This is a genomic window from Chitinophaga silvatica (assembly GCF_003419895.1).
In the GTDB taxonomy this organism is placed as follows: Bacteria; Bacteroidota; Bacteroidia; order Chitinophagales; family Chitinophagaceae; genus Chitinophaga; species Chitinophaga silvatica.
In genome coordinates this window covers 57,672-173,014 of record NZ_QPMM01000014.1, presented here as the reverse complement: position 1 = coordinate 173,014, position 115,343 = coordinate 57,672, and the positions used below count along the sequence as shown (strand labels likewise).

Here is a 115,343-nt window from a genome sequence, read left to right as displayed (position 1 = left end):
ACGTTTACACTCTTGAATTCATCCATGGCATCATTCATCCTACTCTTTCTTTCAATCAAGAAGGCAAGGCCGCAAGACATATTCACTTTATCCTCCAGCAGTTCGTAGTTTGAATCATCATCAGCCCCTCCCAGTTGCTTTTCAACGATATGGTCTACCTGAAATACCTTCCTCTTACCTTCTTCAGTCCAGAAAGGGATATACATTTGCGCTTTTAATTCATCAGCCGTACCAATCATGTCATAGGTATTATCACCTTTCAGCGTCAGATAATAGACACCATTATTAGCGGTAAAATTTTTTATTTTGGTATCAACTAAACCATCAACTGCATCTTTAACTTTAGTCTTCCAATTAGGGATTTGTTTTGATTTTTCCTTTTTATCGCCAGCAGCGCCATCTGTTCCGGGAGCAGCACTACTATCCTCTTTCTTTTCTTTAACTTTAAACTGAAGATTTGCATTCTTATATCTGGATATATGTTGCAGTTTTCCTTCAGGTATAGAAATCATTAGCCCCGTTAACTTGTCTTTTGTTAACATAATAGAATAATCCGGGTACTTGATTCTTTTTGCGCCTTCGACATTTACTGCCTGGCCACCTTTAGCGCTGGTTGCAGTACCTGAAGGGCCTGGAGCCGGAGCCGGGGCAGGAGCAGGAGCAGGAGCCTGAACTGCAGAAGGTACATTAGCTCTCTGAATCGCTTTCTTTTGAGCTGCACCATCATTCTGCTGAATTGTATGCGTTAATTCATGCGCCAGCAAATGATCTCCATTAGTAGTAGCTGGCTGGTATTCGCCTTCATTAAAGTAAATGTCATTACCATGAGTAAACGCACGGGCATCGATCGCATTATTCATTGCAGTAGCATCCGGGCCGGTGTGAATACGTACCCCACTAAAATCGTGTCCCATAGCAGTTTCCATCTTATCGCGGGTAGATTCCGCCATAGGGCTTCCACTTCCATGTGACGCGGCCAGTTGTGATTCCATATTCGGAGGAGCTTCCGACGTTTCACCGGTGGCACTACGTTGCAGGTTAGCATCCGCAGATGATGCATGGTTTTGCTCCAAAGTAGTTGGACTTTCAAAAGCACGCCGACGTTGGATTTTCCTGGATGTTTGCAATCCATTACTCTCCTCACCTGTTGCTGCTTCCATTTGTTCGCCCTGCACAACTTTATCAGCCATTGCATCGGCTTCGCGTTCGTAAACATCATCGGCCGGATGAACTTTTAATTTTGCCTGTACGGGAGCTGTATTATTAAAGAATGGGGCGGCAGTAGATGTGGGGTGTTCAAAACCTCCTTTCCCGGCATTCGAAAAGAATGGCTGCTGGTCCTTGCTTTTTTGCTGAACCCGCGTTTGAAAAGGAGATTTTGAATCCACAGATTTCATATACTATTTTTTCTTCTTAAAGATCAACCATAATAAAATCAGCAATACCAGTAACACTACCCAGATAGCCCATGCAGGTAAGCCTAAAGACATTAACCAACATTTTATCTTAGCCCAGAAGCTCACATTATTGGTATAACAATCTAATTTAGCAGCGTCGCCTTTAATCGCATTAATACCATTTATGGTGATAGTGCCACTACCTGATAGTTTGCCATTTATATAAGCTACATAAGTACCATCTCCCTTATCAATAATGCTGTCGACTTTGGCTCCAGGGTAATCAATCACTATACTACCAGCATATCCGGGCCCCCAGAAATATCCATCATTGGATATAGGACGGAAAGTAAGGACAGTTTGACCACTATTATTTGGAACGATGGAGACAGCGGAATTCGACATATCAATATCACCATGTGACACAATAATACTTGCCTGCTCAAATCTGCGGATACTGCCCAGTGTAGAATCCTCTGCTTCAATGCTATACAATACCTGGTAAACACCTGAAACCTTCAACTGGTTAAAATCACCTGAATATCTTCCAGTAGCGGGGTCGAACGTCAGGTTTATTTCATTTTCTACTGACTTCAATTTTGCAGCAATAGCTGTATCTTTCAAGAGCTCTTCCAGTTTGTTTAATCCTGGTGATCCCGGATCACCAGTTGGAGGGGCAGTGTAAGCACCTCCTGCTCTGGCAATAAAATCTCCGATATCTACACCTGGCGCAAAGATGCCAGCCTTTACAGTAGCATTGGTTATAACCGTACCATTCTTGGAAATCTTGACTGACGGACGAACAGTCTGACCAACGAGGAAGGATTTACCTCCCAGAGAGTAATCCATATGCACTGTATGATCATCAACTGTAAACGAAATATAGTAACGAGGTTTAACATTCTGGCCATCATTACCACGTACACCAATAACAGGAGGTACAAAAATACCACCTGCAATCACCCAGGTACCCTGAGGTTGCAGTGAATCCTGGCCGGGTATCGGAAAGTCAATAGTGAAAGTCCGATAGCCATTTCCATAAGTTTTTTTAGCATATGGTAAAATGTTCTTTCCATTAGCAGTAAGTACCAACACGGAATCACCATTGGCAGGTTGAGATACCATCGAGATAAATACTTTCCTTACTTTTTTATTTACAACAAACTCCTCTTTAAATGTATAATTACTTCCACTGATAGCATAATCACTATTTCTGATTCCTACGAACTGTGGACTAGATGTAGCCAATATTTTATTCACCATGGCATCCAGACTATTCGCAATTCCACCTGAAACATCCTGGGTATTGTTGTCAACTATCAGGAAACGATTGGGATCATTATCTCCAATAGCTGCCATCAGGTCTTTATAGCTACCTACAGAACCATAGCCTATTGCATAAGTGTATATCGAATCTGTTGTAGGATAGTTTCCTCTCAATTTTACGTTACTTGGAATTAAGAATCTACCGGTTGGATCAACATACTGACCTGAGTTTTGTTCCCCATCAGAAAATACAAACATAACTTTCGTATGACCTTTCACAGCAGGTGGATTTAACAATAAATCGCTACCTGCTTTCATTCCTTCTCCCAAAGCCGTATTACCTCCAGGCCCGGATGCATTTACAACGCTGGTAATTTTAGAAACATTGAGATCATTAAGCGGTATAAGCCCGCTTGGATCTGCAGGTGTAGAACTATGAGTATCAAAAAAACGTAGTCCGGCGTTATCTACATTTGATCCAAAATAATTTAGTTTAGAGGTCATTAGACCAACTCCAATTGTTAGTGCTGCCCATCGAGACATATTGGCTTTTGTAAGCATAGTTCCCATACTCCCCGACTTGTCCAGCACAAAAGCATAATCTATAACATTGTTTACAATTAGTTGTAAAGTAGCATCTCCTTCCTTAAAACCTGCATCCTGAGGGTTACCTACCGCTACATGCACATTATATTCAGCGATATAAGACTTATTTGTGGTTACGGTAAATTGATTAGGAGATCCCGGTACAGGAGTGATATCCGGACAAGGAGCATTATTACAACCATTTGGTGTTAATGTCCATTCTTCTACCGCCCCGGCAGTACCACCTGTTTGGCTAAATACTAAGGGGGTTGAAGTTCCTTTTACCACTCTAAGTATAAATTCACCTGGAGATGGCTGCTGAGCACCTGCCAGGCTGATTGTTACCTGAGCTTTGGCGGAAAATAGTCCAGTCAGCAGCAATAATAACAGTAGACTGTTTTTAATCATGATATATTGTTTTGAGGTTTGCTGATTTAAATAACTCCCTGCCATTCTGTAATAAGCAGTTGCTTCATCCATGAGTGTTTAATCATACTGAAACTCCAGGGCAACCGGTCGAGCAACAAATCAATGGCGGTACCCTGAACTAGCAAATGCCATTCATTATTTTCATCCGTAAGTTTACCGTCTCTTTTTAGAAAAGCCTCTCTAAGCGCTTCAATACTGGAATCGCCCAAGGCCTCCCAGTACTTAATAACTGCCCATAACATCTCCTCACCTTCCTTCATTGCTTCTTCTGTTAAAAAAATATCTGCTGAGATAATATCTTCAAGTGCCAATCCAGCTAATATTTTCGGCAAAATCATTTGCCAGTCAGCATTCTCAGCGTCTCCATTTGCCAGATAAGCGATTAGCTTTGCAGCAGTTTGCTGTGCAACAGACGACACAAATTCTCCATCTATTACAAGCTCCAATTTTTCAAACAGCATAGGTAAGAAAGCTGCAACTACTACCAATCCTGCATCGCCGATGAATATACCAGTAGGTCCATCTTTCTGAACCTGATTATTCTCTGAGATTATTTCCTGTAGTTGTTGCAGTGGGAACAACTCTACATTCTTAACATTTTCTTTCTTAAAAATTTCAGCAACAACAAATGGTAAATCCATTGGCTGAGGTAGGATATCCTGATTTAGTTCCTTAGTACTTAATTGATAAAATGTATTTGTTTGGCTGGAGTTTGCAATCAGATTTTTTATGGAAAACCATTGTACAATCCAGGGCGGAAAGTGAGTCTCAATCTTTTTACCATCAAAATTCCTGACCAATTGATAAATATTCGTTGTCCATTCACTTTCTGGAAAATGTAAATAGTATACCCTCAACATTTCATAAAATCGATAATTATATGAATTCCTGGCCGCTTTTGTATACAATAAGAATTTATATAATTGAGGTAGTAAAGTAGACTGCTCGTTTATCTGTATTGCCAACACAACGAAAACATCTAACAATCTTTTATCATCAATTGTCAGAATTTCATTTAATTCGAGTAACCAGTATATAAATTTTTCTGAAAAAACATTGACTAACCTGTAAACTGCTACCTGATGGTTCAATACATCTGTTACAATTTTTGAGATTTCATTTTGGGAACTTCCATTTATATAGATGTCGATCAATTTCTGTTCCCATTGTTCTCTGTTTAATGTTGTATATTTTGCATTCCAAACAGATCTTCCATTCTTTAAATAGTGACTCCAATGTTGCCACAATACTATATCCTGAGGTAGTTCTATTAAATCCGTGAATGAAGTTTCTTTTGAATATTGCTTGAAAGCTGACAATCGTTCTTTTAGTTCATGAAGAAGTTTATCAGCTAACATAGAAGAAAGGTCTTCAAATTTAATAACTCCTAAATCAATTTCCAGTTTGTCGATTATCAGATGTTGACCCATTAAAGTAATATCATCAAAAATATCAGACAGGGCAGGAACAACTTTTTGTTGCATAGTTTCCCCTACTGTATTAGCAACAGTATGAAACGCTGCATCATCACTAAGTGATAGTTCGAATGTCTGTCTATTGATCTGATGATTTGCCATATTTAATATTCACCTCTGTTCTTTAACCAATTAAATATATTATTAACTGAATCTATCATATCGCTTTTTGCCAGTTTAAAATTAGCTTCCGAAATTGCCGGGTTACTGATAGCATTTGTCCATGCCTCGAAAGCATTTTCAAATTCATACATCAAAACAATATTTAACCATACCACTCGAATTTGTAACCATGCAGGCAATTCTTTTTTGATAACAGCAGTTGCTACTTCCTGATAAGCGTCATCACCAAACCTGGGGCCTGCCCCCGGAAGTACTACCAATAATTGCGATGAATACATATCTGTACCAAACCCTTCTGCAATGGTTAAATCAGGCATTAATGGAATACTAAGAAACTTGTCCTGCAACATCGGTGTAGCATACGTTTGTGGGCGGAGTAAAATCAGTTCGAGTAAGTGTAATCCTTCAGTAGGTAGCCAATTGGCCTTTAAATATGCAGCAAAAGATGTTGCAGCATTTGTTGCGGCCGCCGGAGTAGGGTAAGTATTAACGGAGGTTGCAAGAATATGAGACTTATCATCCATCAATACAAAAGAATAAACACCGGCACTGGTAGTGATCTGATAATTATCTTTATTAATTCCCCAAATCAAAAAATCGGAAGTTCCATCCTGTGCTTCATAATCAAAAGCATAGTCAATACTTTTCATCATGGGATTAACACCCTGGCTGGCGGTAAAGTGGATTTTAGGATATACTCCTGAAAAAGCAAATAATGGATTCCAATTTTTCCACCGACGCTTTACTAACTTATCGGGTAATTGAAAAAGATGCACCAGCTTTTGTAAGATGGTAGCAGTATTAGTAGTATTCCATGATGGCTGCGTGTAATTAAAAGCCTGAAACCTCTTGTAGGAAAGACCAGGAGCTGCATGCAAAAAATTATACTTTGCAGTATTTGCTGCTATAGGTGTCAGATTATCCCAGATTGAGTAATATCTGAAATCCTCTCCTATCCTAGCTAATAAATGGTCAAGCAATTCTCCTCTTCTTGCATAGTTATCGTCCTTATCTGTTTTCAAGGCATTTTCATAGAGTGGGCTCAGATAACTATCATAAAACGGTAATAGTTTTCGTAAGTTAGCAGGATTACGTGTTTCAGTATCAGCATTATTGATTGACAACAGCTGCATACCGCTTTGCCATTGTGTTTGAAAATTGGCCAATAATTGCTCAAAGAAAAAGAAATATCCTCTTGCCTGTGCATTCGTTGAAGTAAGTTCCTTTAGTCTTAATTCATAGCATGCAGGCATTTCATATTGAATGGGATAATAGGAATTATTATATGTCAGTTCATCTGTTGGTACAAGTACTGGTAATACTGACACCGGAGTAGTTGTTACCACAGTATTCTTCAACGTCTGGTATGCATTATAAACAGCACCAGGATCATACGACTTGATAACACCCCGTTGGCGTATCACTATATTTGATTTGAAAATATTCAACCTGGGTCGCCACGTAAAATCATCGGGTAGGCGTAAACAGTTTTCCTCACTTTCACCGGCCAGTTTATTATTAATAAAGCTTTGAATGCTTAAGTTAAATAATGCTATAATATTTGTATTTCGCTGATGTTGGATGCCTTCCAGCATTACATGCAATACATCCGACAAAAAGATGCTCCTGCCCGGAGGGAGTTGTAGTTTATAATCTGATAGATAGCCATTCTTTAAAATTGGCCCCTCGAAGGCTTTCCATTGCTCATTATCCGGCAGTTCATCCTGCAAAATAACCGGGCTAATAAACAGATCCAGTACAAAAAATATTTCGGCCAACAATGGAACTACATCAATACCAGGAGTAATTTCAAGATCACATTGTACTCCTATTTCCACAATATTTACAGCATTCAAGGCAGCAAAATCCTCTGCCAGATTGCGTTGCTTCATTAATGCCTGCATTGTCTGAGAGGCAAGCAAATTGCATTGTTTAATAATTTTATTGTATTGGAATACCGGCCCATTTAAGGAAGTGAGATAACTTTTATACGCAAGTACAACAGCATCCTGTTCCTCAGTTGTGAGCATAGGTGTATTTACCCTAAGTATTATACTTACAATAATGTCGCGGGTCATTAAGGTAACAGGGTCTGTATAGTTAATCTTCAGATCTGCGAAATAAACACCCTGACTGGTAGGATCAGGCTCCAATCCACTGCTGACAATTGTGATTGTATTAAGGGTCATGTTCCCTTTAAAGCCAATAAAGTCGGGATCTGTAGTATCCCATGTAAATGGGAAAATAATATCGGCCCAATAAGTTGCTGTAGCTCCGATGAGTAGATTAACGGTTTGATTGACGGATAAAATATTACCATTCAGTTCTCCCAGCAACTTATCCGGGGCCCATTGAATCAGTACTTCATAGATACCTTTCAGGACAAGCTGGATACCGCTTGTGAAGTTGTAACTGTTATTTTGAAGGAAGATCGAAGGAGTTGATTCTTTCTGTGTAGTAATCCATGCATTTAAGATAGTATCCTGGTCTATTAACCATTTTCTCCAATCCAGTAACGTGACAGGTGTATTAAATAGTACATCTTTAGGATCAAAGAAATCATTTTGTGCCTTAGTTCCACGTAACAATTGTAATTGATCTGCAATTGGTAATCCTGTAAGGTGAAGTTGTTCGGTAAGGGAATAACAAAGAGCCTCCAGAATTGTAATTCCAGGATCATGTTCATTATGATCTGTCCAAAGACCGGAAGATATATCAATAATATTTTTCATTGCCTCTTTAAGCAACGAATCATACTGACTATTACTCTTATCAGCAGCTAATAACTGAACAAAAGGAGAAACCGGTTGAGTCATGATACCATAGATTTGGTATGATTACCATTTTGCTGCATTTCAGGTTTAACAGTTTGGGAAGCCAATTGAGGTCCTAATTGAGCCTGAATATTATGAATCAGCTGATGTACCTGGATGTAAGGCAAATTGCTTAATGCATTAAGGATTAAAGAAGCCTCATCATGGTTGATTTTCAGATGCAGATGTTCAGACATTGTTATATTGATTTTAGTTGTGTTAATGTTTCAATTTTCCTATCTAATTCCTGAATCGCATTTACCATAACAAACAGCAGGGGACTTGTATCCATTACGATCATATCCTGCGGATAAATCTCATTTTCTTCATTACCCAGTCTTTTGATCATATAAGGCATTATTTTTTCAACTTCCTGTCCGATTACTCCAATCTGCTCTTCTCCATCTCTTGTTCCCCCTTTTCCGTTATAAGTGTAATTAACCGTTTTCAATGCCTTTATTTTTTCAAGACCATCAATAAAGTCTGATATATCTCTTTTAGCACGGGCGTCTGAAGTAAATAACCAGGACCCGCCACCAGAGGATTTTATTCCATGCCCAACAACGTGTAGTGTAATCGTTTCTCCCGCGCCAATAGGGCTAGACGGTACTAATTCTGAAGTTGTTCCCAGCAACATCTTACCGTTTTTCATTTGTCCGAATGGACTTCCGTCTATACAAAAGTTGATTGGTTGCCCGGTTATTGAATTAATTGAAACGGTGCCATTGCTATCCTGTGCAATTGCAAAGTTTTTATCTACAATTCCGGTGTTAGGACCAGCAGGGTTTCTGACTGAGTTATGAAAGAAGAATGCTCTGGTACTGGTACCATTTGCATTATTTCCTATAACAGCAGTGGCTACACGTAACTTGCTTGTGGCACCAAGTAAGCCAACTTCCAAATCATCTGTCAGGGCAGCAGGTGTTGCGCCTATGTTTACTCCTACTTTCCCTCTGTAGGCTACATCGGGTTGAATTGCGGCAGGTTGGGCCGCTAATCCGGTAAATACCTGACTATCTGCACCGATAGATTTCCAGGTACCTCCCAGGTAATATTGCACAGCAGTACCATTAAAACGCATAGATCCATCCTGAGGCGCGCCAGCAAAGCCTCCCAGCGTTAAATTATTTATAGTAGTTTGCCCACCAGTAAAGGAAAATCCATCTTCTGAGCGATGTATAAATGAATCTATAAAATCCGAGAAATCATTTCCGTTAGGCCTGGCGCCATCGCGAAACAAAACTTTTAATACTGACCGATTTTTTTCCATGATAATTTGTATTTAGAAGTTGCCTCAACTTTTTGTTATGATAAAGTCCAGATTGATGGTCATAGCCCCAATTCCAAGCAAAGGAACACTGTTGCAGGAACGGGAAGTATCAACCACCGTTATAGCATGTCGGGGTACCGACACTAAAATCGCTGTTGGTTGTGAAGGCACTACCACTTCCCAATCGGTACCCACAATAAACGTATCACCAATTGTCATGATTCCCACATTGGGCATTGGTTTTCGGCTAACGCTGAAATCCTTCCCTACTTTCATTTTCCCGATAGAACTTTTGCCATTATCTATCGCGTTTAAGTGAAAGAGTTTAAAGTCAGTGACAAAATCGATATATGGCAGATTCTCTATGAAATAAATTATTTCTGACCTGTATATTGCGGCGTCAAAATGCAGACGTGAAGATTCATCGAAAGCCCAGGGCGATAAATACCTGATCAGATCTGTATTCAACTGGTCGAGGAAGTATGCAGGGTCATATCCCGATATGAACTTCACTTTGAAATCTGCAAGTAATTCTTCATATACCGGATTATAGACTTCAATATTGGCAAATGCTGGCAGGTAACTACTTAATGTATTGGCGATATTATCCAAAACATAGCCATTAGCTTTAGGTTGTAAACGCTTCGCTAAAGTTTGATGAATATTGACTCTGGGAATAATTATCGCTGTTGTGGTACCCGGATTAAGTGTATCACTTGCACCAAGGCATTTTATTTTAACAATATCAGGGAAAGCAGCGAGTATTAGTCGTTCTATATCCCAGCCCTGTACTGCACGGTTTCGATGCCGAAGGCGTTCAGCCATCCGTGTTATAAAACTATCTGTAGATTCGGCTGCCCGGCCCCCATATGATACATAAGGTTGAAACACTTTCTTAACTGCACTGTTGCCGGTAGGCATTTGATGAATACTATCAGGAGGCAGTCCTGCAGCCAGATGATTAGCAAACGCATCAGGAAATTGATCAATCATTGAAGTATCCAGTTCAGCTTCTACAGCCTGGGCATAAATACCATCTATCGGTGGTATACGATACAAGCCTTCCTGTAACTCTGCTCTTAACCATAGTAAATCCTGTGGCATAGCCGGATCTGTCAGTGAAGCATCAGCACCTGTTTGCAAGGCAATTATTCCGGTTTGCCTGAAAGCCTGGGTTGTATCCAAAACCAGCTGATCACTACGCAGCCGCTGCCAGATACCATCGGCCAGGTAACTCCAGTTAACCACCGGATCTGAATATCCTAACGGATCATCGCCAGTTGGAGGTACTTCATTATCGGCAGCATGAAACAAGACACTAACTTGTTGTTGTGGCAATAATTTATTTAAACCGATATATAAATACCCGTTAGCAGAAAGGTCGGGTAACAATAAAGTACTGGTATCGTTTATTTCTTCAATTCCAAATGGACTAATATGATACAAAACTGCATCATTTCCTGGGAAAATAGTACCTGAAGCTGTATAATCTACGGCTACTTCTTTCAATACAGGAGTATAAGGAACCTGCGGCATTGTGTAATTTCCAGCAGGATTATGAATCATTGCCTGGGTAACTGCAGAAATAGCCTTTGTATAGTTGCTATGACCAAAAGCACTGAAATCGGCATACTCCGGTGTAGCAAGGGTAAGCCTTATAAAACCTTTTGGAATGCCCGAAACATAACCCGATGATAAATCAGCAACTTCAACATCATCTATAGTAGGTACGGTAGCAAATATTTTTTGTAATTGAGCTGGTAATAATTCAACTTTAGCTTCACTATCCTTCCCTACTCCACCAAACATCAATGCACCCTGCTGTAGCGTATGATTGTCGAAAGTGCCGTTCAACAGCATGTCTACATCCCATCTGTATTCCGCAAATGAGTACCAGTTAACGACTGAATATCCTGCATAATATTGTTTAAAATCAGCTGGTGGGTTCAGCCATTTAAAATGCAGGGTAGCCTGACTAATATTTTTCCCGAAACATTCTTTACTACCAATAAAAAACCTGGAGCCAATCACCGGCCAGGAACCAAATACCTGGAATGGGGAATTTACACTTTGCAGTCCTTCATCATTTTGTACAACCAGTTGTTTTAAGCCAGTGACTACCGTTTGTATATCTACCTGGGCTATACGAAAATTTAGTAATAAATCAGGTGTTACAGTATTTTCATTACAGATAATCCTAAGTACCGGCACCCCATCAGGAAAAGAAGTTTTATGTATAGCTTGTTGATGTCCTATTATCGGAGGTATTGCTTCAGAAAGCGACAAGACTAATTTTAACAATGCTCTGTTGCCAGATGCTGTATCAATTGTTGCTTGTATTATATGCAGATTTACCCATCCTTTTTCACCAGTCAGTGTAATTGCTAAATTTGTTAATTCTGTCAGGCTCGGAGCGGTACCAGAATAGGGAGAAGATAAAATACTCAATGTAATAGTCCTTTGCCCCCCACCCAATTCCAATAATGATGAAGTAACAGCTAATCCTGCGGTGGCAGGTTGCATTACACGGTCTGTTACTGCCAGCGGAGTTTGTGGCCCCCCAAATGGAAGAAAGCTGTTCGTAATAGCAGTTGGATCATATGCTGCTTTCCAGAATCTATTACCACCTAAAACCCTTTCAACAAACAGCACATAGGCAGAAGTGACCTGCCCCTGATTTACAATCAGGTCACTTGTCGTATTATAAATTAATGCCAACCCATCTTCCGTCTTCCCGGCATCAAGGGGTGTATTTGCAGTAATTAATTGCGGAGATAAATTCTTGTTCAGCTCAAACACCACCTGCACTTTATCTGGAACCAGTGCTTTAGATGGAAATTTCAGACGTTCGTTATAATACCAGGCAGCATGAGCTCTGGGAACTCCGTTGAGGTTACTTTTGAGTTTATTGAGTAAAGATAAATATACCAGTAGCAATCCCAAATGAGCAGGAACATCTTTGCTTTCAGCCCTGGCATTTAATAAGGTTTCATAAGGTAATAATGAAGGACTGGAGATACCCGACAGGAGACTTTTAAACATCCCGGACCATTCACCTGTCTTAAATCCCTGGCTGTTATAAAAGGCTACCTCTTTGGATAAAGCATACAGGAAGCCAAGCAATTGGTCTGGATCTCTGTCTTCCAATTGTACATATGTTTCCTCAAGCGCTGGTAATAATCTATCCCATTGCCCGATTCCATCGGAGTATAATAATGCCTGATATATTGATTTAAGATCTTCCATTATTTACATTTCCTTCATTTAGATAAAAAGGATAAACGAGGTTATATCGAGAATTGGTAATTAATACCGTATAATCCAGTGAGATCAGTATTAATCCATTTAGGTAGTCGGCAGTCGATATATCTATATTATTCAGTTCTATTCGTGGTTCATAATACAGGATAGCGGTTTGAATCATATCCTTGATATAAGCCAGCAAACTGGTGGTAATCGGTTCGAACAACAAAACATCGAGGTTACAGCCATAATTTGGTTGCATAACTCTTTCTCCCTGCCTGGTACTTAGCAGGATTTGAATACTTTGTTGAATATCGACTTCTTCACTTGCCATTTGCAGCTCTGAAGAAGTATTGAATGAAAGGGGAAACCCCCATCCCTTACCAAGAAAAGACTGATCTGTGTTCATTTCATTTAAGTTTTTAACCAATCAGCACTGTAAATTCTCCTGCTACAATTTGCCCACCATGTGCGGTAGCATCTCCCATCCTTGCTGCTGGTTTTCCATTAATCAGTACAGTTGCTGAACCTTGAAGAATTGTATCCGGTGGGCCAACACAAACCGCGATATCTCCCATAACAGCTGCAGGCATTCCACCTATCAGCACATTGGCGGCTCCTGGTCCGCTACAAGGTCCTCCAACGTGTGGAATGGATGGAGTACCTGGTGTAACCATTGGGCAAACATGCATATCACTGATTCTAGCTGCTGGTAATCCCATTTTGTAAGATTTAATTTATCTGAACAATAGAGCCTTTCAACTTTGCAATAGCACTGCTACTTAATTCCATCCCCGCAGTTCCTTCTGCCTTGAATTGTACTTTGGCCGCATGCTTAATATTCAAACCGGCTGTTTCCACGTCACCGCCAGAAGAACTCAGAGTAATTTTCTTGGCAGTTTGAATTGAAATTCCATCCTGGTTCATCACCAGTTTGTTTCCATTCTGATCCTGCAATGTAATGCCCTTATCCTTTTCAGACAGTAAAACGCTGTTACCTGCAGGAGTTTCCATCAGGATACTTTTATCTCCTTCCTGAAAGACAACTTTCATTTTACTGTCACTGTAATAACCTTTCTCTTTATTTTCATCTTTGGCGGTAACTGGAGCAGGTTTCTTGCTACTATTCAGCATGCCCAGAATTACAGCCTGTCGGGGATCATTGGCAATAAACCCTACGATTACTTCATCGTCTATATCCGGTCTGAAAAAAGTACCACTATCCTTGCCGGCATCCAAAGTGGCGATACGAGCCCAAACACCTTCAGCCACTGCATCTACCATTGGAATTTTCACGAGTACCCGGTCTTCATTCAAAGGATCTTTTTGCAATTGTGCTACAATACCGGTTTGTAATCCATGCACCAGTGGAAGTAATGAAGTTGGGGTTGAATTATTATGTGCAATTTGTTGAGCATACCAGGCTTTATCCATTCCCAATTGTGCGGTGGTAGTCCAGCCTCCGTTACTGATATCATGTCTGATTCCGGAAACGAAGTGTTTACCATTGAACCGATCGCCAACTCCCTGAATTTGTAATAAATCTCCTGGTTTAATGCCAGCAAAACCATCGAATGTTACATTACCGGTAATCTTTGCCAGCATGGCTTTTTGCCAGGCGGCATTGGCCCATGACTGCAATTCTTCCCTTGGCAGATTACCACCATGTCTGAGCGTCAATGCATTTTTGGTAACATTAGCCAATTGGGAAGCGGTAAAATTTCCAGGCTCCTTAATACTGGCCGGAGTTTGTGCCTGCACTTCCAGTAAAGCCTGATCGGCAGGACTCCAGGTAGTAGCAGTTACACCGGTGAGCTGGGTTCTTGCATCCATTTCAGCATTGAGAGATAAAATGGTAGCTCCATATTGTAAAGTCAGAATAGGATCATCTGAAAATGATGGAACTCCAATAACAGCTTTTCCGTCATTTACAAAAACGAGGCGTCCATTAACATCCATACGTTCCAGCAAAAAATCCCAATCTGTGCTGTCGTATTGGATTAGCTCCGGATGCTTATACGTTGTTTCTTTACTGACATTAAGTGACAATTGATATTTATTAAAAATCTTACTGGCGATATCTGTATCTTTCATATCAGAGTAGACAGCAGCATTTTTAGTCAGCGTCATTAATACCGCTGAATCTCTGCAATCCAGCTGTAATTGGGATGATCCATTCTTTCTGATGGAAATTCCGTGTTTTATTACAATACCTTTATAGATACAATCTTCCTGTGACTGATGGCCCGCAAAAATTTCTATAGCAGCTCCGGGAACAAATAAGGTATCGTTACTGGCAGCAAAAGATTCTTTGGCTGGGGTTCCGTCAATCAATGTCACTTTCGCCTGAGGAATACGATTAGCCTCTTTGATAACGGTAACTGCATAGACCTCGTAAGAGCGAGGTATTTCTTTACCATTGATTCTGATACTAAAAGTAACTGCAGCACCGGCAACTCTGTTTGGTATTGTACGGGTATTGGACATACTATGTTTTTTGAACCGGAGGAAAGATCAACTCCATTCCAGGAGTCAGGTTTCTAAAATCAGCCAATTTGTTAGCCTGGGCTACCTGAAGATAATACGCAGGATCATCGTATACTTTGTAACAAAGCATAGGCAATGTATCTCCTGCCTGAACTATTCTTTTGTGAGTAATATCCGGAGATTGATCGCCTTGTTGCCTAACCCTTAATTCATTTTCTACAGTACTGGTGAATTTACACTTTACAATAGCCCGGAGAGGTATACCATCGGGTTTAAACAATTTGAAGTTAATTGTCATTTCTTTCAGCACACACTTGAAGATCAGTTCACCCCATTGAATGATCAGGTAAGGTGGTTGATGTATTACCCCTTTATAGTCGTACACTACTTTCTTAAACTGAATAATATCCGGCCAGATTCCGTCTTTGCTTTCTTCACTGATTCCCGCCTGGTTTTTTGATTTAAAAGTACCAGGAAGCGCTCCTGTTTTATCAAATACAAATTCCATATCTATATCTTCCGGTTCAACTTTATCAAAGTTCATCTGCTGAGATTTAGTTCCGGAAGCCTGTTGCTCTTTGTATTTAATCTTATAGGAGCGTGTATATCCTTCAGGGTTCAGTAATACAGTAAAATCACCTGAAGAAATTTTCTGGTCTTTTTTAAAAGTAGATGACTTGTAAGAAGTTATTTTTACTTTATCAAGTTCGTTAGACATGCGATTATCTTTCTTGTCTGTTTTTTAAAACTTCCAGCACTTTTTCAACACATACAGCGATCAGATCATCCTGTTGCTGGTTTGGATCGGTTGTCGCGGGCGCTGGAGATGTTTCTCCCGGAAGTTGGGCAGGGGCCGATGCCTTACCGGTATCAATTACTGCTTTGATATACAATTCTCTTATTTCTACGGGCATAGCAAGTGGTTAAAGGATCGTGAAGAATTGATAACGAAGTTCCAGTGTTTCAATTAGCACTTTGCTCTCCATTGAAGTAAGATCTTCTATCGACCATTTTTTAGGCCAGGCTTGTTTTACGGCCCAGGTTAGCAATGGCTGATGTTTCTCATTCAGTAGTTTAATTTCCAGGTCTACCGGCCTGATTTCGAGGTGTTCGAAAGTATTGAGGCACCAGGTTATCAGGCCAGAATCTTTTATTAGTCCACGTTTCAATACCAGGTTAGGATATTTTGTCCGAACCGGCACTTCATGTTCGAACCTATTTTCGCCACCTTCTTTTAAAGTCTCTGTTTGGATCTCTGTAGATAATCCGCCTACCGACTGAAACATAATATCATTCTTACCAGCGGTTACACCATGTAACTCTTCTGTAAATCGGAATTCTACTTTGAAATGAAATGAAACCGGTGGATAATAGGTATCAGCCATACTTGGGAATATTAGTATTATGGTTTTGAAACTTCAATGCCTTCATGAGCTATTTCCATAGTTTCAATAGCCACTTCATTGCCATCAGATTTCAGGTCGCTGGATTGTACTTTAATAGCCCAGGCATTTAATACTTTCCAGGTCATTACCGATTGGTGCTTTTCATTCAGTAAGTGAATGGTAACATTCCGTCTTTCCACAGTATTCATGGAGATAGTTTTAATCCACTCATGAAATTCCAAATGCCCCTGAAATGTTCCTCTTTTAAGCGTTATGTTGCTCAGTTTCTGTAAGCCTGGCATTTTGATCTTATGGAACTCCGGGCTACTACCATCGCGATATTCAATAACGTCTGACTCAATTGTCAACCCGGTAACCTCTGTAAATCCTATTTGGGCATCTGCCCCCCATTCCACTCTAAAATGGAATTTCGGCATTGGATAATTTGCCATATAATATTGTTAGTTTAGCTGTGAACAATTAGTGATCAGGATTCTTGCATTTTGTGAGCGAATCGGAGGATGATAAATTCTGCTGGTCTTACTACTGCCATTCCTATTTCAACGATCATAGTACCATCTAAAATATCATTAGGTGTCATTGTTTCGCCCAATCCTATTTTCACATAGAAAGCATCGCCAGGTTTAGCACCGGCTAATGCGCCTCTTCTCCATTCCAGTGTCAGGAAGTTTTCTATCATTGCTTTCACTCTAACCCATGTATTGATATCATTAGGTTCGAACACGAAAACATTTGTAGCTTTTTTGATTGATTCTTCCGCATAGTTAAAGAAACGGCGAACAGGTATAAACTTCCATTCGTTATCATTTCCTGCCAGCGTGCGAGTACCCCATACAATAGTACCCTGACCGGTAAATGCACGAATTACATTAATAGATTTACCAGCATTCGGATCAATATTCAATGATTCCTGGTCTTTGTTGTTGAGGATCAGATAAGGCCCTAATACGGAGGCAAGGCTTACATTTGCAGGAGCTTTCCATACCCCTCTGTTATCATCTACACTGGTGTATACTCCGGCAATTGCGGCAGCAGGGGGCAATACCATCAAAGATTGACCTGCTTTTGCCACAAAAGTTTTGTAGGTGCCAAATGATTGAAGGAGGCTTTGATCAAATACATCTTCGTAGGCAGCTGCCGTAGTTACCAAACTTTTATAGTAGCCAGCAATAGATACGCCGGTACCTGTAATAACTCCGCTGGCAATCATCGGATATTCCTTTGCTTCAACCGGAGTATAAGTCAGAGCAGCTACAACATCTGCTTTTAAAGTTCCGCTGATAGCAGCAGCAGTGACCTTTTGCTGAGCATCAGTAAGCATTGGAATAACCGCGGCCACTATGGCTTCCGGTATTCCAGGAGGAACAGGTACCAGTACAGCCGGAGTTTTCACTTTGTTTTCTTCGTCAGCAAATGTTTTGGCTATAATTAATATTACTCTGTCTTTATCGGTTGCTGCAGCAGCTAAATTCGTTGTCAGATTAGTAACAACCTTTGCGGGAGTTGGATCAGCAGCGATTGTAAACTGTGCATCTATTGAAGCTTTAAGTGTAGCAAAATCAGGGATTGCAGCCAGAACAGCATCCCTTGCATCTGTAGCAGCCGGGCCCACACTTGCAGCATTGGCAATCTTAGACAATTGATCCATCAAAGCAATTTTAATGGCCAGGCTACGATACAATAGCTCAACGGCAGCATCACGAGTTGCATTAGCTAATGAATTAATGCCAGTTAGTTGAAGTGCATTTTTTACATTTGGATTATTACCATCAAGAATCTTAGTGCCAGCACTTTTCTGAGCTATTTCAAAATGATGTGTAATTAAAGATGCGAGTAATGATTTTAACTGTGTAGTTACAGTAGCAATATCATTCCGCATTTTAAACTCAACGGTTTGTGTTGGGAGAGCGTTTGAAATTGTAGGACCAACTATCGTTGGCAATGAATCATAGATCACCTTTACAGATGCGATAATATCTATCAATTTCTGATAAATAGCTGCAACAGCCGGCAACATTAAAGCATAAGTATTTTTTGTTGGATCATTATACAGCTTCATAAAATCCTGCTGTAGCTTTCTAAGCTGCCCATCCACATCTGCAACACCGGCATCTACAAATCCTCCTCCCCCGGGTTTGAGATTTTGTTGGAGTGCATCCACTGTTTTAATAGCATTGCTCAGATCATACAACAGCTGAGTAAGCGGTACCGAGGTCGATGTAGTCATCGACGTTAGTAAAGCCAATGAAGAAGCAGCGGTTGGCGCAGGGTCTGAATCCAGTGCAAAAGTGATATCTCTGAAAGTAAGTCCGGCATCCAGAGATGTCTGCAACCAAGGAGTATAAGCAGCACTGTATTTAAGGTAGTTGATCCCAATATTATTTCTAAACTCAGCTACTAAATCATCATGTGTAGATCCGGCTTTGTTTTCATCATTTTTTCTAAGATCGCAAATAAGAAAGCGGTCTTGCAGGTCGTTGCACTGATTGATTGCTTTTACCTGGAAGGTATATAAATCACCATTCAGTGTAGTAGCATCTGGGCTAGCTATCAATGTTGGCTCATCGTATTTTTCCAGGGCTTTTAAACCTCCAAGAATACCAGTAGTATCGCTACCAATGGAAGCTGCAGAATCGTAACCACCAACAGCAACTACATAACAGATACCGCCCCCATTATCATAAAAAAGGCGCATCGAGTCGTATAATAAAAAGGAGTTGCCTTTTTGTTGAGTATACAGGTATTGATTTGCAGCATTGAGGCGTACAATCACATCTCTGGATGGAGGTCCGCCAAAGTACTGTTCAAATTCCAGGAAGGAAGTGATCCGGGTAGGTACATTTATTAAAGAAACGCCGTTTTTTACGGCGATTTCGGTGTACCCGATAAATGCGGGGATAGCTGTATCAACTGAAGCTATTGAAGGAGGAAACTTGCTTATTTCCTCAACATACACACCCGGTGTTTTATAAGTACTTGGCATAAAAAGCGATTTATTTAGCTAGATATATTTTTGAATAGATGTTTTTTACTAATTGAGAGACCGGATCTATTTCCGTAATAATCCTGTCTGGCGTTGGATCAGGCATTGGAATGGTAGTTCCCATCGGGCCTGCAACTGTATACCGGGAATAGAACCAGGTGAGAGGTCGGGGGTCCGGAGGTTGATCAAAAATTGTCTGATCCTGACGTAAATATTGCCAGTGAGTGAGTCGGTTTCTGAAACGAATCATGAATGTTTTATTGGGGTTATCTAAAATCCATCTCTTTGTTACCAGATCTTTCGTGCAAAAAGTTAATGCAGGTGGAGCTCCCGTAGTGAAAAAGTCGAATGCTCCGGCAAGAAAGGGCGACAGCATCGGATTAGCATAATAAAAAGGATGCTGAGTTGCAGCTGGTAATTCCTGAACAATTAGTTTGTAGGGGCCCTGTTCTAATTGTTCCAGGTTCAATACTATATTTACAGGTTCTGACGCGTTCAGGCTACTGCGATAGGTAAGCTGATCGCCGAGCTGTATGGCATTGCCGTTTGTATCCAGCAATTGCATTGTAATCACTTCTCCAGGCTTTGTATTGGGTCTGTTGTATACGAAACGTGTACCTTTTCTGATCATTCTGTCGGCCGGGTTCACGTAATTAATAACTGTAGAACCTACTTCCTGCCATTTGGCCGCATTAGCGGCAAAATTAATTAAGGGTACTGTTTGTTCAATCGCTTCATAGACCTTACCTCCCAAAACCATCATATCTCCCAACCAATAGGCAGGTTGATTATTATAGGGGGTACCAAAAGGAACAAGAGATTTGTTTAGATAAACATCGGTACCAATAGCAGTTCCAGTTCTGTTACTGAAATAATAGATGGCATCTTCAGATTCGTTTACCCTGCAATTAGTGTAATTCACAAACGTCCGATCTTCCAGCGACCAGCAGAAAGTAAATTTTGAATCCGGGTCTAAATCTACCTTGGTGGCGAATTTCCCGGCTCCTAAATCCTGAGCTTCTATTAATACTACAAATCCCATGGGAGTATCTTTAAATAACATCCTATGCTGATTCAGTAACCGGACAGTCTGATTATCCGGAAAAACCTTCACCATTCTTTGAATATTGTAAAAGTCAGGATACCTAACTACAACTCCGGGAATCAGGAAGTAATCGTGGTGCCATTGCACCTCAAATAATTTCCGATATAGCGTTTGCATATCCTTATTAATTGATCATTATTTCAGAAATAGGCTGCCCTGTTGCGGTCATTCTTGCAGCATCAATTTCAATTTGCCGCGCTTTAAATAGTAGGAACGGTTGTTGTTTTCCGCCCAGTGATCCCCAGAGGTAGTTGACTTGTTCGAAAGTAAGGCTCATGAGGTCTAAAGTTATTTTGATATCATTTTCAGCAGCACCGGGGTTGGTGAATACACCAGTTGCAGCAACCGGTGTTTGAGAGATAGAAAAGGTTCTATTTCCCTGCAGAAATTGCAGAATCAATCCCAGTACTTTAAGTGCCGTGCTATAGTCTTTATGATTAGCAGAAAACAGAATAAAAATATTCAGATAAATTGGGGGATTAACATAGGCCATTGGTCGAATTTCACTTTGTCTGACAGCTGCCAGATTTCTATAGGTGGCTTCTTCCTCCACATTAACCATGGTCATATATACCTGTGCTGATTCATCTACCAACACAGTTGCAGGATTATCAGGCGTAGCAAAGGCGATATTACCCAGAACTACTGGTTCAGGATTATTTAGCGGAATAGCAGATGCAACAAATGCATTTACATTCTGCCTGATTAGTTCCATTGCCTGGAAAATCATAACAAAAGAAAATTAAAGGGGTTGTCTTTACACGATACTAATCTACACTGAAAATTTACTTATCATACTGGAAATAAAGGGTAAATTAACTGACAAACAGCACTCCATTATTACCTTGGGGAACTACTAAATACGGCTATTCTATATGGTTTTTCGTTTATTAAGGAGTTAATCTATGATCCTATTTAATTTGTCTCATCAAACAGTCGATAAGTTGAAATAAAAGTAGAAAATAATTTTGAAATAGCAACATACACAAAAAGAATTTTTTCAAATTACGTATTTGTACGTTTGATCTAAAGTATTTCTACATAATCATATTGTATTTCACAAAAATACAGATCAACGAAATGTATAGGAGTAGTTATACTCCTATACGTAATTTCGTAAAATTGATTTCGGTACGATGTCTGAATCCCATATGTTCATATAGTTTAATCGCACCAGTATTAGCGGTAGCAACATGAAGGAAAGAAGTGCTACCAGACTGCCTGTGTTCCTCACATAAGGCAACTATCAGTTGTTGTGCTAATCCCCTCCCTCTATAATCCGGATGCGTACAGATAGCACTGAGCTCTGTAAAACCAGCAAGCTTCATTCTTTCACCTGCCATCGCCACTAATTTTCCATCCAGGTGGATACCAAAATATGAACCTAGCTTATGAGTGTTTTTGAAATAATATCCGGGTTGAATGCTGTTAATCAACTCAAACATTTCAGTGCTGTCTTTCTCTCCTAACCTTCTAATCGGGAGATCGGAAAATTTTAGATCTGTGTTCAATTCTGTTAACACCATTTGCGCGCAAGGCAGTGTATTAATAATATGCCATTTTGAAGGGATTTCGGGTAATTTACCTACCAGATAAAATGTTTCATTTTCTTCTAACCAAGGTTCTAAAGTAGCTGGATTATCGGTTTCCGGATGTTGGCAAGCCGCAAAAGACAGTACTCCAGGCTGAAATCTTTTAAATATTTCCCCTCCTCTGGCAAAAGATGCCTGTTCGGTGGTTAGGGCTGACCAGACAGGATTATTCAGTAAAGCATCATTCATTCGCTAAATATAGTAAACATTCCTGTCTGCTACTTGTTAAAAAGGCGTACGACATTCATATAATCAACAAAAAAAATCTATATGAAAAGATTGGAGAACAAAGTTGCCCTCATTACCGGAGGAGCTGGCAGCATCGGAAAAACCACTGCCAAACTATTTATAGACGAAGGAGCAAAAGTTGTGTTGGTAGATCTAAATGAAGAATCGTTGAAACAGGCTGTAAGTGAGTTGGGAAGCAATGCTGCCTATGTTGCAGCAGATGTGACCCAGGGGAAGGAAGTAGAGAGATATGCGAAGGAAGCAGCCAAGAAATTTGGCAAAATAGATATCTTCTTCAATAACGCAGGTATAGAAGGTATTGTAAAGCCCATTGTTGATTTTCCTGAAGATGTTTTTGATAAAGTAATGGCTGTGAATGTAAAAGGGGTATTTCTGGGTTGCAAATATGTTTTACCACTGATGAATGACGGAGGAAGTATGATTATCACATCCTCCGTAGCAGGTTTGGGAGGTTCTCCAAATTTCATTGCTTATGTAACCAGCAAACATGCCACCATAGGTATTATGAGAACAGCTGCTCTAGAAGCTGCAGCACGTAAAATTCGTGTAAATTCTATTCACCCTTCACCGGTCGATAATCGTATGATGCGCTCTATTGAAGCCGGTTATGAACCAGGAAGACCTGAGGAAATGCAAAAATCCTTTGCCGCAGGAATTCCACTGGGCAGGTATGCCAAACCAATTGAAATCGCCAAACTCGTGCTATTCCTCGGCTCCGACGACAGTCAGTTTATTACGGGAGCACAATATGTTATTGATGGCGGTCAGACAGCGAAGTAATTAAACTATTACAAAAAAGCACTGGGCTATAAAACCCAGTGCTTTTTTATGGTTAATTTCAAATATTATTATCTTTCTCTATAAGATACACTAACTATTTTTCCGAATCCTTTATACTCATCCTTTTTCACAAAGGAAGATTGAGCTGTCAGATAATCCTTCGCATAGTAAAATGTAATATTACCGGTTCCGTATTCCAGGTTGCCCGGATCATAAGTGGCTACTCCAATCCAGTTGGCAATGAAAGGTTCACGATTCGTTGTATTTCTTACATAATTAATATCCCCATTATAGGAATAATAACCTTTGGAGAACTGATGTTCATCCATCCAGGAAATTTTTCTGTTACCTACATCCAAAACTTGATAATAAGTGTTGGGAAAATCCTTGTTGATGGCATATACCTTACTATCGGTAGCATAGTAAAATACACCAGTGGTTTTATCAATAGTAAAGAACTTTGCCTTATCAATTTCCGGACTTGTTACTTTAATTTTCACATTCTGGGTGACTTCATTTCTTGCATCAAAAGTAAGCAACCAATATGTATTTGAGGCATCCTTCATCAATGCATAGGTTAGATTAATCTCATCCATACTTCTCATGAATACCATATCCATTCCTACCTGATTAAAATCGAACAACTGAATTCCCTGTGTAGTAGGAATCTGTGTGCAGTATCCGCTTTCGGGATACGAGCGCAGGAAGCGTTTACGATCAATATCATAAAATACTGTATTATGTTGCCATGAATAAGTATATGCTCTTCCAATAAATGGTGCGGCTCTGAAAGCTCCTTCACTCAACACCCTGTTTATTGGTAATACATAATATCGGAATGGGTTGCGTTCATAAATATCATTGTTTTCATCAACCATGTAAACATCCTGAATACTGTTATTTGACTCACCATTTCCGTGATAAAGGGGTTTAAAACCGGCGCTGTCACGAACTGATGATACCAATTCCTTCACATTGTTCCAGGCCCCCTGGGTAAAGAAATAATCGTTGCGCAACTTCCATCCACCCTGATCTGTAGTGATATAAATCCACTCTTTATCTATATTACCATAAGACTTCGCATGGTAAGGAGGTGGAATTGCATTTAGTGTACCACTATTAATGTATGCTACTTTTCTTGGTCCTTTTAATGGCTTGGGAATTTCAGGAGATTGGGAGAGTATATCTCTGGTAATCATTGTTTCTCCATTAATATAATTGATCATATCCAGCTGCGCATTTCCTTTAACATCGCTGAATAAAATCCAACCTTCATAGGTAGAAGAACCAATAGTAAGATTTGTATTTCGTTGCATAAAAATCTGACCAGTTTTTTTGTCGGTCATTTCAAAATACAATCCATATGGGCCCGGGCTTGGTGTGATTCTCGCATTAAGCACCCGACTGGTACCAATGATGGTACCAGGGTAGCTCGTACTTGTATTAGCAGTACCTAAAACCCAACGATATTTAAATCTTGCTGTATCGTCATAATTTGCCTGCTCAAGTGTACCGGCAATCTTAGGGTTTATTTTGAGGGTATCGAATTGGTAAACAAACAATGAAGGAGGAAAGCTATCTATAATAAAGTTATTGACCTCTTTATAATTATAATTACCTAAATCTTTATAGCATCCACTACTGAGTAAACCAGTGAAGCAAAGACCAGCATACAATATTTTGTTGATTGATTTCATGATACAAGTTTTGCAATTGAATAAATGATACTAGTCGCAAAGCGAACCTCCGCTGCTGCTTGATTTCATCTCAAACTCCTTACCTGTTTCATCATCTATATCCATTACAGGATGCCCTGCTTTCCGGCGTTCTGCCAGAAAACAATTGTACTTCTGCGCCAATCCGAGTATGAGGCTTACATCCGGAGAATTCGATAGAAACATGGTAAAAGGTATTTGTAATTCACGCATTAGAAACTGAACTTTTGCAATAGAAAAAGCAGCAAAACAGGAAGTTCCAATAGAAGTTGGAGAAACTCCCCACCAAGTAGGTCTTGGAATCTTGTCTGCTATTGCGTAGGTACGGCTCAGGACTGACTTGTATTTAGTTTTATAATTTGTTGAAAACTCTCCTTTATAATTGATAAAGAAATTTTCATTTGCCTTCAAATTAAAAGTCAGAAATTTATATTCTTTAACCAGGCTTGCATTTCGTTTAAAGTACAATGGCACTGATACAGATAATCTACCATGAGGAATTTTACAGGTTGCCGGATCTATATAAAAGAGATCTGAAGATAAGGTACTTGAAGGATCTACTTCAATTGCAAATGTTCTGTCCTGGCTACTTGTATCCCCCATAGCATTTACTTCAAGATTCATACGAATAACACTGGAAGTATCATTATAATATTTGAAGTTGGCATACATTGTATCCATTGGCAGGGTATCAATTGCAGAATAGTTATAGGTATCCATTATGTATATACCCTTTTCATTTCTCACTCCAATGTAGATGTATTCTGTATTACTTTTAAAATAAACACTATTCTCGGCTCTAAAAGTCATTAATGGTTCTTTCTTACAACTATGAAAGCTCATAGACCCCAAAACTGCCATCAACGTTAGTATATAAAACTTTTTCATTTCTTTACGTAGTTAGGTGAATAAATTAATGAGCTAGTTGTTCATCATCCGGAATTGGCACTATGTATTTAGTACTATTCATAGAAATAGTTGCCGTTGTGCTAGTACTGGAACTATTAGGCATAGTAGCAGAGTTAATTCTCTTATAGTAAAAGAACATTTGTCCTTCTCCAAAAAATTCTCTTCTATACTCTTTAGTCAGTTCAGTTCTTAAAGTAGCATTTGCCAATGTTGGCAGTATATTCCTTGCTACTCTTACCACATCCAGGTATTTTACTGCATCTAAAGGATCAGGATCAGCCTCCGCAGCAATTAGGTAACACTCAGATGCCCTTATTAGAGGCACACCAATATTCACCTGATATTTAACAGACCCACTTTGTCTGTATATCGGTGCATATTTATAAAAACAAACACTCTTTGAACCATCTGAAGCCGGTCGCCACACTGCAGTTTGCATCCTTGCATCACCTGTTTCCGGATAAATTACCGCCAGAACTTCCTGACGTGGTGCCAGTAAAGCTGAAGCGTCCAGTGTATATACAAATAGGTTATCGTATGATACAGGTAATTTAGTATTTTCCAGATATGTAAGGCAGTCACCCAATAGCGACGGATCATTTTGAACATCCGCTGCATTTTTCCCTGAGAATGGGAAAAGCGTTGGCTGTATATTTATGACTTCTTTGGCTGCTTCAAAAGCGCCAGCCTTATCATTCCGGTAAAGCAACATTCTTGCCTGTAAAGCTTTCGCTGCATAATAATTGAACCTTGTCTTACGTAAAGGAAATCCCAAATCGGTAGGGCTGGCAGCTCCTTTAATAATATTATCAGATTTAAGATATTTTAACGCAGCAGTAATATCACCTTGTAAGCTATCAGTAATCTGATTAGCCGGCAGATAAGGCCGTGCTTCTGCAGAACGCCAACTGTAATAAGGGATATATGATTTAACAGAGTCACTGGTATTAAATACAGGCCCAAAGACTCTCAGCAGATCAAAATGCAGGAAAGTTCTCAATGCCAGGACTTCTCCGAATATTGTATTATAATCATTTTCAGCAAACAAATTTTTACGCCCAGGTAAATGATCCAGGATGTTATTAAGATTTGCAATCAACTTATAATTATTATTCCAATAGTCAGCCGCCATATCCTTCGTTTTCTTTTCAGCATAATTTAAGCTGGCAATTGAATAGTAGGAACTAGAACTAGTCTGATAATATCTTTGCCCTAATAATTCAGGGAAAGCCATATGCATTTTACCTCCATACATATCATATGAACTCAACTGAAGATAAACGCCATTTAAAGCCGTCTGAAACCCGGCGGCTGACTTAAACGCTTCTTCTTCCAATACACTTGTTTCTGGCTTAACATCCAGGTATTTACCACAGGAGCTTACAGTAGTGATTAAACCTACGGCCAAGCATATATTTTTAAATACTTTGTTCATAACTTTCATTTAACAGTATAACTTTAGAAAGTAGCATTTACCTTAAAAGAAAAAGATCTGGCATAAGGATAATCTATACCTCTTTCGCGTTTAATATTTGAAATGCGGAAAATATCGTTCATGTATGCAGTCAGGTTTAATCCTTGCAGACTCAATTTCTTCAGAAATGCAGACTGATAAAAATTATAACCTGCAGAGAAAGTTTCACCACTTAATGTATTTTCTTCCTGAATAAAGCGAGAAGACATTCTCACTGCATCCCAGTTGGCACCTGATCCAGAGGCATATGTCAGATCCGGAATTTTGGAGAATTGCGCAACACCTCCTACCCTTTTCCATTTTTCATACAATGCACGTTTGTCGAGGTTTTGATTATACACCTGATCTCTTGTCAGGTTTTCTACTTTGGAAAATGCACCGTTATTAAACTGCTGGGATTGTAACATATATCTTAATCCCATATTCATATTAAATCCCTTGTACTGCACACTGATACCACCAACGCCCTGCATGAGCGGCATCGAATTTCCTACTTTTACAATATTCGCAACATCATAATTGTAGGTCAGTTGTCCATCTTTCGAAAGAAAAAGTTCTCTACCAGTTCCGGGGTCTATTCCCATAGATTGAACAGCCCACAGGTCATCGGGATGTCCTCCATCCAGGTAGCGTTGCAGGTTAAGGCTAATCTGAGAGTAATCGTGATTCGCACCTTTGGTATCAAATACATTCTGATTTTTTCTATTCAGTGCATCCAATGCATTACCAAGCCCTCCATATACAGTACTTTCACGTTTACCCATCAGGTTTAGCCTGACATAAAAGCGATCCCGTTCATTTTGCACTACAACTCCTGAAATTGTAAAATCAAATCCTTTGGTGGTAGAATTTCCGATATTGAACATACGTTGAGTACTTCCTGTGGAGGGAGCAGCACCTATATCCACAATCAGCGGATCAGTAACGTTGTCGTAAACATTCACCACTAATGAAATTCTTTCGTGCAGTAACCTGGTATCAAGACCTATGGTTTTCTTTAAGGTTTTTTGCCAATCAAGATCCGGATTTCCCCAGGCTAATGCCAACATTCCCATTCCATAAGAGTTTAAGGCACCTTTATTATAGCCATAGGTAGTGAAGGAGTTATAGGAACCAAAACTTTGATTACCCGGATTACCAATACTTGCCCTTAATTTCAAGAAACTAATCCAACTCTGTGATTTTATGAAATTCTCATTATGTAGGTTCCAGGCCGCGCCGAAAGTCCAGGTATCCGTAAACCTTCTGTTGGAGCCAAAAATGGAAGATCCATCTCTGCGATAATCAAAATCAACCATGTACTTTCTCTTGTACCCATAGTAAGCATTTAAAAATCCACTAACCGAACGTTTCTGAACAGAGCTATATTCCGGAGTTCCGCCAATTGGATAACCATTTGCAAAGGAGGGAGAGATTTGATCTACTTCCGGGAAACCAACAGCACTATATACGTTTCCTATGATTTTACTTCCATCGAAGTTAAAACCCGGAACAAAATTCATTTCATGTCCACTTTCCCAGGTCTTACCATAACTCGCTTGTAAGTATCCTTCATAATTAAAGTTCCTGGAATGATCGTTTGAATACAATCCTTTTGCTGTAAATTCCTTTTGAGCAAATTCTTTCATCCTTGGGGATTTATAGATTTCATGCTCACTGGTAGAATATCCGAGATTTAATTTTGCTTCCACCTTAAACTGATCGGTGATCATGTAATAAGATTGGATCTGGTTGGTGATATTGAAGTTTCTTGTTTCGTCTTTCTTCGGCAGCTTTGCCTGAAATAAAGGATTCCATACAAGAACATCCTGGCCGCTATACAAATCAGATTTTACCTCCAGGAATTCATCGTTTGTTGGTTTATAATATGGGATAGTATTTACAAAGTCTTTGAATGAACCATAAGGCGATTCTTTTGCCTTATAGGTATCCATATAAATACGATTGGAGAAATTGAATTTTGAAGTTCTGTAAGTCAGGTCCACATTCGCACCAATTGACTTTCTTTCTGAACCAATCATTACTCCTGGCTCATCTCTGTATTTTCCTCCCAAACCGTATCTGAAGCGGGTATCACCACCACTGGCCTGAACACTGTATGAGTTGGCCAGCACAGATTTATGAATAGGATAACCCATCCAATAGGTATCTACACCCCCCAACACATCATTTAAATGTTTTGTATATCTTTCATTTAGCTGGTAATATGTTGGTGCATTATCCAGGGATTTCGTGAATGCATTTGCAAGTCTTTCAAACTCCAGTTTCTCTGCTGCATTCATCATATTATAATCACGGAGGTCGGCAAACGAAGTAGTGTTATCAAAAGTAGCAGAAACGTTCATTCTTCCGGCTACCGGTTGTTTGGTTTCAATAACGATAACTCCGTTAGCAGCTCTTGAGCCGTATATTGCTGTAGATGCTGCATCTTTCAACACAGTAACAGAAGCTACACGGTTCATATCCAATCCGATTATTCTGTCTACTGTAGTGGCAAAACCATCAAGTATAAATAAAGGTTGATTGGGATCTGTAGAATATTTATCTGTAGTTCCGATAATGCTTGATTTCCCCTGCAACATCATATTGGGCATAACATTGGGGTTGGAACCAGCGATGTTATTATCTATAACAATAAAGGCGGGGTCGAGAGATTTCAGGCTTTGCAATACGTTCTGATTACCAACTCTGTTTAGTTGTTCACCCGTATAGGTTGCTGCATCACCAGTAAAACTTTCTTTACGGCGGGTGAAGATACCGGTAGTTACAAGTACTTCATTCACCTGTTGTGTTTTTACCTTCATAAAAACTCGCAGGGAGGTTTTACCCTGTACCGATACTTCCTGTTCCTGGAAACCAATCATGCTGAATACAAGTACAGCGCGAGGGTCTACATCTCTTAAGATAAATTCACCACGATCATCCGAACTGGTACCTTTTCGGGTTCCCTTAACAATGATACTCACACCATTAAGAGGACCGGATTCGCCGCCAACATGCCCTGAAACGGTTATTAATTGCTGTATCGGAGCTTCAGGTGCAGACTCAACACTACGTCGGCGAATAAAAACTGTTTTTCCAGCTTCTATTAATTCATAGGTTAGAGGAACACCCGACAAGCAGGTGTTCAATGCAACCTTCAAAGATACATTGTGCAAATTCACGCTAACAGGTTGAATAGCATTGATCTGTTGCTGGTCCCAAAAAAAGGCGTAACCAGTTTGCTTTCCCAGGGCAGTAAATACTTTTTCCAGCGGCATCTTTCGCACACTCAGATTTACCTCCTGAGCCGAGGTGCTAGCACTTACCTGCAATGCAGTGGCTAGCAACAAGATGGCAGTCATTCTCATAACCGACAATGGTTTGGTTGACAGAAAATTCATGCGGTTGGTTTTTGATTTTTACGATTGTATAGGCATAGGGATAGCAGTCAGGTAATTACTGCATGCAAATACCTATTTTAATTGGTTGGTTGATTTATGCTTAATTCTAATTAAATATGCTGGTTGTTATGGCATTATGATTATTGTACGGCCCTCCTGTCGGATGTTAATTCCGTTCTTTTTTATAAATTGTATTAAGGTTGATAACTGTACATTTCTTCCCATGAACCCTCCAAATTGCCTGTCCGGCACTATTCCTTCATATTTCACTTCTACATCATACCATCTTTCTACCTGTCTCATTAAGGCTTTAAAACTACTGTTGTTCAACGACAGGTATCCATTTTTCCATGCTGTTACCTTTTCAATATCAGCTAATAATACATCGATGTTACCATTTTCCCGTACTTCTGCCATTGAACCGGGTGTGAGGCTAACAGCCGAATTATCTGCTACGTGTACTTGTACCTTACCAGTAACCAGAGTTGCCTGGTAACCAGGTTCCTCAGGATAGGCCATCACATTAAACTCTGTACCTAAAACTTCTACAACCTTATTTCCTGATACTACTTTAAACGGATGTTTTTCATCTTCAGCCACTTCAAAATATGCCTCCCCGATAAGTGTCACCTTTCTTTCAGTACCTGTAAATTCGGTCGGGTAACGCAAGTATGAAGCAGCGTTTAAAGTAACCCTCGTTCCATCAGATAAGACTACACTGAATTGCCCACCTCTGGGTGTTGTTAAAACATTATAGGTAGTTGCACTTTTGTTGGTTGTTATATATTGAAGCTGACCATTATTTTGTTTAACAGTTCGATCATCAACATTTATTACTTTATTACTACTATCCAATTGGAGTTTACTTCCATCAGCCAACTGTAATACAGCCTTATTACCACCAGGCTTTATTTCGATATTTTTTGCCAATTTGCTGGCAGAAGGCTGATAATACAACTTCAGTCCGGCAACCACCATTCCTATTAGTAATACTGCTGCGGCAGCATATTTCCACCATCGAATACCCGGGCGAACAATGGTATCTTCATCCATTGCTTTAATCTGTTGCTGTATCCTGTCGAACAATTTCTGATCTGGCTCCCCTGTAGGTTCAAAAGCAGATAACTGTTGTTCATAGTAAGCCAGCAACCACTCATAGTCTGTGGCTGTAGCGTCTTTAATAGTCTCCTTCAGTTGCAGTGTTTCTTCTTCAGAATGCGTTCCTGCTACAAATTTGCCTATCAGTACTGAAACAATATCTTTTTGCATGGGTGTCATCTTATATAAGACGTACGATAAAATGAAAAGAACACCTCAATTTGAAAAAATTTTTTAGCGGAAGTAAAAAAGCAGGAGTATAAGAAGAGGCATATCTATATCTGCATTGGTTTTAAGGTATTTTTTCACAAACTTCACGGCATCGTATAATTGTTTTTTCACACCAAACTTGGTAATATTTAATTGTAAGGCGATTTCATCCAGCGACAATCCCTCCTCATGTCTCATGGCAAATATCCTTTTTTTCTGATCCGGTAACATTTCAATGGCTTTACGTGCAATTACAGAGTACTCCTGAAAATATGTATTATGTTCTACTTCTTCATGTTGCTGGGGATGATGATATTGTAAAGTGGCGGTTAATTGATTTTTCGCCTGTTGTTGACGATGCCAGTCGCGCAGGCGATTTTTAGCCATCATAAACAGATAGGCCTGTAAGTTATTCACGGTTAACATTGTATCCCGGCGCATCCAGATTTTGAAAAAAATATCCTGTATCACTTCATCTGCATCCTGCTGGGAACAAGCTGTCAAGGGGAAAATAAATAGATAGAGTTTCGGTTGATACTGTTTATATATCGCTGCGAAAGCATTTTCATCTCCTTCCGCCAGGCGTTGTAGCAATTCCTTCTCCGATAACGGATTTAACATCTTGGTACAGCTATTTATGGCACAGTAGCCGATTTTTCGGCTTATATCATTATTAATCTGCCTAAAACTATAAAAAATAACTGATTTGTTTGAATTACTATAAAAAAGAAAGTGGTTAGATAAAAGATAAATATCTTTCATCTAACCACAATGACTATCTGAAAATCAATGTCTTATTTTTTCTGATCCCACCATACTTTTGAAAGGTAGGTATCTTTATTCGCCATCCTGGAAACAGCTTCATTATAATTCTCTGTATTCAGCAAGGCCTCCTGGTTGGAGTAAGCAGCCCGGCGAGGAATAGCTCCATTGGTAGAACCTTTATTGTCGCCAGGTACTAACTTCGGATAACCCGTACGGCGCCATTCTGCAAAAGCTTCGTAATCACGACCAAATAACATAATCCATTTCTGAGTATGAATTTTTTCGAGTTGCTGTTCCTCTGTGAGACCGGCCAATGAAAATTCGGCATCAATATAAGTCTGTGGAATGGCCGTAATATTATAAGGTTGTTGTGCCATAGCCGCGCGAATACCATCCTGGTAAAATTTTTCAGCATCAGCGGGAACAGCCCCCCAACCTTTCAGTGCAGCTTCAGCTTTAAAGAAGCATACTTCTGCATAGGTAAATACATATGCCGGGATTGGAGACGCCAGGCTCTGATTAAACCAGGTAGTCATTGAAGCGGTGGAGAAATTATCTTTAATCATGCCACTTAACTGCTCATCAGTTAACGCTACTCCAATTCCTTTATACTCCAAAGGACCACTCTTCTGTGAATTAACAGTAGGCGCTGCAATCATTGTAAGCCTTGGATCTTTCTTAGTAGTTAATGTCGACACCAAACCAGATGCAAGATATCTCAGATCAGAGCTCCCTGTCATCATCTGCTGCAATACCGGATTGGCATTGGTAGTTTGCGCATTATTAAATGTAGGAACAGCTGCATTATCTTTATTATCTGATAATAAAGATTGAGCCATTGCTTCCTTCACTACCTTCTCAGCCAATTGTGGATCTGCATATTTAATGCGCATACCTAAACGAAGTTTCAGTGAGTTACCGAACTTCTTCCAGCTATCTACTGATCCTTTATAATAAAAATCGGCATTCCCATAAGATAAATCAGAAGAATTCAATTTACCAAGTGCTTCATCCAGATCGGCAATCAGCTTCTTATAGATATCTTCCTGCTTATCGTATTTAGGCTTATTATTTACACTTCCAGCAAATTCGGTAGTTTGAGAAAATGGAACATCCCCGTACAAATCTGTCAGTCGTTGCCATACAGAAATTTCAAGAATTCTGGCAATCGCCAGTTTGGTTCTGCCAGCCGGATCATTTTCCAGTCCCTTTAATTCCTGATTTCTGATCTGACCCAGATTTCTCAGCAAGGTATAGTGTGCCGCCCAAACAGCATTATCGGTTTTGGTTACCTGAAAATAACGGGAACCCGGAGCAACTACTCCACCTGCCCAGTATTGAATCCAGGAGCCAACGTGAATATTAATAGTTTCTGTTCCCTCAGAAAAAGCAGCATCCTTTTCTACTTTTGATAATAAAATTCCAGGATCTATGCTGGTTACAGAAGTAGGTGGAGTATTAAGCTGACTAAAATCCTTTGTGCAGCCTCCAACCATCAATCCACCTGCTATCAGTATTGCTGCGGTATATTTTGTTGATTTAGTTTTCATTTCCATTGTTTTTAGATGCGATTAAAAATCGAGGCTCAGGTTAATACCAAAGTTTCTCATCATAGGCAGAGAAGTAGATTCCAGGCCTAAGGAAGAATTGTTTACGTTGAAGCCTGATGCTTCTGGTGAGAATCCATCAGTATGTCTTTGGAAGTAAAACAGGTTTCTTCCATAAACACCTACACCCATTCTTTTCACAATTTTTCCGGTGAAGATTCTAGCCGGTAACTGATAGCTTAAGCTAATTTCACGCATTGCAATGTAGCTGGCATCATTGATCATTTCTTCAGACACTACGTTTTCCTTATCGCTGGCAACTACATTCCAATAATCCTGTGCTTTGACTTCCATACCATTAGCTTTGCCGGTACTTACCCAATTACCATTTCCATCTTTCTGAGCCAACATTCCTTTAGCCACATAACCACCTTCTCTTCCTTCCAAAGTGCGGCGGGAAGTACCATAAATCAGTTCCTCCCTATTACTTTGAGAATAAACCACACCACCCTGGCGGATATCTATCAGCGAGCCTAATGTAAACCCTTTGAAGCGGAAAGTATTGGAGAAACCACCTGTCCAATCAGGTAAAGCATTACCTAGTTCAGTAAGTTGAGATACGCTGGTGCGCAGTGGCAGTCCGGTTGCCGGATCAATCAATCTGTTTCCTTCCGCATCTTTAATCCATGCAAAACCGGTTCCCATCATTGTACCAAAAGGTTTTCCGGGAGCAGCAATAACGCTGATACCTCTGTCACTACCTAAAACAAAGGTTTCTACACCTTCAGCCAGACTTACTACTTCATTGCGGTTCTTAGAGAAGTTGAAAGAACTTTCCCATGTAAATCCATTCGCCAGTTTAACAGGTGTACCGCTAATAGCTACTTCTATTCCTCTGTTCCTGATTTCTCCGGCATTGATACGACGTGCTTCAAATTTGCTGGATGGAGGTAACGGGATCTCCATAATCTGGTTCTTAGTAGAGGCATTGTAGTAAGTAAAGCTAAAGCCTAAACGGTTATTCAGTAAGCGAACATCAGTACCAAATTCTACTGAGGTTGTTAACTCATTCTTTAAATTCGGATCAGGAATTACTGAAGTAAAAAATCCTAATGGTTGCCCACCGTGGGTAAACTGATCCAGGGTATAGGCACCGGTCAACTGATACGGATTACCTGAAGCTCCGGCCTGTGCCACAGATGCGCGGATTTTCCAGAATGGGATCGCCTGATTTTTAATATTAAACAGATCTGTTACTATAACGCTGGTACTAACGGACGGATAGAAGAAAGAATTATTTGGTTTCTGTAAAGTAGAAGACCAGTCATTCCTTGCAGAGAAATCCAGGAACCAGTAGCCGCGGTAGGATAATTGACCGAACCCATAAACTGAGTTGATTTCGGACTCCTGCAGATCAAACAGATAACTATTGGTAAGAGTGTTGTTGATCACATGCAGATTAGGCATGATAAACTCTTTACCAGTGTTCCCTGTCATACGCAGGAATTTCTTCTGGTGGCTGGAACCAGCATTCAATCCCAGACTAAAATCCTTGTTTAACTCAAAGTTGCTGGTTAATAATACGTCATAGTTATCTTCACGTACTCTCAGCACTCTTTCTTCGATATCGCCATTTCTATTGGTGCTTTGATAGGTACCTTTTGCTCTCCAACGCAGGCGCTGATCTGTATAAAAATCTGTACCCCCTCTGGCAGAAACTTTCAACCACTTAGTCAGATCATAGGATAAACGCAACATTCCGATTACGCGATCACGCTGATCTGTATTGGAAGTATGGTTGATTGTCCAATATGGATTGGCTGTACTGCTATTGGTAGCATAGGTTTTTTCAGTTCCGGGTGTAATACCACTAAAACCTAATTGTTTGGCAATGTCCTCTGCGGTCCAGGTATCGTTGGCTAATATGCTGAGTGGCATGCTACGAGGCTGGCTGATAAACAAATAAGCCGGGTTATCGGAAGCATCAGACAAGGTTGGTCTGTTTTTTCCCTTTTGAGATACGTAGTTGATTTTAGCGTCTAACTGAAACTTAGAAGTAATATTAGCCTGAGTACGGAGTGTAAAGGTATTGCGATCCAATTTGTTGGTAGGCACATAACCATCCACGTGGGTATTTGAATAGGAGAAGCGATAATTCAATTTATCATTTCCACCATCAGCACTCACATTATTAACTCTTTGTTTTTCGTTGTTGAAGAAATCTTTATAGGTATTAGGCTGTGGAGTAAGCTGTAAAATATTACCCCATTGGTCTTCATACGTTTGGCCTTCCATTTTCGGGCCCCAGCTACTACGAGCAATACGATCGCGGCCTGCACTCATTTTAGGCATCCCTTTTATTCCAAGTTGTTTTGCCTGTGCCATAGTATAAATCTTACCATCATCTCCTCTGAAATGGGTGAAATCACCATTCAAACCCTGACCATATTCATTCTGAAAGTCTGGCGTTACCAATGCACTGCCTATAGAATAATCACTGCTAAATTTAACTCCAATTCCTTTACGCGCACTACCCGATTTGGTGGTAATGAGAATCACGCCATTGCTACCTCTTTGTCCGTACAATGCAGCGGCATTTGGACCTTTAAGCACAGAAATACTTTCTATATCTTCCTGATTGATATTGGAAATACCATCTCCGAAATCGATTCCCCCGGTGCTGCCCGCAGCTCCGTAGTTCTGGTTATCCAAAGGCACTCCATCAATCACATATAAAGGCTGGCTATTACCAACTAGTGAGTTATTACCACGGATCACTACTTTTGAAGAACCACCGGCACCAGAGGCAGGGCGACTAACCTGTACACCGGCTACTTTACCAGAAAGAGCATTAGCCACATTCGCTTCCTTACCCTGAGAAAGATCGGCGCCCTTTAATTCAGCAACGGTATAGCCGAGCGACTTTGTTTCTCTTTTAACACCCAAAGCGGTAACAACTACCTCCGAAAGCCCCTTGGAACCTTCAGATAATTTTACATTGATGGTAGTATTGCCAGCCAACTCTACTCTTTGTTTGGTGAATCCAATGAAGGAGAAAACGAGCGCGTTGGCACCAGATGGCACCTGTAAGGTGTATTTTCCACTACCATCAGTTACAGCGCCTCTGGAAGTACCTTCCACCGTAACAGTAACTCCTGGCAGCGCTGCTCCTTTTTCATCGGTAACCTTACCTGTTACTACGGTATCGGCTACTTCAACTTTATTGGATACCGGCTTATCAGCTTCCTTTAAAGTAATAGTCCGATCAATAATTTTGTACGCAATTGGTTGTCCGGCTACGCAGAGATCCATTACGGCAGTAAGTTCGGCATTTTTGACCTGCAGACTTACAGGAACAGTATTTTTCAGCAAATCGTTGTTATACAAAAAATAGTATCCGGTTTGCTGACGAATAGCTTTAAAAATTTCCTCCAGGGATGCTTGTTTCACCGACAAGGTTACTTTTTGTGCTTCAGCAGCAGCACTCAATACCATTGTACATAGTAGCAAGGCAAGCATATTTGCTGTTGCCCTGACTTTCTTAGGCAAAAGGAATAACATGCCCCGCCGCAAAGCGGAAATAGTTTTTTTCATCATCGTTAAGTTTAAATGCGATTGATTAGATAGTACTACAGGTTGTTTTGTATTTGTTTTTCATTTACGTTTCTACATAACTGAGATTATACGACCATTCACTTTAAAATGTGCTCCACTCACAAAACTAAGCATCTCCAGAACCTGCGCCAAACTAGCCTGACGGCTTATATTACCACTAATTCCTTTTGAAGGTGTGTTACCTTCATATACTACATTCACATCATACCATCTGGATACCTGATCCATGATCTCCTTAAAATTGTCGTTCCGGAAAAAGAATAGCCCCTCTTTCCATGCAGTTATTTTCTCAATATCTGCCTTGTTTATTTCAACATGATTATCTCTTACTTTAGCTTCCTGACCGGGTTTTAATTGCCAGCTTTGTTGATTCATGGCAACTCTGACTGCCCCATTCACCAGTGCTGTTTTTACCTCATTCGTATAGGCAGCAACATTGAAATCTGTTCCTAAAACCTGTACTTCCATTCCACCGGTTTTCACCTTAAATGGTTTGGTTACTTCCTTTGCCACTTCAAAATATCCTTCTCCAATTAATTCTACTATCCTGTCTTTTGTACTAAAATGTACTGGAAACTTTAATGAAGAAGCAGCATTCAGCCATACTTTAGTACCATCTTCCAGCGTAATCTGGTATTGCCCACCTCTTGGAGTTGTTAAAGTATTATAGATTATCTCATTGCTTCCTGGTGTACCCTTAGTGTAACTTAGTCCGTTTGCCAGTTGATTGATATTAGTTCCGTCTTCCTCTTTAATAACAGCAGGTTGATTTCCCAGCTGAACTTCTTCTCCATTTCCCAATTGCAAAGTAGCTTTATTGCTACCTGGCAGGATGGTGATGGCCGGAGCTGAATTTTTAATGGCTAGCTGGCCAGGGGCTTCATTCTTATTGATCCATTTATACCCAACAGTAGCAACACCTAATAATGTTGCTGCTGCAATTCCAATTGTCAATGGTCTACGATATCCGATTTTATTTGATTTAACAGCTGCACGGGATTTTACACTTTCCCAGTCGGCCATTAGATCAAGATCTTCCTGAAAAGAAATTGCGGCCTTTACTACCTGCTGTTGCTGGATTCTGTCATACAACTGTTGATGCCTGGAATCTGTTTCCAGCCAGGTTAATAGTTCTTGTTCCTCTTCTGCATTTGCTGTATTTCTCAAATGTTTAAGGATCAATTCTGCATACCTGAGATCATCGAAATTTTTCTCCATAACATAATTAAGAAACCTAAGATTGGAAAAAGGATGACAAGGGGGAGAAAAATTTCAAAAAATTTTGATAATCTGATATTCAGTAAGTTGTCTATCTACTGAAACATAAGATTCATTAATTGAAGTGGGTGATTATAGTTTGATAAAGAAACTCTTTTGATTTATTGTTGACATAAATATGAAATATTGGTTTCTTTTAATGAAGATTGATAGTGCGTTAAAAAGAATGATTGTTAGTAATAATTGTCTTTATTAGATTGATAAATTTCTTTTACCGTAGACTGGGCAGGGGCTATGAAGTTAAGAGAATGGCGCCTCTATTTTATTGCCTTTATGTGATTGATAAATTTCCTCTACCGTAGACTGGGCAGGGGCTACGAAGTTAAGAGAATGGCGCCTCTATTTTATTGCCTTTATGTGATTGATAAATTTCCTCTACCGTAGACTGGACAGGGGCTATGAAGTTAAGAGAATGGCGCCTCTATTTTATTGCCTTTATGTGATTGATAAATTTCCTCTACCGTAGACTGGGCAGGGGTAAACCCTGCCCCTACAGGGCTTCAGCGAATTATAGGTTCTATATTGTAAAATTGTTTCTTTACAGAATTGAAATTAGTAGATTGACATTTAACATGAATTATATCTACCAGATGAAAATTTAGTTTCGATGAAATTCTGTAGGGGCAGGGTTTACTGTAGTGCACCCCCAAACTTGGACAGTTAAAAAATATTAAGCGGCTTGAGTTCTGTAGTCTACAGGGCTTAAGCCGTTTAGTTTTAATTTGATTCTGTGGTTATTATAATAATATACATATTTAACAATTGCCTTTTGTAATGTTATTATGGAATCAAATTTTTCAAGGTAAAACAGTTCAGACTTAAGGATGCCAAAGAAGTTTTCTATTACCGCATTATCCAGGCAATTACCTTTTCGCGACATGCTTTGTATTATATCATTTTGCTTTAATAGCTCCTGATATTGTTGCATTTTATATTGCCATCCTTGGTCAGAATGTAATATAGGACTGGCATCTTTAGGTAATTTATTGATGGCCTTCTTGAGCATATTGATTACCTGGTGATGGTTTGGGCGCCTGGCGAACGTATAACTTACAATCTCTCTGTTGTACAGATCCATAATGGGAGAAAAGTATAATTTCTTACCTCCTACATTGAACTCTGTTATATCCGTAACCCACTTAACATGAGGATTCTTAGCATAAAAATTACGATTCAAATGATTCTTTGCACCATGGCCCTGTTCACCTTTATAGGCCCTGTATTTCTTAGGTCTAACAAGACTTTTAAGCCCAGCTTCCCGCATTATCCTTAATACTTTTTTGTGATTAACTACATATCCTTCCTGCTTCAATTTCGTCGTAATTCTTCTATAGCCATATCTGCCTTTGTGACGATGATAAATATCACTAATTCTTTTCTGACAGCTGTTATCAGCCGCGCGATTTAGTTTATTTAAATAATAATAGAAGGTGCTACGAGCTAGCCCGGCTACTTGAAGAAGCAATTCCAAGTTATATATTGGCCTTAATTCGTTGATGGCTTTTGTGATTTGCCCTGTTTCTTTGCTGCTTCTTCTTCCTGAATTAAGGCTTCCAACTTTTTTAACAATGCATTTTCTGCACGTAAATACTCATTCTCACGCTGTAACGCTGCAAACTTATCCTCCAATGAGGCAGTTGGTAAAGGGGTGATGTTTTTCTTTGGTTGCTTTCCCATGGCTTTTTTCCTCTCTTTAGTATTAGTCAATCCTGCTGCTCCATACATTTGATACTACTTCAACCACTTGCTAACCGTCGTTTCACTTGGAATACCAAAATGGGCAGCCGCACGCATTAAAGGTAACCCATTTTTAAGCATGTACTTTATGACATCCAATTTAAATTCTCTGGTATAAATCCCTTTACTTTCCTTCAACCCTTCTTCTCCATGCAACTCATATCGATTCAACCAGCGTTTTACCGGTGTAAAACCAGCTCCTATAGAGCGCGCTACTGAGCTAATTGATTCATCTTCCAACAAGATTCTCTTTACTGCTGAAAGTCTGTTTTCAAAAGAATACTTTCTTTTCATAAAAAATGCCCCCCAAAAGTGTCCAACTTTTGGGGTGCACTACATTACCCCTGCCCAGTCTGCGGTAAAGGAAACGAGTCCTTTAAATTGAAATCAATATTCAATAAATATTATTCTCCATGGAAAATAACACCCCATGAATATATTTAATAATAAGTTTTTTGCTTAAAAATTATCAAAAAAAGAAGAAACCAAATATTTCAGGGTTCAGACGTTTCTTCAGCATTTCAATACCACGCTTCTTCTGGGTTTTAACGGTATTTACGCTAATACTTAGCTTATCCGCAATTTCAGGGTTCTTTAATCCTTCGAGATAGCCCATTCTAATAATTTGCCTGCAGGCATCTGGTAAAGTTTCAATGGCCCTGTAAATTTCTCCCATAACTTCAGACTGAATCATGGTAAGCATAATGCTGGTATCATCAATTTCTGATTGAACGGAATTGGAGGCATACTTTTCTACGACTTTTTCATGACGAATGGCATTCAAACATGCATTACGAACCGTAGAATAGAGAAAATTTCTAATCGCTGAAGGGTGAGAGGAAAGATGTTGTGATTGGATATAGGTTACGAATGCTTCCTGCGCAATATCCCTTGCCTTGTCTTTATCTGCCGTAAACTGAAAGGCAAAGTAGCAAAGGCGTGCATAGTACTCTTTAAAAAGTGCGGCCGGTGACGTTATTTCATATTGCGTTGGCATGTATTCCCTGTCTCAGTGCCAATATACTTAGAATTTACGAGATACTGCATCGGGGCCGGGAATAAAGAAACAGCAAGCGTCTAAACGCTTGCTGCTCCTTATTTTACACTTAAGTTATCTCTATATTAATTCCCTGCCGGTAGCTTGATCGTTGGTTCTTTATCTTCCTGTCCGTACAATCCGTTAAACAACATCTTGAAAGTGCCTAATGACTGTCCGCGGAAAGTAATTTCCGGACCAAAGGCATATAAAGTACCTTTTCCAACCCTGGCCGAAAAAGCAGCTACCCCATCTTTTAAATATGCCTGCCCCCATGCCCAGCCACTCCGTAGCGGACGATCGGTTGAAAACCAGGCCAGTGGTGTAATACCTTTTATTTTCGCATCAGCGCTCAATTTAAATACAGGGCTATTATCGAAATTAACATCTGCTTCCGAATACATTCCCCATGTTACCGGTTGTGTACTATCTACACTAACTTTTAAAATACTACCTGGCACAAAATATTTAGTTCCTGGTAATGGCTGTTCTTTACCATCAGCAGCTGTTTCAACCAGTGCATTCTGAACAGGTAAACCTAAATGATAAGCCAGGCTGGTACTACTTCCGATAGTTAATACAACTCCACCCTCTTCCATAAACTGACGGAGTTGAGGAATAGATTTTTCAGCAGTAATCTTTCCCAGTAAATGGCGATATTTTTCAGGAATTTCTTCTGCAACCGGTTCCTTGAACGAATATACACCTCTGTTTGCTGCAGCTCCTCCCGGATTAGGTATTGCTCTCGTTACAAAAATGATTGCATCGTATTTATCTTTCAGCTTACCGGCATCAACATCCTGTGAGTAGATCACTTCAAACGGAAATTCATATTGCTCCATAATCCATCTTACCCATCCTGAAGGCATTGAACCTCCATAAGTATCCCACAATGCAATACGCATAGTGCTGGCTGGTAACAGATTTTTAGGTTTCGCATCAGCAGGTTGAGTGGTAAGTCCGAGGTGTAAAGTAGCCTCGTTAAGTATAACTGCTGCTTTTGGGCTATTCGGTACATAAAAAGTTCCTGCAACCGCCGGATTTTTGCTTCCTGAACCTGCACCTACACGAAATACCTTAACACCACTACGTAGCAAACGATTTACAACAATAAAGTTGTTATTCGCCTGTGAACTGATCAGGTAACCAGATTTTCCTGCTACCAGTTTACCCTTAGGCGTTTCTTCCAATAGACCATTTGAAGTAATTTGTGGTACCTCAAAAGCATCAAGTATTCTATCAAATTTAACACCCATCTGATATGCCAGCGTCCAGCCGGCAGCGTCGTATGGACGAACAGGCGGCCCTCCCGGATATTGGAAATCGTTAGGGTGATCCTGTGGTTCGAACATATCCAGTACATGCGGTCTGAAAGCCTGATTGGTTTTTACAATAAAACTACCTTTTGGATATGATTTTCCGTCGACAGTAAAATCTGATGTTGCTACCTGCACATCAACTCCGGTTCTGATAAGTGCATTTACAAACTTCACAGCCGTACCAAAATCGGCCTGGTTCAATGGAATAATATAGCCTCTTGGATCTCTCTGTGCCGGATCTTTATACACTGCATCATAATATTTTGGATCGATATTACTACCTCTTGTCATCCAGCCGTAAGGATCGTTCGCCATATTCTTTGCCTGCTCTGGAGTTACCGGATTATCTTTTTGGTATGCCTCAGTGATAGCTGCAGCATGACTCGGACTCAACGTCCATGTATCTCTATTCCCTTTATCTATTGCATTACGGCCCATTTTATAGATGTTATACAACAGTTCATCTCTATGGCGGGCAGCATAATCCAGTACAGCATAGTTCAGGGAAATGGAGTAATCGATCGACTGGCGAAAATGCCATACCGATTGAGGAGTAACCGGATTAGGAGTAGCACCATTTGGAATAAGTCGCTGAGGTACTACCGGTACTTTTTCAGGAGTCGGATTTCCTATAATTTCAGTCAATAGCCCGATCATATTATGATATTGCGCTGTAGTACGTAATCCGCCATTATACCAGGTAGAAAAACTGGAACCATTAAGCCTGGTATATCCTGGTTTGTCTTCCACATTTAATCTGTTGTACATAGCAGCACCCACAGCATCGATCCCTGTGATCATTAACGGGTCGAAGAAGTAATTGAAAGGATCACGATATGGAGGGCCAGCTAATACAGAACCTTCCGGTCCACGCTGATGGTGATTATACATAATCTGTGGCAACCAGTCGAGGTACATAAATTTACCCATATTCCGGCTTTCCTTCATATTCATCATATAGAAATCACGGTTATTATCGTGACCTATATATTTTTGATACAAAACAGGTAATTGATCAACTGATCGTTTAAGCGTATCAGTGTTTCTCATATACCAGTCAGACACTAATTCCTGACCATCCGGATTGGCATGTACTAAAAGAATAATAACATTATCCAGAATTCTCATTGTTTCAGCATCCGTTCTGCTGGCCAGCTGCCAGGCAGTTTCGATCAGCTGATGTGTGCCTACAACTTCATTGGCATGTAAGCCGCCATCAATCCATACTACAGCTTTTCCTTCCACAGACATTGCCCTGGCTTGTGCATCAGTGATTCCTTCAGCTTTTGCCAGTTGTTTGGAAATAGTATTATATCGGGAAAGTTTGGATAGATTTTCGGGGGAAGATATGATTAAAGCATATTGTTCTCTTCCTTCCTCTGTTTTTCCGATACTTTGCAGTTTCACTCTGGAGGAGGTTTCAGCCAGCTTTTTAAAATACGCAGTTGTTTGGGTATAATTAGCTAACTGGTAGTCGTCGCCAATATTAAAACCAAAGTGTTCTTTAGGCGAAGGCAAATGACCGTTCTGTGCGAAAGCTCCCAGACAATAGCTGAGTGCCAACAACGTGGTTAATAATTTTTGCATCTTGTTAGAATTTTGGTTGAATCTATTTACGATAATCCAATGCAGGTTTACGATCGCCTAACATTGCTTCATACTTAAAAGCAGATCCTTGTCTGTTGATCAATTCCGTTTTAGCTGCTTTGAGCGTATCCGGACTTTTAAACAAATCATAAGCAGTTAAGGCAATGGTTTTGGCAGCCAACATCATTCCCTTAGTACCTATGCTGCTCCCTGCAGCCGCTACATTCTGCCAACTATGCCCGGAAGACCCAGGTACAAAGGTGGCGGTAACAATACCGGCAGTAGGCACAACCCAGCTTACATCCGCAACATCGGAGGATGCACCACCATTACTTTCTTTCACAATCTGAAAAGGTGCAACTTTTGATGCTATAGCAGCAGGATTTCCAATTCCGGTAGTATCTACAAATGTTTTTTGAATCTGGGAAGCAAAAACATTTTCGTCGGCAGAATAAGTAAATCCTCCTACTTGTCGCAAATTCTTATCCATCAGTCGGGATAAGGTTTCATTCGGCTGCATATTATAAACACCGCCAATTACCTCATAATCCATTCTGGTACCGGTACCCAATGCAGCACCTTCAGCAGCTTTCACCAATCTATCCCAAACGCTTTTTACCACTTTCATTTCCGGGTTTCTTACATAATAATAAACCTCAGCGAAAGCAGGAACTACATTCGGGGCATCTCCCCCTTTTGTAATTACATAGTGAATGCGGGTATCGGAAGGAACATGCTCTCTCATCATATTCACCATATAATCCATAGCTTCTACTCCATCCAGGGCAGAACGTCCTTTTTCGGGTGATGCGGCAGCATGTGAAGCAACGCCATAAAAACGGAATTTAGCGTTTTTATTTGCCAGCCAGGGAGCTATGGAAGCAGAGTTCTGATTTCCCGGGTGCCAGTGTAATACTGCACTAACACCATTGAACAAGCCTTCTCTTACCATATAAACTTTCCCGGAACCACCTTCTTCAGCAGGGCATCCATATAATTTAACAGTGCCTTTGGTACCACTTTGCTGCAACCAGTTCTTTACGCTTATTGCAGCAGCAACAGATGCTGTACCAAACAGATTATGCCCGCAACCATGCCCCGGGCCATTGTCTTTCACTGCTTTCTTTTCAGCAATTCCTGCTTCCTGCGATAACCCTGGAAGAGCGTCATACTCTGCTAATATTCCAATTACCGGTTCACCACTGCCATAGCTTGCAATAAAAGCAGTTGGTATACCAGCAACTCCGGCTTCAATGTTAAAGCCTTCAGCTTTTAATGTTTGTTTCAGTAATGCTGCACTTTTCTCTTCTAAATATCCAGGTTCAGCAAACGACCATATCTTTCGCGCTATCGTATCATAAGTAGCAGTATGCTGATCCAAATAATTGATCATGGCTTGCTTATCTTTTTGTTGTGCTACTGCGATAGTAGCAGCACAACAAAAAAGACTGCTCAGCACAAAAGAGTGTTTGCCCATGTGTTGAACGTTTATTTATAAAGTTGGTTAAACAATAATCTGAATGTACTATGCGACTGTCCTCTGAACGTAATTTCCGGCCCAAATGCCAGTAATTTACCAGTACCTACATTTGCTGTAAATGCTGCCACTACACCTTTCAAATACTGCTGGCCCCAGGCCCAGCCACTATGCAAAGGGCGATCGGTTGAGAACCATATTAACTTTTTAATCCCCACCGCATTATCATTAATTTTAAACACAGGGCTTCTATCGAAATAAACATCATTTCGAGATGGCATACCTGCATTTTCAATGGCAGTAGTATCAAAATCAGCTGTTAGCAGGCTTCCCGGGATATAATACTTATTTCCGGAAAGTGGTTTTAATTCATTTTTATTATTTTTTTCAACAAGTGCATTAGAGACTGGCAACCCTAAATGATAAGCAAGATTTGTGCTGGTGCCAATAGTAACAATCTGACCTCCTTCTTCTAAAAATTTCTTTAACTGTGGAATAGAAGTATCGGCCGTAATCTTTCCTAACCAGGAACGATACTCTACAGGTAATTCTGAAGCCTTAGGAATTTTAGGTTCATAACCTCCAGCTCTGGGTCTCTTCCTCGCAGTATCCGGAATAGCACCTCCCGGGAAAATAATCATATCGTATTTCTTACGCAGGTTTCCTGCATCAATGGCTGACGAGTAAATAAACTCATAAGAAAAATGATATTGTTCCATTAGCCAGCTAATCCAACCTGCAGGGATTGAACCTCCATAGTTATTCCATATAGCAATTCTCATTGGAGCAAGGGCCTTGAGATCTGACGGCTTGCTCTGAACCGGCATTGCAACAACACCATAGTCAGTAGAGACTTTCAACAAAACAGTTTGAGATTTTGTAGTTGCAGGAATAAAAAACTGACCACTGTTGGTTTTACTTACTTTAATACCTGCTTTCAACAGATCGTTAACTGCTATAAAGCTATTATTGGCAGATGGACTGAGCAGGTATCCCGTTTTCGAAACTGCCAGTGTTTGAACAGGTGCCTGTTGCAACTGACCGTATGGTAACTTCTCAAATGGGCCATCAAATCCTTCGAGGACCCTGTCGAACTTTACACCCATTTGAAAGGCCAGCGTCCATCCGGCAGCGTCATAAGGACGAATAGGAGGACCTCCTTCATATTGGAAATCATTAGGGTGATCCTGTGGTTCAAACATATCTATTACATGAGGTCTGAACGCCTGTGCTGTTTTTACAATATATGAACCGGCAGGATATTGAATCCCGTTTATTGTAAAATCGGCTGTAGCCTTTTGAACAGAAATCCCTGATCTGATTAAAGCATTGATAAATCTAACAGCTGTTGGAAAATCTGCCTGGTTTGCCGGAATGATATACCCTCTTGCGTCTCTTAGGCCTGGCGCTTGTAAGACAGTACTATAGAATTTTGCAGGAATGGTATCTTCTTTTCCGAAAGAGAAATCTGCCCCTCCATCGCTTTCAGCATTACCTTCTGCTTTCTTGCTCAATTTATTGGCAGCTTTGATACTATCAATATATTTTGGATAGAAAGTCCAGTTATCCTTATTTCCTCTTGCAATTGCATTAGCACCCATTTGATAAATGTTATAAAGTAAGGTGCTTTTATACCTGGCAGCATAATCCAATACAGCATAGTTAAGCGACACAGAGTAATCGATTGATTGGCGGAAATGCCATTTCTGCGGAACAACCGGATTAGGAGTAGCTCCGTTGGGAATAAGCCTGTCAGGTACCAGCGGTACATTTTCAGGAGTTGGTCCACCAATGATTTCTGTTAACAATCCTACCATATTGTGAAAATATGGAGTAGTACGTAAACCACCATTCCACCAGGTAGAAAACTGAGATCCGGCACGCTGAGTATAGCCTGGTTTGCCTTCTACATTTAGTCTGTTGTTCATGGCCGCTCCTACTGCGTCAATACTTGTAACGATTAATGGATCATATACATAATTGAAAGGATCGCGGTAAGGGGGGCCAGCAAGTACAGAACCTGCAGGACCACGCTGATGATGATTATACATGATTTGAGGGAGCCATTCAACAAACAACTGATTGCTGATATTCTGGCTTTCCTTCATATTCATCATATAGAAGTCGCGGTTATTATCGTGACCAACATATTTCTCATAAAGGCGTGGAATACTCATATTTCGCTTTGCTGTATCAGTATCCCTCATATACCAGTCGGAAACCAGTTCCTGGCCATCCGGATTAGCATGAGCGCAGAGAATAATGACATTATCAAGTATTCTCATGGTTTCAGCATCATTGCGGCTTACCAGTTGCCACATTGTTTCTATCAACTGATGAGTACCTACTACTTCAGTTGCATGTAGTCCTCCATCAATCCATACAACAGCTTTTCCGGTTTCAGACAGGCTATGCGCCTGTGTTTCACTAATACCCTCAGCTCTGGCAAGTTGTTGGGAAATATTTTTATATTGATCTAATTTTTTGATGTTTTCCGGGGAAGAAATGATCAGCATATATTGGTGTCGACCTTCTTCTGTAAGGCCAATATCTACCAGTTTAGTACGATCGGAAGCTGCCAATTTTTTGAAGTAGGCTTCAGTTTGAGTGTAATTGGCAAGTTTGTAATCATCCCCAATATTAAAACCAAAATGTTCTTTAGGTGTGGGAACTTGTGCTATGGCTGTTGTTACGGATACCGACCATAAAAACAACAGGCCAATAAATTTACTTTTTCTCATCATAAGCTATTTTTAGGTTGATCTTTACTTAGCGATGCCTGATTCTGCCAACAGAAGCAGTAAGGCTCTTTGGATTGCTAAATAGCCTTTATCGTTTATCCACCACTCATTTAATGCATGTTCATTAGCGCCCTTGCCTCCACTACCTATTGTAACAGCAGGAATGCCCAGGGAAATAGGAATATTGGAATTGGTGGAACCACCAGCCAATACGGGTTCTGTTCCTAAAAACTTAACAGCTTCCTTAGCTCTCTGAATCAGCGGCAAGCTACTATCCAACATCCCGGAAGGCCGATCTCCTATCAATTCAATCTTAAGGGTAAGATCGGCTCCCGAGCGTTTTATTTTATTCTCTTCATCCAATGCCTTCCTTGCTGCAGCCTGGAGCAATTCATCCATTCCCTTTAATCTTTCCGGGCTTTCAGAACGCATATCTACTTCCATCCATGATTCGAAAGGAATAGCATTTACGGAAGTTCCTCCTCCTATTACCCCAACATTGTAAGTAACCCTCTCGCCGGGCATACGTGAAAAAGCATCAGCACTTTCATCCCAGTAATGAATAGTTCTGCCTAAGGCAGCATGTGGGTTTGCCAGGCCAAACGCCCCAAATGAATGACCACCGGGGCCCTTGAATAAAACCTTATATCTTTTAGACCCCAAGCCTCTGTGAGTAACGCGTGAGATATTCCAACCATCAATGGCAATATAGCTGCTGATAGGGCCCGGACCATGTTCACTGAGGAGGTTTTTCACTCCTCTGAGATCACCCAATCCTTCTTCTCCCACAACCCCACAAAACAAAACATCAGCATCCGTTTCAATTCCATTTTTCTCTAACGTGGTTAAAATAGTCCATATACCGGCCAATGCACGGGTATCATCAATAATCCCCGGAGCATAAAGTGTATCACCTTTTTGTACTACAGTAACGTCTGTTCCTTCAGGAAAAACAGTATCCAGATGTCCTTCAATTACAACAGTTTTCTTTCCGCTTTTACCCTTACGTTTGGCAATTACATTCCCTACATTATCGATCCACACACTGTCGGCCCCTGCTTCTTTCAGGAGCGCAGCGAATTTCGCAGCTCTCTCCTGCTCTTTAAATGGTGGAGCAGGAATCTGAGTAAGCATTATATGCTGCTTTAAAGTTTGTGGATCCAGGTCAACAATCGTCTGGAAAGCTTTTTTCACTATCGGTTTTTCTGCCAGCACTTTTATTTCACTTGCATAATCTGTTTTTCCCTTTTTCTGGGAGTAGGCTCCCGTACTGCTACATAGGAATACCGTAGCAAAAAGTAATGGTGATACAATTGGCCTCATGTTTCTCGTTTAGATCTTGTTGTTAAAGTTGGCTGCTCATTGTTTTTTAAATCTCACTCCAACGCGGCAGTCCCCAGGTTCCCCCCTGGCCTCATCACAAATGTTATTAAAAAAAGTAACAATTCTACGACCGTCTGTCAAATTCAAGATAAATTTAAATAGAAAGTAATCATTCACGGCCACACTGGTAAGGTTTACATGGTTCATAGCTGCCAGCTCTGTGGCAGTGAAATGATATGATTTTGGAAAATCTGTTACCGTTTCAAACAGGTGGTCATTACTACCTACAATACTTGGCAATGGGAATTGCGCAATATTCGGATATTGATTACCAGGAGAAGAGATAACCAGCGGATAGGCAGGAACACTGGCTTCTGCCTTATTGTAGCTGGCATAAACCTCTATTGACTTAACCGTCTCCTTCCCGAAACCTTCCCAGGATAAAGTAAATGCAAACTCCTGGCTGGCCAGGTTAGGATCATTCAGATTAAAGAAAGCTACCTTACCGGTTTGTTTAGTTGGTAAAGCTGTTTTAGTAGTGTCGATTGTTACGATTGGAACAGCGGTATAAGTATAATTCTGCCATTCGTAGGTCACCTTCTTACATGCAGCCGCCAGAAATACCATCAATCCTAAAGCTATAATAAAGCGTCTCATAATAATATTTTTTAATCAATCATTATTTATCCCAAAAAACTGGTGTTGTTTGTTGTGCCACCTGCATGCTTGCAGCATTATTACCTAAACTGGTATTGGCAATCAGCTCTGTTTCAGAATAATAAAGTCGCAATGGAAATACATTCAATGGCGATAATGGTGGTCTGAGAGTCGGCAAACCTGTACGCCTGTAATCTGTATAGGCTTCCATTCCATTTCCGAATTGAGCAATATACTTTTGGGTAATAAGTATATCCAACTTGCCATTAACAGTAGCAGCATCAAATTTCAGTGCAATGCCTTCTGCGAATGTTGAAATAGCAGCGGTAGCAAGTGCCTGACCTCCATTTCCCTGGGCATAAGTGCTAACACTTGTCAGATTTGCAATGATCCCCTCTTTCAACAATTGGCGGGCATCTTCACCGGTATTTAGTGTGAGCACGGCTTCAGCACGAATAAACTTAACCATTGCATTTGTAATGAATGGCATCAGACCAGCACCATTACCGTCTGTTGGTCCAACTACTTTCAGGCTGCCGGTTGCACCTGTATTGGTCAGGAATAGATTGGTAGCTGGAATATTATTGATAGGAGCATTATCATATAAGCCACCAGCCGGATAAATTCCAAAAGTAGATCTACGGTTCAAATCTGCCGGCGCTGCGGTTCCATCACCGGGATTTCTGCCATAATAGCCATTACTGTTATTACTATTATTTAGCCCGGCAGTTGCATTTTGCCTGAATATGAAATACCTCAATCTTGGATCATCGTTATTGAATAGCAGATCGATAAAAGATTGACTTTGGTAGAATGTTTTACTACCCTGATACTCGGCTCTGTGCCAGGGATGACGGTTATTGGGGTTTTGCCCGGGTCCGAACCTAAAGGTAAAATCAAGTGAATTTGAATTTGTAGTACCACCAATTAACTGCCCCGCATTTTTTATCAGGGATTTGATTGTATCTGCCGAACGAGCCGGATTAACCAAACGCACCTGATTAAATAACTTCAGCTTTAAAGAATTAGCCATTCCTAACCAGGCAGATTTGTTGCCACTATAAATAAGATCAGAAGTTGCCGGTACCAGCGTTGTTGCCGTTACTTTATTAATATCAGCAATTCCCGATTCTATTGTAGTGAAAACTGATTCGTATATACCTTCCCCCTTTTCGAACTTTGGGCTAACATTCTTTTGCCCTTGTTGTGTTTCACTGTAAGGAATATCTCCCCACATATCTACCATTATACTGATCAGATATGCTTTTTCCAGCTTTGCGACAGCTGTATATCCCCATTGTTCCTGAGCAGTACCTGCCAGTATTACCGCTTCCAGATCGTTCAGTGTTTGCGTATAAAAGCCATTCCACGAATCATCGAAACTTGTACCCTGTTGTTGCAGCCGACTCAGGCCGGAAGAAAAGACGGTGTATTGCATAAACGTTGCAGTGCCACTATTAAGCTGATACATATTAGCGGCGAGTGACACCTGGGTAGAAGGCAATAGCAATGGCAATTGGGCAGTCACCGGGTTATTAGGATCTGTATTTATATCTACAAACTTGCTGCAAGCTGCCAGGCTTAGTAGGCCTGCTAACCCAATGGTGTATACTGAATAAAATAAAGATTTCATACAAGTAGTTTTACAGATCAGAAAGAACATTTCAAATTCAGACCAAAGCGCTTGGTGGTTGGTACAGCCAGGTTATCATACCCCTGGGAATTACCAACTCCCAAAGAGCTGACTTCCGGATCAAAATGTGTGTATTTCGGAAAATTCGGCGCCTTATACCAAAGGTTACGTCCGGAAAATGAGAGTGTAGCGGCGCCAAATGGAGTCTTACCCAGGATACTTTTTGGAATTTCATATCCCAAACTGATCTCTCTCAATCTGAAAACAGTAGCATCAAATACAGAACCTTCGTTTATACCCCCATTTCCCGGGCCCATGCTACTACTGAAGAAGTGATCTTCCCAGGATAAAGCCACATTGTTTGGAATCTTATTTCCTTTATCATCGAGCAAAGGAGTTTGAGTATTGATATCTCCCAGTACACCTGGTGACACAATTGCAAATTCGCGGTTCTCCATATCTCTTGTTACTCCTCTTGAAAGCATTTCTGCTACTGTACGGGAGAATAGTTGCCCACCCTGTTTCCAGTCGAACAAGATGTTTAACGAAATATTTTTGAAATGAAAGCTATTGGTTATTCCGAAGATGAAGTCGGGATTTGGATTCCCAATAGGTTTTAATGAGCCAGCAATCAGTGGTTTACCGGTATTAGGATCTATCAGTACATTACCTTCATTATCCCTTGCATAAGCTGTTCCCTGAATTAAACCATATGGTTGTCCGACAATATGCACACTGCTGGTACCGTTCGTACCGCCGTAGCTAAAACGTTCGTATCCACCTAAATTCTGAATGATATTCCGGTTACGGGTAAAGTTGGCATTAATATCCCAGCTCAGGCCAGTATTGCTTCTCAAAGGAGCTCCTGTTAATCCGATTTCAATCCCTTTATTAGTGGCCTCTCCCAGATTTAAGATCTGAGTAAGATAACCCGAAGAAGGAGCCGCAGTTACTTCAAAAATCTGAGAAGTACTTTTCTTATTATACCAGGTAAAATCGAGGCCTATTCGATTTTGGAAGAATTGTAATTCTGTTCCCACCTCCAGCTCTGTAATAAATTCAGGTTTGAGGTTGGCATTGGTGAGCAGATTAGCCTGCGTAACAATATTATAAGTAGTGCCTCCAGCCGGAGTAAATGGCAGACCAACATTTCCAGGGCTCGAATTACTTCCCAGTATAGGATTGATCTGGTAAAAGTTTTGTGTTTGATACGGAGAAGCCTCATTACCCACTTTGGTGTAGCCCGCGCGAATCTTACCAAAATTGAGTACTTCTTTAGATAAATTGAGTGCTTCTGAAAAGATAAGAGAACCATTGATACCACCATAAAAGTAGCTTCGGTTATTGGCTGGTAAAGTAGAGGAAACATCGTTTCTACCTACCAGGTTTATAGAGGCATAATTTTTATAATCGAGTGTGATATCAGTAAAAAATGCATAGTAGCGCTGTTTTAGCTGATTTCTATTATTGATCAATTGAATTGGTGTAATGGAACTGGTATTGTTGATATCTATCAAATCTGCAACAATAATATTATCACCGTAGAAAGCCTTACGGTCGGTGAGTCGTTGATTCACATTATTTCCCAGGATCACTTTAAGATTCCAGTCGGGAGTAATGGATTTAGTGACAGTAGCTAATAAGGTGTTATCCAACTCCTGTCTGTATATATTATCTGTAGTTATACTACCATTAGGATAAGACGAACTTCCTTTCCCTCTCACACTTACCCTTCTGTCGGTATATGCATTAAACCCAACAGTATTCTGAATATTCAGCCAGGGTAACGGATCGAAGCCTAATACCAGATTGCCGTAGTACCGGTCTACTGCACTGGTAGCCGGACTATGTTTCACCGACCAGTAAGGATTGTCAACCCCTGTATAATCGTAAACGTTACTACCATCGATTGGGTTCTCATAGGGATAGTTTGTCAGATCGTAGCTGGTAGGCACGTACATGAGGGTAGACATAATAGAGCTGGTGAGTCCACCTATTGGTGGTGTTTTCTGCCTGATGATCACATAATTGATAGATCCGCTTGCATAGAACTTATTATCCAGTTTAATATTGCCGCCAACGTTAATGGACGTACGATCTATATCATTACCCGGCACTACTCCACGGTTCTTAGTATTGGAGAGGCCTGCATTGAAATTACCTTTCTCGCTACCGGAGGAAATGGAAATGGCGTTTTCATAAACACTACCTTGTCTGAAGAAATTCTTTACATTTTCTTTAGCATACGATTTATAAGGTACCTGAATCGGAGTAACGCCATCGGCCTCATAAAACTGAGGGAATACTGCGGAAGAAAACTGGCGGGTAAGCTGATGAGGAATAGTTTTGCGGGTAGGCAACATACTTTCCACACCTTCAAAAGGCTGGCCCCATGAGGCATATACGCCCTGGCGGTAGTCGTTGTTGGTTCCTTGTCCGTATTTCGTTTGGTATTCAGGAAGGCCTGAAACGGTTTCAACAGCATACCCGGTATTGTAAGTTATTTCAGTTCCTTTGCGGCTTTTTTTCTTACCTGTTTTTGTAGTGATAATAATTGCTCCATTGGCAGCACGGGAGCCGTAGAGGGCAGCTGCTGCTGCCCCTTTCAGCACCGTCATTGATTGTATGTTGTTAGGATCTAAATCGAATGCCCTATTTGTAACCCCAACGCCCCCAACGGTTGTGGAGCCTACGTTGGCGAAGCTCGAGTTATCGAATGGCACACCATCAACTACAAATAGCGGTTGGTTGTTACCATTGAGAGAGGAATTACCTCTGATGGTAATGTTGGTACCACCACCAGCCACGCCACCAGCTGAAGATATATTTACACCGGCAACTTTTCCGGTGAGGGCTCTTACCGGATCGGGTTCAGATTTCTGAGCCAATTTATCAGCATTAACGGTGCTAACGGAATAGCCTAAACTGGTTTTCTGTCTGGCTATTCCCGCAGCCGTTACCACTATATCCTGTAGCTGCTTTACAGCAGCTTTTAATTTAATAATACCTGCATCAGCGGCTTTAACTTCCGTAACTTCATAACCTATTGCAGTTATAACCAATACAGCACCCTCTTTTACTTTTAGTGAAAATCCGCCATCGGCACCGGTAGCAGTTCCGTTTGTGGTACCTTTTTCAACAATGGTAACACCCGGAAAAGGTTCATTAGCTTCATTAAGGATTTTTCCTTTTACTACAACATCGGCAACAGTTGCAGCAGGAGTAGATTTAATAGTGTTGTAATTTTCTTTTAAAACGATGTAATCGTCATTCACGACAAAGGCAATATCGAGGCCTGCTAATAATTTGTCTAATACTTTGCCCAACTCTTCTTCTTTCGCAGAAGCAGAAACCTTACGATCGAGTGCAATGTGGTTGGAGCTGTATACGAATTTAATGGCCGTTTTATTATGGATTTGACTGAGCACACCTTTGAGGCTCATATCATCGGCCTGCAGAGAAATTTTCCTATCCAGAATGCCCTGAGCATTAGCAGAAACGGGATAAGTAGTGCCGCACAGAATACTTGTTACGAGGCAAAAGGTGGTTACTTTCCTGTATTTGGATAGGAAATCATTTGTTTTTACTTTTAGGTGCATAACCTTGTACTTTGTTTGATTGCTGAAGAATTAGACAAAGGATTCCCTTCCGCGCTGTCACGCGGTACATAAGCAGGGTTGTTCAACATAAGCTGGCGGGGCTGTCACCCCTCCGGCTTTTTTAGTTGTAGTTGGTCTGTTTCATCTGAATTTGTGTTTGCATGTTATAAGCGTTGATTTTGGTTGAGCATTTCATTTTCCACTTTTTTGTTTAATTAATATAGTTTTCCCCTTTTGGTTGAAATCCAGGTTGAGTGCCTGACATATCATTCCTATCGTTTGTTGTAAAGACTGGTCTGTCAGATCCGCCGTAAGTTTATTTGAAGCAATGTTCGGATCTGAAAGTTGAATGGTCACCTCAAATTTCTTTTCTATTCGTTGTAAAATGGTTGACAGGTTGGCATCATTAAATGCCATCTCATATTCGGTATGTTGTATAAATGCCTGTACATAGCTACTATCCTGAGGCTCTTGCCGTATATAGGATTGTTGTGGAGTATAAACTGCCTGTTCTGAAGGCAATAGTGTGATCGGATTGCACTGCGGACCTGTTACAATAACCTTTCCGGTTAGTAGTGTAACTGCTACAGAATCACCGTTGGTTTTTATACTAAAACTTGTGCCTAATACTTTGGTTGTGAGTTTACCCGACCTAACATAAAATGGTCGTTCTGCTTCCCTAGCTATTTCAAACAATCCCTCTCCTTCTATGGTTACTTCACGTTTATCTGATTCAAAAGTTAAAGGAAAAATTAATTTACTGTTTCCTTTCAACCAAACAATAGAACCATCAGATAATAATTGTTTACGCTTTTCATTATTCCCACAATTAAGCGTAATAATCCTATGTGGTACTAAAAAATTTAAAAGTTCACGACTGAATACCAGCATTCCTGATAATATAGCTGCCGCTGCAAGGAATTTCCAGTTGATGCCCAATACTTTTCCTTTACGTGACTGAATTCGATGAAGTAAGCGATTATACCCTATAGCCTTCGCCAGTGCTTTTTCATTCTCGTTTAGCTGTTCAAATGCTGTGGCATCCCCAAGTGTATCTAACCACGATTCCAGCTGCGATGCTGTAGCAGCATCCAGTTTGCCTGCCAGGTAATCATCAATCAGTTGTTTAAAATTTGGTTGATCCATCAGTTATTATCTTATATAAAAGAAGTAACCTGAACTAACCCAAACACCTACACGAATCAAAAAAAATTTTTCAGCTCAGTACAAAACAATAACAACCAATGGAATTGATGCCTTAATGCGGCTCTCAGTTGCCTGAGCGCTTTGGTCAGCTGGTTCTCTACAGTTTTATGTGATATATTTAAAACGTTGGCAATATCCTGTATCGACAAATGATCCTGCCGGCTCATTCTGAAGATCTGCTGACATTTCAGAGGCAAGCGGGATATCTCTTTTTCAACGGCTTGCTTCAGGTCATAAACCTCTATTCCATCCTCAATTGAATTATCTGCAAGCTGTTCGCGGTACTCATAAAAATCTGTAGCATAGGTTTTACGTGCCTTGCTGTTTCTTATATAGTTTAATAACTGATACCGGATTGCTGCAAATAAATAAGCTGATAGTGTATGCGTTAATTCTAACTTTTCATGCTTTTGCCACAATGCATAAAACACCTCCTGTACAATTTCCTCTGCAACATCTTTGCTGGATGTTCTATTATAAACATAACCATATAATTTGGGCCAGTACTGCAGGTATATTGCTTCAAAAGCCTGAATATCTCCCGACTTCAATAAGCCAACTATTTGAGCCTCACCCAACAAATTATATTTATTTACAATATTCAATATTTCAGGTAATTTTCACTTATTGACTATAAAAGAACAAAAAAAATATCATTTATCATAGTTACTTTATTAATTTATTAACAAACTAGGAAAAATAACTGCATTTTTATCGCATTACAATAATATATACTAGATAACTGCAATAGAGTTAAATAAGGTAGAAAGAAGTAAAAAATATTGGATTTTATTTCTTTACTAACAATTGATCACGTCCTCTTCTTTAAGTGATCCCTGAAAGCACCAACCATAAAATTTCTCTTTTATGTATCTTTGTCATTCGCTTACCCGGGGTGCCTTACTATCAGGCTGAGATCACCACCCGTAGAACCTTAGACAGGATAATGCCAGTCAGGAAAGGCAAGCGCTATTTGATCATGGAAGAGATATTAAAAAAAACAGTTGTCCAAACCATTAAAGAATATGCTTCATTATCGGAGCAGCAACAATCCTTGCATCCAAAACTTTTGGAATTAGCATATCAGGAAGGATGGTTTAAACTTTTTGTGCCTCCCGTTTACGGAGGACCAGGAAAAACATTACCAGAAATACTAAGACTGGAGGAAGCTATTGCCGCCGCAGACGGTAGTCTGGGCTGGACAGTTACCTTATGTAGCGGAGCCGGATGGTTTGCCGGTTTCCTCGATCCTGATTTAGCCAATAACTTATTGGCTGATGAAAAAGTATGTTTTGCTGGTAGCGGAGAAATAGGTGGTACAGCCACTTTAACTGCTAACGGTAATTATCTTATTAATGGCTCCTGGAGATATGCCAGTGGAGCATTACATGCAACTGTATTTACGGCTAACTGCATCTTATTAAATAAAGATGGTTCGCAACAAAGTACCGATGATGGAAATCCATTAGTTCTTTCTTTTATTTTGAAGAAGGAGGAAATCAATATTATTCCTGGATGGTCGTACTTTGGACTAGTAGCTACAGGCAGCCATGCTTTTGAGGCAAAGAGTGTAACAGTGCCAGCAAATCGATCTTTTAAGATTAATGAAATAGTGAATGCAGAAAGTCTGGGTCTTGGATTTGATTATCCATTTTTGCAAATGGCAGAAACTACCCTGGCAGTGAATATACATGGAATGAGCCGGCACTTCATAGTACTGGCCGCCGAGTCATTTGAGCAACGAACAGGATTAAAGCGGTATACATCCAGCCAAATCAATTATTTCAACGACATTCTGGTTGCATCCAAAGCCAGAATGAATGAGGTAAGAACAGCCTTCTATGAGGCATTTGAACTATCATGGAAAGCATTACAGCAAAAATCTTTAACGGAGGCACTACTTTCAGATGTAAGTACAAAAAGCAGAATACTGGCGCATACTTCAATTGAAATATCTGATAAACTATATCCTTTCTGCGGATTAAATGCGGCAAGAAAAGAAACTACCATCAACAGAGTATGGCGGGATATTCATACTGCCAGCCAACATTCGCTACTAACATTCCCATAATATTTCACGCAAAGAAGCAAAGTTTAATATTAAGGGGCAGAGGATTTTTTTAAGATTATTAAGGATTGATGCGAATCTTTTTAAGAATTACTGATTAGTTCTTAAAACACTCGCTTTATTTCCTTTTAAACTTAAAAAAATCCTCTGCCCCTTAATATTAAACTTTGTGCTTTTGCGAGCAACTATTGTGACCAACCGGTTGGAGTTCTATCCCACCTGTGTTTTTTCAGCTCCTGCAATAAACTGGCAGATAATGCATTGCCATCACTTGCAGCCATATTAGCATTCACATTTCTGAGTTTGCGCATTCCTGGAATGGTAGTAGCAATATCAGGATTGCTCAAAATAAATCTGAGTGCCATCTCCGGCATAGTCATGCCCTGTGGAATAAGTGGCCTCAGTGCCTCTGCATGGTCGACACTTGAATTAAGATTTTCTGGTACGAAGTAGCTTGCACGCCAATCGCCGGCCGGGAAAGTTGTTTCTTTGGTTAATGTACCGGTAAGCGTACCTTCATCAAAAGGTACCCTGGCAATTACTCCAATATCCAGCTTTTTACAAAGTGGAAGTAAGTTATCTTCCGGATTCTGATCAAATATGTTGTAAATCACCTGAACCCCATCTATTAATCCGGTTTTCAGGGTTTCCAGGCTGTTATCGGGTTCCCAGCGGTTTACACTAATACCCCAGGCACGTACTTTTCCGTCCTTTTGGAGTTTGGTAATAGCTTCTTTCCATTCATCCTGATCAGACCAGCTATCATTCCATACGTGAAACTGTTGCAGATCGATGGTTTCTACGCCCAGATTTTTCAAACTCTTTTCAGTGTACTCAACGATATAATCGGCCGGAAATACATCGGAAATGTTATATTCCGGTCTTGATGGCCATTTCCTATTCTTAGGTGGAATTTTAGTGGCAACATATAAACGTTTACCAGCATGCCTGCGAATAGTTTTATTTAATATTTCCTCACTAAGGCCGTCGCCATATGCCCAGGCTGTATCAAAAAAATTACAGCCCAATTCAATGGCCCGGTCTAATGCCTGATTTACTTCCTCTTCTTCGGAACCTGTCCAGCCAGCCATTCCCCACATTCCATAGCCGATTTCACTAACCTGCCAGCCTGTTCTGCCAAATTTCCTGTATTCCATATTGATAGTTTTAATCTTTCAAATATACCCAAATGAAAAAGAAATCTATAACAAATTAGGAGTAATGGAGAAAAAGCAATTTTGGTCAGTTTAGGAGCAGCGCTTATTTTAGCAAGAAACGGGTTTCCCATCGTTTGTTTACATGCTACTTTTGTATAAAACGAATTGAAATGGACACACAACAGGAAATAGATTATAACAGAATTGCCAGTGCTATTGATTATTTCAAAGCAAACTTCAAATCACAGCCTAGTCTGGAGGATGTGGCAGCATACGTACACCTGAGCAACTTCCACTTTCAGCGGATGTTTAAGGATTGGGCGGGTGTAACTCCCAAACAGTTTCTGCAATACCTGAGTATAAATTATGCTAAAGGAATTCTAAATGAAACTGCTGCCAGTATTGCAGATGCAGCTTTTGAAACCGGGCTGTCAGGAACCGGCAGACTTCACGATCTGTTCATTAAAATAGAAGGTATGACGCCGGGAGAATACAGACATGGAGGAGAATCATTACATATCAATTATTCATTTGCTGATAGCCCATTTGGCTTAATCATGGTTGCCGCTACGCCTAAAGGCATTTGTCATATGGCCTTTGTAGATAAAGGAACTGATAAGGCATTGGCAGAGCTGAAGGCTATTTATCCGAATGCTCAATACCAGCAAATAGTAGATAGCATCCAACAGAATGCTTTGTTTGTATTTTCGCAGGATTGGAAACAACTGGATACTATAAAACTGCATCTGAAAGGCACGCAATTTCAAATTAAGGTCTGGGAAACCTTGCTAAAAATTCCTGCCGGCGGATTAACAACTTACGCTTCATTAGCAACGCAAACTGGTAACCCGCAGGCAGCAAGGGCTGTAGGAAGCGCTGTAGCCAGCAATCCGATAGCCTTTTTAATTCCATGCCACAGGGTAATAAGATCTACCGGTGTAATTGGAGAATATCATTGGTCTACCAACCGCAAAAATGCAATCATAGGCTGGGAGGCAGCACGGAAACATCTCAATGAGCATCCAGATTCAGAATCTTAATATTTCTGAAATCTACCTCCTGTCCTTCACTTTGCAAGGCAATAAAACCGGATGATAACAACTTACCATCAATTTTTATAGCAGGATCATATCGGTTTACCACTCCCCCTCCAATCTGTGGCTTGCTATATTGAAGTACCGTATCACCATTGATGATATGAGTTACCAGTGAATCGCCCAATACAATCAGCTCTCCTTTCACCCACTGATCGCCGTCATAAGTCTGTGAAGACGACTCTATGCAGTGCTGGGGATCCAATACTCCTTTGTATACTACATTGGTGCCGGGAGAGCACATATTGCCTGTTGGTCTGGGTTTCCCATCCCCCAAGCCACCCAGCAGCTGCATTTCTACAGAGATAGGCCAGTCCTGCTCTTTAGGCATGGTATGAGGATCCTGGGAATGAAACATCACTCCACTATTCAGAAAAGTATATCCCGGAGCAGTTGGACTCCATTTCCCAACAAACCGGTATTCAAACTTCAGATGGAAATGTGAAAACGGTTGCTTGTAATACAGATGTCCAAACTGTTCATTAAAATCGCCATACTGATCATACCTGACTTTGATAATACTATCCTCTACTCTGAAAGTATTTCCAAAATTCTCTCCCACCTCATGATGCTGAATTTTAACTACCCAGTCGTTGATATCTTTTCCATTGAACAAATCTACCCACTTAGGTTCAGCAGGTTTATCTGCCCCACCGCAAGCTATTAATGCTACAGGAAACAGAAAGGCATAGAACTTTTGTAATTTCATAACGTTTGTGGTTAGTAACAGTTATTTTTTCAAGAGATATTCGTTACCATCATAGCTGGTCTCCACCAGTTTAGGGAAGGCCGGTTGTTTGGTAATCTTTCTTAAGATAGGATTTTTTACTCCAAATTCATTCATTGGAATATTTTTAAATCCGATTTCAAAAGCTGGTGAATTTACCTTCAGCGTATAGTCGCCTTTGTTTGGTGCAGAAAACAATGGATTCCCAGCTTTACCGTTAGCATCTGTTCCAACCAGTTGTGCGGTTTTCAGCGCATCTGAATCAGGGAAGAAATTGTAATCAACCTGTTTTCCCCATACAAAAATTTCAACTGGTCTGTAAGCCCTTGTTACTATATTATGTTTAAAGATATCCTGACTATTTTTAAACCAGACATGAGGATGAAAAGTATTATTGATCATAATATTATTTTCTACTACCCGCAGAAAACCCTCTCTTAGTTTAATACCACCATTTAAACAAACATTATTATAAATGCGATAATTGGTTGATCCATCATCCAAATCTATATCCCACCCATGGTCGCAACGAAACCTGTTATTTCGGATGGTAACAGGTTGCTGCACATCCAATAAAATAATTTCAGGATGCGCCATTGTGATACTATCCATATATGCGCGATCGGATGACCAGTAACGATCGCGGCCCCAGGAATTGAAAGCACCGTGATCACTGGTTTCAAGAACTGTATTAAATACATCGTTATACTCAATGATATGCCCGCCAAAACAGCCATCGCCAATATTTATTCCGGCTCTTGGCACATCATAAATGCTATTATGACTAATAGTTATATTTGAAGATATGGCTACTTCAACACCCGCAACCTGTTTTTCGAACTGGCCTATATTATGGATCAGGTTATCAGTTACTACACAATACTGAGGATAGTTGTTACCTTTTGGACCAGGGTATTTGTCCATTGCCTCATACGATAGTTGTGCATCATATTTATCTCTTGGCGAGCGAACAACAGCAGGATCACCAATCAGACAAACAGCATTGCCACCAATATGATGAATATAACAACCACTAATTGTATCGTTTTTACTATAGTTGCTAAGCATGATTGCATTACCACCAATTCCTTCAAATTCACAATTAGAGACTTTGCAGTCCTGAGTTCCATCCAGCATTAATGCAGCACCGCGATAGATAGTCCAGTCGCTGCGCAATAAAGGCTCGCTGGTTTCCATAAAGGTGCGTTCGTTATGTGCAAATCGTAGGCCCTTAAACGTTATATTTCTAACTGGATGCTCCGTATCTCCTTTCAGTACAATAGTTTGCTTAAGATTCGAAGCAACAAATTTTGCGGTAGAGAGATTTACATTTTTAGTCGGAAAGTAATAAAGTTTACCGGCCACAAAATCCAAAAACCATTCGCCCGGAGCATCCAGTTCTTCGAGATTATTTTCGACATACATTAACTGTTCATTCATGCCATCAGGCCTGTTGGTTTGCCATCCGCCTGTCAACTGCACTTTACCATTAGCAGATTTAGTAATCCTATAGGAATTACCACCCCATCTGTGAAGATGCAGCGCATGCAAATAACCGTTATTAGCATCAGTCCATTTGGCAGCTCTTTGCAAAGCATCAGCAGCAGTACCATTTAATACAGTCTGAGTGCTATCATAATTCGGATACCTTGCTAAAATCTGAGGCACATTATTTACATATAATCTTTCGAATTGTTCCGCAGCTACATCTGCCACATAAATACCATTTTTAAATGGCTTCCATTTTAATGTAAGTGGTTTACCAGCACTAATTACAGGTTTCTCATTGGCAGATGCGCTGATTTCAAGACTCTGACATTTTACCTGATTAGCTCTGATAATTATTTCTTCATCCAAAAAGTATGTACCACCATGCACCTCAATGGTTACACGCTTATTGGATTGTTCTAAAGCAGAAGCAATTGCTTTATTCAGACTGGTAAAGGAATTGACATTAGGAAGAGGCTTATTTGATACGTGATAAATAGTTTGAGACATCACCGGAGTACCATAAAGCCAGCAACCTAAAAGAAGTAGACGTTTTATCATAATTGTTGTGGAATAAATTTCATTGTTCAGATGAAATATAATAATAAAGAACAGAGCAAAGAAAGATATACAATGAATAGAGAAGAAAATACCAATAAAGAATAAAATTCTATTTAGAAACCCGGGATTTTTTAGAGCAGTCAGGACAGTACAGGTTGCCACACCGTAAATCGAGTGCTATTATTGTTGTCCAGAAGAATCCAGTACTCATATTATCGAAAAAGATGCAGGAATGAAACGATGGCCTGCAAGGGCCATCGTTTTTCTTATTAAAAGCTATAGTTGTACCATGCCAGTAGTCTAAACATTCATTTAACCAAATAGTACGCCGTGCGAAACAAAAGTATGTCAACAAACCTTTTCCTCAGCGCCATGGTGCTGGCAGGATTTGGGTTTTCTGATCCAGGCGCCACTCCTGGAAAAAAGAAAATAGTAATTCCCGTTAAAGAAAAAGCTGATACCACAAGAAAATCTAAACCGTATCGCGATTTGTATTCAGATACCTGGGTGGCTACAGATGCAATTGGTCGTACCATGCCTGGAATACAGCAAGTTGGCCCGGTTAAAAATGATCAGAAAAGAGTAGTCGGTATTTTTTATATTACCTGGCACCGCGATCATCATCACAATAAAAAAGAGTATGAAGCAGATGTTACCAAGGTATTATCTGCGCACCCTGAAGCCAGAATGGATGCCAAACATCCTGCATGGAAAGCCGGATCATTTCATTGGGGCGAACCTGAAATGGGCTACTTCCTTAGCAAAGATGAATATGTTGTAAGGAAAGATATGTCGATGCTCACAGATGCCGGCGTAGATGTACTGATTATGGATGTAACCAATGCCGAAATGTATTGGGATGAATGGGAAGTAGTTTTCTCTACAATGGAGAAAATGAAGGCTGAAGGTAGCAAAGTTCCAAAATTTTGCTTCTGGGCTTTCAATGGAGAGGTTATCCCGGTAGTACAACGGCTTTATGAAAGGATTTATTTGAAAGAAAGATTTAAAGATCTTTGGTATTATTGGGATGATAAACCTTTATTGCTGTATAACAGCAACCCAAGGGTGGATGCCAATGGTGTAGATGCCCCGCAGCGGAACTATAACTACGACAGCACCGCCAAAACAAATAAGAATCATCTGCATTATAACGATCCTGAATATACGGAGCCTTTCTATAAGGATTATACCAGGGGAGTAAAAAGCTTCTTTACACTAAGAACTATGTGGTGGGGCTATTACGAATGGGCAGGAAAACGATTTATTGGTACGGAAGATAACTGGAGTTTTGGATATGATCTCGATAATAAGCATGTAAAACAATTACCGGCAGATAGCCTGGTTTCCTTGCACAAAGGTAAAAAGGAAGAAGCTGCAGTGACACCAGCACAACACCCGGCTTCACTCGTAGGTAAATCCTGGACCCGTGAAAAAGGTGAACCATCCCTCAATCAATACGACCTGCCAGAACCGACTTATGTACCATGGTTGGGCAAGACAGTTGAAAATCCTGAAGGTTATGGCATTTACTTCCAGGACAGATGGGATGAAGCATTGAAAGAAGATCCACAGTTCCTTTATATCAATGACTGGAATGAGTGGACAGCAGGTAAATATCAACCTAAAAATGGAACTACAAATTTTCTGCGAAGAAAAAATCCTTACTTCTTTGTAGATCAGTACAATGCTGAATTCAACCGAGCTATTCAGCCTATGAAAGGTGGTTATACCGATAACTACTATATGCAAATGGCGCAAAACATCCGCAAATACAAGGGAGTAAGACCAATACCTACCCTAAACGGCTATACGTCGATTAACCTGGATGGAAAGTTTGCAGACTGGAAGAAAGCTAAAATAGAATATAGGGATACTGAAGGAGATGTATTTCACCGCGACTATATAGGTTACGGTGATCTTCAATACACTAATAATTCCGGACGTAATGATATTATCACCAGCAAAGTAGCCGTTGACAAACAAAATATAAACTTCTATGTGGCAACTGCTAATGCGTTGACTCCACATACCGGTAACAACTGGATGCTATTATTGATAGATGCTGATAATAATTCATCTACAGGCTGGAACGGGTACGACTATATGATCAATAAACAGGTGAAAGACGATCATACTACTACTCTGATGCGCTATGATGGTAAACAATGGATTGCTGTTGCAGATCTCTCCTTCCGCTATTCAGGCAGTGAAATGGAAATAGCAGTTCCCAGACAATTACTCGGATTAACAGCCGATAAGTGGACGTTCGATTTCAAATGGAGCGATAACCCTGCTGATCTGGAGGATGTAATCTCATTAGCACTCAATGGTGATACAGCGCCAAACAGACGATTCAACTATCGCTGTATCTGGTCTAGATAATTATAAATAGTTGATTTGCGGTTTAATCTCTCGCCAGTGGTTGGTTTCTCAGATCCCCATACTCATTAATCAACCCTGGCTATGAGGTTTGACCCTATTTGTTTTGTTACCTTTTTGGAAATTACAGTCAAAAACTCTAGATTTATTAATAACCCAATCAAATCCTACCATGAAAAAGCGAGTGGACGTAGCCAAGATCTATGGAAAAATTAAGATCGTTGATGATTTCCCTGATTACAAAGTAAAGGTGGTAAGCAGTTTTGCCGACTTAAAAGTGAAGCTGGTAGATAACTTCCCAGACAAACCCGGTAGATGGAAGTATGTTACAAGCTTTCCTGATTTCAAGATTAAATTTGTTGATAGTTTCCCTGACTTCACGATTAAGTTTGTTGATAATTTCCCTGGTCCGGGAATCAGTGGTAAAGAAATAGCCGCAGAAAAACTATTGAACATGCTTTTTAAAGGCTAGTCCTTTTTTCTTCAGCAAAACAAGCAGGATACCCAGCATGCAGGCGATCATATCGCCCCACTCGACGCTGCTACCTAAAACTATCATGACTACCCTGTTATGGGAGAAGCCTAAATGTTGGGTACATTCTGATGAGAGAATCTCATAATTCACAATTATCAAAAGCATTAGACCAATACCACATTACTTATTAGTAGTAAGACAACCGCAGATGATTGCTTCCCAGGCATTTTGGCCTGATAATACATTTTTGACGAATAACTAACTAAGCTCACCGAAATTAAATAGTACCAATATTAGGAACACAAGGATTTTCAAAAAAAATTTGGGTAACTCAAAAGTTACATTTAAGTTTGTGTAACTTTTAAGTTACATATTATGCAGAAGGAAATCAGACACCAGTTTATTTTCCCCCACCCTCCTACTGTGGTATGGGATTATTTAACCAATTCGGAATTATTGGCTCAATGGCTCATGCCAAACGATTTCAAACCCTTAGTTGGTCACAAATTTCAATTTGGTACAAAACCAAAGCTAAAATTGGGTTTTGATGGAAGGGTATACTGTGAAGTTTTAGAAATTATAGAATACAGAAAACTTGTTTATTCCTGGCAAGGAGGTATGTCTAAAGAGCATCCGTCGCTGGATTCTATTGTAACCTGGACTTTGGAGCCAACCGACAATGGAACACTTTTAACCCTTGAGCATAAAGGATTCAAAGGAATCAAGAACTACCTGCCGTACATCATTATGAATAAAGGTTGGTTAAAAATCGGTAAGCGACTATCCAAACTAATAAATACCAAATAATATGGCAATCCCCGCTTTAGATCCATTTCAGGTCATTGCCGACCCCAGCAGACGGCAGATTTTGCAACTATTATCAAAAAATAGTCTGACTATTAATTCATTAGCCGAAAATTTCGATATGAGCCGTCCTGCTGTTTCAAAACATATCAAAATACTTGACAGTGCAGGTTTTATTTCTATTCAGAATATTGGGAGAGAGCGTTATTGTATTCTAAAACAGGATGGATTCAATGAGCTACAGGAATGGATCAACTACTTTGATGGATTCTGGCTTTCCAAATTGCAAAAGCTGGAAGCATTGATGAATAAGAAGATATCCGAACATCAAAATAAATAAAAAGAGGCTGTATTATAAATACATGATGCAGCCTCTTTCGTTTTTGTTGATCTATTTTATAGATTTGAGATAAAATCTTAAAAACAAAATTCTTCTGTCATTTTAAGCCGCCTTTTTACGCAGATTATGCACTAGCACTTTTTCTGCCAGCAAAACAAGCAGGATACCCAGCGTGTAGGCGATCATATCGCCCCATTCGAAGCTGCTACCCAAAATTATCATGACTACCCTGTTATTGGAGAATCCTAACTGCTGGGCATATTTGAAGTATTGCAGGATTTCAATCAGATAAGCAAACAAAAGTACACCAATTGCAACTTTGGTTTTATTGATATTCAATACTGTCATTACACAGCAATACAACCAGATAACAACCAGAAAATCACCGCCATAGGGCCTAATAATAGAATCTTTAACGTATATGGCTATTAATACTTCAACAATAAATAAAACAATCGCTAATAGAAAATAAGTGCGGTTAAATCGGAACATCTTTATCAATTACAGTTACAATGATACTAGTATTCTTTTTATTATCTTGTAGATAAATAAAAAGAAAATGGATTATACAAATCAGGCTGTTGCGCTATTCGACAAACATGCAACTGCCTATGAGAACAAATTTATGGACGTTAGCCTGTATAAAGATTCTCTAGATCTTTTATGTGCCAACCTTACTTCTCCTCAGGCAAGTATACTGGAAATTGCCTGTGGCCCCGGCAATATTACCAAATATCTCTTGCAGCAATCCCCGGACTATAAAATAACGGCAACAGACCTTGCACCTAAAATGATTGAGTTGGCCAGACAAAACAATCCATCTGCCAAGTGCGAGATTATGGACGGCCGGGATATCAGCACAATGCCAGGTTCATATGACGCCATCGTTTGTGGATTTGGCCTCCCCTATTTCTCTAAAGAAAACACTATTCAGTTTATTATTGATAGTAGTTTAAAACTAACGAAAGGAGGTATACTTTATATCAGTACAATGGAAGGGGATTATCTGGAATCAGGTATTCAGAAATCTTCATCCGGCGATGAACTGTATATTTACTACCACCAGGAAGACTATCTGGTACAAACTTTACTAGCCAATGGTTTTACAGTTATAGACAATCGAAAGAAATTAAGTACAATGACTAATGGAGTTAAGGTAGTTGATTTGATTATTGTGGCGAAGAAGGGATAAATCTTTCTTCGATTTATTTAATGCATCAGAAGATATACTAAACTTATCATATTTGCATATTTAAAAAATTATTGTATTATTACTTTATAGTTAGCCAGGCATTTACCCCAGTAGCAAAAATTAATCTGTATTACTCGGAAAGTTGTTAATCTACAATAGTACAGTAATTCCAGTTATGCAAAATTTACTTTTGCCAACAGACAATTCAATTGTAACGTTTGAATTTCTGAAACAGCTGAAGGTAAAGGTAACTTTTAATTCAGTTAAAGAAGCCATACACACTCATCCTAATTATCCAAGTTTATTAAGTAATTCCGATTCATTAAAAAAATGGAATATTGAATCCACGGCACTAAAAGTACCACTTAATCATTTTGAAGAGTTACCACTCCCCTTTTTAACATTTCTGAAGAAAAATGGGCGTCAATTTATCTTGGTAACAGAAATGAAAAATGAATCGATAAGATATATTGATACCCAAGGAATTAAAAAATGGATCACCCGGGATTATTTCTTACAAAAATGGGAAAGTGTAGTGTTATTAGCAGAGGGAGGAATAACCAGTGGAGAGGCAAATTATAAAGTAGCCAGAAGAAATGAAGTGATAAAGAAACTTCATTTAATTATTATAATTCACACTTCACTATTTCAGGATTTACTTCCGCTTTTTTAAGGACATTTAAGAATATTTCCGACAGATGGATATATTCAGCATCGTTAGGTATAAATTTTATTGGTATTTTAATCTGTGGCCTTCTTGTTCTAAGAGAAGTATGTAACCTTACCCCACTTATTCAAATGTAACAGATAAGAAATGATTAATAAAAGTATTAGCCAATCCTTTAGCTTAATTATTAGCAGTATTTTAATTGGAATAATTTCCTGTTCAGCACCTCATGCAAACTCATACAAAATACAAAATGACTCTATAGTAATTTCCGGAAACCTAACTGAGTTCCTTCATTTTTCTTATGTAAATCAAAACAATGATCTCATCGGCGTTTTTATTACACCTGACTCAACTAAAACGAGATTTCGCGAAGTAATATATACGAATCTTCCTGTAAGAATTGCATTTGATAAGAATCGCAACTTTTCACCTGCCATACTATATCCAGGCGATGAGGTTGAGGTTAGCCCACATCCTCAATATGCCGATGCCTATTATTTCAACGGCAAACATCCAAATGACCTGAATTTCCTCACTACGCTGGAACATGAAAAGGGATATGTTTTCTCATCATACAACATTAACAATGGGATCAATTTCAATTTCTTCATGAATTTCATTAGAGATAAGTACATAGAAAGAAAGTCATTCAATAATCAATATTCAAAAGATCATCCTGTTACCAAAGCTTTAAAATTTTTTAGTGAAACAGACATTCTTTATGGATATTATGATGATTTATTGTCACCCTATTCCACAGATAATTTTGATTTCAACAAAGTACCTGTATCATATATAGACACACTTTATAGTCTTAAATCTGCTTTTAATTGTGATGACTGTGTCATTTCACTAAATTATCTGGATGCTTGCTACTTTTATAATCGTTTTCTATGCAGAGATTCACTGGGAAAAGATAATGAGACTTATGCACTATATGATACAGCCCGAAATTTTTTCAAAGGAAAGACAAAAGACCGTGTATTGTTTAAGTTGATTAAAGATAATATGAATAGAGGGTTGCCAAATTTCGAGGTATACTTAAAAAGATTCACAACAGATTGTTATGACAGCTCATATAAAAAGTATATCGACAGCTTGTATAAAAGAAGTATGGCCATTACAACTGCAGACACTATACTAAATACCAGGTTCATTTCCGTAACTGGTGACACAATCAACTGGCATGAGATTTTAACACAAAATAAAGGTAAAGTTATCTATACAGATTTTTGGGCCAGCTGGTGTGTTCCGTGCATCGCTCTAATACCTTTTTCGATTCGTTTGGATAGCACTTTTAAAAATAAGAACATTTCATTTATATATATATCCATAGATGCGGATAAGGAGAAGTGGTTGAAAGCAATATCTAAGACGGGTTTAAATGGTATTGGTACTCATTATCTGATGATAGAATCTCATAATTCAGCATTATCAAGGGCCTTAGGTATTCCTCCAATTCCACATTACTTATTGATGGGAAAACAATCACAGGTAATTGCAGCCAAAGCATCACGACCTAACAATCCTGGTTTGGTATTTCAGCTCAACAAACTCTCTGAAAATAAGTAAAATATGGAGCCATTAAAAATATCATTTTGCACAGTTTGTATGGGTAGATTGCACCATTTACGTCAAACCCTACTTCAGAATATTGCCGATAATACTACTTACGATAATCTGGAATTTGTAATACTTGATTGCAATTCCGAAGATGGAATTGTAAGAATGAATGAGAAATGAAAGATCAAATAGCGCAGAAAAAGCAAAATCTCGCATATCTAGGGCATCAAAAAGAAAAGTTATTAATTCAACAAGAAATGATTAAAGAAGATCTCAAACTTGCCCAACAGAATTATAACATACATCAACAACTTGCAAAGGACAAAGTAATAGCTCCACTGGAACTCAGACAGGAAGAAAGCCGCTTACTCAGTAAAAAATGGCGAAATCATAACGAATAACAGACGACTTATTGAGAAAATATTCTTTAATATCAGAAAAATCATCTACAAAAGATAGATTATTACCACTTCAATTGACCACATATAACTCTATAGAAATATAAACGCAGGTTAGTTACTACTCCTTTGCTAAAGTTATTCAGGAATGCGATTTTTTACTAAATATCACTTTTCAGATCAATAATACCACTTATCAAAAAATAAATACCATTTGCCAGCTATTTTTTCGTAGCTGCTTTACTGTTAGTAATTTCCGCTTTGCTTTGTAGCAATTCTTCCAAAAAGGAGCTTTTCCAAATTCATATATCTCCTATCCATTATAAACATTGAATATCATGAAAGTTATCAAACCATTTATCTGTTCGTTATTATTCATTACAATGGTAATGTCCTGTTCAAAAGAAGGTCCGGCTGGCCCATCTGGTGCTACCGGCGCAACTGGTGCTACTGGCGCCACCGGAGCTACTGGTGCTACCGGAGCTACTGGAGCTCAGGGGCCCCAAGGAAATGCCAATGTAGGCTCACGAACATTTCAACCTGCAAATATTACCTGGAAAGACACAGTGATGTATGGAACCAATTATAAACAAACAAGACTAAACATGCCGGAAATTACTAAAGCGGTGATTGATAACGGTGTTGTGATGGTGTATGGTAGTTTACTCTTCGGTGAACCATGGACTGCCTTTCCAGCGTCTTATTATGAGGGCGGCCCCAGCAGGTTTTTCGCAGTGAGCATCGCTACTGGTCAGGCTGTCGTAAGATTTAGCCTCTCTACCAATGCAGTACCGGCTGCACCATTAATCTCATTAAGAGTAGTAGTGATACCTGGTAATAACCTCGGCCGTCAGGCTGCCATCAACTGGAATAATTACCAGGAAGTAGCTAAAATATTTGGCTTAAGTGAAGAATAATGACATATCGTTATTATAGCCGGCTTTCTAAGCTTGTTATTGACCTAATGAATAATACTTGCAAATAAAAAGGACGCCTCAATAATATTGAGACGTCCTGATTTGCAAGTACGTGATATTTAGTTCCAGCTATTCGCTACATCCCCGCTCACGTTCGGGTTAGTATCTTTTTCCTGTTGAGGAATTGGTAGCAGTACATTCTTATCCTGGAAAGTTTCAGCTTCATATTGATCCTTCAACTCAGCATTCAAAACTGTTTTCAGAAGCCCCCAGCGCAGTAGATCGAAATACCGGCTTTGCTCACCCGCTAATTCCAAACGGCGCTCTCTCATCAGCAACTGCATAGCATTATCTTTGCCACCAAGTGTTGTGTACTCAAATGCCCCTGCACGCTTACGCACATCATTGATATAAGGTTGTGCTGAGTTTGGATCATTTTGCTGGATATAGGTTTCAGCAATCATCAACAATACATCTGCATACCTGATCACCAGAGAATTTATACCACTCTGCGGACCACCATAACTTTTTACATCTTCATAATACTGATACTTCCTCCAGCGATACCCTCCTTCACTTTCTGTAAATGGAAAAGGAATAGTACCCTCAGCACAATGGTTGCAGTAATCTGTTTTACCACCACTGGCGGCATCTCCATAGAAAGTAGACTTGGCACGCGGATCTATATAATCCTCATTCTTCTCGTTTTTATATTTATAAGCCTGCACCAAAGCATCAGAAACAAAAACGTTACGCCAGTCGTTAAACCCATACTCCTGCGCCCTGTCGCTATGTGTTGCCTTACCACCCCAGGTTTCCTGTCCACCAAATACATAGTATTGGTTACCTATTCCCCAATCGGTCCATGTAGCATGCATAACCTGGAATACAATTTCCGGATTGTTCTGATTGGTTTGACTAAACAAATCATCAAATTTGGTACTTAAGCTGTAAGTATACGGAGCTTTTGTTAGCGCCAATAAAGTTGTATTGGCATCCTGGTATTTTTTCTGATAGAGGTATGCTCTTCCCAACAAGGCGATAGCAGATCCTTTGTTGGCCCTGCCCAGGTCGGAAGATGCCTGATCTTTTGGTAATGGCAAATCAGTAACGGCATCTTTCAGATCAGCTTCCACGGCCGCCCAGAGTTCTTCTACACTATTACGCTTAGGATACAGGTTAGTGATAGATTCGATATAACTGCTACGTAATGGAACACGGCCCCATAGGGTAACCAGTTGCATATTAGCATAACCTCTCATGAACTTGGCTTCAGCAATATATTGTTTCTTTAAAGCTTTGTTGGCATCCGTTGTAGGATTCCAGGCATTAGCCCTGTCTATTACTACGTTAGAACGCAATACCATGCGATATAAGCCAGACCAGAGGTTAGTAAGAATACTATTGGCAGGAGTAAAAGTAAAATCGGATAGCGGCCTAATATCTCCCTGTAATGGAGCATCACGTTTGGCATCATTACCCATCAGATCCATTATAAAGTAATACTCCCTCGACCACATTCCATTATGCAGAAACACAGCATAAGTGGCAATAACTGCCTCATTGATCTGTGGTGCATCTGTAAAATAAGTTTCGTAACTGTAAGCGCCAGGATTTTCTACATCCAGCAAGGATTTTTTACATCCTACACTGGTTAGCATACCCGCACCTAATATGATAGCAAATAACTTTTTCATGTTGTTGGTTGTTTTCATGTGACTAATTAAAACCCTACTTGCAAGCCAAACAGAATGGTTTTAGGCTGTGGTAATAAACCACGGTCTATACCTCTTGCGAAAATGAAGCTTGAACCGGTTGGCTGGCTAACTTCAGGATCATAACCACTATACTTGGTGAAGGTGAACAAATTCTCACCGGTAACATATAAACGCAGGTTAGTTACCACTCCTTTGCTAAAGCTATTCAGGAAATTTTGTGGGAAGGTGTAACCAAGAGTAATCATACGAATACGCAGGTATGAACCATCTTCTACATAAAAATCTGAAGGTTGTAAATTATCGGAAGGATTTTGACCAGCTCGTGAATATTTTGCAATATCACCGGGCTTACGCCAGCGGTCGAGGTAATCGGTACTTACGTTGTGCAAAGCAGCATTCCCTAATAGAATATAATTTTGCGAATTATACAGTTTCAAGCCCGAAACACCTGCAGCTGCAAGATTAAAATCGAAGTTTTTGTAAGCCAGGCTAATATTACCTCCATATACAAACTTAGGAATTGGATTGCCTAATACCTGCATATCTCCATCATCTACATACCCGTTACCATTCAGATCTTTGAAAATATAATCGCCAGGTTTCAGATTACTCTGATAAGTTGTAACAGCGCCGTTGCTAGCCTTTTTAGCCATAGCATTATATTTGTCAACATCCGCCTGATCTATTGCCACATGGTCAATTACCCTACCATAGAATGAACCGATTGGATAGCCCTTTGCCGTATAGGTAGCAGCAGCATTTTGATCGAATGCTCCATCGCGGATAGGAGCTGTAAATTCATTACCCAATGAAAGTACTTCATTCTTGTTATAACCACCGTTTACGCCTACACTGTAATGAAAACCGCCAGGTGTTGTATGCTTATAGTTCAAAGCCAGTTCAACACCGGTGTTTTTTGCACTGGCAGCATTGCTAGCCAGCGTAGGACTACCAGTAGCTGGTCCGGACCCTGTAGAACTAGGAATCGGAACGTTTACCAGCAAGTCTTTATTCTGTCTGTTATACCAATCGAAATTAACCGTGAGGGCATCATCAAACATACTCAAATCAAAACCAACATTAGTTTGAATGGTTTCTTCCCATTTGAGATTTTTATTGGCGATGGAATTTACAGTAGTACCTGAAACAAATGCTTCATCAGGTCCTAAGCTATAAACCAGATTACCGGTTGGGCTACCACTGTAGGTAAGAACTGAAGTCTGGTATGCCGCAATATTGTTATTACCCGTTTTACCCCAGCTTGCACGAACTTTCAGATCACTGATAAATGGTAAGCTTTTCACGAATTCTTCATTGCTTGCATTCCATGCAAAACCAACGCCGGGGAAGTTACCAAATTTGTTGGTTGGTCCAAATACCGAAGATCCATCTCTACGTAACGATCCGGAGAAGATGTATTTATCGTTGAAATTATACACAACTCTACCAAAATAAGAGATGAGCACATTAGGATTACCGTATCCGGAAGTTGCTCCGGTAACCGTATTAGATAATGCCACGGAAATATTACGAATTTCGTCGTTCGGAATATTAGTACCCTGGGCACGAACAAAGGAAGAACTACCCTTGTCTTTATACGTGTTACCAACAGTCAGTTGAATGCTATGCTTACCAAAAGCCTGGTTCCAGGTGGCGTAGTTTTCCAGTAAATACCAGTTATATCGGGAATTTGACTCAGTAGCAGAACGACCGGTAGAAAGATCATTACCATTAATGAAAGGCATCTGGTAATCGCTGGTATTATTTCCACCATAGGAAATGGCCAATTGAGATCGTACTTTCAGTGATTTCAGGAGATTAATCTCACCAAAAAACTGCGGATACAATAAATAGTTTCTGCTTGTAGTTTCACGGGTATAAATTGCAGCCAAAGGGTTATTAGCATTACTAAGGTCTTTTACGTTAGTAGCAGCAGTAAAGCCCCCCTGACGGGTCGGATCATAAATATCAAAATACGGAGGCATATATATTGCATCACCAGTTGTAGCCTGGTTGCCTGTATTGCGTTGGAACTGTGCACTTAAAGATTGTCCGAATCGGAAGATACCCAGTTTCTCTTCCAGGTATACTTTAAAGTTGGTAGCACGGTAATGATAGTTTTGTACAATCGCTTCCTGATCTATATATCCGGCAGAAACTCCATACAATACATTTTCAGAACCACCACTCAGACTAATAGCATTATTGGATACAATTCCCTTGCGGAAAATTGCATCCTGCCAATCGGTGCGGGTAACATCAATGTCCGGAGAATTGAATTTAGCAGGCAAAACACTGGCCTGAGATGCTGCATAATCTTTTGCCAGTTCATGATATTGAGCAGCATTTAAAACGCTCAATTTCTTAGGCACGCTTGCAACGCCCCATTGACTGGTAACAGCCAGTTTAGGCTTACCGCTTTTAGCTCTTTTGGTAGTAACCAATACTACTCCATTTGCAGCAGCAGCACCATAAATAGCTGTAGAAGCAGCATCTTTCAGAATAGTGATGCTTTCAACATCCTGTGGATTTATCGCGTTAAACAAACCGGCATCACCCTGGATACCATCAATTACATAAAGGGGACTTACACTGGTGAAAGAGCCGACACCACGAATTACTATATTTGCGCCACTACCCGGAGTACCGCTGCTATTCACAACCTGAACACCAGGAGATTTACCCTGAATCAACTGGCTTGGAGTTGAAGCTGAGTTATTACCGAAATCTTTGCTGCTAATGGTATTGATAGCACCAGTAACGTCTTTACGTCTGGCCGTACCATAACCAACTACCACAACTTCATTCAAACCTGTTTCGGTATTTACCTGTAATTGCACATCAATTACTGCTCTATCGGCTGTTGAAATAGTTTGAGCAACATAACCAACGTAGGTAAATGAAAGTTGTGCATTTGGTTTTACTTTAATTGTGTAGTTTCCCTGCTCGTCGGAACGTACCCCATTGGTGGTACCTGCTTCAACGATTGAAGCCATTGGCAACGCTTTACCTGTTTGGTCGGTAACCCGTCCTTTGATTTGCACGGTTTGCGCAAAAGCAACAGCGCTCATTAGAAGAAAAAACACCAGAAAAGATGCGGATCGCCGCCCATTTAGTGATATTGTTTGTAACATGTTTTTCATTTTAGTGGAATTATTCAATTGGGTGAATAGCTGGAAAATTTTCAGTTCATCGGATTTAAGTTGTGTCATTTGTGAAGTAGAAAAATGTCATTTGTTAATTTTTGTGTTGATAAAAAATGGTAACTTTTTTGCCTGTGTAGGAAATCTGTGCTGATGGTTTTACTTCGGGATCTAAGGGCCGGGCTGTGGATTTGCTGATCCAAACAATACGGAACTGGCGACGCAACTGCATCCCTTCAAATGTTCCTTTCCGATCTCCAATGCTCAACTCTTTGGTTGATTCGTTATACGTTACAGGTATTTGGGAATAAGCTCCTTTCTCGTAGTTATAATTTGTTCCTTCATCTTCATAAATAGTAAATGATGCATCCTTACCTGTATAGACAAATAAGGTAACAGGATAGGGCTTCTTTTCATCGGTATACTGAAGTGCAGGCCCCATTGGAATAATGCTTCCTTCTTTAACGTATACCGGCATTCTTTCATACGGAGCTTTGGCTGTGACTTCCTGCCCACCTTCCTGGTAGGCACCTGTATACAGGTCGAACCATCCCTGGCCCGCAGGTAAATACACGCTTTGTTCTCTCCTATTATATTCACATATTGGGTTTATTAAGAAGGATGGGCCATACATATATTCGTGACCTACAGTCAATGAATGTTCATCGTTCGGGAAATCCATCACCAGTCCTCTCATAATTGTATACTGCTGGTGATAAGCCATACCTGCTAAAGAATAGGTATAGGGCAATAAGCGATAACGCAAACGATTATAATATAACATGCTTTCGTAAGCAGGAGATCCCGGCTCGCTGACATTAAAAATTTCCCGGAACGGAAACTGGCCATGAGAGCGAAACAGCGGTACAAACGTTCCAAACTGGAACCATCTGGTTTGTAATTCCTGCCACTCTTTCTGATCAGCTGCATTAGGATGCTCAAAACGTTTTTCTACTCCAAACCCTCCGATGTCCATTGTCCAGTATGGAAGTCCCGACATCGAGAAATTCACTCCTGCAGTAATCTGTGTTTTCATATCCTCCCATCTGGCCCCAATATCACCACTCCAGATCGTTGCAGCATATCTTTGCGACCCTGCATAGCCGGATCTTGTTAACAGGAACACCCTGCTATTTGGATCTGTGCCTCTTTGTCCTTCATAGATTCCTCTTGCATTCTCCAAAGGATAGGCATTGAGATTTTCGGCAGCTAATCCGGCTGCGGAAGGTATCATCTGTCCTATTCTTTTTTCAGGAGAAACATTGGATAATATATCCGGCTCACTTGCATCCATCCACCAGGCATCCAGTCCTTTACTATATAAATGTTTATTCAAAAGATCCCAAAAACCTTTCCGGGCATCTGCATTAAAAGCATCATAAAATGTAGAGATATAACCTTCCCCGATCCAATCGCGCTGCCGGTCGGCAATATTTCTACCATATAACCAACCCGATTTTTTAAACTGGTTATAAACATTAATTCCTTCATATACTTTTGGCCAAACTGAAATCATTAGCCGGGTATGTTGCTTATGTAATTCCTTAATCATTCCATCAGGGTCCGGAAATCTTGTTGCATCAAATTCCTGGCTACCCCAATCATTTTCTTTCCAATAGCTCCAGTCCTGTACGATATTATCGAGCGGAATTCCTCTTTGCCTGAAAGTCTTAACTGTTTCCAGTACTTCCTGTTGTGATTTATATCGCTCCCTGCTTTGCCAGAAACCCAGCGCCCAGCGGGGAACAATAGGTGCATCACCGGTAAGCACACGATAACCACCAATTACCTCGTCGGCATTTTTTCCAGCTATGAAATAATAATCGATTTGCTGACCCGCATCTGAATCAAATGAGAAGGTATTTTGCAATGCCGGAGGTGCGGGTGGTAATACTTTAGCATTCAGGTAAGATGCAGCACCATCAGGTAGCCACTGAATCTTAATCGGATGTTTCTGATGATCGGCTAAATTCAGATCAAGAATTGCGACACCCGGATTCCAGGATTGACGCCATTTATCTGCCATCAATTTACCATCTACCCAAACCCTGATATATCCTCCGTATACAAATTTCAACTGATGAGTACCCGGCACATTACTGGCAATACTACCTTCCCAGGTAATTGCACTCGTAGGTTGAGGATATCCGGCTGGCAATCCTTTTTTATCATCATCCAGATAACTATAATCAATTATTGATTCTGCCCTGGTAAATGCAACGCTGTCAGGTTTATCCCTGTTTGGAGCATAGGAAGTAGTCAGCCATCCCTCTTCTCCTGCTTTACTAAACAACTGAAGGCGCGATAACGGTAAATACTCTCTGGTGTCTCCTGCTTTAGTAAGTGAATAATTATCCCATAAAATACCATAATTGCGACTGCTCAATAAGAATGGAACGGCAACTTCGGTATTGTTCTGAAAGAAATATACCTGGCGACCATTATAATTATATATTCCATCCTGATGCTGACCCAGCCCAAAATATCCTTCTTGGGGCTGTGACTCGAAGGTTTGTACCAGTTTCCAGGAAGGCTGCCCTTCATAAATGGTAGAAGTGAGTTGACGACCATTGTTGGTTCTTTCATGCAATAATTCTTTACCAGAGAGATCAGTAAATTTTACTGCTCCTGTAACTTTATTGATATGAGCGGCTAAAGATGGCGTATTCAGTACAACTTCATCACTCTCATTTTTAAGTGTCCATTTAACACTTTCATGCTTATAGCTGGCCATGAAGCTCTTTGGATCTTTGAAAGTAGAATTAGGTGAAGCACTAACTCTGACAATATTGTCTCTTATTATTTGAATGCGTACTGCTGTTGCACCACCAGCGTATCGGGTATCCGGAAAAACTGTTACTCCGTCTGTATTCGTAACTAACGTGTCTTTTGGCGAAGCATAGGTGGTCGCAGACAACATGAGGGCAAGAGCCCACAGGCTGTATCGATTGATTCTGGTCTGTCTCATGTATTAGTTTCTCAAAACCGTGGAAATGAAATTCAACGATTCGAAACTACGCAGGTTAATTCAGCCAGAGGGTATGGTAACGTCTAAAACTAGGTATTCAAATGTCAACCTTTCTAAATTTTTGATTGAAAATCAACTAGATAAATTGTTCCTTTTTCGAGCATCTAAATATGTACTTGGCAAAACATGATAAACTTCCTTGAAATAGCGTGCAAAATATTTTGGATTATTGAATCCTACCTGATAGGCAACTTCGGCCACAGTAGTTCCTCCCTGTTCCAGCAGGTGCAAGGCTCTTTGCAATCGAATGTTGCGAATAAATTCAGCAGGTGCCTGTCCGGTTAAACTAAACATCTTCTTATATAAAGCAGCTCTGCTCATACACATTTCCTTACTCAAATCCTCTACAGACAAATCTGCGTTCCCTATATTTTGTTCTATATAAGCGAGGGCGCGTTTTACAAAATCCTCTTCCGAAGAAACTTCAGGTTTTTCGGGTACAGAAGCCTCAACCTTTACCTGCTTCTGGTAGGTTTTTCGAATCGCTTCCTGTTGTGATAATAAATTACTGATCTTGGAAATCAGGATCTCAGCATTAAATGGTTTGGTAATATAATCACTGGCCCCTGTTTGTAGTCCTTCCAATTGCTGCTGCTCTCCGGCCATCGCCGTCAATAATATAAGCGGTATAAAATGGGTACGACTATCTTCCCTTATTTTTCTGCATAAATCAATTCCATTCATTTCTGGCATACTGATATCCGATACTATCAAATCGGGATGCTCAGACAGAGCTTTCTGCCACCCAGCTTTTCCATCTCCCGCTTCTATAATATTAAAATGTTCTTTCAGGTTGTCTTTAATATAAAATCGAAAATCTTCATTGTCCTCCACCAGGAGAATGGTTTTCAACTTCCCTTTTACTGGTTTGCGAACCTCTGCAGGCTTGGTAACAGATGCCGAAACCTTGATTTCTTCCGTAAGTATATTTATTTCGGATATAGGGTTTACCGGCAATGAAACTGTAAAGCAACTTCCTACATTTAATTCACTGCTTACACTAATTGTACCTCCGTGCAAACGCACAAACTCTTTGGTGATAGACAATCCTATCCCGCTTCCCTGGTTCAGCAAGGAATTCGGCAATGCACTTTGAAAAAACCTTTCGAAGATCTGCTCCTGTTTATCCTTGCTGATTCCAATACCTGTATCTTTTACACTTATTTCCAAAGCCTGACTTCCTGCTTCTTTTTTAAGTGTCAACAATACATCTATACTTCCACCGGAAAAAGTAAATTTAAAAGCATTTGAAAGTAAATTGAATACTACACGTTCAATTTTATCATGGTCGAATGCCGTGAAGAGCTGTTCACAATTGGAAGAAAAAGTAAATTTCATTCCTTTATTCTCTGCAAGATCCGAAAACGATAATACTGCCTCACGAATAAAACCGATGATATCACCACCTGATTTATGCAACTTCAGTTCCTGCTCTTCCAGTTTTCTGAAGTCGAGCAACTGATTTACCAGGATTAGCAACCGGCGGGCATTTCGATGAATGAGTTTAAATTGTTGCTGATCCTCATTTTGGCCGGCCTTGCTCAACATTTTTTCTATAGGTGAAATAATAAGCGACAAAGGAGTTCTGAATTCATGGCTAACATTTGTAAAGAACCGGATTTTCATCATATCCAGTTCATGCAGCTGCCGGGCCTCCTGTCTTTCTCTTTGTATGCGGAAATTGGCTTTAGCCCTGCGTAATATTAAATACCGTCCAAAAACAAAGGATGCAATAAGGAGAATTATGTAACTGGCTATCGCCACTTCAGTGAGCCACCAGGGTGGCAGTATTCTGATATTTAATGCCAGCGGAGTTGTACTCCAATCGCCGTTCTCCCCTGCTGCCTTTACTAATAAAGTGTATTTACCAGGGTTCAGGTTTGTAAATGTAGCCTTCCGGATATTTCCGTCTGTTACTAACCAATCGTCGCTAAATCCTTCAAGGCGGTATGCATAGCGGGTTTTATGGGCATTAAGATATCCCAGCGCCGCAAACTCTACGGCGAAGATATTCTGGTTATATTTCAATACCAGTTCTTTGGTATGGGCTATTGACTCCGGTAGCACAATCCTTCCATTATATGGTTTTCCTATCTGTACTTCCTGATTAAATAGTTGGAGTCCTGTCAGAATTACCTTAGGAGGAAGTGAATGTTCTCCGAATTCGGTAGGTTTGAAAATATTGAACCCATTTGCGCCACCAAAAACCAGTTCTCCATTTTTAGTTTTCAGTGCAGCGTTCTCATTAAACTGCCGGCCCTGAAGTCCGTCTGTTTCATCAAAGTTCCTGAATTTTAAGGTTGGAATCCCTGCTTTCATTGTAACAGTTATACGAGATAATCCATTAGGGGTACTTACCCATAATTGTTTGTCATCATCTTCCAGGAGTGTGAGGATAACGTTATCGGGCAGCCCCTCTTCCTGCCTGAAGGCGTTGAAGGTTTTAGTAGCGGGATTATACCAGTTCAAACCGTCGTTAGTGGCAATCCATGTTAATCCGCGGCTATCCTGAACCATTGCAGTTACAATATTATTGCTCAGGCTTGCCTTATCATTTTCGATATGCTCGAAGTGCCGGAGCAAGGAGGCATGCTTGTCTAATACATCTATACCGGAAGAAGTGCCCAGCCAGATATTAGACTGTTTGTCTTCCATAATAGCAGCTATGTAGTTCGATTTATTACCAGAGGGCTTGTACCGGGTAAACTTACCGGTTTTACGGTCGAGCGACAGGACTCCTTCTGATAAGGTTCCTACCCAAAGTACACCGTTACTATCTTCATAGAGTTCCCAGATTCTGTCATCGGCCAGGCTGTTGGGATCATTTTGCTGATGCCGGTAGTTTGTAAATTGCCTGCCATCATAAGAGTAAAGGCCACCGTAGTAGGTACCAATCCATAGTTTGCCTTGCCTATCGATTAATAAACTAACAATTACATTACCGCCGGCCGGATCATACAGGTATCGTTTAAAGGTATTCTTTGCACGATCGTAGTAGAGTAATCCTCCTCCATTTGTACCAATCCATAGATTGCCAAGATGGTCTTCCACAAAGCGGTTGACATCATTAAACGGAAGTGACGGCAAATTGGGATGATGCTGAAACAGTGGGAAATGCGGACTGCTTTCATGGTAATAGTTTACTCCCTTTTTAAAGGAGCCTAACCAAATTATACCTGCATCATCTTTATAGATAGCATTTATGCTATTCTGTGCCAGGCTTTTCTCTTCTCTTTCGCTATGCAAAACATAATTTATCTGTCCGTTTTTCTTATCAATTATATTAACCCCTCCGTGATCGGTAGCAATCCAAATCCGGTTATTATTATCAACAGTGATTCCATTAATGATATCATTATTCAGGCGTAGAGGCCCCTTATCTTTTTGCCACATTTGCATTTTACCGGTGGCAGATTGAAAATAGAAAAGCCCTTTCATCTGCCCGGCTTTGTATAGCCAAACATCATTATCCGGATCGATGAACATCTTATAATCTATTTCCGCAGCCCCCGTAAGTAAGGCTATCCCGGTTGTGCGATGGATCAGTTGGTTTGCATTTTTATTGAATTGATCCAACACTCCTTCTGTATAGGCAATCCAGATATTACCACGGTGATCAGTAGAGAGCGCTGAAACATGATCAGAATAAAGCTGTCCATTTACTTTAGTGAAGTGAATACTTTTACGGGTAGATGGGTTATATCTGTAGGCTCCTTTTCCTGAAACTATAAACCAATAACAGCCTTCAGCATCAGGAACTATTGCGCTGAATTCTTCATTAGGTAATTGCATAGCAGCCAAATGCTGCTGAAGATGAACTATAAAATTTTCTTTGCCTGGATCATAGATATTCCAGCCATTGGGAGTTTGCACCCATAGCATTTGGTGTGGACCAGGAACTATCTGATTAATAAAATCGTCGCCCACCGTTGTGGTGTCGCCGGGCTTATGCCTAAATACCCTGAATGTATAGCCATCGAACCGGTTTAAACCTGCCAATGTTCCGAACCATACGAAGCCGGAAGCATCTTTGGCAATACAATTAATCTGGTTGCTGGACAAGCCTCTTCTATGATCGATCGACTCGAATTGCTGTGGATAGGTTTGTGCAAACAGCACTGAACTATAAGCAAATGAAGCTAATATAACGAGGATTCGGAACATGGAATGTATGGCATTTGGCTGATGCCAAATATAAGATTCCCCGATTAACTCTGATCTATTTTTTACCGATTTTTCGTTGTATGTCTGAAAGTAGTTTTATGCTTTCTTCAAGGCGTTGATAATGGATGCTGCCATCGAGCGCCAGATCCTTTTTGGTTACAGGTACTCCAGCCAAAAATGCCTCAAGATTCGATAAATACCGAACCGGCTCTTCATATAACACATTATAAATTTCCTCATTCAACTTATCACCTTCAGTTTGTAAACCCGGGCACACAAAATCATTTACGCCTCTTAGCTGTTGAATCACCTGACTCATTTTTCCTTTTAGTAAATCCAGTTCGTCACTATTTTTACTACCTGGAGTAATATTACTACGAAACAGGCTATCAGAGAGCTTTTTTCTGGCTGTCATATATCCATTGAGGTCCTGTTTCAATAAATCGAGATGCCCGCTCATTTCAGCTTTCTTTTCGGCTGAAATTCCTTTATCTACATCTGTATTAAGATGCTTGAAATAGGTTAACATCTTAGCTGTTATTTCATTTACAGCAGGAGTAGATTGAGCTTTCAGCACTTGATTGGAGAAAACCAATAATAAGACCAGGATATAACGCATAAAATAGATTTACTAATTGAAAATAATTATTTTTTAAATTAAAAAATCACTCTTACAATTCCTAAATCATCGGTTGGTCTTATCCCATATTCTTCTTCAAGAATAATTAGCTTCCTGTAAAGCATATTACCATTACCTGATAAAAAATCATCAATCAATAAAAAATCAGGAGCACTTATTAGTGGCTTATAACTTTTATTATCAAAAGCGCTAAAAGAGAAAACACCATCTGTACTCACACTGAAATCGTTTACTTTTTTGGCTGTAATTCTTTGCGGTTGGTTATTCCACCAATCTTCAAATTTTTCTTTCAAATGATAACCAAGGTAGTCGGGCTTATTATTTTGCTCGAAACTGGTTACCTGTCCGTTTATACAAACCACACCATCACCTATACAAAGTAATTCAAGATTTTGATCCCGTAAATCAACTACTGCTAATAGCAAAGTATTTAGTAATTCCTCTCTGCTTAAATCCAGGTACTTGCTGAGAAATGTCCATTCCTTAAATAATTGATTAAAGATCTGCTCCAGGCAGGTGTTAGTATTGGGAATCGATTTCTCTATAAAGGATCGATAATAGAATTCCTTGCAGATTTTCCTCAGGAGTTTACCTGTTAAGGTAGCCGGAAGATAGCTGTCGGTACCCATGGAACAACCGTCCATGACAGCAGTAACCAGATGGTATTCAGTAAATTTTGCAGTTAGAAAATAGTCTTCGCAATGATTAACGTGGTGATCACCAATTTGTAGATGGGAAAATAGCTTCATAGTTTAGCCTGCAAGATATTATTTATTATTTACATTGGAGTAATGAATTGCTGATAGTGTTGTTTAATATATGACCAGATATCGTAGGTAGATGCATCCTTTATAAATTCATAGGTCGGTTGATATTTGGTCATAAAGGTAGAGAGGCTATCGCCCTGTAATCCGGTTATCTGGCTAACTAATCCGGGAGTAAATACTCTTAAAACCGTATTTTCTTTCTCTTTAGCAATCAGGAGTCTCTGAAAATTTTCTTTCTTTTTATTTTTTTTGAAGGAAACAGCTTTATATAACTGATTGATGTTAACGGCAAAACCCAGTCCTATCATCGGAACTACTTCATTCCATCTGGGCCGTCTGAAAGCAAATTCTTTTGCATATTCTTCTCTGAAACGCAGGGAATCCTTATGGTAATTATATTGGATAATATTTATTGCCTGTAGTTCTATTGGCTCTCTTTTTAGTTTGAAGAGAAGATCAGTTTTATCTTTCTTTACTATATATAATACCGGAGTGTATCCTAAGGCCTTAAATAATAATGTATCGCCTCTTTGTGCATTAATACTGAAAAAGCCCTGATCGTTGCTCACAGAACTGTTACCGTTAGTTCTGTTCAGAATAGTGATATTATTCAAAGGAATACTATCCTCCGAATTGATATAACCTGTAAGCATACTTTGTGCATTTACAGTAAAAGTCGATATCAACAAACCTAGTAATATGGCTAATCTGAACAACCTGTATATAAATTATATTGAATGTAAGCTACTAAAAATTGTGAAATGTAAGGATTTGTGATTTTAGATAGATAAGTAGGTTGATGATGAAATTTGAAAGGATGGTAGTTTGATAAAAATTTCTATCAAACTACCATCCTTTCCATCTAAATTATTGCTCCTGTAAAACAATATGTTTTACGTTCTTTCGATTATAGGTATACGTGATATGAATTTTATTATCTGAAGTTTGAATAACAGCCGGATAGCTAAATTCATTTTTATTATTGCCGGTTTCCAACATTAATACTTTTGTCCAGTTGCTGCCATCTTTAGACATGGCTACCGCCAGTTCACCACGGCCATTGGACCATTGCTTTCCGGAAACTGTTGGGTTGTAAACCAATAACTGCCATCCGCTTTTTAGTGTAACCCCATCGATCCCCGAATTAGGATTTAGCAGGGATAAGGTATCAAGTTTGCTCCAGGTAACACCCTGATCATAAGACCAGGACGACATGATTCTATCCTGATTACTTCTGCAAAGCGCCTGAAGTTTACCTGGATATACCAATACCGTTGGCTGAATTACCCTTGCGGAATTCGCAGTATCTACCGGCTGAAAGGTCCAGGTTTTGCCCTGGTCTGCAGAACGTTCTATATGTGCTTTCCAGATTTTATTTGAGTACTCGACACTGGATGGAGAAATAATAGTATTTCCGACTGCCACGGGCTTATTTTTAATAGGTCCGAGAATTCCTTTCGGCAATAGTTCGGGTTTCGACCAGGTTTTACCATTATTCTGTGAAACCATTTGCAACCCCCACCATTCTCTGGGATTTGGGCCAACCTTATAATATAAAACGAGGTCTTTTTTATTGGTCCGGTAAAACACCGGGTTCCAGCATGGAAACTGTGTACCATCGGGTTGTTTACCGGTGGCTACCTCTACCGGAGCGCTCCAGCCCTTTGCAGTCTGGCCAACCGTCCAGATTCCCACATCCTTATTCCCTTCCTCAGTTCCGCCAAAAAAAGAAATTAAAACCTGTTTGCCAGGTGTTTCAATAATAGTAGAAGCATGGCACTCCGGAAACGGAGGATTATCTAAGATTAGCTCTTCTTTGAGCTTAGTAACTTTCTGCGCATTGGCAACAAAACCAACCAGAAGCAGCATGGAATAGGATAAATACTTCATAACATGACATTAAAATGAAAAGATCGACGGGCACAAACTACAGAATATTACGAAGTATCGCAATACCAGCGCGACTTTTAGCCTAAAGCACTCCTTCAAACCCTTTCCCTCTCTAAAATAGAAAAAATGAACTGCAGATTATCTTATCTACCAGTTTCCTATTATCGTGGATATTCACCGATCATAAATTAAAATAGTACTATGCATTATACAGTACTATAGATTCACTAGTTTTGTTTCAAATAATCAACCATGACAAAACGTATCAGCCTTTTAATGCTCTTATTTGCCAGTTTTCTACATACTAAGGCCCAAACTACCGATGCAGAACTAACCACTGTTATTTTGCATAAGGACAGCCTTTTCTGGAAAGCTTACAATACCTGTGATATTTCCAAACTTGATAGTTTCTTTGTACAGGACCTGGAATTTTATCATGATAAAGGAGGCCCAATGCTGGGTTTACCTGCTTTTGTTGAGAGTATGAAAAACCTTTGCGGCAATCCCAACTTCAAACTAAGACGAGAACCTATACCTGAATCCATTCACGTTTTCCCGCTCAGAAAAGGAAAAGATCTTTACGGCGCTATACTAACCGGCGTGCATGTATTTTATGTGACGAAGGATGGTAAACCAGAATTTCTGGATGGAGAAGCCAGTTTCACACATCTTTGGTTATTGAAAGACGGTTCCTGGAAGATGAGCAGAGTACTAAGCTATGATCATCATGCCGCCAATAAAAGCAGGAAAGCAATTACACTGAGCAATGCTGCACTGAAAGCATTTGCTGGTAAATATAAAGGGCCACAATCTGAAATTGAGATCACTGTGGCTACCGATCATTTAGTTCTCAATAACAATGGTAAACGCTCAGATATTTATCCGGCAACTGCATCCGAATTTTTCATGAAAGAAAGGAATCTGAATTTTGAGTTCGTCACTCAATCTAATGTGAAGAAACTTTTGGTAAAGGAAGATGGGGGTATCGCTGAAGAATTGACGAGGCGCTAATATAATCAGAATGGGATGTATCAGAAGTAGTTTTACCTGATTTGATTCGGGAACCGCCATTCAGACTACTTTTGATGCATCCTTTTTTTTATCGTGCTACCCGAAATCCCTGGTTGCTGAATGAAGCATGCAGGTTCTGGCCTCCAATATCTACAGAATTAAAAAAGTTACAGGAATTTTTACTACACCACCAGCTTCCGCCCCGTGCATGAATCATTGTACTTCCGGGCTTATCATGTTTGGTATGGCCACTGCAAAATTCGAATACATTTCCGTACATATCGTATAGCCCCCATGGATTTGGCTTAAAACTGGCAACCGGTGCTGTATACATATAACCGTCAGAGCTATCGGCCTGCAGGTGATCCCGTCCATGCCAGATGTTAGCATACTCACCTATTAGATCTCTGTTATTGCCCCACCAATATCTTGTTGTTGCATTTGCACGGGAAGCTACTTCCCATTCGTCTAATGTTGGTAAACGATAACCGGCCCATTGGCAGTAAGCTGTAACATCTGAGTAGCTGATGGCGGTAACCGGATGATCCATTTTATCGTTTATACCACCACGTGATACTCCGTTAGGAAAACGCCAGCTGGCAGTAGAATCATTGATCCATCTAAACTCTTCTAACCCAGGTTCAAATACCATAGAACTATGCCTTTTTTCTGCATCAGTAATATAACCCGTAGCAGCAACGAAAGCCGAGAATTGCCGGTTAGTCACTTCCGTTACTGCTATTTCAAAAGCAGGTAAATGAACTTTTCTGAATGGATTTACAATAGAATGCTTATCCCCCACCGTATATGTGCCCTCCGGCACAGTTATCATTTGCTGGGTCTGAGCAATCAGGTTATTTCCAATGCTCAGCAATAGTAATAAATATAGGAGCCTGCCACTCATTTACGGTTCTTATAAAAATCGTTTACCCGTTGCAGTATTAGTTGCTCATTAGCCGAATTATAAGCGATGTGACTACTATAATAATCTACATTCTCTCCATACAACTTAGGGTATGAGCTGGCTGTCAGAAAAGGTTGATAATTATTATTTTTCATCAATAATAAAAAAACAGTCAGAATATCATGATCCTTTTTATCGCGCTGATAAACTTCTTCCAAAAATGGAATCATTTCGGTTGCATTCATTAATACAATAACCTCTTTGTAATTTACACCTACCCTTTTACTACGATTCACAGATTCTTTTATAATTGCAATAACAGAATCTTTATTATCCTTAAAGAAATTCAGTTGTCTGTCGCTCCATGTATATTCATTGAATGAACTCGGCACCTGCCCGAATATCTGTTTTTGCGCTTCTGCCACAGGAGTAGGCACATCACAATTCTGTGAATACTCTTCAGCATGAATCATGTTATAGGTAAATTTCTCACGGAGAGAAAGACTATTATAATCCTTATTTGAAAGCTTCATATTATCATTATCATCAGCTTTCACTTTAGCAATCATTGCCTTTACTTTAGCAAGGCCATAAGGAGGGGTTGTTATTTTACTTCTTTGCTCAGTATATTCAACACTTTCCTTGCTGGGTTCCGGGTAATCCTGTGCTTTTGCAAATAGCGTTGAGAAGAGTAACAATCCTATGAAAGTAATTCTCATAAAATAAATTTAATTTTCAAAAGTAGGATAAAAATAATGAGGTTCAAGCAAGTACAAGGAAGATAACTCTGCCTCAGCTGTTCGTACTATATCCTTGCCTGAAATTACTATTTTTGTTTTTCCAGGACGCTAATCCTATTTTTCATCTTCTCATTTTCCTGCTTCATTTCAAGGAGATATAGTGTGAGCTCCTCTATTTTTTGCAGAAGCTTCTTATTTATTTCACCCACATCCTGTCCTTCTTTTTCTACTTCTTTTGCAGAAGGAATATCTGGTAAATGCCCATGTTGTTTTATGAACTCCTGCACTTTTTCCAAAGGACGCAATTCATAATCCTGACCAAATACATGATCTGGCCACCCGGTAGCAGTTACTTTAACTCTCTTGGCATAAATTTCTCCATTTACCGTCAGAGCTGCCCGTGGAGTATCTGTACCAATTGCTACATTTCCACTTGCGAGTACATTTCCTGCAAACCGATTCGTATAGCCGATCAGGTATTTTCTTTGGGCTGGAATGGTATCATGAATTTTTTCATCAGCCACTGTCCAGCCAGTAAAGTTTGCATCTGTATCAGCAGTTCCTCCTACAGAATAGGTTCTTATATTAAATCGCTGAAAATAATTTTTATCATCAATAAAGATAACAACTTTCCCTCCCTCATTTGCCATATAAACCGGTGGAGTATATGAACCAAAAGAACTTATAGATGCATTATAAATAGCGTTGTCCCATATATAATAGCTAAGAGTAAGTCCGATTGTTGCCTTTTTATTATAGGAATACCCTTCTAATATAATAGTTGGCATTTGAACCGCAGTCTGAAAAGGTAAATTGGTTTTAATCTTTGTTCCATTTACAGTAAGGGAATCGATTTTTACGGCTAAAACATTGTAACGAGCTTGCGCACTAACGAAGATGGAGGATAATATCAACATCCATCCTAAGAGAATTTTTTTCATTTATGTAAGGGATTTAAATTAATGTTTGACATCTAGACAACTTTTTAATAATTAAAAACTCAGAGGGTTCAAAAATGTGTATTGAGAAATGCGATTCTCTAAAAAATATAGACACAATAAACTCAAGGAATAATTCAGATTAAACGTCGGCTACAATATTGGGTAAACAATATATTATTGCAATTTTACATAAAAAATCTGACTATAATTTTTTTTCCCTACTTTTGCACTCTAACAAAACCATTTCTACACCAATGTGAGATATAATTTCTTTCAGGAAAAATAGATAGCCTTATCAAGGCCAGTATTCTTCATCTTTTTAAGAAAGAAATTATGCTTATTCTTCAAGGCGTAGCCTATACGCATCCCAATAAAGACTTACTATTTTCAGATATTAATCTTATCATCAATAAGTATGATAAAGCTGCTATTATTGGTAATAATGGAGCAGGCAAATCTACCCTGCTAAAAATAATAGCAGGTCAGCTACCCGTTTCTCAGGGAATTATTAAGCGTGAAGGTGTTATATATTTCGTGCCTCAACACTACGGTCAGTATACGGGGTATACCATTGCCCAGGCATTGGGAACAGACAAAAAACTCAATGCTCTGAAGGCCATACTGGCCGGAGAATTCTGCGATGAAGATCTTATAACCCTGGAAGACGACTGGACCATCGAGGAACGATGCCAGGAAGCTCTCTCCTACTGGCAACTTCAGGGCTTAGATCTGAATCAAAAAATGGATGCTCTCAGCGGAGGCCAGAAAACTAAAGTCTTCCTGGCAGGTATATTCATTCACCAGCCAGATATAGTGCTGCTGGATGAACCCAGTAATCACCTCGATGTGAAAAGCAGACAGCAACTCTATGATTATATCAGCACAGCCAGAGAAACCCTGGTAGTTGTAAGTCATGATATCCGGTTACTAAACCTGCTCAACACCATGCATGAACTAAGTAAAAAAGGTATCACCACTTATGGAGGAAACTATAACTTTTATATTTCACAGCGAGGCTTAGAACAGGAGGCATTACAGCATGATATCAGAAGCATGGAAAAAGCGCTGAGAAAAGCTAAGGAAACAGAAAGAGAAACAATAGAACGACAGCAAAAACTTGATGCCAGAGGAAAAAAGAAACAGGAAAAAGCCGGGCTGCCTACTATTTCCATGAAAACGTTTCAGAACAATGCAGAAAAAAGTACGGCAAGGGTAAAAGGAATGCATGCAGATAAAATAGATAATCTGTCTACTGAGCTGAATCAGCTGAGAAAAGAACTTCCGGATCTCGATAAAATGAAAATCGCGTTCGATAATTCCTCTTTGCATAAAGGAAAAATATTGATCACCGCTGAAGAAATTAACTTTAAATATAGTGATAAGCAACTTTGGAATACACCGCTGAGTTTTCAGATTTTAAGCGGTGAAAGGATCGCTATCAAGGGAAATAACGGAAGTGGCAAAACTACGTTGATTAAATTACTGCTGGGCGAACTTAAACCATCTTTCGGTAAACTCTCCAGTGCTGCATCCCATTCGATATACATAGATCAGGATTATTCATTAATTAATAATGAGCTTACGGTATTTGAACAAATTGAACAGTTTAATAGCGGCGCCTTGCAGGAACACGAAATTAAAATAAGACTTAACAGGTTTTTATTTGGGCCGGAAGACTGGAATAAGCCTTGCAGTGCATTAAGTGGGGGCGAAAAAATGAGACTGATGCTGTGTAGTCTGACCGTTAGCAATACTGCATTGGATATAATTGTTCTTGATGAGCCCACAAACAATCTTGATATTCAAAATATTGAAATATTAATTGCTGCCATTAGTGAATATAAAGGCACGCTCCTGGTTATATCGCATGATGAGTCTTTCCTGGAGAAAATAGGAATTAGCAGAACTATTGAACTGAATTGAACTCAGAATAAAGATAATTGAGACTCCTGTTGTATGGATAAGCCGAAGCCGGTTTGAACTGTTTTGTAGAAATCGGCTTCAAATTTTCCATCGTGCACGTGGAGGAAGAAGTATATATCCTCTATACCTTTAGCTTTGAGATCTGCAATTTTGATTTTCCAATCTTCAAACCTCTGAACATCCAGTGGGTGCCCGCCTTGGGTAACAAACCTCAGGAATAATTTAGGGATAGTAAGAGCCATATGGAGGCAATCGCGGCGGCCAGGAGTATCAGTAATTACCGCTCCCATATTCAGGTGCTTCAGCGTAGCAAAAAGCTCTTCCTGCTCAGCCGGATCATTAAACCAATCGGGATGGCGCACTTCTACGAAGAAGGTGATATCCTGTGGAAGTGTTTCAAGATATTTGTAAAGATTACGCTTGCGAACAGGAGAAAAGTATTCGCTCAGTTGCAAAAATACAGGCCCCAACTGGTCTTCAAACGCCCTGATTCCTTCTATAAAGGCAAATGTTTCTGTTGCAGCATTCAGTAAGGTGCTATGGTGGCTGATTACTTGTGGCACCTTCGGACAGAATTTAAAATCCCTTGATTTTGTTTTATTTGTCCATTTACGGATAGCATCCGCACTGTAAATTTTATAATGAGTAGCATTAAGTTCAACGCAGTTAAACAACCGGCTATATTCATTTAGCCAGTTATCTTCTTTAGTTCCCGGGGTATATAAAGTACCGGCATATTCTTTCCTGCTCCAGCCGGAAGTGCCAATTCTAAGGGTGGAATCACCGGGAATACCAGATAAAACGGTATCTGTTATTGGATGATAACCGGGTATTGAGAGGGTAAGTTTTTCATATTGTTGCCAGTTAGCGCCAAAATCCATTCTTCTTACGTTTTATGCAAAGAAGCGAAGTTTTTTACTAAGGCACAAAAAATTAGTAAAAAACTCCGCTTAAGTACCCTATCTAACCAGGGGAAGAAATTTCTGTTTGTTCTCAATAATTACCCAGATTTCAATTGCCCAGAGAATCAGGGCAAGTGGTAACCCTGAAGGTGCGGCAGTAATATGGGTCAGTAGAATACCAACTAAAACCGGGAAAAGGATTAAAGCAGCCAGTGCCCTGAATCTGTTGGAGATAAATAATGCACCTCCCACAATCTCTGCTGTTCCAATAAGTGGAATTAGCCAGGTAGCCTGAGAAAAACCCGTCATTAATTTAATTAATCCTTCCGGCAGATCCTTGGGAGGAGGCATGTAGTGGAAGAATTTATTTAGTCCGGAATTAATAAACACCAGGCCAAATAACAGGCTTACAATAAATAGAATTTTCTTTTTCATAGAAGTTGTTATAGTCAAAAAATCATCGCCTACTTTAATGATGGTAATAATTCGTCGAGTTGTTTCATGCCCTGAGAGAATCCTTCTTTGAAACCCATTTTAACTAAGGTTTCCAATTGTGCCAGCTCCTCGAAAATAATATGGCATTCGACAAGGGTATTTTCATTAATACTGGAGAAATTGACTTCCCACTGAGATTGCGGAAGATCTTTAATTAAATTGCCGTTTGCATCCGAAAATGAGTCTATCCTGGTAAAGTTTTTATGCACATTCACGGTCTTAAATAGATTGGTTGACCAATGTTCTTCGCCATTTGGGCCTACCATTGCGTAGATCCAATGGCCACCGGGCCTGAGGTCCAGTTCTTTAGTCCTTGCTTTCCATGGTTTTGGCCCCCACCATTGATCTAAGATATCACTTTTTGTGTAAGCATCCCAAACTAAATTTAGCCCGGCTGCAAATTCTCTTTTCACGACAATTCTTTTATTTTCCTTATCTACAGAAAAATCAAAAATCAGATTATTTTTCATCTTTTTTGTTTTTTATAGTTAACAGTATTTGATCTAATTGTTTAAACTTTTTCACCCAAATTTTCTTCATTTTTACCAACCACTTATTAATATGCTTCATTTTCATGCCAGTAAGTTGATTAACAAATTTTCCGGTACAGGAACCAGGCTGACCCATTTTTAATATCATGAATCACGCAACCGTTCAGTTGCAAATATAAGCAACTATTCGGTTGCACAAAATATTTTTTTTCTGGTATTTAACTAGCATTTAAAAGGGGAACACTAAAAACTACCCTTCCGCCTATATGAAGCAATATTACCCAATATGGGTAAACGTTAACCCACCTGAAATTGAATAAACCTCCATGATACTGTTCTACCTAAAGGCTCTGCCAGTATATGTTTTACAGATTTTCGTTTAGCCTGTATCGTGGCACTGGTATACTAATTGCATTTTTAGGAGGATAACCAAAAAATATCTTTATGAAATCCATCTTAAGTATTATTGGAGCTGTATTGTTAGCCACTGTATTGTTTGTAGCCTGTAGTAAAGACAAAGACCCTGCAGATACAGATATTTTTGCCGGCACATTCAAAGGAAAAATTGGATATCTGGATGCAGAAAAAAATATAAGTCAGGATAATGGTAGTGTATTTGTTACCAAAATTGGTACCCGCTATGATTTCAGGTTTTCTGATGGAATCCCCGACCTGACAGGAGTTGAGTTTGAGAAAAAGGATGATAATACTATGATTAGCATCGGTTCTTCAGGTACTGGTCTGATAACCATCAACAAAGATAAACTGGTAATCGGATTCACGAGAGATAAAAAAACATGGACGGCAGATTGTAACAGATAAAAACTGATGCGTATATATACGTAACACAAATTTATCTAAGAGTACGTATTAATACGCTTGACTGACTCTTGAGATACTCCTAGTTTTGTACTAGAATCAATATATGGCTGCAAGCCATTTAAGATATTAATTATCAGTGGGTTAAAATACAACCCTATTTACTTTCGGGAGTCAGATATTAAAATTATCAGATCTAAAAACAGATCTAAAGATTACAATCGTAGCAATTAAAAGCATAATGAAAACCAGGTATTTCTATACCTGGTTTATGCAATTCAATAATATCTTAATTAAGAAGTTCTGCCAACCACTGAATTATTCTTGGTTGTACATTTAATTCATACACCTTGGTTGTTTCCTGAGTAGTACAAATAATCTGGTTATTTTTAATTTCTAACCGTGTAATAATTTTACGGGAAAAGGGTTGCTGTTGCGCAAGAATAAGGTTTTCGCCTTCCCTGGTTATTCCAAGCGTATCTGTTAACTGAAATTCAATTCTTTTATAACAGTTGATACGCACTACTTTTCCCTTTTCGAAAATAATATTGATTTTGTCGACATCTGTATCTTTAAATTCAAAACCTTCTCTCCCAACAGCTTCAATAATCCGAATAAAAGATTGATCACACTTCTGTGAAGCAATTAACTGGTATTGTGTTTTCTGTTTCATGCCCACCGTCTCGAACCTCATCTGATGATAGTCTGGGTCTACCTTTAAATGATTAATGGCTACATAAATTGGTTCACCAAAGGGGTCCTGACGTAATACAAAAGCATGAGAATCAGGCCGAAAAACAAATTTCAACTCTGATTTGATAATAAAATCGCCAGCTGCTGCATTATAAAGAAACGCAGACGCTTCGGGCTCAACTCTTACTACGTACATACGTTAAGTTTATAGTTATCAGATAGTCGGGTAACATTAAAACGGGGTCGATTTACTCTAAAGTCAACTATGTTACCAGGCTATTTCAAAAATTCATGTAACAGGATAGTGGTATCATTGGCTAGGATGATCGGAAGATAATACATTTATTATTTAATACGTATTAAAATCCAATTATAAGCCCTTCCCGGGGATATTGCTTAAAAAGCATCAATCTTATTTATCTGATAACCAATAGATAAATTCCCAGATATTTATTTAAACAAAAAAGAGGCTATTCCAGAAAATTCTGGAATAGCCTCTATACCGGTTAAGGTTATCTTATGCTATTTATGAATAAGCTTTTCGATTACCGATGCTACTTCATCTTTATGATAGGCATCCAATGGAGCAGCAATCTTACCTTGCTGATCAACTACGATCAGGTAAGGAATACTTTTGATATTGAAAATCGGGCGTATGCCTTCTGTAGGAGAAAAAGCTCCCGCAGCCAATACCTGATTCCATTCCATCTTTTGTTCATCCATTGCTTTTTTCCATTTCTCAGGGCTGTCATCTACCGAAACACTAAGAAAAACTACTCCCTGATCTTTGTACTTATTATAATGCTCACGCATTTTTGGAATATAACCGATGCACGGAGCGCACCAGGAAGCCCAGAAGTCGAGCACTATAACTTTACCGGCAAAATCTTTAATTGAAACAGCTTTCCCTGAAGGATCGCTCATTTTAAAGTCTTGCATTGGTTTTCCAGGTCCGCTTTTATCATAGAGATCCAGGTTTGCTTTAAGCTTTTGACCGAAAAATGAATTCTTACCTTCAGCAGAAAGCACTGAATATGCTTCTTTCGTGTGGTCGTAAGTATCTGCCACCATAATACCCAGCCATGGAGCAACTCCCATAGTGGGATTAGCTTTCAGGAATTCCATGTGAGGCTTACCACTCTTTATGAAAGCGTTATACTCACCATTAATTTTCCCCCCAACCAATTTTTCTCCAGATAATGATTCAAAATCTGAATTAATGGTATAGCTGGCATTTTCTAAAAATACAGGGAATATTTTAGTACTGATTTTCAGATTTACCAGTTGTGGATGGTCTATTTTTCCAGTATAGGTAAATTCCCCATTCTCAATACGAACTTTTGGAAACTCCTGCTGAGAATCTTCGCGGTTTATAATAATTACAGAAACAGAACCACTGACAATGCCCGTAACTTTACCTTTAATCACAAATCCTTCTTCCGCAAAGCTAAATGCAGGCAGCAACAGCAAAACTATTAACCTAATAAGAGATTTCATTTAAAATGATTTTCAGGTACTATTTTGAGGCAACGCCAGGTTTAATCAGCTCAGCCAGTTTTTTCTCAAGGTTCTCGTCATACAAATTCTTTGCAAGCACTTTTCCATCAGGTCCGATCAAAATGTTTGCAGGAACGAAGGTAATGCCATAAACGCCGGCAGCCGGTTCGCCCCAACCTTTCAGGTTAGAGAGGTTTAACCAAGGCAATTCGTGTTTTTCGATTGCTTTTGTCCATGCTTCACGCTTAGAATCCAGGGAAACAGCCATCATTACGAAGTTGTCGCCTTTGTATTTATCGTAAGCTGCTTTCAGGAATGGAATCTGTGGTTTGCAAGGACCGCACCAGCTGGCCCAGAAATCGATGAATACATATTTTCCCTTGAAATCTGCCAGGGAAACCATTTTACCATTAACATCAGGCGCGCTGAAATCCGGAGCAACTTCACCAACCTTGATATCCTTAGGATTTCCAGCATTAGCTTCCCCTCCTTCTCCCATGTTAAAAGATACAGGAGACGGATCTACTTTACCAGGATTTGCAAAGCGTTGCAAAATTCTGCTTGCCTTAGCATGTTCTCCCAGGGTTGCATAAATTGAATCCTGTTCTTTATGGCCTTTAATATAGCAGGTGAGTAAATAACCGGTTACTCCTGAGTTACTGTGATCAGCAATCCATTTCTTGTAACCGTCAGTCAGTTTTTTCTCAATAACAGCACCTTGTTTGTTATATTCATCAGCCTTATCCTCGTCTCCAATTTGTGAGGCTTTAATATACATTGCTTCGAGCTCTTTAAACTTCTTCATTTCAGGGTTTTCCGGGCCCACCATATTGAATACTTCTACCCAGTCTTTTACCCATGGACTTCCAGTATATTTTGCATCTTTAAAAGCAGGACCTTTGCCTCTTATATCCACTTTACCATCTTCCAGGTACAAAATAGTAGCATTTTCTTCCTTTCCGGCGGTACCTATCATCAGGATATGTACACTTCCTCCTTTTGGTAATAACCTGGTAACTTTAAACTGGTGATTCTTAATTCTGGTGGTATCCCATTCACCTGTATATGGTTCATAAACGGTTAAAAGCGAATCATTAGGAGCTGTATCTAACTTACCGGTAATTACAACTTTTTGAACAGCAGCAGCGTTTTTTGCAGCATCCTGTGCAAAAGCAGTTAAGCTACCCATTCCGATTAATAGTGTCAATAATTTTTTCGTCATATGCTTTACATTTTGATTGATTCAGGCGATTGCCTAAATTTCTTGAAGGTTGATATACTTAACTTTACTAATGCTTTGTACCATTGATCATATCTTCCAATACGGAGATAGATTCATTGATGTATATATCTTTCTTAACTCTTTCCAGGAAATCTTTATAGGAAGGAATCTCTGAAACCGGATCTTTTACTGTTGATGGATTTACATTTCTGAAGGTGGCAGCAGTCACTTTCAGGAACTGAGCAGTTGGTAAGTCTTTCGCTTGCTGAATACCTTTTTTGTAGCCATCTGTCAGTTTGTAGTTCTTGCGATAGGATGCCAAATCCAACGGTGTAGGTTCTTCCGATAATGCTTTCAGTTTCTTCGTATAGTCTTCCACCTTAGCATAAGCAGTGTTGTTCTGTACTCTTTGTTTAGCCTTTACGATTACCTGATTATAATCAAAAGGGAATTTCAGATGCTCATATGGTTGTAATACAACTGAATCACATTGCATGGCGGAAGGATAGTCTTTCTCCATAATAGCCTGAAAATTCATCCGGTCCTGTAATTTAATGTCCGGCGTCACTCCTTTTAATTGCGTGGAAGAACCATTCACACGGTAGAATTTCTGTGTAGTTAATCTAATTGTACCGAAGCTAATATCAGCTATACCTTTATCCGGATCTCCCATTTTACCTACGTTAACCGGTATCTGAGCAGTTCCTTTTCCGAAGGTGGAATTAGCTCCCAGGATAATTGCGCGACCTCTGTCCTGCATTACAGCAGTAAATATTTCGGAAGCAGAGGCGCTGCTTTCATCTGTTAATACCGTTAGTGGTCCTTCATATGGTTCTGATTTAAAATTAGTTCCATATCGGTTGATTCTTTCTCTATCCTTTAACCAGGATACAGGCCCTTCATTCATAAAGGCTCCGGTCATCTTCACTACCTCATCCAGAGAACCACCCCCATTTCCGCGAAGGTCCATTACGATTCCTTCTACTTCATTCTGTTTGAGTTTTTCCACTTCTGAGTATATATCTGCAGCACATCCGCCCAACTGATTTCCCGGATCGGTATAGAACAACGGAAGATAGATATAGCCGAATTTCTTTCCGTCTTTTTCGATTACAGCACTTTTAGATTTTGAATCTATATCCTTCACCTCATCACGGGTAATTTTAACTTCTCTCGCTTTTTCTCCCGGAGTCTGGAGGGTTAGTTTAATTTCAGTGCCTTTATCACCACGAATCATAGCAGCTACTTCTGTAGCTTCCAAACCGGTTAAACTCATCATTTCACCGGCACTATTTGAAATGGATAGGATATTATCATTTTCTTTTACCAGTCCGCTACGAAAGGCCGATCCGCCTGGCATTAATCTCTTAACAAAAAAGTCCAGGTCTTTTACTCCCAGCTCCATTCCCAATCCGTAGTAGCGTTTTGTAATAGCTTCCTCAAACGATTTATCTTTAGGTCCGGAGAAAGAAGTATGTGGGTCAATTTCCAGTAATGCAAATGCTACATATTGGTTGAAGAGCTCATTCGGCATGTTCTCACCAAACATCTTTTTGAAATAAACTTCAAATTGCTTTTTGATTTTATCTCTTGATTTCTGCTCTCTTGCAACATCTATTGCTCCGCTTAGCTTTGTAGTATCACCACTGGCAATGATAGATTCCTGGTAATTATTTAGCGTAAGGTATTTCAGCCTTTTTCGGAGGTTATTCGTACGCTCTTCCTTATTGGCAGAAACTCTTAATTCCTTTGAGGTAACAAGAATGGATTCCTGCTTATCATAGTCAAATGGTTGTGCTAATAACTTTGGATATAATTCATTTATTTCATGCAATCTTTGAAAATAAATCTTCATTGTAGCATCAAAAAATGCGGTACTTCCCACCTTCAGTTCATCATCAATCTTTTGTTTATATGTTGCCAGTTGGTCCAGGTCTTCCTGCAGAAAAATATAACCATTCTGGTCTAATGACTGAAGATATTGCTTCCAAACTGTAGTAGCATATGCATCATCCAGCGGCTTAGGATCAAAATGGCCTTTCTTAATCTTTGCCATTACTGAAGTAATAGTGCCGCTGCGAAAAGCTGGTATAGCTGCCGCATCTGTTGGAACCTGAGCATAGGCTATATTTCCAGTCAAAACAGCACCTGTCAGTAATAACCATTTATTTCTTTCGATCATTTTCATATAAAAACAATTATTGCATAGAGCTTTAAGGGCCTCTATCAATTCAGGCAATGGAGTTATTAAAAAGGGTGAAGGGAATTTGAAAATATTTACGGGAAGTCGAAAAACCTTAGAAAAATCAAAAGCTATACAATGGGTATACACTAAAAAAGGCAGGACTACTTAGTCCTGCCTTTTCCAAAAAATTGAATATTAAAAGTACTTCTATTTACGATTTAATAAATGCCAGTAGGTCTTTATTAATTGTTTCCGCTTCAGTGGTTGGCATCCCATGCGGAAAACCTGGGTAAGCTTTCAGAGTTCCGTTTTTCAGAAGCTTTATCGACTTAGCAGCTGAAATTGCAAAAGGAACGATCTGATCATCTTCTCCATGCATAACCAAAACCGGAATATCTACACTTTTCAGATCCTCAGTAAAATCAGTTTCCGAAAAAGCTTTAATACATTCATAGTGGGCATTAATTGCGCCTGTCATACCCTGACGCCACCAATTATCTATTACTCCCTGGGATATTTTGGCACCAGGGCGGTTATATCCATAAAACGGCATGGGGAAATCCTTAAAGTATTGGGATCTGTGGGTAGCAGTATTTAGTCTGATTTCATCAAAGACCGACATTGGTACCCCATCCGGGTTATTAGCAGATTGTACCATGCAAGGAGGAACAGCACTCAACAATACAGCTTTAGCCACACGGCCTTTTCCATATTTTGCGGCATAACGAATCACTTCGCCACCACCGGTAGAATGACCGATATGTATTGCATCCTTTAAATCTAATACTTTGGTAAGCTCAGCAACATCTGCGGCGTAGGTATCCATGTCATGTCCGGAGGCCGACTGTGTAGACCTTCCATGTCCTCTTCTGTCGTGCGCTATAACTCTGTAACCTTGCTGTAGAAAGAACATCATCTGTGTATCCCAATCATCGCTACTTAAAGGCCAGCCATGATGAAAGACTATCGGCTGTCCGCTACCCCAATCTTTATAAAAAATCTCTGTTCCGTCTTTTACTGTAATTTTTCCCATTGTACTTGATTTTTATGGTATTATAGAATTAATCTTTTCAGACCTTGCTATCCTTAGTAGTAAAGAGTAGTTCAATAACAATGAAAATCTTAGGGTTGTTCAGAAAGAAATAGATTGATAATAAGTCTCAGTTTTTCTCAGGGTAATAATGGCATTTATCCCCTGATGATGCATAGTAATATTAAGATGGTAAAAATGTCAGTTCTTTAGTTTCGAATAGTAATTATAACCTATCCTTGTATGCGCATATCTATAAATCCTGAGTCTGAAAATCTACAAACCTTTGAATAGCTTTCCTGGTTTCGTCATCAATAATGGGGTTATGGAGGAGTGATTTCAAAATATTAATCAATTCTTCTCTTCTCTCATCGTTCTCTTCTGCATTAATAATTCTATTCAACATCCAGCTGGTTAGCATTGTGGGTCTGCGGGTCAAAGATTCAAACAGCTGTTTTTCATACTTCCCTCTAAATGTTTCCAGTGTATGCACTAATGGGCCTGGCGATCCAAAATCGACCTGTGGATATTTCTCCAATAAGCGAAAAATTGGTTCTATCGCTTTTGCTCCGTCTTCATTTGATTTAAGATCATCCGTCATTTCATAGAAATAAGACTCATTGTCGAATTCCGGATCCATTGCATCGAAAGGTACAAATTGGGAAAGCTTTATAATAATATCTTCTGTGGTCATAGGACTTATAATTCTTGGTCGAAAGATACTGAAAAGAAAAATAAATTTGCGCAAGCAAATACTTGCACATATATTTGCAAGCAAATGATTGCATATTATGGAAGCAAGACGAGATGTATTTCAGGCGATAGCCGACCCAACGAGGCGGGCAATAATAGGAATGATAGCTCAACAGCCTGTTAATGTAAATGCAATAGCGGAGCAATTTGAGGTGAGCAGACAGGCCATATCCCTGCATCTTAAAATCCTTTCAGAATGTGGATTGTTGAATATAAAACAACAAGGCAGGGAACGTTATTGTGAAGCCAGACTCGAAAAGCTCAACGAAGTGCATGAGTGGGTAGAGCAATATCATAAGCTCTGGACAAGCAGATTGAAAGCGCTCAAAAGTTTTGTTGAGCAGGAAGAACTACAAAGCAGAACCCAGACAACCAAGCGAAAAAACAAGTAAATAATAATTGCGATGGAAAACAGAACTACCACCTCCGAAGTATTTATTGAAGAGACCTTTAACGCGGGCATTGAGAGAGTATTTAAGGCATGGACAGATCCGGATAAATTAATGCAATGGTATGCCCCGGAAGGTTGCACCTTTCATATTAAAACAATGAATATTAAAACCGGCGGAAAATTCCACACCTGCATAACAAACCCACAATTCGGCGATTGCTGGTGCATTGGCGAATACAAGGAAGTAACACCTTATAGCAGAATTGTATTTACGTTATTAAATGCAGATGAAAATGGTAACCCGATAGATCCGGCTACTATTGGCATGGACCCAGATTGGCCTGGCGAAACGCTGGTTACTGTTACACTCACAGAAGAAAATGGTAAAACCAAACTGCAATTAAGACAAACAGTTGCTCAGGCACTGGCACAAAAAACAGGTGCATATCCAAGCTGGTTGCAAATGCTCAATAAAATGAGAATACTCATAACTCAATCTAAATAAGTTTTAGCTTCCGAGCAGATATGATTGAAATACATAGACTGATTTCCGATTCACAACCGGCAATCATCACAAGGAATTAAATACGAATCTGCTGGAGAAATAACTACTTATCAATTAAGTTCTAAGGAGGAAAACTACTTGAAAAGCATTTCAATGAATTAATAGAAAGGGCAACAATTTGATAAACAGCTTATCGAGTTGAAAATGCCATTCTCATAAATAAGTTTGATTCATCCATCCCAAGAGCTAATATATCAATTTTATTAGTCTTGTTTTCATTTTGAATCAGAGTACAAATTATTCCGGTCCATGGGCTTTTGAAAGCGGCTTTAACTTCAAGAGCAGAAACTAATTGCACAAATTCTTTGGCCTCACTACTATCATTTATAGAAAATTTGCTATGTCCGTACCACATATCAAACATTAGATTGGTAGCTTCCCCAACCACATTACCTTTCCAGAATATTGAATAGGTTTCTTTCATTTTATGTAGGTATTTATAAAACAAGAGCCGTTATGCTAAAATAACATAACTGACCGATATTTTTCAAAAAAAGGCTATTCATTATTTATACTAATTAATGAATAAAGATATATCGATTAGCAATTCTGAAATTCTATAATCAACCCCCTATACCACACTTGATAAGAAGACAAGCAACTAATAAATTATACATCTTAAAATATAATATATTTGCTATGATAATTTAAAAATCCCTGACCGAATGAATTCTAGAATTCCTACTGTAATCCTATCCCTGGCATTAATTGGTTGTTATTTTCTACCATGGCTTTCCATTAGTGGCTTTAATGCATCCCTAAACAGCACTTTAAATCTTGCAGGGCTTAGTACTGAGGCTACAGGATGGACATTCCCTCTGCGATTAAATGATGGAGGCAAATATGCAGGCTTCTTTATGAAAGATCTGGATGCGCTGTGGCTTAAATTAGTGTATGTATTCTATCTTATTCCTGTGTTGGCTGCATTTAATACATTCAAAAGAATGAGCGGACAACGGCCAATGCTAAACGAATTCTTGCTGGCTATAGTGATGGCAGGTGGCTTCTATTACTGGGTACATAGCGTTGATACAAGGGTTGATAACATCATTTCTCTGGTAAGCAGTACTTTAAATCCGAAGTTATCTAAATTATTAGCAGTTGGTTATTTTGCTTTTATTGGAGTGAGTGTATTTGGACTTTACTATACTGTAATGAAAAAGAGTAACGATTAAAAAAAGTAATTAGATAAAAAAGAATGGAATAGGCTTTAAGGACCTATTCCATTCTTTTTTTAAATTCCGGTATACTCGTACTTGTCAGGTACTTTATAACTACCATCCTTATACGGAATAGTTATTTTATTTATTGGTAGAAAACCATTGATACAACTTCCTGATACTATAATCAGATCATAGAATTCCTTTCCTGAATGTTCTAACAGCCATCTGTTTTCATTGCATTTCTGCATGCCAGTAGCGCCTTCGTAGGAGCTTTGGGTAACAAGATGCAGCACCTTCATCAGTTTATCATCTTTAAGAACAATCAGATCATCCCAGGAAGCATTGCTTCCCATATGAGTAATTGCTCCGCCAATGACAACACCGGTTAATTTATCACCAACCTTAATTAGATTATTGAAATAGCCGGAACTTCCATACATCCCCCCTCCTCCAGCTTCTATTAAATAAGAAATTGTTTGCCAACGATCATCTGCTTTTTTGAAAGCCCATACATCCACCCAACCTGAAACAGGGGCTCCAGCTCCTTTTGCAGTGTTTGTGAACATTGCAAGGCAGTAGATATTATTATTCTGTTTGAAATATATAATAGAGTCGGTTGTTCTGGTCAGCTCCACAGACGGACCACCACTCATATGAATTTCAATTGGCAAAGTATCATAAACAGGTTTTGTTAGTCCTGCAATTTGAGCTTCCAGAAAATCGGATTGTTTAGGTAATATCTCGAACTCATTGATATTTCGTTGCTTAATAAGAGGTGCTATAATACCCTGTAAATCCAGTACCGACCTGGCAGTAGTTAGGTTATCGAGAAAGGTTTTTACGATTTTACCAGTTTTGGTATTCTCATATTGTCTGACGAAGGAAATATATTCTGTTTTATTTTCGGGTAGAATAGAACTCAATTTTTCGTGTTCATCAAAAGTGGGAGTATTTTCTTCTCCAAACAGGTAGCCGTAGCAATAACGCTCATACAGTACCAATGCTTCGGGTGCAAAAATGCTGGTAGGATAGGCATCCAGATATTTCTCCCAGTTCAAAACTCTTTTTCCTACGAGATTCACAGAAATCATTATACCGGCATCAGCACTAAATAGAACAGTATCTTCATCTGCTACTAATTGCAAATATGCTTTGTAATCAGGAGGCAGGGAAGATTTAAACAGGTCGGTATAAAATGTCGGAACCAAACGCAATATCGTATATCCTTCACCGATACCCCATGGCTCTATGCCAGCAGTAGCTAAAAGCTTGATTCGTTGCTCCACATTAGCCGGTGGATTGATTGAATGTGTTTTCTCTGAATAATAGTTCACATATTTATCGAGCCACACTCCCTCATTATTAGACATGCCTATCAATGCAGTATCTACATATTGCGAAAAGACATGGTAAAGTTGGGCAGCAGTTTCCTGATTTATTCCCGGCAATTGTTTTTCAATAGCCTGTCGTCTGCTCACGATACCTGCTACGTATTCCTCTGTGGTTAGGAATTGTAAATCCTGCGGCTTGTTCAGATGTGCAGCATTAGTGGTATCAAGAATTTTGGATGTTGCACTTTTACTTTTTTTATTGCCGCCATTGCAGGCAAATAATACTGTACAGAAAAGGAAAAAAGGAATCCCGATCTTAAGGTCATTAAACATTCTTTTCATGGTATATATAAACGAAAATACTACATAAAGTTAGAATAAACTTCCCTGTATTACTTTCGGTGGTACAGCAGGTTGAAACAAACCTACGATAGTAAATGGTTGCTTTATACTGGCATGCATATTTTGAGTAGATCCCAGGAAGAAATGCAAATCAGAGTGGCGAATATATTCGAGATACTTTTTTCGAACTTCCATAATTGCCTTTTGTTCATTCTGCTTTTTCAAAACTTTCCAATATAAGGATGCCAGTTCCCAATCTTCTATAGGTAACACCAACTCCTGGTTTTTATCATCCGTAAATCTGAAAGAAAATTTGTAGGGCAATTTCTTCATTATCTGGAAGGGATTTTCAGGATTCTCCACACCTTGCATATGATTCTTTTCTTCCTGAAGCTTCGCCAGTTTTTCTTCATTCCAATCCCTGGTTTCCTCCTCTATTTCAAAGCCAATAATCCGCTGGGGTTTAAAAACAGCCAGCGATGTATAGAATGCTTCATGCTTGGATTCCATCAGGAGGTTAGACAAGTTGCGGTAAACGCGTTTAAGCACTATATTTTTTCTTTCTTCCCAATAGTCTTTCATTCCTACATGGCCAATTTTCTTAATCGGCGTATCAGGGGATTTAGGACTGAAGCTTTCGAGCCGGAAATCCTGAGTATTACGAACCAGGTCTACCTCCACCCAATCATAAAGCTGGAATTGTTCGTCGTATGCTTTTCTGGAGAATGAGATGGGGTAAATTCTGATGAAAGTTCCGTCTTCGGTAAAACCAGCTATGCTCAGTTGCTCGTCGTAATGCGAGGTTAAGTTGGGGTAACTTTTTACAGTGATTAAAACTTTTATTAGAGGCATGAAAAAGATTTTAAAAGAATGGTTTCCCCGGGTACTTTTTATGTTACGTATTTCCCTTCGGGAACGATTGATAGATAATTTTTGTATTAATTCTTATAAAAAAGACAATAGAGCAAAACTAGGTTAATCGTTGAAAATAAAAAAGTTAGATAAAGTTTTCTACCTGATAACACAATTATTGAAACTTTCTATTGCATTTTTAAATCCCATTTGTGTATTTTGTACACATAAATTTTAACACATGAGTTTTCAAGATGAGCTTAAAAAACTCTTTGTTGAAGAAAATGAAATACCCGAAGAATTCCGTATTTCTGAAATTCATCAGAGAGAGTACCTGGTAAACGGGGAAATGAGACAATGGGATGGACCGGTGAGTGAAGTATATTCACCTATCAATATTCCAACTGCCGAAGGGCTGAAGCGCAAGCTTATAGGTACCTATCCCCTGGGTACAGAAAAAGAAGCATTCGAAGCACTGGAAGCAGCGCTGACAGCATATGACAATGGCCGTGGCGAATGGCCAACTATGCGGTTAGACGAGCGTATTAACTGCCTTTCTGTTTTCGCCCGTAAAATGACGGAACAAAGAACCCTTATTGTAAAGCTGATTATGTGGGAAATCGGTAAGTCGTTTGCCGATTCGATCAAGGAATTTGATCGCACTATTGAATATATAAATGCTACGATAGATGCGCTTAAGGAAATAGATCGTAGTTCCTCCCGCTTTGAAATCAGGGAAGGTACTATCGCACAAATTCGCCGTTCTCCATTGGGTGTTGTGCTTTGTATGGGGCCGTTCAATTATCCGCTGAATGAAACCTTTACTACGCTTATACCAGCCCTGCTGATGGGAAATACTATTCTCTTTAAACCACCTAAGCACGGAACATTACTTCACTATCCGTTATTGCGTGCCTTCATGGAATCGTTCCCTAAAGGGGTTGTAAACACCGTATACGGACGAGGAGCTTCTGTAATCCCTGGAATTATGGCCACAGGGAAAATCAATGTACTGGCATTCATTGGTTCCAGCAAAGTAGCCAATGATTTGCGTAAGCACCATCCAAAGTTAAACCGTTTACGTGCTGTATTAAGTCTGGATGCTAAAAATGCGGCTATCGTAACGGAAGATGCAGACATCCAGGTAGCCGTAAATGAATGTATACTGGGTGCTTTATCGTATAATGGTCAACGTTGTACAGCCATTAAAATCCTTTTTGTACACCGTTCAATTGCAATCGATTTCAATAAGCAATTAAGTGAAGCAATCAGCAAACTGAAATGTGGAATGCCATGGACAAAAGGCGTACAACTCACGCCAGTAGCCGAACCAGGTAAACCTGCGTATATCCGTGAAGTATTGGAGGATGCAAAAGCTCATGGTGCCGCTGTTGTAAATGAAAACGGAGGTATTACAGCCGAGTCATTTGTATTCCCGGCAGTAGTATATCCAGTAAATAATAAAATGAAGCTTTACAGGGAAGAGCAATTTGGTCCGGTAATTCCTATTGTTCCTTACGATGAAATTGAGGAAACAATTGATTACCTGATAGAGTCGCCACACGGACAACAGGTTAGTATCTTCAGCAACAATCCTAACGAGGTAGCGTCGCTGATCGATCCGCTGGTCAACCAGGTAAGCAGGGTAAACATCAATTGTCAGTGCCAGCGTGGACCGGATGTATTTCCATTCACAGGGCGGAAAGACAGCGCCGAAGGAACGCTATCTGTTCACGATGCACTCCGCTCCTTCTCGATCCGTTCATTAGTAGCTACTAAAATGAATGATACCAATAAGCAATTGCTCGAAGAAATTCTGAAAGAACATAGCTCAGACTTCCTAAGTACAAATTATATTTTCTAGTTGGTTAAGTCCTTGCAGCTGTTAGCTGCAAGGACTTTTATAATGAAGCACTTAATGATAAATAAAGCAGCCCGATAATACGGACTTCTTTATTTACGTGGAATAAAATTCCATCGCAAGCCGGTACTCAGATAATAATTTGTACCCAGGCGGTAATATGGCTTTTCTTTAAACATCTCCGAGAGTTTCCTATCTGAAAACGTTGCACTATTGGCCAGATTACTACCTCCAGCCAATATCCAATCGAGATGCTTTCCTATATGCCAGGTGCTTTCCAATCCTGCCTTAATTTGCATATACCCCATTAGTCTTTTTCCATTAACACCATGTGTAACATCGTAAGTATTTCCTTCTGTCCTTACAGTTAATGCAAGATCTGTATACCTGCTCAACGCAGTGCTTACACTTGCTTTCTCAGGGAAATTAATATCCAAAGCAAACCTGCTATCAGTTTTCCATCTCATAAAGATGGCAGGTAAAATCATAGGTGTACCAAATGCATTAGTCAGCATCCCTCCTATACCATAGGAAAACCTTTTACTATGTTGCTTAATAAACAATACACCACCCTGAAGGAAAAGGTCCTGGCCATTGATCTCTTCAAGATCTGTACCTAGTGAAACTGCCGCGATAGCCATCAAACTCCAGCGATTACGCATACTCTGGATATACTGAAAACCTGCGTTAGCATTCAGTAACTCATCGGGAAAGATCGTTTGTTCATAATCTTTATTATTAAGGCGTATATAAGTTCCACTTACTCCAAAAAGTAGGGTACGCACCTTCTTTGTTGCTGTATCCATACGGTTTAGCAGCATAAATCCGGCACCAAAATTATAACGAAGCTGACTTGTTGTAGCACCTGTTTTCACGCTGTCTTCCGGTCTGATATAATGTGATGCAGGTTGGTAATCTGTACTGATAGCAATACCCGGACCATTGAGTGAAGAGGCTCCGAGCTGAGCGTAACTGTAGTTGGCAATAAGTAATAACAGTAGAAAGAAAGAAATTTTTTGCATGTCCGATTTTCAAATGATTTGGAGGAAGACACGCAGAAAGGGGGTTACCCCTATGTGGGAAATAAGATATAGCTAAACTCCTGAAACTATCTATTTTCAAATATTTGTGACCAGTTTGTAACTTTTCTGGTCTAATATCAATTATCGATATTGTTTGATCATTACATAGTGCAGATATATTAGCTAGTTGGAATTTTAAACATATTGTTAATATTGATCGAATTAAATTGTATAATTCCATAAATCTGCGCATGGGATATAGGACCATTGCAATAAAAACTCCAAGAGAAATTTTAACTCCAAAAATATTATGAAAAAAACTAAAAAATACGATGCTGTTGCAGAAGTCAGGAAAATCAGAGAAGAATTAAGTTTGAAATATTGGGGCCGCCATGAATTATTGTTAAAAGATTTGAAAGAAGCACGAATGGCATTTCACATTAAGCAGAAAGCGTTAAAGAAAGGATAGTATTTATACAGTTTAGGCATAGTGGCATTATAATTTGATAATAAAATTATTACAATAATATTGCTATAATTATTTTGATAACGCCTCACATTATTAAATGTATTTTAATGGTATAATATAGCTTTCGTAGAGCTTCACTTAGCTCCAGCTATCTCTCAAAAATGATATTCCAAAATGGACTAAACTCTATATTCTCAAATTGAATCTCATGTAAGCTCCGATCATCCCCCTTATAAATTCCAAACGAAAATGTATCCTGAATTGAGTTTACCAAACTCCAGTTTGTATCATCCAGCTTTTGCTCCCATCCCCTTTCTATATGTACGGTCTTTTTCGCGTTCAGGGCTTTAGACAAAGCGATAACCTTACTCATAACATCCCCTTGAATCTCAGTAGCCACAGCTAATACTGTAAGCCATTCAAAGGCTGTTGTCGTCAAATTTAGGGCATCTCTTTCATTGCAAATACTAAGATAAACATCAGGTGAAGAATTTAGTTTTTCACAAGCTCCACGGGAAGGGGCCCAAACATCTAAATGATGAAAACGAATAGGCGTAGAAGTATTTAAAGTCCATTTCTCAGGTGAATTCCAGGACAATCTACCCAATTTAACTGGTTCGTAGTATTGAGAATCTGGTTTGGGTGAATACTGTAATGACCCAACCCCTATTTTATTATAAAAAGAAGATTGCTTAAATAAAATATCCAATTTTGGAAATACATCATTTCTCCATACTTCCTTATTCCACGGAGCATTCTCTCCTTTTGTATCTCCAAAAAGAAGAAAAAAATGATATCTCCTGTTCCAACTCATTTCACTAAATTTTCTACAAAGTAAAAATATATTACAATACTTTTTTATTTTAGAATAATGAAAGCCACCCTTTATTCTCATACCAGGCCATTAGGTACTATTGATATGAAAATCATTGATGAATCAATGGGTGTAGTTGGTGGTATTCTCACTCCTAATAAGGATTACTTTTCCTTACAACCAATTTTCAGGAGATGTTTAGGAACTCAAAATAATGAGATTGAAAATCTGAAGCTAAATATTCAATTGGAAAATGGCTGTTTTTTACAACCACTCGGTGGATTTTCAATTCTAGATTTACGAGAGACTCCAAATGTAATTTCAGTTGAAATTCCTGGCTCCAATTATTTCAATATTTTTGGGAAAGGTGAGCCAACTACTTTCGTTGAAGAACCATGGGCACCATTGACAATTGACGCTAAGTTAGAGTTTGAAAAGGAGCTAAATAAGGAAATCAATCTGTTTAGGGAAAAAAAACAATTTTCTAACCATCCATTCGCTCAAAATCAATTCTATGCCATGGCAAGACATACACCCGATGATGATGCACTGTTTTATGCTGTTAGCAACACTGAATGTCAATTTGCTGTGATTCACCTTACCTGGACGGGCACGCCAGAAAAAGACCCAACATTTCCAACGTCTCAATTTTATAAAAGCTTTGATGATTTTAAGAAATCATGGGAAGAATGAGTATTCTCATGAAACTTCATTTATATTGATTAGTATTCTGGTTACCACTAAATAATAAACACCATTTAAACCTATTCAGTATGAGAACTTGTATCTTAGTCACTTTTATTGCATTCACATTTTTTTCCTGTGAAAGGAGAACAGCCACCTTAGAAAATGAAAAAGTTGTAAAACAGTTATATGACTATTTCAACAAACACGATTGGGAGAAAATGGCAAATTTGTATGCAGAAGTTGCCGAATTCAAAGATCCGGCATATGGAAAAGATATTGTTCAGCAGACCAGGCAACAAATTGTTAAACACTATTCAGAACTTGGTGAAATGTTTCCTGATGTAAATGATAAAGTAATTGAAATATATCCATCAGGAGAGAAACACGTCATAGTAGAATTTGTATCGACCGGTACATCACAGGATGGCTCCAGATTTGAAATGCCGATTTGTACAATCTTCACTATAGAAAATGGCCTGATCACAAAGGATTACACTTATTACGATAATTTTGAAGAGCCTAAATAATAAAAAGGCGCTTAAATCTTTTGATTTAAGCGCCTTTTTTTATGTATAAATACTATTCTGATAATAATGGATTATTTGCAATAGCATCCACAGGTATTTTAATAGTATAACGGGGATCATTCTTTTGCAGAATGGTGGTTTTACCTCTTAAAATATGCGTGATCTGTGGCTGAGTAGTTCTTCTAAGATCAAACCAACGGTGACCTTCAAAAGACAACTCACGGAATCTTTCATCATAAATTTCATTCAGGAAAGCATCACCACTGAGGGTTGTCAGTCTAGCTTCTTCAACCAGATAAAACGCTGGTGTCAGACGATTTTTCTTAAGCTGATTCAGAAAACCACGTGCTATATCCAACTGGTTCAGTTGTGCAGCCGCTTCAGCAGCAATCAGATACATCTCCGACACCCTGAACGACTGGCGATAATTATTACCTGAACTTACTTTCGCAACTACATTATTATTCTTACTATCCTTTTTGTAGAATACTTTCAGACGAAGATCATTATCCTGGTTATACTTATTAAACAGAGCATCAGATACAATTACAGTCTGAATCTGAATAGCAGTATAATTCTGCTCCAGCGCCTGGATCGTTTCCAAAGAATTATACAATGTTGGCAAGGCTGAAGACTGGTTAAAATCGATCAATGTACCTTTCTTGTCCAATACTGATTTGGCCGTTTCCAGGGCTTTGCTCCATTGGTGTGTATATAAATAGACCCTCGCTGCCAGCGCTAAACCAGACAACTTTGAAAATCTATAGGAATAAGCAGTTTCATATTGGTCGATGTTTACTAGTGCCAGACCAGTTTCTATATCTGCCAAAATCTGATCATATACCTCCTTCACACTATTTCGACGGCCAACATTCTCCATATCCACCTTGGTAACTAAAGGTATAGCCTTGTCAGAAGCAGCAGTTACCTCGTTGTAAGGTTTCCCATAAAGGTTTACCAGGTGAAAATAGGCATAGGCACGAACCAGATAAGCTTCTCCCAGTAGTTGATTTTTCTG

General features: G+C 39.5%; 93 protein-coding genes (2 of these 93 cut by a window edge). 23 read left to right on the top strand and 70 right to left on the bottom strand.

What is annotated here, in order from left to right; translation table 11 throughout:
- The 18 genes from DVR12_RS24200 to DVR12_RS24115 all read right to left on the bottom strand — a co-directional run.
- Nucleotides 1-1,397, bottom strand: the start of a protein-coding gene (locus DVR12_RS24200) for an eCIS core domain-containing protein (RefSeq protein ID WP_116978389.1). Its footprint begins 2,599 nt before the window's first position; only the first 1,397 of its 3,996 coding nucleotides appear in the window; the start codon lies at nt 1,395-1,397; the stop codon falls past the left edge of the window.
- A 3-nt stretch (nt 1,398-1,400) separates the two neighbouring features.
- Nucleotides 1,401-3,656, bottom strand: a complete 2,256-nt coding sequence (locus DVR12_RS24195) for a vWA domain-containing protein (protein WP_158563362.1) — start codon at nt 3,654-3,656, stop codon at nt 1,401-1,403.
- 26 nt (nt 3,657-3,682) lie between these two features.
- Nucleotides 3,683-5,254, bottom strand: coding sequence for a contractile injection system tape measure protein (locus DVR12_RS24190; protein ID WP_116978387.1), 1,572 nt, complete (start codon nt 5,252-5,254; stop codon nt 3,683-3,685).
- Nucleotides 5,255-5,256: 2 nt separating this feature from the next.
- On the bottom strand, nt 5,257-8,091 hold the full coding sequence (locus DVR12_RS24185; protein WP_116978386.1) for a hypothetical protein: 2,835 nt from the start codon (nt 8,089-8,091) through the stop codon (nt 5,257-5,259).
- Nucleotides 8,088-8,285 (bottom strand): hypothetical protein, encoded by a 198-nt coding sequence (locus DVR12_RS24180; protein WP_116978385.1) that lies wholly within the window; start codon nt 8,283-8,285, stop codon nt 8,088-8,090. Before DVR12_RS24180 ends, DVR12_RS24185 begins: the two co-directional genes overlap by 4 nt.
- A gap of 2 nt (nt 8,286-8,287) precedes the next feature.
- A complete protein-coding gene (locus DVR12_RS24175; RefSeq protein WP_116978384.1) occupies nt 8,288-9,358 on the bottom strand; it encodes a tail fiber domain-containing protein in 1,071 nt (356 codons plus the stop codon).
- A 24-nt stretch (nt 9,359-9,382) separates the two neighbouring features.
- Complete coding sequence (locus tag DVR12_RS24170) at nt 9,383-12,604, bottom strand: baseplate J/gp47 family protein (protein ID WP_116978383.1); 3,222 nt, start codon at nt 12,602-12,604, stop codon at nt 9,383-9,385.
- Complete coding sequence (locus DVR12_RS24165) at nt 12,591-13,010, bottom strand: GPW/gp25 family protein (protein WP_116978382.1); 420 nt, start codon at nt 13,008-13,010, stop codon at nt 12,591-12,593. Before DVR12_RS24165 ends, DVR12_RS24170 begins: the two co-directional genes overlap by 14 nt.
- A 13-nt stretch (nt 13,011-13,023) precedes the next feature.
- A complete protein-coding gene (locus tag DVR12_RS24160; RefSeq protein WP_116978381.1) occupies nt 13,024-13,323 on the bottom strand; it encodes a PAAR domain-containing protein in 300 nt (99 codons plus the stop codon).
- Between the two features lie 10 nt (nt 13,324-13,333).
- A complete protein-coding gene (gene vgrG / locus DVR12_RS24155; protein ID WP_116978380.1) occupies nt 13,334-15,088 on the bottom strand; it encodes a type VI secretion system tip protein VgrG in 1,755 nt (584 codons plus the stop codon).
- A 1-nt stretch (nt 15,089) separates the two neighbouring features.
- Complete coding sequence (locus DVR12_RS24150) at nt 15,090-15,806, bottom strand: CIS tube protein (RefSeq protein WP_116978379.1); 717 nt, start codon at nt 15,804-15,806, stop codon at nt 15,090-15,092.
- 4 nt (nt 15,807-15,810) lie between these two features.
- Nucleotides 15,811-16,002 (bottom strand): DUF5908 family protein, encoded by a 192-nt coding sequence (locus DVR12_RS24145; RefSeq protein WP_116978378.1) that lies wholly within the window; start codon nt 16,000-16,002, stop codon nt 15,811-15,813.
- Nucleotides 16,003-16,011: 9 nt separating this feature from the next.
- Nucleotides 16,012-16,473: a phage tail protein gene (locus tag DVR12_RS24140; protein WP_116978377.1), complete on the bottom strand. Its 462-nt coding sequence runs from the start codon at nt 16,471-16,473 to the stop codon at nt 16,012-16,014.
- Nucleotides 16,474-16,490: 17 nt separating this feature from the next.
- A complete protein-coding gene (locus DVR12_RS24135) occupies nt 16,491-16,925 on the bottom strand; it encodes a phage tail protein (RefSeq protein WP_116978376.1) in 435 nt (144 codons plus the stop codon).
- A 35-nt stretch (nt 16,926-16,960) separates the two neighbouring features.
- Entirely contained in the window at nt 16,961-19,477 is a 2,517-nt protein-coding gene (locus DVR12_RS27955) for a phage tail sheath family protein (RefSeq protein ID WP_233522455.1), read from the bottom strand.
- 10 nt (nt 19,478-19,487) lie between these two features.
- Nucleotides 19,488-20,699: a hypothetical protein gene (locus DVR12_RS24125; RefSeq protein ID WP_116978375.1), complete on the bottom strand. Its 1,212-nt coding sequence runs from the start codon at nt 20,697-20,699 to the stop codon at nt 19,488-19,490.
- Between the two features lie 7 nt (nt 20,700-20,706).
- Nucleotides 20,707-21,312 carry a DUF4255 domain-containing protein gene (locus tag DVR12_RS24120; RefSeq protein ID WP_116978374.1) on the bottom strand — a complete coding sequence of 202 codons (606 nt, stop codon included), beginning with the start codon at nt 21,310-21,312 and terminating at the stop codon, nt 20,707-20,709.
- A 364-nt stretch (nt 21,313-21,676) separates the two neighbouring features.
- Complete coding sequence (locus DVR12_RS24115) at nt 21,677-22,363, bottom strand: GNAT family N-acetyltransferase (RefSeq protein ID WP_116978373.1); 687 nt, start codon at nt 22,361-22,363, stop codon at nt 21,677-21,679.
- 81 nt (nt 22,364-22,444) lie between these two features.
- On the opposite strand from DVR12_RS24115, the gene DVR12_RS24110 reads away from it, so the two are divergent.
- Nucleotides 22,445-23,203: an SDR family NAD(P)-dependent oxidoreductase gene (locus DVR12_RS24110; RefSeq protein WP_116978372.1), complete on the top strand. Its 759-nt coding sequence runs from the start codon at nt 22,445-22,447 to the stop codon at nt 23,201-23,203.
- 68 nt (nt 23,204-23,271) lie between these two features.
- Here DVR12_RS24110 and DVR12_RS24105 read toward each other — a convergent pair whose 3' ends face one another.
- The 22 genes from DVR12_RS24105 to DVR12_RS24000 all read right to left on the bottom strand — a co-directional run bounded on the left by DVR12_RS24105 (nt 23,272) and on the right by DVR12_RS24000 (nt 58,117).
- Nucleotides 23,272-24,900 carry a PKD-like family lipoprotein gene (locus DVR12_RS24105; protein ID WP_116978371.1) on the bottom strand — a complete coding sequence of 543 codons (1,629 nt, stop codon included), beginning with the start codon at nt 24,898-24,900 and terminating at the stop codon, nt 23,272-23,274.
- Nucleotides 24,901-24,930: 30 nt separating this feature from the next.
- The gene (locus DVR12_RS24100) at nt 24,931-25,806 is read right to left on the bottom strand and encodes a DUF4843 domain-containing protein (protein ID WP_116978370.1); all 876 of its coding nucleotides are present in this window, start codon (nt 25,804-25,806) and stop codon (nt 24,931-24,933) included.
- A 25-nt stretch (nt 25,807-25,831) separates the two neighbouring features.
- Nucleotides 25,832-27,262, bottom strand: a complete 1,431-nt coding sequence (locus DVR12_RS24095) for a RagB/SusD family nutrient uptake outer membrane protein (protein ID WP_158563361.1) — start codon at nt 27,260-27,262, stop codon at nt 25,832-25,834.
- A gap of 23 nt (nt 27,263-27,285) precedes the next feature.
- Nucleotides 27,286-30,684: a SusC/RagA family TonB-linked outer membrane protein gene (locus DVR12_RS24090; RefSeq protein WP_116978368.1), complete on the bottom strand. Its 3,399-nt coding sequence runs from the start codon at nt 30,682-30,684 to the stop codon at nt 27,286-27,288.
- Between the two features lie 126 nt (nt 30,685-30,810).
- Nucleotides 30,811-31,953, bottom strand: coding sequence for a FecR family protein (locus DVR12_RS24085; RefSeq protein WP_158563360.1), 1,143 nt, complete (start codon nt 31,951-31,953; stop codon nt 30,811-30,813).
- 63 nt (nt 31,954-32,016) lie between these two features.
- Nucleotides 32,017-32,613, bottom strand: coding sequence for an RNA polymerase sigma factor (locus DVR12_RS24080; RefSeq protein ID WP_158563359.1), 597 nt, complete (start codon nt 32,611-32,613; stop codon nt 32,017-32,019).
- Between the two features lie 173 nt (nt 32,614-32,786).
- Nucleotides 32,787-34,307, bottom strand: a complete 1,521-nt coding sequence (locus DVR12_RS24075) for a SusD/RagB family nutrient-binding outer membrane lipoprotein (RefSeq protein ID WP_116978448.1) — start codon at nt 34,305-34,307, stop codon at nt 32,787-32,789.
- Nucleotides 34,308-34,328: 21 nt separating this feature from the next.
- Entirely contained in the window at nt 34,329-37,898 is a 3,570-nt protein-coding gene (locus tag DVR12_RS24070; RefSeq protein WP_199417192.1) for a SusC/RagA family TonB-linked outer membrane protein, read from the bottom strand.
- A 72-nt stretch (nt 37,899-37,970) separates the two neighbouring features.
- A complete protein-coding gene (locus DVR12_RS24065) occupies nt 37,971-39,137 on the bottom strand; it encodes a FecR family protein (protein ID WP_116978365.1) in 1,167 nt (388 codons plus the stop codon).
- A gap of 730 nt (nt 39,138-39,867) precedes the next feature.
- Nucleotides 39,868-40,707, bottom strand: a complete 840-nt coding sequence (locus tag DVR12_RS24060; protein ID WP_233522459.1) for an IS3 family transposase — start codon at nt 40,705-40,707, stop codon at nt 39,868-39,870.
- The gene (locus tag DVR12_RS24055; protein WP_116978363.1) at nt 40,683-40,922 is read right to left on the bottom strand and encodes a hypothetical protein; all 240 of its coding nucleotides are present in this window, start codon (nt 40,920-40,922) and stop codon (nt 40,683-40,685) included. Before DVR12_RS24055 ends, DVR12_RS24060 begins: the two co-directional genes overlap by 25 nt.
- A gap of 6 nt (nt 40,923-40,928) precedes the next feature.
- Nucleotides 40,929-41,228, bottom strand: coding sequence for a helix-turn-helix domain-containing protein (locus tag DVR12_RS24050; protein ID WP_116978362.1), 300 nt, complete (start codon nt 41,226-41,228; stop codon nt 40,929-40,931).
- Nucleotides 41,229-41,403: 175 nt separating this feature from the next.
- Nucleotides 41,404-41,931 carry an RNA polymerase sigma-70 factor gene (locus DVR12_RS24045; protein WP_116978361.1) on the bottom strand — a complete coding sequence of 176 codons (528 nt, stop codon included), beginning with the start codon at nt 41,929-41,931 and terminating at the stop codon, nt 41,404-41,406.
- 125 nt (nt 41,932-42,056) lie between these two features.
- Complete coding sequence (locus DVR12_RS24040; RefSeq protein ID WP_116978360.1) at nt 42,057-44,876, bottom strand: M14 family metallopeptidase; 2,820 nt, start codon at nt 44,874-44,876, stop codon at nt 42,057-42,059.
- Between the two features lie 22 nt (nt 44,877-44,898).
- Complete coding sequence (locus tag DVR12_RS24035; protein WP_116978359.1) at nt 44,899-46,353, bottom strand: amidohydrolase; 1,455 nt, start codon at nt 46,351-46,353, stop codon at nt 44,899-44,901.
- Nucleotides 46,354-46,364: 11 nt separating this feature from the next.
- A complete protein-coding gene (locus DVR12_RS24030) occupies nt 46,365-49,094 on the bottom strand; it encodes a M14 family metallopeptidase (RefSeq protein ID WP_199417191.1) in 2,730 nt (909 codons plus the stop codon).
- A gap of 24 nt (nt 49,095-49,118) precedes the next feature.
- Nucleotides 49,119-50,417 carry a M20/M25/M40 family metallo-hydrolase gene (locus tag DVR12_RS24025; RefSeq protein ID WP_116978357.1) on the bottom strand — a complete coding sequence of 433 codons (1,299 nt, stop codon included), beginning with the start codon at nt 50,415-50,417 and terminating at the stop codon, nt 49,119-49,121.
- Between the two features lie 36 nt (nt 50,418-50,453).
- The gene (locus tag DVR12_RS24020) at nt 50,454-51,074 is read right to left on the bottom strand and encodes a hypothetical protein (protein WP_116978356.1); all 621 of its coding nucleotides are present in this window, start codon (nt 51,072-51,074) and stop codon (nt 50,454-50,456) included.
- Nucleotides 51,075-51,096: 22 nt separating this feature from the next.
- Complete coding sequence (locus DVR12_RS24015) at nt 51,097-52,707, bottom strand: SusD/RagB family nutrient-binding outer membrane lipoprotein (RefSeq protein ID WP_116978355.1); 1,611 nt, start codon at nt 52,705-52,707, stop codon at nt 51,097-51,099.
- 17 nt (nt 52,708-52,724) lie between these two features.
- Nucleotides 52,725-56,306, bottom strand: a complete 3,582-nt coding sequence (locus DVR12_RS24010; protein ID WP_116978354.1) for a SusC/RagA family TonB-linked outer membrane protein — start codon at nt 56,304-56,306, stop codon at nt 52,725-52,727.
- Nucleotides 56,307-56,498: 192 nt separating this feature from the next.
- Nucleotides 56,499-57,452 (bottom strand): FecR family protein, encoded by a 954-nt coding sequence (locus DVR12_RS24005; RefSeq protein ID WP_116978353.1) that lies wholly within the window; start codon nt 57,450-57,452, stop codon nt 56,499-56,501.
- Nucleotides 57,453-57,508: 56 nt separating this feature from the next.
- Nucleotides 57,509-58,117 carry an RNA polymerase sigma-70 factor gene (locus DVR12_RS24000; RefSeq protein WP_158563358.1) on the bottom strand — a complete coding sequence of 203 codons (609 nt, stop codon included), beginning with the start codon at nt 58,115-58,117 and terminating at the stop codon, nt 57,509-57,511.
- 374 nt (nt 58,118-58,491) lie between these two features.
- Here DVR12_RS24000 and DVR12_RS23995 point away from each other — a divergent pair, with 374 nt between their 5' ends.
- Complete coding sequence (locus tag DVR12_RS23995; RefSeq protein ID WP_116978446.1) at nt 58,492-59,583, top strand: acyl-CoA dehydrogenase family protein; 1,092 nt, start codon at nt 58,492-58,494, stop codon at nt 59,581-59,583.
- Nucleotides 59,584-59,765: 182 nt separating this feature from the next.
- On the opposite strand, the gene DVR12_RS23990 is transcribed toward DVR12_RS23995, so the two are convergent.
- The gene (locus DVR12_RS23990; RefSeq protein WP_116978351.1) at nt 59,766-60,737 is read right to left on the bottom strand and encodes an aldo/keto reductase; all 972 of its coding nucleotides are present in this window, start codon (nt 60,735-60,737) and stop codon (nt 59,766-59,768) included.
- Nucleotides 60,738-60,907: 170 nt separating this feature from the next.
- Here DVR12_RS23990 and DVR12_RS23985 point away from each other — a divergent pair, with 170 nt between their 5' ends.
- A complete protein-coding gene (locus tag DVR12_RS23985) occupies nt 60,908-61,777 on the top strand; it encodes a methylated-DNA--[protein]-cysteine S-methyltransferase (RefSeq protein ID WP_116978350.1) in 870 nt (289 codons plus the stop codon).
- Here DVR12_RS23985 and DVR12_RS23980 read toward each other — a convergent pair.
- Together DVR12_RS23980 and DVR12_RS23975 are read right to left on the bottom strand one after the other, a co-directional pair.
- Nucleotides 61,749-62,540 carry a 3-keto-disaccharide hydrolase gene (locus DVR12_RS23980; protein ID WP_116978349.1) on the bottom strand — a complete coding sequence of 264 codons (792 nt, stop codon included), beginning with the start codon at nt 62,538-62,540 and terminating at the stop codon, nt 61,749-61,751. The two genes, DVR12_RS23985 and DVR12_RS23980, sit on opposite strands and share 29 nt — an antisense overlap.
- A 21-nt stretch (nt 62,541-62,561) precedes the next feature.
- The gene (locus DVR12_RS23975; RefSeq protein WP_116978348.1) at nt 62,562-64,607 is read right to left on the bottom strand and encodes a right-handed parallel beta-helix repeat-containing protein; all 2,046 of its coding nucleotides are present in this window, start codon (nt 64,605-64,607) and stop codon (nt 62,562-62,564) included.
- Between the two features lie 345 nt (nt 64,608-64,952).
- Between DVR12_RS23975 and DVR12_RS23970 the strand changes: the two genes are divergently transcribed.
- The 4 genes from DVR12_RS23970 (at nt 64,953) to DVR12_RS23955 (ending at nt 68,605) form a co-directional block, all read left to right on the top strand.
- Nucleotides 64,953-66,989: a hypothetical protein gene (locus tag DVR12_RS23970; RefSeq protein WP_116978347.1), complete on the top strand. Its 2,037-nt coding sequence runs from the start codon at nt 64,953-64,955 to the stop codon at nt 66,987-66,989.
- A gap of 169 nt (nt 66,990-67,158) precedes the next feature.
- Nucleotides 67,159-67,458, top strand: a complete 300-nt coding sequence (locus tag DVR12_RS23965; RefSeq protein ID WP_199417190.1) for a hypothetical protein — start codon at nt 67,159-67,161, stop codon at nt 67,456-67,458.
- Between the two features lie 378 nt (nt 67,459-67,836).
- The gene (locus DVR12_RS23960) at nt 67,837-68,268 is read left to right on the top strand and encodes an SRPBCC family protein (protein ID WP_116978346.1); all 432 of its coding nucleotides are present in this window, start codon (nt 67,837-67,839) and stop codon (nt 68,266-68,268) included.
- A 1-nt stretch (nt 68,269) separates the two neighbouring features.
- On the top strand, nt 68,270-68,605 hold the full coding sequence (locus DVR12_RS23955; RefSeq protein ID WP_116978345.1) for an ArsR/SmtB family transcription factor: 336 nt from the start codon (nt 68,270-68,272) through the stop codon (nt 68,603-68,605).
- A gap of 102 nt (nt 68,606-68,707) precedes the next feature.
- On the opposite strand, the gene DVR12_RS23950 is transcribed toward DVR12_RS23955, so the two are convergent.
- Complete coding sequence (locus tag DVR12_RS23950) at nt 68,708-69,097, bottom strand: ribosomal maturation YjgA family protein (protein WP_116978344.1); 390 nt, start codon at nt 69,095-69,097, stop codon at nt 68,708-68,710.
- A 67-nt stretch (nt 69,098-69,164) separates the two neighbouring features.
- Between DVR12_RS23950 and DVR12_RS23945 the strand changes: the two genes are divergently transcribed.
- The 6 genes from DVR12_RS23945 (at nt 69,165) to DVR12_RS23925 (ending at nt 73,345) form a co-directional block, all read left to right on the top strand.
- Entirely contained in the window at nt 69,165-69,797 is a 633-nt protein-coding gene (locus tag DVR12_RS23945; protein WP_116978343.1) for a class I SAM-dependent DNA methyltransferase, read from the top strand.
- 175 nt (nt 69,798-69,972) lie between these two features.
- A complete protein-coding gene (locus tag DVR12_RS23940) occupies nt 69,973-70,470 on the top strand; it encodes a cysteine peptidase family C39 domain-containing protein (protein WP_116978342.1) in 498 nt (165 codons plus the stop codon).
- A 141-nt stretch (nt 70,471-70,611) separates the two neighbouring features.
- Nucleotides 70,612-72,039, top strand: coding sequence for a TlpA family protein disulfide reductase (locus tag DVR12_RS23935; RefSeq protein ID WP_116978341.1), 1,428 nt, complete (start codon nt 70,612-70,614; stop codon nt 72,037-72,039).
- 3 nt (nt 72,040-72,042) lie between these two features.
- Nucleotides 72,043-72,210 (top strand): hypothetical protein, encoded by a 168-nt coding sequence (locus tag DVR12_RS27665; protein ID WP_158563357.1) that lies wholly within the window; start codon nt 72,043-72,045, stop codon nt 72,208-72,210.
- Entirely contained in the window at nt 72,207-72,431 is a 225-nt protein-coding gene (locus DVR12_RS23930; protein ID WP_116978340.1) for a hypothetical protein, read from the top strand. Before DVR12_RS27665 ends, DVR12_RS23930 begins: the two co-directional genes overlap by 4 nt.
- A 335-nt stretch (nt 72,432-72,766) precedes the next feature.
- Nucleotides 72,767-73,345, top strand: coding sequence for a hypothetical protein (locus DVR12_RS23925; protein ID WP_116978339.1), 579 nt, complete (start codon nt 72,767-72,769; stop codon nt 73,343-73,345).
- Nucleotides 73,346-73,464: 119 nt separating this feature from the next.
- On the opposite strand, the gene DVR12_RS23920 is transcribed toward DVR12_RS23925, so the two are convergent.
- The 8 genes from DVR12_RS23920 to DVR12_RS23885 all read right to left on the bottom strand — a co-directional run bounded on the left by DVR12_RS23920 (nt 73,465) and on the right by DVR12_RS23885 (nt 88,695).
- Nucleotides 73,465-75,042, bottom strand: coding sequence for a RagB/SusD family nutrient uptake outer membrane protein (locus DVR12_RS23920; RefSeq protein WP_116978338.1), 1,578 nt, complete (start codon nt 75,040-75,042; stop codon nt 73,465-73,467).
- A gap of 26 nt (nt 75,043-75,068) precedes the next feature.
- Nucleotides 75,069-78,197 carry a SusC/RagA family TonB-linked outer membrane protein gene (locus DVR12_RS23915; RefSeq protein ID WP_158563356.1) on the bottom strand — a complete coding sequence of 1,043 codons (3,129 nt, stop codon included), beginning with the start codon at nt 78,195-78,197 and terminating at the stop codon, nt 75,069-75,071.
- A gap of 103 nt (nt 78,198-78,300) precedes the next feature.
- Nucleotides 78,301-81,174, bottom strand: coding sequence for a TIM-barrel domain-containing protein (locus DVR12_RS23910; protein WP_116978336.1), 2,874 nt, complete (start codon nt 81,172-81,174; stop codon nt 78,301-78,303).
- Between the two features lie 132 nt (nt 81,175-81,306).
- Nucleotides 81,307-85,398, bottom strand: coding sequence for a hybrid sensor histidine kinase/response regulator transcription factor (locus DVR12_RS23905; protein ID WP_116978335.1), 4,092 nt, complete (start codon nt 85,396-85,398; stop codon nt 81,307-81,309).
- Between the two features lie 55 nt (nt 85,399-85,453).
- Nucleotides 85,454-86,017 (bottom strand): hypothetical protein, encoded by a 564-nt coding sequence (locus DVR12_RS23900; protein WP_116978334.1) that lies wholly within the window; start codon nt 86,015-86,017, stop codon nt 85,454-85,456.
- A 38-nt stretch (nt 86,018-86,055) separates the two neighbouring features.
- Nucleotides 86,056-86,787, bottom strand: coding sequence for a protein phosphatase 2C domain-containing protein (locus tag DVR12_RS23895; RefSeq protein WP_116978333.1), 732 nt, complete (start codon nt 86,785-86,787; stop codon nt 86,056-86,058).
- Between the two features lie 29 nt (nt 86,788-86,816).
- A complete protein-coding gene (locus DVR12_RS23890; protein ID WP_116978332.1) occupies nt 86,817-87,458 on the bottom strand; it encodes a carboxypeptidase-like regulatory domain-containing protein in 642 nt (213 codons plus the stop codon).
- Between the two features lie 214 nt (nt 87,459-87,672).
- On the bottom strand, nt 87,673-88,695 hold the full coding sequence (locus DVR12_RS23885) for a sialidase family protein (RefSeq protein WP_116978331.1): 1,023 nt from the start codon (nt 88,693-88,695) through the stop codon (nt 87,673-87,675).
- A gap of 252 nt (nt 88,696-88,947) precedes the next feature.
- Between DVR12_RS23885 and DVR12_RS23880 the strand changes: the two genes are divergently transcribed.
- Entirely contained in the window at nt 88,948-89,706 is a 759-nt protein-coding gene (locus DVR12_RS23880; RefSeq protein ID WP_116978330.1) for a nuclear transport factor 2 family protein, read from the top strand.
- An 88-nt stretch (nt 89,707-89,794) separates the two neighbouring features.
- Here DVR12_RS23880 and DVR12_RS23875 read toward each other — a convergent pair whose 3' ends face one another.
- The 3 genes from DVR12_RS23875 to DVR12_RS23865 all read right to left on the bottom strand — a co-directional run bounded on the left by DVR12_RS23875 (nt 89,795) and on the right by DVR12_RS23865 (nt 92,291).
- The gene (locus DVR12_RS23875; RefSeq protein WP_116978329.1) at nt 89,795-90,610 is read right to left on the bottom strand and encodes a formylglycine-generating enzyme family protein; all 816 of its coding nucleotides are present in this window, start codon (nt 90,608-90,610) and stop codon (nt 89,795-89,797) included.
- Nucleotides 90,607-91,329 carry a hypothetical protein gene (locus tag DVR12_RS23870; RefSeq protein ID WP_116978328.1) on the bottom strand — a complete coding sequence of 241 codons (723 nt, stop codon included), beginning with the start codon at nt 91,327-91,329 and terminating at the stop codon, nt 90,607-90,609. The genes DVR12_RS23875 and DVR12_RS23870 overlap by 4 nt, the downstream gene beginning before the upstream one ends.
- A gap of 107 nt (nt 91,330-91,436) precedes the next feature.
- The gene (locus tag DVR12_RS23865) at nt 91,437-92,291 is read right to left on the bottom strand and encodes a hypothetical protein (protein ID WP_116978327.1); all 855 of its coding nucleotides are present in this window, start codon (nt 92,289-92,291) and stop codon (nt 91,437-91,439) included.
- Between the two features lie 333 nt (nt 92,292-92,624).
- Between DVR12_RS23865 and abc-f the strand changes: the two genes are divergently transcribed.
- On the top strand, nt 92,625-94,214 hold the full coding sequence (gene abc-f / locus DVR12_RS23860; RefSeq protein ID WP_116978326.1) for a ribosomal protection-like ABC-F family protein: 1,590 nt from the start codon (nt 92,625-92,627) through the stop codon (nt 94,212-94,214).
- Between the two features lie 2 nt (nt 94,215-94,216).
- Here the strand turns inward: abc-f and DVR12_RS23855 are convergent, their stop codons facing one another.
- From DVR12_RS23855 to DVR12_RS23845, 3 genes are all read right to left on the bottom strand, one after another.
- Nucleotides 94,217-95,095 carry a DUF72 domain-containing protein gene (locus DVR12_RS23855; protein ID WP_116978325.1) on the bottom strand — a complete coding sequence of 293 codons (879 nt, stop codon included), beginning with the start codon at nt 95,093-95,095 and terminating at the stop codon, nt 94,217-94,219.
- A 78-nt stretch (nt 95,096-95,173) separates the two neighbouring features.
- A complete protein-coding gene (locus DVR12_RS23850; protein ID WP_116978324.1) occupies nt 95,174-95,551 on the bottom strand; it encodes a DoxX family protein in 378 nt (125 codons plus the stop codon).
- 29 nt (nt 95,552-95,580) lie between these two features.
- Nucleotides 95,581-96,081, bottom strand: coding sequence for an SRPBCC family protein (locus tag DVR12_RS23845; RefSeq protein ID WP_116978323.1), 501 nt, complete (start codon nt 96,079-96,081; stop codon nt 95,581-95,583).
- A gap of 465 nt (nt 96,082-96,546) precedes the next feature.
- On the opposite strand from DVR12_RS23845, the gene DVR12_RS23840 reads away from it, so the two are divergent.
- Nucleotides 96,547-96,924 carry a hypothetical protein gene (locus DVR12_RS23840; protein WP_116978322.1) on the top strand — a complete coding sequence of 126 codons (378 nt, stop codon included), beginning with the start codon at nt 96,547-96,549 and terminating at the stop codon, nt 96,922-96,924.
- A gap of 286 nt (nt 96,925-97,210) precedes the next feature.
- Here DVR12_RS23840 and DVR12_RS23835 read toward each other — a convergent pair whose 3' ends face one another.
- The 6 genes from DVR12_RS23835 to DVR12_RS23810 all read right to left on the bottom strand — a co-directional run bounded on the left by DVR12_RS23835 (nt 97,211) and on the right by DVR12_RS23810 (nt 104,242).
- On the bottom strand, nt 97,211-97,810 hold the full coding sequence (locus DVR12_RS23835) for a hypothetical protein (protein ID WP_116978321.1): 600 nt from the start codon (nt 97,808-97,810) through the stop codon (nt 97,211-97,213).
- 326 nt (nt 97,811-98,136) lie between these two features.
- Nucleotides 98,137-99,111 (bottom strand): TlpA disulfide reductase family protein, encoded by a 975-nt coding sequence (locus tag DVR12_RS23830; RefSeq protein WP_116978320.1) that lies wholly within the window; start codon nt 99,109-99,111, stop codon nt 98,137-98,139.
- A gap of 19 nt (nt 99,112-99,130) precedes the next feature.
- Nucleotides 99,131-100,333, bottom strand: a complete 1,203-nt coding sequence (locus DVR12_RS23825; protein ID WP_116978319.1) for a TlpA disulfide reductase family protein — start codon at nt 100,331-100,333, stop codon at nt 99,131-99,133.
- Nucleotides 100,334-100,400: 67 nt separating this feature from the next.
- On the bottom strand, nt 100,401-102,521 hold the full coding sequence (locus DVR12_RS23820; RefSeq protein ID WP_116978318.1) for a carboxy terminal-processing peptidase: 2,121 nt from the start codon (nt 102,519-102,521) through the stop codon (nt 100,401-100,403).
- 208 nt (nt 102,522-102,729) lie between these two features.
- Nucleotides 102,730-103,551, bottom strand: coding sequence for an alpha/beta fold hydrolase (locus DVR12_RS23815; protein WP_116978317.1), 822 nt, complete (start codon nt 103,549-103,551; stop codon nt 102,730-102,732).
- Nucleotides 103,552-103,801: 250 nt separating this feature from the next.
- Nucleotides 103,802-104,242 carry a hypothetical protein gene (locus DVR12_RS23810; protein WP_116978316.1) on the bottom strand — a complete coding sequence of 147 codons (441 nt, stop codon included), beginning with the start codon at nt 104,240-104,242 and terminating at the stop codon, nt 103,802-103,804.
- 97 nt (nt 104,243-104,339) lie between these two features.
- Here DVR12_RS23810 and DVR12_RS23805 point away from each other — a divergent pair, with 97 nt between their 5' ends.
- Both DVR12_RS23805 and DVR12_RS23800 read left to right on the top strand, forming a co-directional pair.
- On the top strand, nt 104,340-104,693 hold the full coding sequence (locus DVR12_RS23805) for an ArsR/SmtB family transcription factor (RefSeq protein ID WP_199417189.1): 354 nt from the start codon (nt 104,340-104,342) through the stop codon (nt 104,691-104,693).
- 12 nt (nt 104,694-104,705) lie between these two features.
- Entirely contained in the window at nt 104,706-105,197 is a 492-nt protein-coding gene (locus DVR12_RS23800; RefSeq protein ID WP_116978315.1) for an SRPBCC family protein, read from the top strand.
- Between the two features lie 190 nt (nt 105,198-105,387).
- On the opposite strand, the gene DVR12_RS23795 is transcribed toward DVR12_RS23800, so the two are convergent.
- Nucleotides 105,388-105,681: a hypothetical protein gene (locus DVR12_RS23795; RefSeq protein WP_116978314.1), complete on the bottom strand. Its 294-nt coding sequence runs from the start codon at nt 105,679-105,681 to the stop codon at nt 105,388-105,390.
- A 241-nt stretch (nt 105,682-105,922) separates the two neighbouring features.
- Between DVR12_RS23795 and DVR12_RS23790 the strand changes: the two genes are divergently transcribed.
- A complete protein-coding gene (locus tag DVR12_RS23790; protein WP_116978313.1) occupies nt 105,923-106,432 on the top strand; it encodes a hypothetical protein in 510 nt (169 codons plus the stop codon).
- Between the two features lie 59 nt (nt 106,433-106,491).
- On the opposite strand, the gene DVR12_RS23785 is transcribed toward DVR12_RS23790, so the two are convergent.
- Nucleotides 106,492-108,093 carry a hypothetical protein gene (locus DVR12_RS23785; protein ID WP_147323535.1) on the bottom strand — a complete coding sequence of 534 codons (1,602 nt, stop codon included), beginning with the start codon at nt 108,091-108,093 and terminating at the stop codon, nt 106,492-106,494.
- Between the two features lie 30 nt (nt 108,094-108,123).
- Nucleotides 108,124-108,945 (bottom strand): hypothetical protein, encoded by an 822-nt coding sequence (locus DVR12_RS23780; RefSeq protein ID WP_116978311.1) that lies wholly within the window; start codon nt 108,943-108,945, stop codon nt 108,124-108,126.
- 241 nt (nt 108,946-109,186) lie between these two features.
- On the opposite strand from DVR12_RS23780, the gene DVR12_RS23775 reads away from it, so the two are divergent.
- Nucleotides 109,187-110,809, top strand: coding sequence for an NADP-dependent glyceraldehyde-3-phosphate dehydrogenase (locus DVR12_RS23775; RefSeq protein WP_116978310.1), 1,623 nt, complete (start codon nt 109,187-109,189; stop codon nt 110,807-110,809).
- Between the two features lie 89 nt (nt 110,810-110,898).
- Here DVR12_RS23775 and DVR12_RS23770 read toward each other — a convergent pair whose 3' ends face one another.
- Entirely contained in the window at nt 110,899-111,828 is a 930-nt protein-coding gene (locus tag DVR12_RS23770; protein ID WP_116978309.1) for a DUF6268 family outer membrane beta-barrel protein, read from the bottom strand.
- A gap of 310 nt (nt 111,829-112,138) precedes the next feature.
- Between DVR12_RS23770 and DVR12_RS27660 the strand changes: the two genes are divergently transcribed.
- Complete coding sequence (locus DVR12_RS27660) at nt 112,139-112,297, top strand: hypothetical protein (RefSeq protein WP_158563355.1); 159 nt, start codon at nt 112,139-112,141, stop codon at nt 112,295-112,297.
- Nucleotides 112,298-112,445: 148 nt separating this feature from the next.
- Here the strand turns inward: DVR12_RS27660 and DVR12_RS23765 are convergent, their stop codons facing one another.
- Nucleotides 112,446-113,111 (bottom strand): hypothetical protein, encoded by a 666-nt coding sequence (locus tag DVR12_RS23765; RefSeq protein ID WP_147323534.1) that lies wholly within the window; start codon nt 113,109-113,111, stop codon nt 112,446-112,448.
- A gap of 57 nt (nt 113,112-113,168) precedes the next feature.
- On the opposite strand from DVR12_RS23765, the gene DVR12_RS23760 reads away from it, so the two are divergent.
- Together DVR12_RS23760 and DVR12_RS23755 are read left to right on the top strand one after the other, a co-directional pair.
- Nucleotides 113,169-113,804, top strand: a complete 636-nt coding sequence (locus DVR12_RS23760) for a hypothetical protein (RefSeq protein ID WP_116978307.1) — start codon at nt 113,169-113,171, stop codon at nt 113,802-113,804.
- A gap of 80 nt (nt 113,805-113,884) precedes the next feature.
- A complete protein-coding gene (locus DVR12_RS23755) occupies nt 113,885-114,325 on the top strand; it encodes a nuclear transport factor 2 family protein (RefSeq protein ID WP_116978306.1) in 441 nt (146 codons plus the stop codon).
- Between the two features lie 52 nt (nt 114,326-114,377).
- Here the strand turns inward: DVR12_RS23755 and DVR12_RS23750 are convergent, their stop codons facing one another.
- Nucleotides 114,378-115,343 carry the 3' portion of a RagB/SusD family nutrient uptake outer membrane protein gene (locus tag DVR12_RS23750; RefSeq protein WP_116978305.1) on the bottom strand. Its footprint extends 369 nt past the window's final position, so only the last 966 of its 1,335 coding nucleotides appear in the window; its start codon lies off the right edge, out of view — the gene reads right to left on this strand; its stop codon occupies nt 114,378-114,380.

Coding starts and splice junctions, on each gene's coding strand:
- DVR12_RS23975 (WP_116978348.1), bottom strand. CDS start 64,607: ATGATAAAACGTCTACTTCTTTTAGGTTGCTGGCTTTATGGTACTCCG.
- DVR12_RS23785 (WP_147323535.1), bottom strand. CDS start 108,093: ATGAAAAGAATGTTTAATGACCTTAAGATCGGGATTCCTTTTTTCCTT.
- DVR12_RS24045 (WP_116978361.1), bottom strand. CDS start 41,931: ATGCCAACGCAATATGAAATAACGTCACCGGCCGCACTTTTTAAAGAG.
- DVR12_RS23835 (WP_116978321.1), bottom strand. CDS start 97,810: ATGTACGTAGTAAGAGTTGAGCCCGAAGCGTCTGCGTTTCTTTATAAT.
- DVR12_RS24175 (WP_116978384.1), bottom strand. CDS start 9,358: ATGGAAAAAAATCGGTCAGTATTAAAAGTTTTGTTTCGCGATGGCGCC.
- DVR12_RS24140 (WP_116978377.1), bottom strand. CDS start 16,473: ATGGCTGATACCTATTATCCACCGGTTTCATTTCATTTCAAAGTAGAA.
- DVR12_RS23935 (WP_116978341.1), top strand. CDS start 70,612: ATGATTAATAAAAGTATTAGCCAATCCTTTAGCTTAATTATTAGCAGT.
- DVR12_RS23820 (WP_116978318.1), bottom strand. CDS start 102,521: ATGAAAATGATCGAAAGAAATAAATGGTTATTACTGACAGGTGCTGTT.
- DVR12_RS27955 (WP_233522455.1), bottom strand. CDS start 19,477: ATGCCAAGTACTTATAAAACACCGGGTGTGTATGTTGAGGAAATAAGC.
- DVR12_RS23795 (WP_116978314.1), bottom strand. CDS start 105,681: ATGAAAGAAACCTATTCAATATTCTGGAAAGGTAATGTGGTTGGGGAA.
- DVR12_RS24030 (WP_199417191.1), bottom strand. CDS start 49,094: ATGAGAAAAAGTAAATTTATTGGCCTGTTGTTTTTATGGTCGGTATCC.
- DVR12_RS24015 (WP_116978355.1), bottom strand. CDS start 52,707: ATGAAATCTTTATTTTATTCAGTATACACCATTGGGTTAGCAGGCCTA.
- DVR12_RS24085 (WP_158563360.1), bottom strand. CDS start 31,953: ATGCAAAAAGATATTGTTTCAGTACTGATAGGCAAATTTGTAGCAGGA.
- DVR12_RS23840 (WP_116978322.1), top strand. CDS start 96,547: ATGAAATCCATCTTAAGTATTATTGGAGCTGTATTGTTAGCCACTGTA.
- DVR12_RS24185 (WP_116978386.1), bottom strand. CDS start 8,091: ATGACTCAACCGGTTTCTCCTTTTGTTCAGTTATTAGCTGCTGATAAG.
- DVR12_RS23970 (WP_116978347.1), top strand. CDS start 64,953: ATGTCAACAAACCTTTTCCTCAGCGCCATGGTGCTGGCAGGATTTGGG.
- DVR12_RS23800 (WP_116978315.1), top strand. CDS start 104,706: ATGGAAAACAGAACTACCACCTCCGAAGTATTTATTGAAGAGACCTTT.
- DVR12_RS23850 (WP_116978324.1), bottom strand. CDS start 95,551: ATGAAAAAGAAAATTCTATTTATTGTAAGCCTGTTATTTGGCCTGGTG.
- DVR12_RS24050 (WP_116978362.1), bottom strand. CDS start 41,228: ATGAAAAGAAAGTATTCTTTTGAAAACAGACTTTCAGCAGTAAAGAGA.
- DVR12_RS23770 (WP_116978309.1), bottom strand. CDS start 111,828: ATGCAAAAAATTTCTTTCTTTCTACTGTTATTACTTATTGCCAACTAC.
- DVR12_RS23760 (WP_116978307.1), top strand. CDS start 113,169: ATGAAAGCCACCCTTTATTCTCATACCAGGCCATTAGGTACTATTGAT.
- DVR12_RS23875 (WP_116978329.1), bottom strand. CDS start 90,610: ATGAGTGGCAGGCTCCTATATTTATTACTATTGCTGAGCATTGGAAAT.
- DVR12_RS23910 (WP_116978336.1), bottom strand. CDS start 81,174: ATGAGACAGACCAGAATCAATCGATACAGCCTGTGGGCTCTTGCCCTC.
- DVR12_RS23855 (WP_116978325.1), bottom strand. CDS start 95,095: ATGGATTTTGGCGCTAACTGGCAACAATATGAAAAACTTACCCTCTCA.
- DVR12_RS24095 (WP_158563361.1), bottom strand. CDS start 27,262: ATGAACAAAGTATTTAAAAATATATGCTTGGCCGTAGGTTTAATCACT.
- DVR12_RS23950 (WP_116978344.1), bottom strand. CDS start 69,097: ATGTTCCGATTTAACCGCACTTATTTTCTATTAGCGATTGTTTTATTT.
- DVR12_RS24150 (WP_116978379.1), bottom strand. CDS start 15,806: ATGTCTAACGAACTTGATAAAGTAAAAATAACTTCTTACAAGTCATCT.
- DVR12_RS23805 (WP_199417189.1), top strand. CDS start 104,340: ATGGAAGCAAGACGAGATGTATTTCAGGCGATAGCCGACCCAACGAGG.
- DVR12_RS23955 (WP_116978345.1), top strand. CDS start 68,270: ATGGCAATCCCCGCTTTAGATCCATTTCAGGTCATTGCCGACCCCAGC.
- DVR12_RS23965 (WP_199417190.1), top strand. CDS start 67,159: ATGAAAAAGCGAGTGGACGTAGCCAAGATCTATGGAAAAATTAAGATC.
- DVR12_RS23930 (WP_116978340.1), top strand. CDS start 72,207: ATGAAAGATCAAATAGCGCAGAAAAAGCAAAATCTCGCATATCTAGGG.
- DVR12_RS23980 (WP_116978349.1), bottom strand. CDS start 62,540: ATGAAATTACAAAAGTTCTATGCCTTTCTGTTTCCTGTAGCATTAATA.
- DVR12_RS23925 (WP_116978339.1), top strand. CDS start 72,767: ATGAAAGTTATCAAACCATTTATCTGTTCGTTATTATTCATTACAATG.
- DVR12_RS27660 (WP_158563355.1), top strand. CDS start 112,139: ATGAAAAAAACTAAAAAATACGATGCTGTTGCAGAAGTCAGGAAAATC.
- DVR12_RS23915 (WP_158563356.1), bottom strand. CDS start 78,197: ATGTTACAAACAATATCACTAAATGGGCGGCGATCCGCATCTTTTCTG.
- DVR12_RS24035 (WP_116978359.1), bottom strand. CDS start 46,353: ATGGGCAAACACTCTTTTGTGCTGAGCAGTCTTTTTTGTTGTGCTGCT.
- DVR12_RS23845 (WP_116978323.1), bottom strand. CDS start 96,081: ATGAAAAATAATCTGATTTTTGATTTTTCTGTAGATAAGGAAAATAAA.
- DVR12_RS23895 (WP_116978333.1), bottom strand. CDS start 86,787: ATGAAGCTATTTTCCCATCTACAAATTGGTGATCACCACGTTAATCAT.
- DVR12_RS23960 (WP_116978346.1), top strand. CDS start 67,837: ATGCAGAAGGAAATCAGACACCAGTTTATTTTCCCCCACCCTCCTACT.
- DVR12_RS23765 (WP_147323534.1), bottom strand. CDS start 113,111: ATGAGTTGGAACAGGAGATATCATTTTTTTCTTCTTTTTGGAGATACA.
- DVR12_RS24180 (WP_116978385.1), bottom strand. CDS start 8,285: ATGTCTGAACATCTGCATCTGAAAATCAACCATGATGAGGCTTCTTTA.
- abc-f (WP_116978326.1), top strand. CDS start 92,625: ATGCTTATTCTTCAAGGCGTAGCCTATACGCATCCCAATAAAGACTTA.
- DVR12_RS23780 (WP_116978311.1), bottom strand. CDS start 108,945: ATGCCTCTAATAAAAGTTTTAATCACTGTAAAAAGTTACCCCAACTTA.
- DVR12_RS23990 (WP_116978351.1), bottom strand. CDS start 60,737: ATGGAATACAGGAAATTTGGCAGAACAGGCTGGCAGGTTAGTGAAATC.
- DVR12_RS23900 (WP_116978334.1), bottom strand. CDS start 86,017: ATGCGTTATATCCTGGTCTTATTATTGGTTTTCTCCAATCAAGTGCTG.
- DVR12_RS24105 (WP_116978371.1), bottom strand. CDS start 24,900: ATGAAATCAATCAACAAAATATTGTATGCTGGTCTTTGCTTCACTGGT.
- DVR12_RS23905 (WP_116978335.1), bottom strand. CDS start 85,398: ATGTTCCGAATCCTCGTTATATTAGCTTCATTTGCTTATAGTTCAGTG.
- DVR12_RS24160 (WP_116978381.1), bottom strand. CDS start 13,323: ATGGGATTACCAGCAGCTAGAATCAGTGATATGCATGTTTGCCCAATG.
- DVR12_RS23885 (WP_116978331.1), bottom strand. CDS start 88,695: ATGAAGTATTTATCCTATTCCATGCTGCTTCTGGTTGGTTTTGTTGCC.
- DVR12_RS24125 (WP_116978375.1), bottom strand. CDS start 20,699: ATGCAAACGCTATATCGGAAATTATTTGAGGTGCAATGGCACCACGAT.
- DVR12_RS27665 (WP_158563357.1), top strand. CDS start 72,043: ATGGAGCCATTAAAAATATCATTTTGCACAGTTTGTATGGGTAGATTG.
- DVR12_RS23920 (WP_116978338.1), bottom strand. CDS start 75,042: ATGAAAAAGTTATTTGCTATCATATTAGGTGCGGGTATGCTAACCAGT.
- vgrG (WP_116978380.1), bottom strand. CDS start 15,088: ATGTCCAATACCCGTACAATACCAAACAGAGTTGCCGGTGCTGCAGTT.
- DVR12_RS23865 (WP_116978327.1), bottom strand. CDS start 92,291: ATGAAAAAAATTCTCTTAGGATGGATGTTGATATTATCCTCCATCTTC.
- DVR12_RS23790 (WP_116978313.1), top strand. CDS start 105,923: ATGAATTCTAGAATTCCTACTGTAATCCTATCCCTGGCATTAATTGGT.
- DVR12_RS23815 (WP_116978317.1), bottom strand. CDS start 103,551: ATGGGAAAAATTACAGTAAAAGACGGAACAGAGATTTTTTATAAAGAT.
- DVR12_RS24145 (WP_116978378.1), bottom strand. CDS start 16,002: ATGCCCGTAGAAATAAGAGAATTGTATATCAAAGCAGTAATTGATACC.
- DVR12_RS24135 (WP_116978376.1), bottom strand. CDS start 16,925: ATGGCAAATTATCCAATGCCGAAATTCCATTTTAGAGTGGAATGGGGG.
- DVR12_RS24010 (WP_116978354.1), bottom strand. CDS start 56,306: ATGCACCTAAAAGTAAAAACAAATGATTTCCTATCCAAATACAGGAAA.
- DVR12_RS24195 (WP_158563362.1), bottom strand. CDS start 3,656: ATGATTAAAAACAGTCTACTGTTATTATTGCTGCTGACTGGACTATTT.
- DVR12_RS23825 (WP_116978319.1), bottom strand. CDS start 100,333: ATGACGAAAAAATTATTGACACTATTAATCGGAATGGGTAGCTTAACT.
- DVR12_RS23870 (WP_116978328.1), bottom strand. CDS start 91,329: ATGAGAATTACTTTCATAGGATTGTTACTCTTCTCAACGCTATTTGCA.
- DVR12_RS23775 (WP_116978310.1), top strand. CDS start 109,187: ATGAGTTTTCAAGATGAGCTTAAAAAACTCTTTGTTGAAGAAAATGAA.
- DVR12_RS24020 (WP_116978356.1), bottom strand. CDS start 51,074: ATGAGACGCTTTATTATAGCTTTAGGATTGATGGTATTTCTGGCGGCT.
- DVR12_RS23940 (WP_116978342.1), top strand. CDS start 69,973: ATGCAAAATTTACTTTTGCCAACAGACAATTCAATTGTAACGTTTGAA.
- DVR12_RS24065 (WP_116978365.1), bottom strand. CDS start 39,137: ATGGAGAAAAATTTCGATGATCTCAGGTATGCAGAATTGATCCTTAAA.
- DVR12_RS24040 (WP_116978360.1), bottom strand. CDS start 44,876: ATGCAAAAATTATTAACCACGTTGTTGGCACTCAGCTATTGTCTGGGA.
- DVR12_RS23830 (WP_116978320.1), bottom strand. CDS start 99,111: ATGAAATCTCTTATTAGGTTAATAGTTTTGCTGTTGCTGCCTGCATTT.
- DVR12_RS23945 (WP_116978343.1), top strand. CDS start 69,165: ATGGATTATACAAATCAGGCTGTTGCGCTATTCGACAAACATGCAACT.
- DVR12_RS24005 (WP_116978353.1), bottom strand. CDS start 57,452: ATGGATCAACCAAATTTTAAACAACTGATTGATGATTACCTGGCAGGC.
- DVR12_RS24055 (WP_116978363.1), bottom strand. CDS start 40,922: ATGTATGGAGCAGCAGGATTGACTAATACTAAAGAGAGGAAAAAAGCC.
- DVR12_RS24190 (WP_116978387.1), bottom strand. CDS start 5,254: ATGGCAAATCATCAGATCAATAGACAGACATTCGAACTATCACTTAGT.
- DVR12_RS23890 (WP_116978332.1), bottom strand. CDS start 87,458: ATGCTTACAGGTTATATCAATTCGGAGGATAGTATTCCTTTGAATAAT.
- DVR12_RS24080 (WP_158563359.1), bottom strand. CDS start 32,613: ATGTTAAATCCGTTATCGGAGAAGGAATTGCTACAACGCCTGGCGGAA.
- DVR12_RS24075 (WP_116978448.1), bottom strand. CDS start 34,307: ATGAAAACTAAATCAACAAAATATACCGCAGCAATACTGATAGCAGGT.
- DVR12_RS24165 (WP_116978382.1), bottom strand. CDS start 13,010: ATGAACACAGATCAGTCTTTTCTTGGTAAGGGATGGGGGTTTCCCCTT.
- DVR12_RS23755 (WP_116978306.1), top strand. CDS start 113,885: ATGAGAACTTGTATCTTAGTCACTTTTATTGCATTCACATTTTTTTCC.
- DVR12_RS23985 (WP_116978350.1), top strand. CDS start 60,908: ATGGACACACAACAGGAAATAGATTATAACAGAATTGCCAGTGCTATT.
- DVR12_RS24025 (WP_116978357.1), bottom strand. CDS start 50,417: ATGAGGCCAATTGTATCACCATTACTTTTTGCTACGGTATTCCTATGT.
- DVR12_RS24070 (WP_199417192.1), bottom strand. CDS start 37,898: ATGAAAAAAACTATTTCCGCTTTGCGGCGGGGCATGTTATTCCTTTTG.
- DVR12_RS23995 (WP_116978446.1), top strand. CDS start 58,492: ATGGAAGAGATATTAAAAAAAACAGTTGTCCAAACCATTAAAGAATAT.
- DVR12_RS24170 (WP_116978383.1), bottom strand. CDS start 12,604: ATGGAAGATCTTAAATCAATATATCAGGCATTATTATACTCCGATGGA.
- DVR12_RS24120 (WP_116978374.1), bottom strand. CDS start 21,312: ATGATTTTCCAGGCAATGGAACTAATCAGGCAGAATGTAAATGCATTT.
- DVR12_RS24115 (WP_116978373.1), bottom strand. CDS start 22,363: ATGAATGATGCTTTACTGAATAATCCTGTCTGGTCAGCCCTAACCACC.
- DVR12_RS24100 (WP_116978370.1), bottom strand. CDS start 25,806: ATGAAAAAGTTTTATATACTAACGTTGATGGCAGTTTTGGGGTCTATG.
- DVR12_RS24090 (WP_116978368.1), bottom strand. CDS start 30,684: ATGAATTTTCTGTCAACCAAACCATTGTCGGTTATGAGAATGACTGCC.
- DVR12_RS23880 (WP_116978330.1), top strand. CDS start 88,948: ATGACAAAACGTATCAGCCTTTTAATGCTCTTATTTGCCAGTTTTCTA.
- DVR12_RS23810 (WP_116978316.1), bottom strand. CDS start 104,242: ATGACCACAGAAGATATTATTATAAAGCTTTCCCAATTTGTACCTTTC.
- DVR12_RS24110 (WP_116978372.1), top strand. CDS start 22,445: ATGAAAAGATTGGAGAACAAAGTTGCCCTCATTACCGGAGGAGCTGGC.